The following is an 89,575-nucleotide window of genomic DNA, read 5'->3' as shown; positions in this document are numbered from 1 at the left end:
TCCCGAACTCAGCAGTGAAACGATGCATCGCCGATGGTAGTGTGGGGTTTCCCCATGTGAGAGTAGGTCATCGTCAAGATTAAATTCCGAAACCCCATTTGCGAAAGCAGATGGGGTTTTGTTTTTGCGCCCGGAAAACTCTGACTCGTTGCAGATCAATGGATTAGGTTAGGCAGGTCTCTATGTGCCATTCACCTTTGCGTGAGCAAGCTAGCCCCTACTCATACCCTGTAGCAGTCCGGCTTGCCGGCGGTAGCGAACTGGATGTCACCGCCGGTAAGCCCGGCCGCTAGAAAGAGGGTGCCGGCGAACCGTTGGTGCCATGTCCAATGCACGCGGCACAACGCCCACAAAAAAGCCCCGCATCACAGCGGGGCTTTTAGTTGACGCTCACTTCAACTTATTCAGTTGCTTGCTCTGCAACCTCAACAGTCTTGGCTGCAACGACCTCGTCACGACGGCGAATGTACTTCCAGTCCGCCTCATCGATATAGATTCCCGCAGGGCCGCTACCGCCTTCCAGGTCGATCGCGACGTGTGCCGACACTTGCGGCTTCACGCTCGCCAGAATCGGTACAAAGCCCAACTGCAGGCTCGTCTCAAGCAATGCTGCTTGGTTTCGTTCGTCGATGTCTGCAGCTTCATCGAGGTAATAAGGCAGACGGACGCGACCGGCTTGTTCGCGATCCATCAAGTGCAGCAACAAGTACATGTTGGTCAGCGCCTTGATAGTCATGGTCGTGCCATTGGATGCCGCGCCATCGATGTCGGTGTGGATCACCGGCTGGCTGTTGACCTTGGTGATTTCGAATGCCAGTTCGAAGAGGTCTTTCAGACCCAGCTGGTTGTGGTTCGCAGCCACCAGGCGCGCCAGATATTCCTTGGCTTCTTCGTTCTTGTTGTCCTGCTCTGCGCCCTGGCTGAGGTCGAATACTGACAGCGTCTCGCCCTCTTCGTACTGACCAGCGCTGTGGATGATCTGGTCAATGTGCTTGAGCGCTTCCTTGTTCGGCGCGAGCACAATGCGGAAACTTTCCAGGTTGGAAACCTGACGACGGTTGATCTCGCGGTTGAACAGAGCCAACTGGTGTTCAAGACTGTCGTAGTCGCTGCGGATGTTGCGCAAGGTTCGCGCGATATCGGTCACTGCCGCACGACGGGCCTTGCCCAGGGTCAGCGCTTCATCGGTGCGATGCGCATACGCGTTGATCAGCAGTTGCAGACGGCGTTCCATATCGTCTTCGCTGTCGAACTTGGCCACGCCTTTCAGGCGCACCTGTGCATACAGCGCTTCGATCTGACCATCGCAGCGCAGCAGGCCCTGCCAGCTGTCCTGATAGTCATTGAGCAGGGGCAGCAGGTTGTCCAGCGAGTCATCCACTGGCTCCATGAACGGTGTGCCGAAAGGCAGATCTGCTGGCAGCAGTTGGCGACGACGCAGGGCGTCATCCAGCGTTCGCTGTTTGGACTCCAGATCGCCGATCTGACGACCCACAAGTTGCAGCTTGGCTGACAGTTGCTGAACGCGTTCGGTAAAGGCATCGCTGGAACGCTTGAGCTCGTCCTGAGCCGCTTCCATCTGCGCCAGTTGCTCCAGCTTCTCGCCTTCTTCGGCACTCAGCGTTTGAGTGCGACGGAAATCCTCCAGGGCCTTCTGCGCATCCAACACCTGCTGATACAGCGCTTCGGTCTGGGTCTTGCTCGCCGCACGGTCAGCCGCAACGGCTTGCTGGGTTTTCAACTGCTTGAGTTCTTTTTCAAGACGTTCCTTCTGATCACGCAATGCCGCACGGTCTGCCAAAGCCTGCAAGGCCGGTGGTTCGATGTGCGACAGGTTGATCGAGAGGCCCGGGACTTCGAAGCGCTCGCCTTTGAAGCCGTCAAGTATCGCTTCGAGGGATTTGACCCAAGCGTCGCCGTCATCCAGCGCGATGCCTTGCTCACCGAGCGGCAGGCTGAACAGCGCGCTGTTGAACAGACGCATCAGCCGCTCGACATCTGGTTGCGAGAACTCTTCACGCAGACGCGCATAGCTGTTGTTGTCGGCGTGATCGAGTTGTTGTTTCACCGACTTCAGGCGTTTTTCCAGATCGCGCAGACGCTCGTCCAGATCTTCGGCGCTGAACTGACGAGATTGAGCCAGCGCACCGGCCAATTCATCGTGAGCATCCTTCGCCGCGAGCAGTTGCTGTTCGAGGATCTTTACGTTGTCGACCAAGGCAAAACGGTTCTTCAGGACCGCCAGTTCTCCGATCCAGCGTTGGATATTGCTGATCTCACGCTCCAGACGCATCAGCTCTTGAGTGCCGCCGCGTTGGTCGTTCTGTAGGGCATCCTGTTCGCCGCGATAGTGCTCGGCCTGAATGACCAGTTCTTCTTTGCGTGCGTTGGAATAGTCCTGCCAAGTGCCAAGCAACGAGTCGAGCAACGGCGACAGGCGATGCAGCTTGCCGCGCAGGATGTCGCGTTGCTTGACGCCGTTGGCCAACGCCTCGACCAGCGGGCCGGCGAGAACCAGTGCGTTGTAGTCCTGTTCCATACGACGGACGTCACGGAAGGCTTCTTCGCACGCGGCGATGTAATCGACACTGCCGGAACGCAGGCTGTGCTCAAAGGCATCGAGGAATAACTGCTTGAGTTTGGCGGCAGTAATCTCCCGCATGTGCAGCAGGTTGATGAACAGCGCGCGGAAGGTTTTCAGGCTTTGTTCGCTGGTCGAGCGCAGCGGGATCAGCGTCAGATCGAGCGGGATCGAGGTGTGACCGCCGACCAGCAATCGACGCAGTTCGTCAGGCTTGAGCTCGTAGGCTTTCAGGCCCTGACTCTCAAGATTGGTAAAGAGTTCTTTCTGACGCAGGCAGGTGTCGTTCTTCTGGTAGTGCGCCAGGTCCAGTTTGCCGGCATAGGCAAAGAACTGGTGACCGAAGCCGCCGCCGGGGCCGCGACCGACCACGCCGATGACGTGCGGGCCGTGGGGCAGGGCGACTTCGACCAGAATGTAACTGGTGTCGGATGCAAAATAGAAACGGCGGGACTGATCAAGGCTGTACTTGCCGAAACTCATGTCCGACATGCGCGCGAGAATCGGGAATTGCAGGGCGTTGATCGACGCACTCTTACCCAGGTTGTTCGCGCCATAGACAGACAGCGGATGTTCCAGTGGAAACAAACCGAGGCTGTAGCCGGCTGTGTTCAGCAGGGCGAATCGGCGGATGCCGTAGCGTTCCTGGCTCATGCGTCAAGCTCCTGTTCTTCGGCGATTGCGCGGGCCAGGGCCTGCTCTTCGGTTTCCGGTGTTTCGTCAAACTCGGCCAGATCCAGTGGGTCATCGGTCTGCAGGAGTTTTTCGTCGCTGTCATCGTCGATCAGCACGGGCGTCGGCAACGGCAGGTCGCTGTGCAGGCTGGCCGCCAGGTCTCGGTCCTGCTGAACCGACAGGCAAACATCGAGGAAACGGTGCATTGGCGGCAGGAAGCGGTAGATACCGACTTCTTCAGCGGCGAACCCGAGCTGGGTCATGCGGCGCATGATCTTTTCTTCCAGCTCTTCCTGAGTCTGCACTTCGGCCTGAAGGAACAGGTCGCGGTACTTTTCCAGCAATGACGGCAATTCGTCACGGCCCAGGCTGCCGCCGTCGAGTACGGCTACCGGATCGCGGCCCTGATCGGCCAGATGCTCTACGAGGATGAAGGTGAACAGTGCCAGGCGCTGCGCGGTCTTGTTGACCTGCGCAGCAGCAAGATCCGGCACGAAGTAATAGAAGCCACGGGTATCGCAGACCAGCTCAAACCCCAACGCCTTGAACAGCGTGCGGTACTGGTCCTGAGCGTTGGACAACTGGGCGTACAGCTCCGGGTCGCGGCGGCTGATGTGATAGCCCTTGAACAGTTCGCGGAAGATGGGCGCGAGCTGGGACATTTCGGATAGATCAAGATGCATGGGCGGTGCCCTCGGAATTCTCTGGGTTTGCGTCTTTGCTCGAGAGCAGGGCGAAGGAGCGAAGGCTGACGCGGTGCTCCTGGGTAAGGTATTCGCGGCGGTCCAGGCGCTCGCGCTTGAAGCGTTTTTCCCGGGACAGACGAGAGAACCAGTACAACAATTCGTCGGTTGCGCCGGTTGGCTCCTGTTCCAACAACCAGACCATCAGGTCCGGCATCGGCAGAGCCTCTTCGCAGCGCTCGACCATTTCCTTGACCGTGCGCGGGGCTCTTGGCGGTTCGCCCTTGCGGGTGAGACTGGCCTTGGGGAATCGCGCCGGTTTTGGTTCGAATCGGGCCAGCGCGTAGACATACGCCTCGACCTGGTTGGCACTGCCAAGGAATGTACTTTGTGGACGGGTAAACATAGGCATCGCAGCTTGCGGGACTGCATCGATACCTTTGCGCCGGATCGCCGACAGCGCGAGCGCGGCGCCACGGGTCACGGCGTTGTGGCGACGGGCCTCTTCACGCAGTGGCAACAACAATTCGCGAGCATGACGCAGTGTCAGCTGGGCGCTGGTCTGCATTTCGAGGATGCGCGCGTGGGTGCGCAGCAGCATGTCATCGTCGACCAGATGCCCAAGGCGCTGCTGGTCGGTGAGCATGCGCAGCAGTACGTTCTCGACCTTGCGCACGCCTTGTTCGAAGGCGCCGTCAGCGTTCACCAGTTGAATCATGGGCTCGACGTATTCGTCCCAGGTCGCCAGCACTTCTGCATAGCGCTGACGCAGCGGAATCTGCCGGTCGCTGGTTTTGGCGCGCTCGGCAACCGACACCAGCGCCTGTTCGTCATTGGCGAGCTTTTTCAGCACATCGCGCACCCGCATATCGAGCAGGCGCAGTTGACGCGCGAGGTCATTGGCATCGCGGGCTTCGAACGCCTCCTGGATGTAACCGGCGAGCCGCTCCAGGTGGCGCAGATAAGCTTCGATTTCCAGACACAGGCCCAGGCGGTGTTCGCGGCGCAGGTATGACAGGAAGTCATGGATCTGTGCGTTCAACTCGAAACGGTTCGGGCTTTTCGCCACGGGAACCAGAATGTCGAGACGAATCCACACATCCAGCAGGTTGGTGATGTCCTGCGGGGTGCTTTCCAGTTGCTGGGCGGCCAGTTGCACACGCAGTTCGCTCAGGCTCAGGGTGCCTTGGTCGAAATGCTCGCACAGTGGCTCAAGAAGCGCCCAGTGCTCGGCAAGGGCGCGCAGGACGCGCTTAGGTTCGATCATCGGATGGCCGCTGGTTGGCAAATAAAAGCGGCAATTGTACTGCATCGCAGGCGTTGGTTTTCACCCTCAGTCGATCAACTGCGGCGTGATTCGTCGAAGGTCTGTAGAATCCCCCTCCTGACTTTATCCACAGGTGGCTGTCCCTTGCTCAATGAGCCTCGCCGCCGCGCTTATCTGACCGCCATGCAGGTGGTCAGTTGGCTGCCGCGTACCGATCTGCCCTTTGCCGCGCCCTCGCGTCCGGAGCTGCTTGCTCCGTTGCCGGTGTTCGAGGACGAAGTCGCAGACTCAGCAGAGCCGACCGCTCCGGCCCAAGCGGGTCACGCGGCGACACCTGGGAGTTCGGCGCCAGTTACGCGCACCGTCGAACGGCCGAAGATTGAAGTGCCACGGCCATCGCCTGCCGCCAAACCGGTTGTAAACCCACTTAAGGACGAAGAAGCTGAACCTGCGGTTGCGAAGGCCCCCGTCGTTCCGCCTCCACGCTTTGCCCTGCAGTTGCTGAGGGCTGGAAGTTGCCTGCTGCTAGTGGAGTTGGCGACCGGCGAGCCATTCCAGAGCCGCGATCCTTCTTATCTGCTGCTCAAGGACATGTTGCGCGCCGCCGGTTTGCCGGACAGCCCGCAGATCATCGGCGAGCCTGTGCGCTGGCCGTTGCTGGTTCGCGGGCAGATGGATCAGGGGCCGGAAGCGGCGCGGGATTTCGTACAGGGCTTTCTTTACGCCCGTACCGAGGAAGAGCCTTGCACCTGTCTGTGGCTGATCGGACTTCCCGCGATACGTTTTGCCGGTGAAGTGGATGCACAATCCTACAATCTTGAATTCCAGGTCGAAGGCCTGGGATCGGCCTGGGCGCTGCCGGGTCTCGAACTGTTGATGGACGAGCCTCTGCGCAAGGCCGATGTTTGGCGGGCCATGCGTAAGTTGATGGCACGTTGGAAGAGCGTAAATGAGTGATGCCGTAACGTTTCGCCGCATGACCGAAGCCGACCTGGACGCGGTATTGAAGATTGAATACGCAGCGTTCAGCCATCCGTGGACCCGCGGCATTTTTCTCGATGGTCTCAAGTCTTATGAAATCTGGTTGATGTTCGAAGGCAACCAGCAGGTCGGTCATGGCGTCATCAACGTCATCATCGATGAAGCTCATCTGCTCAACATCACCGTCAAACCGGAAAGTCAGGGGCGTGGTCTTGGCCTGTTGCTTCTGGACCAACTGATGAAGCGCGCCTACGAACTCAACGGGCGCGAATGTTTTCTGGAGCTGCGTGCCAGTAACCAGTCGGCCTACCGTCTGTATGAGCGCTATGGCTTCAACGAAGTAGGCCGACGTCGTGACTATTATCCGGCAGTCGGTGGCCGCGAGGATGCCCTGGTGATGGCGTGTACGTTGGTGGAATAACGCCGGATCAGACGCCCGGCTTGCCATCCAGCGGATCGAGAATCGCCATTTCCTCTTCGTCCAGACCACCGCCAGCGCCGATTTCATCCTCATCGACGATACTCAGATCGAAATCGGCCGGGCCGCCTTCGCCGCGTTCGCGCGGTGAACGGGCACCATCTTCATCAATCAGATTTTCAGGGCTCATGTCATCGTCCGTGGGGTTGTGATCGTCGGTCGACGCTCCGGTCATCCCGGCTTCGCGGACGCGCTCGTCGGGAATGTAGGTTTCCAGCTCGTCCTCGGGGATCATGTCACCGATACGACCACTGGGTTCGTTATTGTCATTGAAATTGAGCTCTTCCATCGAGCCCATGCGGTCTTCATTGTCGTCGATCGGTTCGGGCTGCATAGCGCCGTAAGGCCGGCGTGAATCGTTCATGGCAAATCCTCATTGTGTGCTGTCTTAATTGGGTGGACCGAGCGCTGCGATGAAGATTCACTCCGGTTCTTGATCGGTAGTCGCAAACGGGCGTGACCTGAAGCGCCGAGCCCCAGTCATAGCTGAGCATCATTTCAGAGGCATCAACGCATGAACGAACTACAAGACTTGATCGACAACAACGAACGTTGGGCTGCCGCAATCAAGGAAGAAGACCCCGAGTTCTTTGCCAAGCTGGCACGCCAGCAGACGCCCGAATTCCTCTGGATCGGTTGTTCGGACGCTCGTGTCCCCGCCAATGAAATCGTCGGCATGCTGCCCGGCGATTTGTTCGTCCACCGCAACGTGGCCAACGTCGTGCTGCACACCGACCTGAACTGTCTGTCGGTGATTCAGTACGCGGTCGATGTACTCAAGGTCAAACACATTCTGGTCACTGGCCACTACGGCTGTGGCGGCGTTCGCGCGTCGATGCAGGATCGTCAGTTCGGCCTGATCGATGGCTGGCTGCGCACCATTCGCGACCTGTATTACGAGAACCGCGAGCTGCTCGGCAAGCTGCCGACCGAGGAAGAGCGCGTCGACCGTCTGTGCGAACTGAACGTGATTCAGCAGGTGGCCAACGTCGGTCATACCAGCATCGTGCAGAACGCCTGGCACCGTGGACAGAAGCTGTCGATCCACGGCTGCATCTACGGCATCAAGGACGGTCGCTGGAAGAGCCTGAACACGACGATCAGTGGTTTCGAGCAGTTGCCGCCGCAATATCGGTTGCGTCCGCTGGGCGAATGATCGGGAAAGCGCGCAATCCAGACGCGAAACCGGTCGGGCTGTAGCAGCGCGCCGAGCGGCCAGCGTTTGGGTTGCATCACCTCCAGCACAGGCTAAAGCTAGGCTGTCGGGGCTACAGCACGAATCTTTGCACCATCGTGTTTAGATCCGTCGCCAGCATCGCCAGCGCATTACTGGCCACGGTGGTCTGCTGGGCACCCGAAGCCGATTGAGTCGACAGATCGCGAATGCTGCTCAGGTTGCGATCGACCTCATTGGCGACCGCGGCCTGCTGCTCGGCAGCGCTGGCGATGAGTACGTTGCGGTCGCTGATGGTCGAGGTCGAGCTGATGATGACCGTCAGTGCCTGACTGGTAGCCGCCGCCTGCTCCAGTGTCTGGCTGGCCTGCGATGCCGTCACCCGCAGGGTCTGGGCCGTTTCCTGCGTGCTCTTCTGCACGTCGTTGATCAGGCTTTCGATTTCTGTGGTCGAGGCGCTGGTGCGTTGCGCGAGCGAGCGGACTTCATCTGCCACGACCGCAAAACCGCGACCGGCTTCGCCTGCGCGGGCAGCCTCGATGGCGGCGTTCAGCGCCAGCAGGTTGGTCTGATTGGCGACGGCGCGGATGACTTCGAGAATCTTGCTGATGCTCAACGTGCGCTCAGCCAAGCCATCCGCCTGATGGGATGAGTCGAGGACGTTATCGGTCAGCTCTTTGATCGAATCGATGGTCCCGGTCAGGCGCAAACGGCCTTCGGCAGCGGCTTCGTTGGAGGCCTTCGATTCACTCGACGTGTTGCTGGCATTGTCAGCCACTTCCACAGCAGCCTGGCTCATCTGATTGACGGCTACCGCGGCCTGTTCGATTTCATCGTTCTGCATCTGCAGATTCTTCGCACTGGCTTCGGCGATGGCGCCCATTTCGTGCACCGACTGGCTCAACTGGCTAGCCGCTGCGTAAATCTGATCGATGGTGCCGTGCAAATTGCCGCGCATCTGGCCGAGCATTTTCAGCAATTGTGCGGTCTCGTCCTTGCCTTCCGGGATTGGCTGCGGACTCAAATCACCCTTGGCGATGGTGCTGGCGATCAGCAGCGATTGGCGTAATGGACGAATGATGCTCAGGCTTAACCGCCACGCCAGCAGCAGAGTCAGGACCAGTGCCACGACGATCGCGCTGACGGCAATGATGCGCGTCTGCTGGAATCGCTTGCCGGCGCCAACCACTGCCGCTGCGGCACTTTGCTTGTTCAGTTCACGCAGCAACTGCACCTGCATGTCCATCAGGTCGCCCTGCATGCTCAACGTGGTATTGAGCAGCATCCGTGCGTCATCGAGTTTGCGCTGCTCGATCAGCGCGATTTCGTCATGCAGCCCCGGCATGAACGCGGTGTAAGCGTCCTGCAAGGCTTTGATCGAGTCGCGCTCGGTGCTGTCGGTGGAGTGCGCGAGGTAATCGCTGAAGCCTTTTTCGACTTCGTTCTTCAATTGCTCGACATTGATCTTGCTGGTGACCACTGCGCCTGGGTCATCTGCGTTGGCGATCAGACGAGCGCTTTCGCCGCGCAGTTTGATCAAGTCGATGGCAATGGCGTCGGCCATGGCGATGCTCGGTAAGGCCCCGCTTTCCACCGCTTCGCCCTGATCGCGGATGCTCTGCATCTGCAGCAGACAAAACACCCCCAGCGCCATTAGCAACGAGGCGGTCACTCCGAAGCACAACACCAGACGCTGCGTAATCCTGAAGCGCCGCAAAAAAGCAGGCTTTGAAGAAGGACGGACGAAAGCACGGATTAACCTTTTCACAACAACCAATCCCATCGACGAATTCACCGGAGACTTGGTTATAGAGATGTTCCGTGATGTCTTTGTGACATCGGAGGAGGAATGTTTCAGATTTGTTTTGATTTGACGGCAAACCGATGAACGGTCGTTCTTTAGGCAAGCAGAGGCTCTGGATCAGTTGTTTCAGCTAAATCTGTGGGACTTGTCGCTTGGCCAATCAGCTACCGATCTCGTCCATGAACTCCTGCAAAAAACGCTGCGCGCGTTCGTGCCGCAGCTTTGCCATCTGTCTGCCTGTTGGCGTTTGAAAACCATCTGCCAAGGTGAAGATCTTGGTGGTGAAGTGATCGACGGCGAAGCGTTTATCGTCCAGCTCGCGATGTTGAGCCTGGGGGTCATGGGCGTCGTAGAGCTGGCTGCCCATACGGCCGGACACGTAGAACAGCCGGGCGACGCCGACCATGCCGATGGCATCGAGGCGGTCTGCGTCCTGGAGAATTTTTGCTTCCATGGAGAGCGGCGCGATGTTCGCTGAGTAACTGTGAGATTCGATGGCGTGGGCTACGGCTTGCGTGCGTTCTTCGTCCCAGCCCATTTCTGCCAGCAGCTCGGTGGCCTTCGCAGCCGCCAGGCGCGAGGCGCTGGAGCGAAAAGGTGAGTTTTTTTCCACGGCCACGCAGTCGTGAAGCAGGGTCGCCGCCAACAGCAACTGATGGTCGCCGCCTTCCTTGTCGCGAATCGCGCAGACATTGCTCCAGACCCGGTGCAAGTGGGAAACATCGTGGGAACCATCGACCTTCTCGGCCACGGTGTGGGGGATCAGCTTGTCGGCGAGGTCCTGAAAGGGCGCGAAGGAGAGGGCGTTCATTGATGGTCCTTTCAATGCGGGCTGGCGATTGGGCTCAGGATACAGAGATTGACCTGCCAGACCGCCCCTGGTTCGTCAGGGCTGCGCGCGCATGATCGCGAAGTTGTTCCATGACTGAGTCACCGGCATCAATTCAAGGCTGTTGATGTTGATGTGAGCGGGGGCATTCATGATCCAGAAGATGGTCTCGGCAATGTCTGCGGGCTGAATCGGATTCGCGCCAGCGTATACGGCGTCGTACTTGTTCTGGTCGCCCGCGAAGCGCACCAGCGAAAACTCGCTTTCACACAGGCCGGGTTCAATGTTTGAAACCCGCACGCCGGTGCCTTGCAGGTCGCAACGCAAGTTCAGCGAGAACTGCCGCACGAACGCTTTGGTAGCCCCATAAACGTGACTACCGGGATACGGCCAGTTACCGGCGATGGAGCCCAGGTTGACGATACTGGCGCCGGTGCCATGAGCGATCAGGCGCGGCAGCAGGAGGCGAGTGGTATAGACGAGCCCTTTGACGTTGGTGTCGATCATGGTGTCCCAATCGTCCAGATCGCATTCCTGTGCCGGGCTTGTCCCTAGGGCCAGACCTGCGTTGTTGATCAGGCCACGTAAGCGGCTGAACTTTTGCGGGAGCGACTCTACCGCAGCGCGCACAGCCTGACGATCGCGAACATCGAGCACCAGAGTCAGTACGCTGGTGTGTGCGGACAGCTCGTCGGCGAGGGCTTGCAGCCTGTCTTCGCGCCGGCCGGTCAGCACCAGGGACCAGCCGGCAGCGGCGAAGCGACGTGCGCAGGCTTCACCGAAGCCTGAGGTGGCGCCGGTGATAAACAGTGTTGATGTCATCAGGGTTTCCTTGGTGTCAGGACCATGCACGGCCCAGCAGGCCAAAGCCGGCCAGCGCCAGCAACAGCCATTGAGTGAAACGCGCAGCGTGGTCGGCACTAACGCGCACGAACAGCTGCTGGCCAGCCCAGAGGCCGGCCAATAAAGCCGGAATCAGATAAAGCACATGCTCGGCGGTTTTATCCGGGATCGCATTCGCAAGGCTCAGACCAGCCAGCGCTGCCAGATCCACGACGAAGAAAAACAGAATCAGCGTGGCGCGCAACGCGACAGCTTTCAGCCCGCTGTGGCTAAGCCAGGCGACGACCAGAGGGCCGCCGATGGAGAATGCTGCAATCAGAGCGCCGCTGCATCCTCCGATTATCCAACCACCCAATTGACCTTTGCCCATCGGCAGCGTGATGCGTGCCAAGCCGAGCAACGCCAGTAGACCCACAAGTACATAGACACCGACGTTCAACCAGTCGCTATCAAGGCCGGTCAACAGCCAGATGCCACAGGGCACGCCTAACGCTGCCGCGATCAACAATCGTCTGAGCTGCGGGTAGTCGGTGTGAGGCAATGCGCCGCGAAGCAGCATCAGACTGGATGCCACTTCAAGGCACAGAACGATCGGCACCGCCTCGTTCAGCGGCCCCAGCATTGCGAGGCCGACCACCGCAATGGCTGCGAAACCAAAACCGGTCAAGCCGCGGATCACGGCGGCGATCAGCACACAAATTACGGTCAGGATGAAGTTCAGTTCAGGACTCAAGGCAGGTCTTCCCCCACAGAATTCGGCCACTCTAATAAGAACGCTGCGAAGGGCTTTAGATCCAGACAGGTGATTGATTGGTGCCAGTTTATTCGCCGGTTCGCTGTATGAGCGCCACGCAGCGAGATCCTTCGCTGGCTCCATCGAAAGCCTCATCTGGATCTAAGCCTGAGGGCGTGCCGTGGATAGGCTGACCACCATTGGCCCTCACCGTGTACGCCTTCAGGAGTTAACCTCATGGCAACGAACCTCGATCATCAATGGATGCCTTTTACCGATAACCGCGAGTTCCAGCGTGCACCGCAGATGTTCGTGCGGGCTGAAGGTCTGCGTTACTGGACCGAGGACGGCCGCGAGTTGCTGGACGGAAGTTCAGGCCTGTTTTGCAGTGCCGCCGGGCATGGTCGTCCGGAAATTGCCGAAGCGGTGGCGAAGCAGTTGATGACGCTGGATTTCACCCCGCATTTTCAGCGGGCTTCGCCGCTCTCATTCGAGCTGGCCGAGCGCTTGAGCGAGTTGCTGCCCGAGGGACTGAACAAGCTGTTCTTCACCAATTCAGGGTCCGAGTCAGTGGACAGTGCAATGAAGATGGCTCTGGCCTATCACCGTGCACGTGGGGAAGGGCAGCGCACGCGATTCGTATCCCGTGAGTGGGCCTATCATGGCGTCAATTTCGGTGGTGTGGCGTTGTCAGGGATGATGCGCAATCGTCAGGCTTTCGCGGCAGGCGGTCTTCCACACGTCAGCCACATGCGTCACACCTGGCAGGAAGAACAGCGTTATCAGCTGGGTGAGCCAAACGGCAGTATCGATCTGGCGAGCGACTTGGAACGCATCATCGCGACCCATGGCGCAGATAGCATTGCGGCCTGTTTCGTCGAGCCGATTGCCGGGTCTATCGGCGTCTACGTGCCGCCTGTGGGCTATCTCAAACGCCTGCGTGAGATATGCGACAAGCACGGCATTGTGCTGGTGTTCGACGAAGTCATCACCGGGCTGGGGCGCACGGGTAAACCATTTGCAGCGCAAAGCTTCGATGTCAAACCGGACATCATCACCATGGCCAAGGCGCTGACCAACGGGGCAATTCCCATGGGCGCGGTGGCAGTGGATCAGGCGATTTTCGACACAGTGGTCGGTGCCAGCAAAGGCAATGGTCCAGAGTTTTTCCACGGTTACACCTATTCGGGGCATCCGGTGGCGTGCGCCGCAGCGTTGGCCTCCCTGGACATCTACCGTCGCGAAGACTTGTTCGCCAAAGGCGCGCAGCTGTCGCCGTATTTCCTCGAATGCCTGAGCGGTTTGCGCGGTTTGCCTCAGGTCAGCGATTTGCGCGGTTATGGCATGCTTAGTGGTATTCAGCTCACACCGGGCCAGGCACCGGGCGCCAAGGGTGGGCTGGTGCAGAGGGCGCTGTATGACGCTGGTCTGCATGTGAAGACCACCGGTGACGCGATTATCTTCGCCCCGGCCCTGGTGGCTGCGCGTCAGGACGTCGATTCGATGATGGATATCCTCAAGGATGTGCTTGGGCGAGATCAGCTCTGACTCGCCACGACTCTCAGTCGAGCTAATTCCCTGTAGCAGTCCGGCTCGCCGGCGGTAGCGACCTCGATTACGCCACCGCCGGCAAGCCGTGCTGCTACCAAGGCTGATGTGATCATAGAGCTTCCCCCTGTCTTGCGGCTTGCCGCATCTCCTCCCACGCCTGTGCCAGTGCAACGATCCCCGGTTCAATCAGTTCCTGCGCAATGGCTCCAAAGCCCAGCCGGAAGTGATATTGCGGTCGTTCAGTTCCCAGAAAATGGATGTCCCCAGGCTCGATCAGCACTCCACGCCTGGCTACCAGCCTCTGGAGCACCCACGCGTCAATCTCCGGAGGGCAGGTGACCCACAAGGACGACCCTCCCGCCATCCCGCTCACGCGCACATCAGGCAGGTGTTGGGCGAGCGCGCGGCTGATCAGCTTCCACTTGCATGCCAGGCGATCACGCAGGCGCCGCGCATGGGCGTCGTAGTGGCCCATCGACAAGAACAGCGCCAGGGTGCGCTGGTTGTTCGAGGGCGGGTGGCGATAGATGTAGCGACGCAATGCCCGCAGTTCGTGAATCAACTCCGGGTCGGCCGCGATGAACCCCAGGCGGACGCCGGGCAGCAGCGTCTTGGTCAGGCTTCCGAGATAGATCACTCGGCCACTGTCATCGAAGCTTTTCAGCGCGGGATGGTTGCTGCCCAGATAGTTCTGTTCGCTCTCGTAGTCGTCCTCGATCACCAGAAAGTCCTGCTCGCGAGCGCGGGCCAGCAGTTCGAGACGACGATACAGCGGCATAGTCACGCCTGTAGGTGATTGATGACTGGGTGTGCAGAACAGCATTTCGCAGCCCTCCAGCTGCTGATCCACGACCAGTCCCTGGCTGTCCAGACGCAACGGTTTCAGCTCGCATCCGGTCAGGGTAAAGATGTTCCGGGCATCGACGTAACCGGGCTCCTCAAGACCCATGACAAGTCCGGGATGCCCTAATAATTGCGCAAGCATATACAGCGAATTCTGCGTGCCGATCGTCACCAGAATTTCCTCGGGCCCAGCCTTGATTCCACGCTTTGGCAAAACCCGTTGGATGATCTGCTCCACCAGCAGTGGATCGTCCAGCGTCACCTGATCATCGACCCAGCGGCGCATGTGGGCACCGGTCGATGCGATGCGCGCGCAATCACGCCAGCGTGCAGCGGTCTGTTCATCAGCCTCGATCTGCCCGTAGATAAAAGGATAACGGTACTCGCGCCAATTGCGTGGCTTGACAATGGCGCGCATCTGCGCCGATTCGGTCTGCAGGCGACGCTCCCAGTCGGGGGCATGGTCGGGGCGTTCGAACAGTTTCTGGCTGGAAGGCCGCAGGCTGACATTGAGCTGCTGGCGCAGGAATTTCTCGTTGATGAAATAACCGCGTCTGTCCGATGGGGTCAGGTAACCGTCCTGAACCAACTGTTCATAGACCAGCACCACCGTGTTACGCGACACCTTCAACAACTCGCTCAATTTGCGAGAAGACGGCATGGCCTCGTTCGGTGGAATGGCCCCATCGAGAATCGCGTTGAGCAGACGCTCGCGCAATTGCTCCTGCAATCCCCGACCTGTTTCGAACGGATGAAGATAACGCTCCAACATGGTACCGACTCCCCGGCAGCCGCACCCTTATGGCGCGGTCTCAGTGCTGTAGGCCGCGTGGCACAAGGGCTGTAAAAAGCGCTGGCACCACAGGCTGTAGCAACTGGATCTAAAGCAAGCTTCGGACCGGCACTAAGATCGCATGGACTTCAAAAAACGCCTCCCACTCTGGAGTTCCACCATGCTCAAGCCTTTGCACAAATGGATTCGCCGCTCTGTCCTGTTGCCGCTCACAGCGTTGACGCTGGGGCTTGCGGCGACCGCCCACGCTGAAACCGTGACCATCGGCGTACAGAGCATGTTCGCGCCTTGGAAAAACGCCATCGCTCAAAAGGAATTCGAGAAGGCGACAGGCTGGGATATCAAATGGCGCAGCTTTGACAGTGGCGGTGATGTCATGACGGCCATGGCCTCTGGTGATGTGCAGATCGGCGTTGCCGGCAGCAGCCCGATTGCAGCGGCGGTCAGCCGGGGTGTGGAGGCGCAGCTGTTCTGGATTCTCGACAATATCGCCAGCGCCGAAGCGCTGGTGGTGCGCAACGGTAGCGGCATCGTCGCGCCACAGGATCTGGCGGGTAAAACCCTTGCTGTGCCGTTCGTATCCACAACGCATTTCCATGCCCTGTTCGCCCTTGAGCAGTTTGGCCTGACCGGTAAGGTCAAAGTCATCAACCTGAATCCTTCGGACATTCCTGCGGCGTGGGAGCGCGGCGACATCGACGCTGCGTTTATCTGGGACCCGGCGTTGGGCCGCCTCAAACAAAGCGGTCACGTGCTGCTGACATCCGGTGAGTTGACCAACTGGGGCAAGGCCACCTTCGACGGCATCGTGGTCGACAAGAAATTTGCAGCGGGCAACGCCGACGGCATGAAGGCGTTCACCAAGGTTCTGCAAACCAGCACCGACGATTACGTGAAGGCACCGGACACCTGGACCGCCAGCTCGCCGCAGGTCATCAACGTCGCCAAACAATCCGGTGCCAAGCCGGATGAAGTACCCCCTGTACTGGCGCTGTACCAGTTCCCTCTGGCAGCCGAGCAGGCCAGCAACAAATGGCTTGGCGCAGGTAAGGATGGCGGCGCTGCCAAGGCGCTCGCGGCGACGGCCGTGTTCCTCAAGGACCAGAAGAAAGTCCCGGCCGTGCTGCCCGACTACAGCGTGGCCATCAACCCGAGCTTCGTTCAGGCGGCCGAATAAAGCGGCGCGAACCGTGCATCGTTCCGCGTAATCGAAGGGACGATGCTCACCCCACACAGGACTCTCAAAAGGAAAGCGCCATGGCCCTGAGCCTCAAGATTCATGACGTTTCGGTGCTTTATCCGGGACAGCAGAAAGGTCAGCAGGTCAGCGCGCTGTCCGGGGTCAACCTGGACATCGCCGCCGGTGATTTCGTTGTCGCACTTGGGGCTTCAGGATGCGGCAAAACCACACTCCTCAATCTCATGGCCGGGTTCATCCAGCCGAGCAGTGGAGTGATCACCCTTGGAGATTTTCAGGGGCAGGTCCCTCAGGAGGTCAGCCGTGGCGCCGAATTGCGTGATCAAGTCACAGGGCCCGGAGCCGAGCGTGGCGTGGTGTTCCAGAAGCACGCGCTGCTGCCGTGGCTCAACGTGCTCGACAACGTTGCTTTTGGCCTCAAGCTTCGCGGCATCCCGAAAGCCGAGCGCGAGCAGCGGGCGATGCATTTTCTTGAGCTGACCGGGCTGGCGGACTTTCGTGGACACGCGATCTATCAGCTGTCCGGGGGTATGCAGCAGCGTGTAGGTATAGCCCGCGCGCTGACAAACGATCCGCAGATGCTATTGCTCGACGAGCCTTTGGGCGCGCTCGATGCGTTGACCCGCGAGCGCCTTCAGGAGTTGATCCTCGGCATCTGGCAAAGCACACGCAAGATGATGTTCTTCATTACCCACGATGTCGAAGAAGCGCTGTTCATGGCCACCCGGCTGATCATCATGTCGCCACGCCCTGGCCGTATCACTCACGAATTTTCCGTCGACTTCGGCAAGCGTTTTCTCGCATGTCGCGACGCGCGCGCGGTCAAGTCCAGCCCGGATTTCATTGCGCTGCGCGAACAGATCCTGAGCATCATTCACGGTGATGAGGAGGCCGCATGAGCCTGTTCGACGAGAAGCAGCGCCGCGCCGTCATGCGCACATTCAACGAACTGCGTCGGGCCGCGCCAGCGAAACCCGGCGAGCAATACGGCGCGCCTGGCAATGGTTCCAGCGTGACGCTGAGCCTGGTGACCATCGTTGCCCTGTTCGCGCTCTGGTACGCCGCCACTAACGGCGGCTGGGTCAAGCCGCTGTTCCTGCCCTCACCTCAAGCGGTGTGGATGCAACTGGTAGATGTATCGCAGGAGGGGTTCGCCGACCAGACCCTGCTCGCGCATATCGGCTGGAGCGCATTGCGGGTGTTCGGAGCGTTTGTGCTGGCTGTGCTGACGGCCATCCCGGTGGGCATCATGATGGGCGTCAACCGTGTGGCTCGGGGCATATTCGACCCGCTGGTGGAGTTTTATCGTCCATTGCCGCCGTTGGCGTATTTGCCGTTGGTGGTGATCTGGATGGGCATTGGAGAAGGCTCGAAAATCCTGCTGATCTACCTCGCGATGTTCGCTCCGCTGGCGCTGAGTGCGCGGGCTGGCGTGAAGTCCGTTGCCATCGAACAGATTCATGCTGCGTACTCGATGGGGGCAAGTCGTGGGCAGGTGCTGCGCCACGTGATCATGCCCGCGGCGTTGCCAGAAGTGCTGACGGGTATGCGCATCGCCATCGGTTTCGGCTGGACGACATTGGTCGCCGCTGAGATGGTCGCTGCCACCGCGGGCCTGGGTTTCATGGTCCTGACCGCGTCCAAATTCATGGCTACCGACGTCGTGATCATGGGCATTCTGGTGATCGGTGCCATGGCCTTGCTGTTCGACCTGGGGATGCGCTGGCTGGAACGCAAGCTGGTACCGTGGAAAGGCAAAGTGTGAGGGGCCTGTCTAGCCGTTCGTCTTGCGGATGGGCTGCACTCCTGTAGCAGCCCGGCTTGCCGGCGGCAGCCGTCTCTGAGTCGACTCGACGGTACGGCCATCAAGGCCGCAACGGCAGCGCAGTCTTGTAACGCACCTGCTTGAGCGAAAGGCTGGACCTGATCTTCTCCACTTCCGGCATCGGCGACAGGCGCTCGATGATGAAATGCTCGAGTGCCTGCATGTCGGCCATCACCACGCGTAGCAGGTAATCGGCGTCGCCGGTCATCAGATAGCACTCCATCACTTCCTCGCATTCGCATACGCGGCGCTCGAAATTCTGCAGCGCTTCGCGGCTCTGTTCCTTCAGGCTGATGGAAATGAAAACGTTCAGGCGCAGCCCCAAATGCTCGGGTGCCAGCAGCGCAACGTACTCGCGAATGCAGCCCGAGGCTTCCAGCGCCTTGACTCTCGCCAGGCACGGCGAGGGCGACAGATGAACGCGTTTAGCCAATTCGACGTTGGACAGGCTGCTGTCGCGTTGAAGTTCTCGAAGGATTTTCAGGTCAATGCTGTCGAAGTTCATCGTGCTTCAATTTGCCATTTTTAGGGTTTTTTATGCTGTAGATCGATCCTTGTGTCGTGCAGATCGGTCATTAAAACTGCACAGCGAAGCATAGACTTTTCCTTAATTAACCGGAGGTGTCTATGAGCCATTTCGATTCCATTATTCCCGCAGCCTTTGCCGCGCGAAGCCATCACGATCTGTTGGAAATGACCGAGTGGCAGGAAGCGCTAATGTCCCTTGTGGATAACGCTGGTGCCGAGCGTGCTCGAGAGATTCTCGACATGCTGGCGAACATTGCCCGCAATCCGAAGATCGGTTGGCAGCCGGCTCACGGCACGCCTTACGTCAATACCATTTCTGTGGAGCAGCAACCGTCGTTTCCGGGCGATCTGGCCATCGAGGAGCGGCTGGCCTCCTTGATGCGTTGGAACGCGTTGGCAATGGTGGTGCGAGCCAATCAGGCCTATGGCGAGCTGGGCGGACACATCGCCAGTTACGCCAGCGCGGCAGATCTGTTCGAGGTCGGCTTCAATCATTTCTTTCGTGCGAGCGGCGATGAGCATGGGGGCGACCTGGTGTTCTATCAGCCGCATTCAGCGCCCGGCATCTATGCGCGAGCGTTTATCGAAGGCCGTTTGAGTGAGAACGATCTGGCGCACTATCGTCAGGAAATCGGAGCGCTCAAGGCTGGCGCTCGCGGTCTCTCAAGTTATCCACACCCTTGGCTGATGTCCGACTTCTGGCAGTTCCCCACGGGTTCGATGGGCATTGGTCCGATCAGCTCGATCTACCAGGCGCGATTCATGCGTTATCTGCAGCACCGTGGTTTGCAGGACACCTCGACGCGGCATGTGTGGGGCGTATTCGGTGACGGCGAGATGGACGAGCCGGAGAGCATGTCGGCGCTCACTCTCGCGGCGCGTGAGGGGCTCGACAACCTGACTTGGGTCGTCAACTGCAACCTGCAGCGTCTCGATGGCCCGGTGCGGGGCAACGGCAGGATCATTGACGAGCTGGAGACGCTATTCAGCGGGGCGGGCTGGAACGTGATCAAACTGGTCTGGGGTTCCGACTGGGACGCATTGTTCTCCCGCGATCATGATGGCTCGCTGGTGCGCGCGTTGTCGCAAACCGTTGACGGGCAGTTCCAGACCTTCGCGGCCAAGGACGGGCATTACAACCGTGAGCATTTCTTCGGCCAGAACCAGGCACTGAATAAACTCGCCGAGGGTCTGACCGACGAGCAGATCGATCGCCTCAAGCGAGGTGGCCATGACCTGGTGAAAATCTTCGCTGCCTATAACGCTGCGACCCGGCACAAAGGGCGGCCGACGGTGGTTCTGGCGCAGACCAAGAAGGGCTTCGGCATGGGCGAAGCCGGTCAGGGCAAGATGACGACGCACCAACAGAAGAAGCTCGACCGCGAGGCGCTGATCAACTTCCGTGATCGCTTCAATTTGCCGCTCACCGACGAGCAGGCAGAAAATCTGAGCTTCCTCAAACCCGATGCCCGCAGCGCCGAAATGCGCTACCTGCATCAGCGGCGTCAGGCATTGGGCGGCTCGATGCCGAGTCGCAGCGCTGTGGCGCAGCCAATCCCGGTGCCGGTCCGTGAGAGTTACGCCAGTTTTGCCATTCAGGCTGCTGGCAAGGAAATGTCGACGACCATGGCCTTCGTGCGCATGCTTGGCAACCTGCTCAAGGACAAGCAACTTGGCCCGCGGGTCGTACCCATCGTCGCCGACGAAGCGCGCACCTTTGGTATGGCCAATCTGTTCAAGCAGATCGGGATCTACTCCAGTGTCGGCCAGCGATACGAGCCGGAAGACATCGGGTCAATCCTCAGCTATCGGGAGGCCACCAATGGCCAGATTCTGGAGGAGGGCATCAGCGAGGCCGGTGCGATCAGTTCCTGGGTAGCAGCTGCCACCAGCTACTCCGCACACAGTCTGCGCATGCTGCCTTTTTACATCTATTACTCGATGTTCGGTTTTCAACGCGTTGGCGATCTGATCTGGGCGGCAGCCGACCAGCGTGCTCGTGGTTTCCTGCTCGGAGCAACGGCCGGTCGTACGACCCTGGGTGGCGAGGGATTGCAGCATCAAGACGGGTCGAGCCATTTGATGGCGTCCACCGTGCCGAACTGCCGCGCATACGATCCGGCATTCGCTGGTGAGTTTGCGGTGATCCTCGACCATGGCATGCGGCAGATGATGGAGCACGATGTCGATGAGTTCTATTACGTCACCCTGATGAACGAAAACTACGCTCAGCCATCGCTGCCTGAGGGTGTCGAGTCATCGATCATTCGCGGCATGTATCGTTTTGGTGGGCAGTCCCTGGACGGAGCGATAGGCAAAGCGCGCCTGCTGGGCTCGGGCACGATTTTGCGCGAGGTGATCGCTGCGGCTGAACTGCTGGCGCAAGACTGGCAAATCGAAAGTGAAGTGTGGAGCGTCACCAGCTTCACTGAGCTTGATCGAGAAGCGCGTGAGGTCGAGCGCTGGAATCGTCTGCATCCGCAAGCGACCAGGCGAGTTAGCCATTTGAATGAATGTCTGCCCAAAGGCGCGCCGATAGTCGCGGCGTCGGATTACGTTCGTGCCGTGCCGCAGTTGGTTGCCTCTTACATGCAGGCCGATTACACGGTGTTGGGGACTGATGGTTTTGGTCGCAGCGATACGCGCGCCGAGCTGCGCAGCTTCTTTGAGGTGGACCGATATCACATCGTGCTGGCCGCTGTGACGGCGTTGGTGAGGCAGTGTGATTTGTCGGGCGATATCGCTGCTCGGGTGATCGAGCAGTATGGGATCAAGGCGGACAGCGAGCCGTCCTGGGATCGGTGAGGTCCGTAGCAATCCGGCTTGCCAGCGGTGGCGTCCTTGAAATCGCCGCCGCCGGCAAGCCGGACTGCTACAGGGCATGGGTTGCCTCGATAGGCAATTATTGCCCCTTCATCGCCGCCGTCATCTTGTCCACATTGTAGCGAAACATCTTCACGTAAGTGGCTGCCGGGCCATTGGCAGGTGACAGCGCTTCCACGTACAACTCACCCCCAGGATGCGCGCCGCTGGCCTTGGCGATCTGCTGGACCAGGCGCGGGTCGCTGGAGTTCTCGAAGAAGTAGGCGCTGACACGCTCTTGCTTAATCTGAGTGATCAGCTTCCCGACATCTGCTGCCGACGCTTCGGTTTCCGTAGAGAAACCTAGAGGCGACAGGAAGGTCACGCCATAGGCATCACCGAAGTAGCCAAAGGCATCGTGGGACGTCAGTACCTTGCGCTGTGCAGCCGGAATGGCGTTGATCTTCGCACGTGCGTAGGCGTCCATTTCCTGCAACTGTGCGATGTACTTGTCACCGTTGGCTTTGTAATCGGCCGCGTTGTCCGGGTCTGCTTTCTGCAGGGCCTTGACGATGTTTCTGACGTAGACGATGCCGTTTACAGCGCTGTTCCAGGCGTGTGGATCGGTGATCTTCTCGCCGTCCTCTTCCATGCTGCGGGTCATGATCCCGTTGGATAGCACCACTGGTTCGCCTTTGTAGCCCGATGCAGTAATCAACCGATCGAGCCAGCCTTCAAGGTGCAGGCCACTGACGAAGACCACGTCGGCTTTCTTCAGCGCCTGAGCGTCGTTGGGCGTTGGCTCATAGACGTGCGGGTCGCCGTTGGGGCCGATCAGTGAGGTCACGTGAACGTGATCGCCACCCACGTTATGCACCATGTCGGCGATGACGGTGAACGATGCAACGGTTTCCAGGGTTTTTGCCTGGGCGAAGTTGGCCAGGCCCGACAACGCCAGTGCGGCGGTCAGAAGCGTCAAACGTTTCATGTGAATTCCTTGCGGTAAGAGAACGATCAGCCGGACAGGTGAACCCTCGGGAACAGACGGCGTAGAAAACCGCTGCGTCCAAAGAACAGTGAGAACAGGTAAAACGCGCTGGCGGTCAGGACGATTGCCGGGCCTGACGCGACGCTGGCGTGGTAGGAAACGATCAGACCGATGAAGCCTGAAAGCGTGGCGACCACCGTGGAGATCACGATCATCCCGGTCAGAGAACTCGACCAGAAACGTGCGACGGTGGCGGGTAGCATCATCATGCCGACCGCCATCAAGGTCCCAAGGGCCTGGAAGCCGGCGACCAGATTGAGCACGACCAGCAACAGAAACAGTACGTGATACAACGACCCGCGCCCGCCGACCGCACGCAGAAAACCGGGGTCGAAACATTCCAGAATCAATGGTCGGTAGATCAGCGCGAGCAGAATCAGGGTGAACGAGGCGATGGCGCCCACCATGAAAATCGCCTGATCGTCGATGGCCAGGATGGTGCCGAACAGCACGTGCAACAGGTCGACGTTGGAGCCGTGCAGCGACACGATCAAGACGCCCGCCGCCAGCGACGTCAGGTAAAAACTGGCGAAACTCGCATCTTCGCGCAGGGTGGTGAAACGGCTGACCAGACCCGACAGCAGTGCCACCGCGAGCCCGGCAATCAAGCCACCAAACCCCATCGCGGGCAGCGACAGCCCCGCGAACAGAAACCCCACCGCAGCACCTGGCAGAACGGCGTGGCTCATGGCGTCACCGACCAGACTCATGCGACGCAACATCAGCAACACGCCGACGGGGCCTGAGCCAATCCCCAGCGCGAGACACGCTACCAACGCGCGGCGCATGAAACCGAAATCGACGAAGGGCTGAATCAACAGGCTATAGAGCGTCACAGCGCATTCTCCTCGTCGATTGCACAAGGCTGCGCATCCGCGCTCCAATGCTCGGCCATGTTCTTGGCGCGACGCAGGTTGTCAGGGTGAAGGATGTCGGCGGTATTGCCCCAAGCGATGGTTTCCCGCGCCAGCAACAAGGTGCTGGGGAAGTGCTGACGTACCTGATCGATGTCGTGCAACACGGCGATCACCGTCCGCCCCTGACCGTGCCAGGTGCTGATCAACTTGAGCAGATCACGAGTAGTGCGGGCGTCGATGGCGGTGAAGGGCTCGTCCAACAGAATGACCGATGCGTCCTGCAACAACAGCCTGGCGAACAGGACCCGCTGAAATTGCCCCGACGACAGCGAGCTGATGCTGCGCTGTTCGAAGCCTTCAAGACCGACGGCCAGCAACGCTTCCTTCGCCTGTTCGGCGTGCTTGCGCGTGGCCCCACGAAAGGCGCCAAGGCTGCGCCATGCGCCCATCATTACCGTGTCGGCCACACTCAATGGAAAGCTGCGGTCAATCTCCGCGGCCTGGGGCAGATAGCCGATATGCCGCGTCGCCAGACTGCCGCGGTCAACGCGCCCGACGGCAGGTTTCAAGGTGCCGGCGATGGCCTTGATCAAGGTCGACTTGCCCGCGCCATTGGGGCCGACAATCGCCGTCAGGCTGCCAGCAGCGAAACGCCCGCTGACGTGATGCACCGCCGGGCGGCGTTCATAGGTGACGGTGAGGTCGTGAAGATCGATTGCTGCGCTCATGGGATGGCCACCGCCCATGCGATGCCGATCCACAACAGCGCGAGCAAGGCCAGAGAGACCAGCACCCGCTTGCCTGCGGATTGAGCGAGGGCGGAAGTCGCAATATTCGGGGAAAGGCGAGAGGCGGGTTTCACGAAAAGAATGCCTGAAATGTTTTGTTATAGTATTACATCACTATTTTCGCGGGAGTGGGAAGAGGTATTTCGCAGCGATTCAGGAACCCGACAGTTTGCCCGGGTCATTGGGATGGAGTTTTCCTGCTGCGACAAACCCTGTAATTTCCGATCACGCTCCTTTTCTCGTTTCAGGATCATTTCCGATGACCGTCTCCCACCGCCGTGCCGTTCCCCTCGCCAAATGCTATCGACTGCTCAACCACGGGCCGACCGTGCTAGTCAGCGCCGCTCACAATGGCCAGCGCAACATAATGGCGGCAGCGTGGGCGATGCCCCTGGATTTTCAGCCGCCGAAAGTCACGGTCGTGCTCGATAAGTCGGTCTGGACGCGGCAGTTGCTGGAAGGCTCGGGTACGTTCGTGATCAACGTGCCGACGCTCAGCCAGGTGGACATTGTCGAAACCGTCGGCTCGACGTCCGGTCTGGAAATCTCTCAGGAGCAGGACATCGACAAATTCAAGGCCTACGGTCTGCAGACCTTCGCGGGCGACATCGTCGAAGCGCCGCTTCTGGAAGGCTGTGCCGCGTGGCTCGAGTGCCGCCTGATGCCCGAACCACACAACCAGAATCAGTACGATCTGTTCATCGGTGAAGTCGTCGCAGCCTGGGCGGATGAGCGCGTGTTCTCCGATGGCCACTGGCATTTCGATGGACACGACGAGCTACGTACGCTGCATCATGTGGCAGGCGGGCATTTCCTGGTGATTGGAGATGAGGTTGTGGGGAAGGTTATTGAGCGTTGATTTTTACCGAACTGCCCGAGCCGTTCATACCGTGGGCTTCAGCGTCTCTCGTAGATACCCCAGGACAAGGCCACCGAATGCGCTACTGAACAGCATGTTATCCATGGATTGCAGCTCGTTCTCTGTCAGCCAGCGCGTGGTCTGTCCGAGTATCTCAGGCGGTCCTGCCATATGCCAGAAACGCACGATCACGAGTGCCGCTAGCAGGATTGCGCCAAAGCGGAGCGCTTGAATGGTAAGAGAATGAACCTCTTTCTTTACCTTGATGGTTGGATCTTCAAGGGCGCGTTCTTCTCTGTGGGCCTTTTTCGATGACTCCGCAATAGAGTCATTGGCCGAGACAATCGCTTGCAGGTTGTCGTTGAGATCAGCCATTGAGTTTGCTGGCTTCTATTTTTTCTTTGTAGTGTTGATCTATCCATTCGTTGGGGATGATTGCTCCCTGATACCGGGCTCCACCGGACAGTCGCCAGGTGCGATCCCAAGGGGTATCAGGCTGGTGAGTCAACGCTGAGAGTTTCAAGCCGTCATCCTTGCCATGGATGCTCCAGACTTTTTCGAGCAGCTCCATCGTCCTTGGATGAGGAGCAGGGTTTTTCTCGTCGCCGGCAATTCCATACCCGGCAATGCTGCAGTCGATCGGGTGACCACGATGGTGCTTTATCCGGCGGTAGAGCTCGGGGATGACGGGGCCATATTTCCAGGCCTGCACCGCATCACTGATGAGGTTTTGAGAGAAGTAACCGCGATGCCAGCCGTGCGCGATATAGACCAGTTTGATCAGCTTCATCGGCGTGACTTCCACGCCTTTCTCGAAGGACTTGTGGATGAAGTAATTGGCGACTGCCTCGCTGCTCAGCATCAGTCTTCTCCTGTAATGTTCTGGATGCAATTCGCCGGGACGTGCCCCACTGATTGCGTGACGTAGTGTACGGAGAGCCGTGGGATACATCTGTAGCAAGCAGCCCATACTCTCGTAGGACGTTGCTGCAATATGTCGCAGCAAAGTTGAATGGCATCGGATAAATTCGGGTTCGCGCTACGCCGACCGCCTCCAAGGATTCCCGCATGAACTCAGACGATCTCGCACTCTTCGCCCAAGTCGCCAAAAGCGGCAGCATTTCCCGGGCCGCCATGGAGCTTGGCGCGGATCAGTCCACGGTCAGTCGGCGGGTGGGACTTCTGGAGGCCGAGCTTGGCGTGCGGTTGTTTCATCGCAGTGGGCGTGGGGTGACGCTGACCGAGCGCGGGCAGCAGTTGCTGGGGTTCGCCAATACCATGAACGACACGCTGGTCGAGGCGGAGCGGGCGATGCGTGACAGTGCCGAGCAAGGGCCAGCCAAACTGTGCATCGCGGCGCAGCCGACGATTGCGCGCATTCTGTTCGGCAGTCTGGGGCATGCGTTGAAGGCGCGTTATCCATTGACTCAAGTGCACTTCGTCGAGGGGCTTGCGGCAGACATTCTGAATCGGTTGAGTGATGGTGCTGTGGACATCGCTATTCTGTATTTGCCCGAACATCCCGGCGCGTTGCAGTTCGATCCGTTGCTCAGCGAAGGCGTGCAATTGATTACTCCGGCGAATTATCCGCTCAAGGGCGATGCGATTGCCGTGCGCGATCTGGGTGACATTCCGCTGATCCTGCCCAGCACTCACCACGGGTTACGAATGATGGTCGAGTCGCTGGCAAACCGTTACGGGTTCTCGGCGAACATTGCGCTGGAATGCGATGGCTCGATTTCCATCACCAAGCGCCTGGTCCTGGAAAACTGCGGTTGTACGGTGTTGCCGGCAGCAGCAGTGGTCGAGGAGGTAAAAGCCGGTCGGTTGAAAAGTTATCGGCTGGAAGACCCGGAAATACGTCGCACGGTGGCGATCGTCTGGCCAAAAAACCGCGTCACCGCCGACGGTCTGTGGGCGGTGACGCAGATCATTCGCCAACGTGCTGCCGATATGGTCGAGCAGGGTACGTGGCCGGGAGCGACGCTGATCTCGGCGCCGGTCAGTCCTTGACCAGTTCCCCGTTCAGCAGGCGCCAGGTTTTCAGCGGATTGCTCTGCTGAAGCGATGGCGGCAGAAGAGAATCCGGAACGTTCTGATAGCAGACAGGACGCAGGAACCGATCAATCGCGGTGGCGCCGACCGAGGTGCTGCGGCTGTCCGAGGTTGCCGGGAACGGGCCACCGTGAACCATCGAATAGCTCACCTCGACACCGGTGGGGAAGTCGTTGAACAGAATCCGGCCGGCCTTGCGCTCCAACGTAGGCAACAACGCCTGAGCGATCGCCTTGTCGCCTTCTTCGAAATGCAGCGTTACCGTCAACTGGCCATCGAATTTCGACGCCACTTTTTGCAGATCGGCCGTGTCCTTGCAGACGATCAGCAGCGCGCTCGGCCCGAAGTTTTCGTCTTCCAGCGCCGGGTTGGCGAGGAAGGTCGCCGAATCGGTGCGGAAGAACGCTGGCTTTGCCTGGAACGAACCTTCTGCCTCACGCCCTTCAGCGACCAGCGTCACCCCCGAAGCCTTGTGCAGGTTGTTCAGACCATTGCAGTAGGCGCCATGAATATTCGGCGTCAGCATCGTGGTCGGCGATTTGTCAGCCAACGCCTTGGCCGCTGCCGAAACGAAGGTTTCCAGCGCATCGCTTTCCAGCGCCAGCAATAGGCCCGGGTTAGTGCAGAACTGGCCCGCGCCCAATACCAGCGACTCGACGAACCCCTTGGCGATGCTTTCTGCGCGTGCAGACAAAGCCGCAGGCAGCAGGAACACCGGATTGATGCTGCTCATCTCGGCATAGACCGGAATGGGTACCGGGCGAGCTTGAGCGGCAGCGACCAACGCGAGACCACCACGACGGGAGCCGGTAAAGCCCACAGCCTGCACCCGCGGATGACTGACCAGCGCCTGACCGACGGAAATATCCTTGTCGATCAGCAGCGAAAACACGCCCTCCGGCATGCCGGTGTCACGTGCGGCTTTCTGGATCACTCGACCAACCAGCTCGCTGGTACCCAGATGCGCCGGGTGCGCCTTGACGATTACCGGGCAGCCCGCAGCGAGCGCCGAAGCGGTGTCGCCGCCTGCGACCGAGAAGGCCAATGGGAAGTTGCTGGCGCCGAACACCGCGACTGGCCCCAGACCGATGCGTCGCAAGCGCAGATCTGCCCGAGGCAGCGGCTGGCGGTCCGGCATTGCGGTATCCACTACCGCACCGTGCCAACGCCCGTCACGCAGCAGGCTGGCGAACAGCTTGAGCTGATTGACGGTGCGCATCCGTTCGCCTTCCAGCCGCGGTTTCGGCAAGCCGCTTTCAAGGTGAACGCGTTCGGTCAGCACGTCACCCAGATCCAACAGCCCTTGGGCGATGGCGTCGAGGAAGGTCGCCCGTTGTTCGTCGCTCAACTGCCGGTAGCTGTCGAACGACGCTTCGGCCAGCTCGCACGCGGCGTTGACGTCGTCCGGCGTGCTGGCGCCGAAGGCTGGCGTGAGCTGCTCCCCTGTCGCTGCGGCGAGGGCAAAAACCTCGCCTCCCTGACCGCGTAACGCACGTTGACCGATGATCGTTTCACCAAGAATCTGCATTGCTCAACACCTCTTAATCAAGACGAGCCTGGGGTGTGATCTGCCGTGGGTCGACACGCAACTCGATCAGCGCGGCGACGCCGGCCTTCTGCGCGCGCTGGAAAGCGGCCGGGAAATCTTCGCTGCGTTCGACCCGCTCGGCATGGGCACCGAAGGATTTGGCGAGGGCGATGAAGTCCGGGTTGGCCAGCTCGGTGGCCGACACACGCCCGGGGTATTCACGCTCCTGATGCATGCGAATGGTCGCAAGCATGCCGTTGTTCACCACAATGACCACTATCGGCGCGTTGTATTGCATTGCCGTGGCCAGCTCCTGAGGGTACATCATGAAACAGCCGTCGCCAGCAAAGCAGATCACGGTTTGTTGCGGATCGTGCAATTTGGCCGCAATTGACGCCGGTAAACCGTAGCCCATGGCGCCGTTGGTCGGGGCCAATTCGGTCGCAGGCTTGCGATAGCGATAGAAGCGGTGGACCCAGACCGTGTAGTTACCGGCGCCGTTGGTGATGACGGCATTGTCCGGCAGCACTTCGTTGAGGTGTGCGACGACCGATCCCATGTCCACACCAGCGAGTTGCGGATGCGGCAATGGCGGGGTCGAGTGCTCCAGATAGTCCGCGCGGGCAGCGTCGGTCCAGCTTTTCCAGGCGCTACTGGCGACCGGCTCAAGTGCAGCGACGGCGTGGGCAAAACTGCTGAGCGACGACAGAATCGGCAGCGTCGACTGATAGACGCGATTCAGCTCCTGAGGATCAGGATGCACATGAATCATCGGCTGTGCCGGCGATGGGCTTTCGATCAATGTGTAGCCTTGGGAAACCGTTTCGCTCAGCCGCGAGCCGATAACCAGCAGCAGATCGCTGCTCTTTACCCGTTCCAGCAATTTCGGCGAGGTGCCGAGACCCAACTGACCGACGTAATGCGGATCGCGATTGTCGAACAGATCCTGACGGCGGAATGAGGCGGCAACTGGCAGATGATTGGCATGAACGAAACGCTGCAAGGCTTTGGTCGAATCGGTGTCCCAGCCAGTGCCGCCGACGATGACCAGCGGTTGTTTCGCAGTGGCCAGCAGTTCGCGCATTTCTTCCAGTGCAACCGAATCCGGTGCGGCCCGAGTGATGCGTACTGGCTGTGCGTCCGCCACGTCCGCCGAACCGAACAGCACTTCTTCAGGCAGCGCAATCACTACCGGTCCAGGCCGACCTGACATGGCGATACTGAACGCCTTGCTGACGATTTCCGGGATGCGCTCGATGCTGTCGATTTCGGTCGCCCACTTCGCCAGGCCACCGAACATTTGCGTGTAGTCGACTTCCTGAAACGCTTCGCGCCCCTTGAAGCTGCTTTCGATCTGGCCAACGAACAGGATCATCGGCGTCGAATCCTGCTTGGCGGTGTGTACGCCATTGCTGGCGTGAGTCGCGCCGGGACCTCGGGTCACGAAACAGATGCCAGGGCGGCCGGTCAGCTTGCCGTAGGCATCGGCCATGTTCGAGGCGGCGCCTTCGTGGCGGGTGACGATGGTGCGAATGGACGTGGCATCGTGCAGCGCATCGAGGACTGGCAGATAGCTTTCGCCCGGTACGCAGTAAATAGTGTCGACTGCGTTACGGATCAGAGCTTCGACGAGAATCTGGCCGCCATTACGCGGTTGCTTGGAATCAGACATGGATTTCGAGTTCCTTGTTACGGGTTTCCGGCAAAACGAGAGCGACGAGGAAGACCAGCACGTATGAGCACGCGGCCCACACGCCGATAGACGCTGCCAGACCGAATGAGGCGCTGGTCAGGCCTACACCGGCAGGCACCAAAGCGCCAATGCCACGACCAAAATTGTAGGAAAAGCCACCAGCAGTGCCGCGAATCTGCGCCGGGAACAGCTCGGTAAAACAGGCGCCCATTCCCGACACGATGCCGGACTGAAACAGCCCCAGCGGAAAGCCCAGCAACAGCAGGCTCCACATCGGCAGGTGCAATTGGGTGTAGACCAGAACGGTAACGGTTGCGCCGGCCGCCGACAGAGCGAAGGTCTTGCGGCGGCCCAGGAAGTCCGAGAGATACGCCATGCCGACATAGCCGCAGAACGAGCCGAAGATGTTCACCGACAGGTACAGCGTGGTCATGCTGATAGTCAGGCCCTGGGTTTCCCGAAGGTAGGTCACCAGCCATGTCAGAATCGTGTAGTTGCCGCCCAGCGCACCTGCAGCCATCAACGAGGCCATGGCGGTCAGTGGAAACACCTTGGGCGAGAAGATCAGCGCGAAGTTGGTCCACAGCGATGTCGTTTCCCGGTATTGGGCGGCGGCCTCGAACGCTTCGGATTCGGCAATGTTGCGGCGCATCCACAGCACCAGAAAGCCTGGCAGCAGGCCGATCAGAAACAGTACTCGCCAGGCGGTGTGATCCGGTAGCAGATTGAACGTCACCCAATACGCCAGCGCCGCCAATGCATAACCCACTGGCCAACCCGCCTGAACCGAACCGACAGCTCGGCCGCGGATGCGCTTGTCGACCACTTCACCGATCAGCACTGCCCCAGCCGCCCATTCGCCGCCGAAACCCAAGCCCTGCAGGCTGCGAGTCAGAAGAAGTTGATGAAAGGAATCGGTGAAAGCGGAGAGGCCGGTGAACAACGAGAACCACAGAATCGCCAGCTTCAGAACCTTGACCCGACCGATGCGATCAGCCAGCAGGCCGGCGATCACGCCGCCGATGGCCGAGGCGATCAGCGCCGACGTACTGATTACGCCCGCTTCGGCCTTGGCCATGCCCCAGACAGCGAGCAAGGTCGGGATCACGAATGCGAACAGCTGAACATCCATCGCATCCAGCGCCCACCCCATGAAACACGCCCAGAACGTTTTCTTCTGGCTGGGCGCCATAGTGCCGTACCACGACTGCATAGAAACTCCATCGCGCTGCTGCGCTGTTGTTATAGGAATCTGGATAGATGCCCGCGATTGGCGGCACCGTGATGGCGAGTATGTGAGAGCGGCGGGGCAGGGCGAATAGCGTGGGCTGCATAGCTGGTATGCGAGAGGTGGGGAAAGTGACACTTAATGGGAGGGGTGATTGTGGATTCGCCATAAAAAGACCAAAATAGCGACCTGTTTTGAGGGTTCATATATGCAAAATGTTTTGGCCGATATCGCTGTCAGCGTTTCCGAATTGAAGAAGAATCCCTCGGCGGTTCTTCGGGGTGCGCATGGTTTGCCTGTTGCCGTGCTCAATCACAACAAGGTCATGGGCTACATGGTGCCGACCGAGGTCTTCGAGGCCATGATGGAAAGGCTGGACGATCTTGATCTGGCGGAGTTGATCAAGTCTCGACAACATGAGGTGCCGTTGTCGGTAAGTCTTGATGACCTTTAAGCTTGAATTTCTGCCATCTGCTCTCAAGGAATGGGAGAAGTTGGGTTCCACACTACGTGAACAACTCAAGAAAAAACTGATCGCTCGCCTGGAGTTGCCCAGGGTGTCTGCCGACGCGCTCTATGGGATGCCCGATCACTACAAGATCAAATTGCGCAGCGCCGGGTATCGGCTGGTATATCGGGTTGAAGATGGGCGAGTTGTGGTGACTGTCGTCGCTGTTGGCAAACGGGAGCGCGGCGACGTCTACGAGGCGGCGAAGAAACGCTGAGAGCACCGGCCAGGCAGCCGTAGCTCTCAGCGGATCGGTAGTTCGAGTGCTTACTGCTGAACCGCGCTATACCCTTCAAACGCAACCTGCTGCTGGATCGCGCTGACGATATTCTTGCGCGTGGCAGGTTGTTCGTTGCCGTCTTTGTCGACAAACACTTCGCTCTGCAGCTCGGCGTCATCGCCTTCACCGATGAACGAGAAGCCGAGGAACTCGAAGGCTTCACGGTCAGCGTTGGCTTTGGAGCGCGGGGTGCGCAGGGGCAGGGTAACGCTGGCGCCGTCCTTGCTGATCACGAACACTTCGGCTTCTTTCTTCGCTCGTGCGGCCTTGCTCTTGCCGCCGCCCGGATTGCTAACCGCCTGATGGGTCTGGTTCAGAACCTTGAGCGCGAGGCTGTAGACCAATTCCTGAAAACTTGGGTCGTCCTTGTAGCTGGACAGAATCCGGCTGATCGGAAATTTGCTGCTCAGGTCTTCCAGCGCGGCCATATCGGCGGCTTCGGCGTCCTTGAGCTGTTTGAGCTGGCCCATCAATTCGTAGGCCTGGTCGTCGTCGAAACGGTCATGTGCCTGACGGATAGCGGTGCGAAGCTCACGAATCTGATCGCTTTCCTTGGCACTCTGGAAGGCATCAAGGACCATTTCGCTGATGGTTTTCGCCTGCGGCACGTGCTGTGAAAGATTGATCGCGTCTTCGTAAGCCTGCTTGGCGCAGAGGGCAGGCACTGCTACGTCGGTATGAGAATCAGACATTGAACATCCATTGCTTCATTAACTGGGTTGCTTCATTAACTGGGTTTAATGGCGAAACGCTCGGAGGCGTTCCGCCAAGAGGGTAAATTATTTACCGCCCAATGCACCACCCGCCGCGCCGCCAAGGCCGGCACCGATGGTCGAGCCATTTGAGCCGCCCAGCTTGTTACCGATGACCGAACCGGCCGCGCCGCCCAGACCGCCGCCGACGGCTGCGCGAGTCTTGTGGCCTTTCTTCGCAGTTACCGCACTGCCAGCGGCACCCGCCAGACCAGCGCCCACGGCGGCACCGTTACTGCCGCCCATCTTCTGACCGATGACATTTCCCAGCGCGCCACCCAAACCGCCGCCAAGCGCATTGGCTGTCGTGTCTGCCATCGCGCCTTGGGTAATCAGAAGACCTAAAACCAGTGCAGGGAGAGTGAAGCGCATGAACTTAACCTCTAACAGTAGGGACAGTGTGATGATCGGGTGACTGGGCAATCTGCAATCGGCAGGCATTAGTCATCCCGTAACAAACAGCCAGAAACAACAAAGCCCGCACGAGGCGGGCTTTGTTGAGGTACTTGGTGGCTACACAGGGACTTGAACCCCGGACCCCAGCATTATGAATGCTATGCTCTAACCAACTGAGCTATGTAGCCAAGTGGCGCGCATTATTCGCTTAGAACGGACATGTGTCAAGCGTCTCTTTAAAAAATTTGTGCGTGTGATCAATCGGTTAGAGATTTAATCCTGATTACCCCCGCAAAACCTGCGGCCTCGTCACTTGGGTGACAGTTTCGCCGTGCGCCGCTGGGTGTTTTTGCCCCACTTTCGAGCACGCCTCGTGCACCGTCTTCGTTCGTGTGCCCATTTAGATGGCTTCGTGCTATCGGTCCGTTTCTTGCTTCCTCCTGCCCCTATGAACCACTCCCAAGCGGGGTGGACGCGTGATCAGATAACCGCAAATGACGTTTTCGACACAGGGGACGGGCGGTTGTCGTTTTCGAAACAAAGACATGGCATTTTGCCTGTAAGAATGTGAGGCAACAGCTGTCGTGGTCACGAGCCGCGACGGCGGGTTGTCCGTGAGGAGTGGTCGGAGATGCAAAGTCTGTTGTCGCCAGGAATCCGTCTGCTTGGACGCTTTGGGTTTGCACGCAAGTTTCAGGTGCTTTTCTTTCTGTTTATCCTTCCATTGGCGGGTAGCCTTTGGATGATCGGGCAGGACTATCGCAGCAAACTCGCTGTGATCTCGGGTGAACAATCAGGAGTTGGCCAGTTGCTGGCGCTTGATGCGCTGGACGCCCAGTTGACCGCGCAACGTAACCGCGCCGCTCGCTGGAAAGCCGCCGATATTCTTCACGACCCGACTCCCGCGGCAAAGGCGGCGATGTCTGCTCTGGATGCTGCCAACCCGACGTTGGTACAAACCCTCGCCAGCTTGGGTGATGAGCTCAAGGCGCGCAACGTCACTGCCGATACTGTGACCCGCTACCAGGCATTGCAGGCCGCGGTCAAAGGCATGGATTCCGAATCCCTGCGCACCGTCGGTTGGTGGCCGGACGGCTACGATCGCTTCACCTCGGCGCTGACCGCACTACAGGCCCTGCGCGAGCAGATCGCCATGGACAATGGTTTGATTCTCGATCCGTGGCTGGAAACCTATCTGTTGATGCAAGTCGCCACCCAGCAGGCTCCGGACCTGATCGAGCGTATCGGGCGCATGGCCAGTGTGGGGCAGTCTTCGGTGGCGTCGGGTCAGTTCACCCTGCAGAGCCGATTGCAGATGCGCGATCTGCGCAGTCGCATCGGCGATGCCCGCGATCAACTGGCCAAGGCCGTTGGGTCCCTTCAAGCCAAGGCCTATCCCGGTATGGAAACCTGGACGCGCCAGTACAACGACAGTCTTCAGCGTCTGGACAGCGAACTGAAAGTGTTGGATGACGGGGTATTCGGTGGCTCGATCAAACTGGACACCACCGCCTTCGAGCGCAGCGTCGACGGCATGCTCGAATCCCTCGCCGCGCTGCGTAATCAGTCGCTGACATCGCTGAACAGCCGCCTGGATTACTACCACGACCGCGCCATCAAGGAGTTCATCCCTGTCGCGGCCACCTTCAGCATTCTGGCGCTGGCCGCGCTGTACTTGTTCATGTGTCTGCAAGCCTCGATCCGTCGCAGTGCGAAGGGCATCACGACCCTGGCCGAGTCTCTGCGCGACGGCAACCTGTGCGTTGAAGTCGCCGTGGAAGGGCGTGACGAACTGGCGGCGATCAGCACGGCGCTCAACGTCGCAGTGGTGCAGTTGCGCACGAGTCTGCTCGGTGTCAATCATGAAACCCAACAGCTTGGCTCCGCTGTTCTGACCCTGAACTCGCAGTCAGGCAGCACGCTGAACGAGGTCGAGGATCAGCAACAGCAGATCAGCCAGATCGCTGCCGCTGCGACGCAATTGGCAGCGACTTCGCTGGGTGTCGCCAAGAGCTGCGAAGAAGCTTCGGGCAGCGCGCAGCACACTCGTCGGATCGCCGAAGACAGCAGCCGGGATAGCCAGCGCACCACGGCCAGCATTCAGCAGCTCAATCAGAAACTGACCGATACCGCCAACGCACTGGGCAAGGTCAGCGAGCAGGGGCAACAGATTCAATCGGTGGTGGACACCATTCGTGGGATTGCCGAGCAGACCAACCTGCTGGCGCTCAACGCAGCCATCGAAGCGGCGCGCGCGGGCGAGCAGGGGCGGGGTTTTGCGGTGGTGGCCGATGAGGTCCGCAGCCTTTCGCAACGCACTCAGGCTTCAACCGCGCAGATCGCCGGAACGGTGGACAGTTTGCGTTCGACAGTCAGCCAGGCGGTGAGCCTGATGGAAGCGGCCTGTGGCCAGGCCGTCAGCGATGCGCAATCGGTAACGGGCCTGGGTGAGCGTCTGGGTGAGATCGCCAGTGCGGTGCAGATCGTGACCAATACCTTGGCGCAGATCGCCACGGCAGTGGAAGAACAGGCTGCCACTGCAGATGAAGTCAGCGGGAACATCCAGCAGGTGGATCAGGCCGCCGGGCGACTGCTCGATGGCGCGCGTGCGGTGAATCATGCGGCTGACACACTGAGTAGAGGTAGCCGAGCGTTGAGCGACAACACCTCGCGGTTCCAATTGAGCTAGGGGACGGTGCCCGAGTCTTGTAGCGGTCCGGCTTGCCGGCGGTAGCGTTTGTTGCGAAACGCTGCGACCGCTACAGATGTGATGGGGTGAGATGAGCGGAAAGACAAAAAACCTTGACGAAGCGTGGGCTTCGTCGTTTTTATCGCAGTCTGATCCACTCACTCCCAAGGCTCATCCCATGACCGACAGCAGTGCCGCTGGTGCGGCGGTCTATTCACCCTTGACCCTGGCCGTGTACGACGCCTGGGTTCTGGGGATCTCCAACCGATACGCGTGGCGTTGTCCGACCAGAGAAGTCCTGTTGCCATTCTTTCGCGCCAACGTGCGCCCTCGTCATCTGGATATCGGCGTGGGCACCGGCTATTACCCGGCCAAGGCGCAGTTGTCCTCACAGACTCATATCACCTTGCTCGACCTGAACCCCAGCAGTCTCGAAGCCGCCAAACGTCGCATCGGCAGGCCCGGGACTCGTACTCTGCAACACGACGTGATGCAGCCGATCCCCGGCGAGGAGCGTTTCGATTCGATTTCCCTGTTCTACCTGCTGCACTGTCTGCCAGGCCCGCTGGACGCCAAGGCGGCGATCTTTGGCAACCTCAAACACAACCTGCAACCGGGCGGCGTACTGTTCGGCGCGACGATTCTGGGCGATGAGGCGCAGCACAACGGGTTCGGCCGCAAGCTGATGCAGGTGTACAACAAGAAGGGAATTTTCGGAAACCTTGGCGATACGCAGGTCGGTTTCGAAGCGCATCTACGTGAGCATTTCCGCGATGTGACGCTCAAGCGAGAAGGGTGCGTACTGCTTTTTCGTGCGGCTCAGCCGATCGTTTGAGGCGTCTGGGATTGTCAGCGGTGTTCATCGCGAGCACCGCTGACCCCGTTCAAAACCGCTCTTACTTCTGCGGGTTGACGGAAGTCTGTCCGAACAGAATCTTCTTGCCTTCCTCAGTCACCGTTGCGCGATTCTGCGACACTTCCTCGCCTTTGGCGTAGGCGCGGACAGTCGCAGGGCGAGCCTGAATCGCGTAGAACCAGCGCTTCAGATTGGGGAAGTCGTCCAGGTTCTGCTGCTGACGCTGCCAAGGTACGACCCACGGGTAGGCGGCCATGTCGGCAATCGACAGATGTTCTCCGGCGATGAAGGTGCGGCCATCCAGTCGACGGTTCAACACGCCATACAGGCGATTGGTCTCGTTGACGTAGCGATTGATCGCGTAGGGAATTTTCTCTGGGGCGTAGACGCCGAAGTGATGATTCTGGCCAGCCATCGGGCCCAGTCCGCCCATCTGCCACATCAGCCACTCGGTGACGGTTTTCTTGCCTCGGACATCGGTGGGCAGGAACTGGCCGGTCTTTTCCGCCAGATACAGCAGAATCGCCCCTGACTCGAACACTGTAATCGGCTCGCCACCATCAGCCGGTGCGGTGTCGATGATCGCCGGCATGCGATTGTTGGGCGAAAAGGCGAGGAATTCGGGTTTGAACTGGTCCCCGGCGCTGATATCCACTGGGTGAATGCGGTATTCCAGGCCTGCTTCTTCAAGGAACAGAGTGATCTTGTGGCCATTGGGTGTGGGCCAGTAATACAGTTCGATCATCGCTGTGACTCCACATCGAGAGGGTGAACGGGGGAAGTAGGGTGTGTGCCTGAACCTGCATCGAGCAAGGCGAGTGCCGGGCGGATGACGCTTTCCAGCAGCGCCCGTTGCGGCCGCGCCCGTGCGAGCACGCGAACGCCCAGCAACACCCCCAGCAGCAGGCGGGAGAGATCCTCCGCTGGCTGTGCGGGGGAAATGGTGCCGTCGTTCTGACCGGCTTCCACGCAACGTCGAAAGAAGTTCTCGGCACGGGTCAGGAAGTCATCGACGATTTTATGCGCATCGGCGTCATGGGGCGCGGCTTCCAGCGCCGAGTTAACCATCATGCAGCCTCGATGCTCTGGATCGCTCATCGAGCGGTCGATGATCTCCGCGAAAAACACTTCGATCGCCTGACGCGGTGTCATCGTGCTTTCCAGCCGAGTGACACGTTCGCCGAAGCTGCTTTCCAGATAGTGCGCCAGTGCCTTGCGATACAGCGCGCGTTTGTCTCCGAATGCGTTGTAGAGGCTGGCGCCGGTGATGCCCATGCAGTCGATCAGATCGCGCATCGACGTCGCTTCGAAACCTTTCGCCCAAAAGCACTGGATAGCGGAATCCAGCACGATCGCTTCGTCGAATTCTCGAGGTCTTGCCATCTTCATTTTCCTTTCGACGCACACGCGGACGTTGCGTCCTGCTCAACAGTTCGCCTAATCTAGATCAACTGTTCTAAAACGCAAAGTCGTTTCTCCGAATGGCTTGAGTTTCAGGATTCCGATCGCGACGCACACCCACAAGAGGCGAATGCCATGATCCGTTTTTACTTCCACCCCACACCCAATCCGGCCAAGGTCGCTCTGTTTCTGGAAGAGTCGGGCCTTGAGTACGAACTGGTGCCGGTCGACACCAGCAAGGGCGAGCAGCATTCCCCTGAGTTCCGCGCAATAAACCCCAACGGTAAAGTGCCAGCGATCATTGACACCGAAGGGTCGGGTGGCAAGGAAGTGCGGGTGTTCGATTCCAGCGCGATCCTGCTGTATTTGGGCGAGAAAACCGGCCAGTTCATGGGCGCAGCAGAAGACAAGCCAGAACTGCTGTCATGGCTGTTTTTCATTGCCTCTGGCCTTGGGCCGTTCTCTGGTCAGGCCGTGCATTTCCAGTACGCCGCGCCAGAGGGCAACGACTACGCCATCAATCGTTATCGTCGGGAAATCGAGCGTCACTACGAAGTGCTCGATATTCACCTGGCGGGGCGCGATTACATTGTGGGCAATGAATACACCCTCGCCGATATCTCGACCTGGGGCTGGCTGATCCGCGCGCCTCGCGTGATGAAAGGTTCCGAAGATGCGCTGGCAGAGTATCCAAATCTCAAGCGATGGTTCGAACGCGTCGATGCCCGCCCTGCAGCCGCACGGGCAAAAGATGCAGGCAAGGATCACGCGTTCAAGAAAGACATGGACGAGCAGGCGAAGCGCGCGCTTTTCCCGTCGAACTATCCGAAGGCGGGCTGATCGGCTGGAAAAACCACGCGCAACAAAAAGCCCCCGAGTGGGGGCTTTTTGGGAGGGGTATCTGGAATACCAGACGCGCGCTCTGATCAGACGTTGAAGCGGAAGTGCAGGACGTCACCGTCCTTGACGATGTAGTCCTTGCCTTCCAGGCGCCATTTGCCTGCTTCCTTCGCACCGGCTTCACCCTTGTACTGGATGAAGTCGTTGTAAGCGACGCACTCGGCGCGGATGAAGCCTTTTTCGAAGTCGGTGTGGATCACGCCAGCGGCTTGTGGTGCGGTAGCACCGACGCGGACGGTCCAGGCGCGGACTTCTTCGACACCGGCGGTGAAGTAGGTCTGCAGGTGCAGCATTTCATAGCCGGCGCGGATCACGCGGTTCAGGCCAGGCTCTTCGAGGCCCAGAGCTTCGAGGAACATGTCCTTTTCTTCGCCGTCATCGAGTTCGGCGATTTCGGCTTCGATCTTGTTGCAGACCGGCACCAGCATTGCGCCTTCTTCTTCGGCGATGGCACGGACTACGTCCAGGTGCGGGTTGTTCTCGAAGCCATCTTCGGCGACGTTGGCGATGTACATCACAGGTTTGGTGGTCAGCAGATGGAAGCCCTTGATCACCGCTTTCTCATCGGCGCCCATGTTCTTCATCAGGCTGCGTGCTGGCTTGCCCTCGGTGAAGTGGGCGATGAGTTTTTCCAGCAGGCCTTTCTGGACCACCGCGTCCTTGTCGCCGCCCTTGGCATTGCGCGCGACTTTCTGCAGTTGTTTTTCGCAGCTGTCGAGGTCGGCGAAGATCAGTTCCAGGTCGATGATCTCGATGTCGCGTTTCGGGTCGACGCTGTTGGAGACGTGAATCACGTTCTCGTCTTCGAAGCAGCGGACCACGTGGGCAATGGCATCGGTTTCACGGATGTTGGCCAGAAACTTGTTGCCCAGGCCTTCACCCTTGGATGCGCCGGCTACCAGGCCTGCGATGTCGACGAACTCCATCGTGGTCGGCAGGATGCGTTTCGGGTTGACGATGTCGGCCAGCGCCTGCAGGCGTGGATCGGGCATGGCCACGATGCCGCTGTTCGGCTCGATGGTGCAGAAGGGAAAGTTCTCCGCCGCAATACCGGATTTGGTCAGGGCGTTGAACAGGGTGGACTTGCCGACGTTGGGCAGGCCGACGATGCCGCAGTTGAATCCCATGGTGTTTCCCCTCGAGTGATGTCAGGCCTTCTGGCTGTGCAGGTTTTTCATCGCGCGGTTCCATTCACCGGCGAGGATATCCGGCAGCACGCCGAGGGCAAAGTCGATGCTGGCATCGAGTTTTTCCTGTTCGGCGCGTGGCGCACGACCCAGGACGAAATTTGAAACCATACTGGCGACGCCCGGGTGGCCAATGCCAAGCCGCAGGCGGTGGAACGTGTTCTGGTTACCCAGCTGCGCAATGATGTCGCGCAACCCGTTATGTCCGCCGTGGCCGCCGCCCTGTTTGAGCTTGGCGACGCCAGGTGGCAGATCCAGTTCGTCATGCGCCACCAGGATTTCTTCGGGCGTGATGCGGAAGAAACCGGCAAGAGCCGCTACGGACTGGCCGCTACGGTTCATGTAGGTGGTGGGGATCAGCAGACGAACGTCTTGGCCCTGATGACTGAATTTAGCCGTCAGGCCGAAATATTTGCGGTCAGCGGTCAGGTTGACGCGCTGTGCGCTGGCAATACGCTCAACGAAAAGAGCCCCTGCGTTATGCCGGGTCTGTTCGTATTCGGGGCCGGGGTTTCCCAGGCCGACGATCAGTTTGATGGCGGTCACGTCAGGGGCTCTTCCTTGGGTCGAGGGTGATGACGCAGCGCGTCATCACTTGTTCAACCGGCGTGCGAGTAATGATTACTCGGCAGCGCCTTCTTCAGCTTCAGGAGCAACGCGTGGAGCGTGAACGTTGGCAACTGCTTTGTCATCACCGTGAGCCAGAGCTACGAACTCAACGCCTTTAGGGGCTTTGAGGTCCGACAGGTGGATGATGGTGCCGATTTCGGCGTTAGCCAGATCGACTTCGATGAACTCAGGCAGGTCTTTCGGCAGGCAGGAAACTTCGACTTCCGAAGTCACGTGCGAGATCTCGCCGCCTTTCTTGACCGGTGCTTCTTCGTTGATGAAGTGCACAGGAACGATAGCGGTCAGCTTCTGGCCAGCAACAACACGGATGAAGTCGGCGTGCATGATGAACTGCTTGGCAGGGTGACGCTGCATCGCTTTAACGATCACGTTTTGCTTGGCGCCATCAACGCTCAGTTCGATAACGTGGCTGTAGGCAGCTTCGTTTTCGAACAGTTTGGCCATTTCTTTGGCCTGGATGGTGATCGAGATTGCTTCTTTGCCGCCACCGTAAACCACGGCAGGGACTTGGGCGGCGAGACGACGCAGGCGGCGGCTCGCACCTTTCCCCAGGTCAGTACGCGCTTGGGCGTTCAGAGTAAAGTCAGTCATTTTGTATCTCCAAAATAGCCATCACCGAGTGGCGTTTGCGACCAGCGTCAACACGGTATGGGCAAAAAAGCCCCGCCCCAACGTGAGTGTTGGGGCGGGGCGCTTTTCGTCAACGGATGATTCGAAAGGGCAGGGCCCTTATCGGAACATCGCGCTGATCGATTCTTCGTTGCTGATGCGACGCATCGCTTCAGCGACTACCGGTGCGATATCCAGTTGGCGGATACGGTCACAGGCTTGTGCTGCAGCGGACAACGGGATGGTGTTGGTCACCACCAGTTCGTCCAGCACGGAATTTTCAATGTTCTCGATCGCGCGACCCGACAGCACAGGGTGTGTGCAGTAGGCAAAGACCTTGGCTGCGCCATGTTCTTTCAGGGCTTTGGCCGCGTGGCACAGAGTGCCAGCGGTATCGACCATGTCGTCGACGAGAATACAGGTACGACCTTCGACGTCACCGATGATGTGCATCACTTCGGAGTGATTGGCTTTCTCACGGCGCTTGTCGATGATCCCGAGATCCACACCCAGGGATTTGGCAACGGCACGTGCACGCACGACGCCACCGATATCCGGGGAAACGATCATCAGGTTTTCGAAGCGTTGGTCTTCGATGTCATCCACCAAAACCGGGGAGCCGTAGATGTTATCTACTGGAATATCGAAGAAGCCTTGAATCTGGTCAGCGTGAAGGTCAACGGTCAGCACCCGGTCGATACCGACGACGGTGAGCATGTCCGCAACCACTTTAGCGCTGATAGCCACGCGAGCGGAACGCGGACGGCGATCCTGGCGGGCATAACCAAAGTAAGGAATAACAGCAGTGATACGAGTAGCCGAGGAACGGCGGAAGGCATCAGCCATCACGACGAGTTCCATCAGGTTATCGTTGGTCGGAGCGCAGGTCGGCTGAATAATGAAGACGTCTTTACCGCGAACGTTTTCATTGATCTCAGCGGTAATCTCGCCGTCGGAAAACTTGCCGACAGAAATGTCACCGAGAGGGATATGCAGCTGACGTACGACACGCCGAGCCAGATCGGGGTTGGCGTTCCCCGTAAAGACCATCATCTTGGACACGCGCAGTACCTGGAGGCTTAGGGTATGCCTGGATGACTATAGGAAAATGGCAGGGGCGGCTGGATTCGAACCAACGCATGGCAGGATCAAAACCTGCTGCCTTACCGCTTGGCGACGCCCCTGTATCTGTTGCAACGAATGCCTGGCATTCGGTTCTCTTAGAGCAGTGTCTGTAACTTGCGATGCAACATCGAAACGTTGCTTCCCTTTGCTACAAACCCTGTAAGGGTCTCTGTAAGAAGGGCCGAGACTTTATCAGCTTCAGCTTTGTTTGGGAAGGCCCCAAACACACAACTTCCAGTTCCGGTTAATTTTGCTTCGGTAAATTTACCTAACAAATTCAAAGCGTTACGTACATCTGGATAACGCCTTGCTACAACCGGTAAGCAGTCATTTCGACTGTTTCCCTTGGGAACGGGGCGCACTTTAATGGGAGGAGTGTCACGTGTCAACAGTGGATCTGAAAAAATTTCTGCTGTACTTACAGATACTTGCGGCACAAGCACGACATACCACGGTTCTTCGGGGGTTACAGGGGTGAGGATTTCGCCTACGCCCTCGGCAAAAGCGGCGTGCCCTCGCACGAAAACCGGGACGTCAGCCCCCAGCTTGAGCCCTAGCTCGGCCAGACGATCTTCGTCCCAGCCCAGTTGCCAAAGATGATTGAGCCCCAGCAGAGTGGTCGCGGCATCTGAACTTCCGCCGCCGATTCCCCCACCCATGGGCAGCACTTTCTTCAGCCAGATATCGACGCCCAGTTCACAACCGGACTGCTCCTTGAGTGCGCGCGCTGCTCTCACGATCAGATTGCTGTCGTGAGGAACGTCAGGGATTTGCGTCTGCAAACGAACGTCGCCATCGTCACGAAGAGCGAAACTCAGTTCATCGCCGTAGTCGAGAAACTGAAAGATGGTCTGCAGCTCGTGATAACCGTCCGCCCGACGGCCAAGAATGTGCAGCATCAGGTTCAGTTTGGCCGGAGCGGGCAGGGTCAGGCGTGGCGTGTCTTGATGGGGCAGCGACATCATCATTGCCCCAGTTTGCGCGGTTGCCAGTCCTTGATGACCAGCGTGACATCCAGATCCTGGCCGTGCAGTTTCATGCGCTCGGGCAGCGTGTAGCCGTTCTGTTCGGTGTAGCTCAGGTATTCGATCTGCCAGCCGTCCTGCTCGAGATTGGACAGGCGACTGTCGCCATCCAGGGTCAGGCTGCTTTTGCTGTCAGGGGCGGGCAAGCCGCGGACCCACCAGACCAGATGCGAAACCGGCAGCTTCCAGCCCAGTTGATCCTTGAGCAGGGTTTCCGGATCCGGCGCCTCGTAACGGCCTTGATTGGCGACTTCCAGCGACACCGCGCCGGGGCGGCCGGTCAGGCGTGCGGCGCCACGACCGAGCGGGCCGGAGAGGCGAATGTCGTAGTAATCCTGACGTTGCAGCCAGAATAACGTGCCGCTACCCGAATCCTTGGGCGCGCGAATGCCGACCTTGCCGTTGATCTGCCAGCCGTCGAGGCTGGCGAGTTGTTCTTTATTGGCCCGCCATTTATTGGCGTCGCCCTTGCCCTGAACGGCTTCGTGGGAGGTGATGCCCGCACAGCCGGCGAGCAGGGCGATGAGGCTGAATGCAAGTACGTGGCGCAATAACATAAATCAGAGAGTCTCGGAGCCGGTCAGGCGTTTCAAGGTGCTGCGCAGGACCGGACTGTCAGGTTGCTGTTCGAGGGCTTTGCCCCACACTTTGCGAGCTTCACGTTGTTGGCCCTTGGCCCACAACACTTCACCCAGGTGTGCGGCGACTTCATGGTCGGGGTAACGCTCCAGCGCTTCACGCAGCAGGCGTTCGGCCTCGTCAAGATTGCCCAGGCGGTAGTTGACCCAGCCCAGGCTGTCGAGCACGGCAGGGTCTTCCGGATTGAGCTGGTGCGCCCGTTCAATCAGTTCCTTCGCTTCGGCGTAGCGGGTGGTGCGATCAGAGAGGGTATAACCCAGCGCGTTCAGCGCCATGGCGTTGTCCGGCTCGCGTTTGAGAATCGCCCGCAGATCTGTCTCCATCTGCTTCAGGTCATCGCGTTTCTCGGCCAGCATGGCGCGGGTGTAAAGCAGGTTCAGGTCGTCCGGATACTGCTTCAACGCCTGGCTCAACACCTGCCAGCCACGATCGCTCTGGTTGTTGTTGGTCAGGGTTTCTGCTTCGATCAGATACAACTGAATGGTGTAATCGGGCTGGTCCGCACGGGCCTGGGCCAGACGTTTCGAGGCCTCGGCGGTGCTGCCGTTGCTCATCAGGATATCGGCCTGACGCAGCTGTGCGGGCAGATAATCATTGCCCGGCCCGACCTGGCCGTATTCGTTCAGCGCGTTCTGTGGATCATTGCGCTCTTCATAGATGCGGCCAAGATTCACATGGGCCGAATCGACATGGCTGCCACGGGCGACCAGATCTTCCAGATAGCCCTGGGCTTCATCCCAGGCTTTGTTTTCAAGGCAGACCAGCGCCAGCGAGTAACGCAGTTCATCGTCATCCGGATATTGCTGAACCAGGCTGGAAAACTGCACTTTGGCGTCTTCCATACGGTTCTGCTCAACCAGCATGCGTGCGTACGTCAGGCGCAGACGCTTGTCGTCCGGGTATTTCTTGATGCTTTTTTCCAGCAGCGGCAATGCTTCCTTGCCGCGATTCATGCTTTGCAGCAGACGCGCGCGCAGCAGGATCGGCGCAACTTCGCCTTCGCCCGGCGGGTTGTCCTCGAGCAGTTTCAGCGAGGCGGCGCTGTCACCTTCCTGTTGCAGCAGCAGGGCCTTGCCGAAAATCAGCTGGCCGTTCTTCGGGTATTTGGCCAGCAAGCGGTCGAAGCTGGCGAGCAGGCCTTTGCGGGTATTGGAGTCGGTTTCCGCCGCCGACAATGCCAGGAAGTCGAAATGGGTATCGCCCTGGCCCTGCAGCACCTTCTCCATATAACGCATGGAGTCATCGTAGCGACCGGCGCGGGCCAGCTGAATGGCTGCGGCGCGTTGCGCTTCGAGGTTGCCCGGGTCGTTTTTCGCCCAGATCATCGAGGTGTCCAGAGCGGCCTGGTCGGCGCCCAGATACTCGGCAATACGGAACGCGCGCTCGGAGATGCCAGGATCCTGGGTCTTGATCGCCTCGGTCACGTAGTTGTCCAGCGCAATGTCGAAGCGATTGCGTTGTCCGGCAAGCTCGGCGGTCAGCAGGCTGACGACCGTTTCCTGGGTGAACGAACCATAAACCTGGGGTTTGGCCTCAGGTGCGGGCGTCGCTTCTTTCGCCGGAGCAGCAGGCTCCGTGGAAACAGGGGCCGTAGACTGACAGCCACCAAGAACGACAAGGGCAAGGAACAACGCGGAGGATTTATTCATATAGAAGAGAGGGCGGCTTACCTGCGGTTTGGAAGCATCATGACACAAGGCAGGGAGCAAACCCACAGCCCGCGCGAAAACTACGAACCCGCTATTTACAGCCTGCGCTTGGACAATTTGTCGCAGGCGCGGCGCCGCAAAGCGGATCTCTATAGGGACAATAGACGGTCCTGGTCGTTCTGAATGTATTGCGGTGGTTGTCCTGAATCTATTGAAGTAGGACAATTGCCGGCTTCACGTCACCATCAGCGACCTTGAATGGCCTTTCTTGCACTGGGTATCAACCATAAGACTGCATCAGTGGATGTCCGCGAGCGCGTGGCATTTACGCCTGAGCAGTTGGTCGAGGCATTGCAGCAGCTGTGCCGCCTGACCCAGAGTCGCGAAGCGGCCATTCTTTCGACCTGCAATCGCAGCGAGCTTTATATAGAGCAGGATCAGCTCACCGCCGACGTGGTGCTGAACTGGCTGGCCGATTATCACCACCTCAATATCGACGAATTGCGCGCCAGTGCCTATGTGCACGAGGAAGACGCGGCCGTGCGACACATGATGCGCGTGGCTTCCGGGCTCGATTCGCTGGTGCTGGGCGAGCCGCAGATTCTGGGGCAGATGAAGTCCGCGTATGCCGTGGCCCGCGAAGCCGGCACCATCGGGCCGTTATTGGGGCGTCTGTTTCAGGCGACATTCAGTGCCGCCAAGCAGGTGCGCACCGACACGGCCATCGGCGAAAACCCGGTTTCGGTCGCTTTTGCGGCGGTCAGCCTCGCCAAGCAGATCTTCAGCGACCTGCAACGCAGCCAGGCATTACTGATCGGCGCCGGCGAAACCATCACGCTGGTCGCCCGACACCTGCACGATCTGGGGGTCAAGCGTATCGTTGTCGCCAACCGCACGCTGGAGCGCGCAAGTATTCTGGCTGAAGAGTTCGGCGCCCACGCGGTGCTGCTGGCCGATATCCCGGCTGAGTTGGTCAACAGCGATATCGTCATCAGTTCTACCGCCAGCCAGCTGCCGATCCTGGGCAAGGGCGCGGTGGAAAGCGCGCTGAAACTGCGCAAGCACAAGCCGATCTTCATGGTCGATATCGCTGTCCCCCGTGACATCGAACCCGAAGTCGGCGAACTGGACGACGTTTACCTGTATACCGTGGACGATCTGCACGAAGTCGTCGCGGAAAACCTCAAGAGTCGTCAGGGTGCAGCCCAGGCGGCCGAAGAACTGGTAAGCGTGGGCGTCGACGATTTCATGTCGCGCCTGCGCGAACTGGCGGCGGTTGATGTGCTCAAGGCCTATCGTCAACAAAGCGAGCGCCTGCGGGACGAAGAGCTGCAAAAGGCTCAGCGCATGCTCGCCAACGGCAGCAACGCCGAAGATGTACTGATGGCGCTGGCACGTGGCCTGACCAACAAATTGATGCATGCGCCAAGCGTGCAACTGAAAAAGCTGTCTGCCGAAGGCCGCGTCGATGCGCTGGCCATGGCCCAGGAACTCTTTGCCCTCCATGAGGGCTCCACGGATAAACCCCCGCAATGAAAGCTTCACTGCTCAATAAGCTGGACGTGCTCAGCGACCGTTTCGAGGAATTGACCGCGCTGCTTGGCGATGCCGAAGTCATTTCCGATCAGACCAGATTCCGCGCCTACTCCCGTGAGTACGCCGAAGTCGAGCCAGTAATCCAGGCCTACAAGCAACTGCTGAAAGTGCAGAGTGACCTCGAAGGTGCCCAGGCGCTGCTCAAGGACAGCGACCCGGACATGCGCGAAATGGCGGTCGAGGAAGTGCGCGAGGCCAAGGATCGACTGGAGGTTCTGGAAGGCGATCTGCAGAAGATGCTGCTGCCCAAGGACCCGAACGACGGTCGTAACGTGTTCCTGGAAATCCGGGCTGGCACCGGTGGTGACGAGGCGGCGATATTCTCAGGCGACCTGTTCCGCATGTACTCGCGTTATGCGGAGCGTCGTGGCTGGCGGGTCGAAATCCTCTCCGAGAACGAAGGCGAGCATGGCGGCTTCAAGGAAGTCATTGCTCGGGTCGAGGGCGAGAATGTCTATGGCAAACTGAAGTTCGAGTCCGGCGCGCACCGTGTACAGCGTGTGCCCGAGACCGAGTCCCAGGGGCGCATCCATACCTCTGCGTGCACGGTTGCCGTATTGCCCGAGCCTGACGAGCAGCAGACTATCGAGATCAACCCGGCCGACCTGCGTGTCGACACCTATCGTTCCTCAGGTGCCGGGGGGCAGCACGTCAACAAGACCGATTCGGCGATTCGCATCACGCACTTGCCGACCGGTATCGTCGTTGAGTGTCAGGAAGAGCGTTCCCAGCACAAGAACCGCGCTCGGGCCATGGCCTGGTTGTCGGCCAAGCTCAACGACCAGCAGACCGCCGCCGCCGCCAACGCGATTGCCAGCGAACGCAAGTTGCTGGTGGGTTCTGGCGACCGCTCCGAACGTATTCGCACCTACAATTTCCCTCAGGGGCGAGTGACGGATCACCGCGTGAACCTGACCCTTTATTCGCTGGATGAAGTTTTGGCCGGCGGGGTCGATGCAGTGATAGAACCGTTGCTTGCCGAGTATCAGGCAGATCAACTTGCGGCACTGGGTGAGTAAATGACCATCATCGCCAGCTTGTTAAGAAACGCAGAACTGCCGGATTCTCCGACAGCCCGTCTGGATGTCGAACTGCTGTTGGCGGCTGCCCTGGGCAAGCCTCGCAGCTTTCTGCACACCTGGCCGGAGCGTATTGTCAGCACCGAAGCCGCGCAGGCATTCGAGGGTTACCTCAAGCGCCGACGTACCGGCGAGCCGGTGGCTTACATTCTCGGGCAACAGGGTTTCTGGAACATCGACCTTGAGGTCGCGACCCACACGCTGATCCCGCGTCCGGAAACCGAAATGCTGGTGGAAACCGCACTGGAACTGGTGCCAGGGGCGATCCCTCATCGCTTGCTCGATCTGGGTACTGGCACAGGCGCTATCGCCTTGTCGCTGGCCAAGGACCGTCCGCAGTGGACAGTCACAGCGGTGGATCGCGTCGAAGAAGCGGTCGAACTCGCCGAACGCAACCGCCAGCGTTTGCATCTGAATAACGCTCGGGTGCTGCAAAGCCACTGGTTCAGCGCCGTGGAAGGCCAGCGTTTCGATGTGATCCTGAGCAACCCTCCTTATATAGCGTCCAGCGACCCGCATCTGGTCGAAGGCGACGTGCGTTTTGAGCCGAGCAGTGCGCTGGTGTCAGGTGCCGACGGCCTGGACGACCTGCGCCTTATCGTCTCCCAGGCGCCGGCGCATCTGGAAGCCGGTGGCTGGCTGTTGCTGGAACATGGCTACGATCAAGGCCCGGCGGTGCGTGAACTGCTCAACCGTCACGGTTTCGAGCAGATTCAGACGCGGCGCGACCTGGGTGACCACGAACGCATCACCTTTGGCCGCGTGCCGTGCTGACCGACGAAGAGCTGCTGCGCTACAGCCGGCAGATCCTTTTGCAACAGGTCGACATCGACGGCCAGTTGCGCCTCAAGCAGAGCCGCGCGCTGATCATCGGCGTCGGCGGGCTGGGTTCTCCAGTGGCGTTGTATCTGGCCGCTGCCGGTGTCGGTGAATTGCATCTGGCGGACTTCGATACGGTCGATCTGACCAATCTTCAACGCCAGATCATTCATGACAGCCAGAGCGTGGGCCAGAGCAAGGTCGATTCGGCCATCGCCCGCCTGACAGCCATTAACCCCGAAATCAGGCTGGTTGCTCATCGGGCTGCGCTGGATGAAGATTCCCTCGCCGCCGCGGTCGAAGCAGTGGATCTGGTACTCGATTGCTCCGACAACTTCACTACCCGCGAAGCGGTCAACGCGGCCTGCGTTGCAGCGCGCAAACCTTTGGTCAGCGGCGCGGCGATTCGTCTTGAAGGACAGTTATCAGTCTTCGACCCACGTCGCGCTGAAAGCCCGTGCTATCACTGTTTGTATGGGCATGGCAGCGAGACGGAGTTGACCTGCAGCGAGGCAGGCGTCATCGGGCCTTTGGTGGGATTGGTCGGCAGCCTGCAAGCGCTGGAAGCTCTTAAGCTGCTGGCCGGTTTCGGCGAGCCCATGGTCGGTCGCCTGTTGTTGATCGACGCGCTGGGTACACGATTCCGCGAGCTGAAAGTCAAACGCGATCCGGGTTGCAGCGTCTGTGGCGCGGGGCCTGAACAACCTCATGGATAGAACGGTCAAGCATGGCTAGAGACAACGACGCGCCAGTAGGAGTGTTCGATTCCGGGGTCGGCGGATTGTCGGTGCTGGGTGAAATCAGCCAGTTGCTGCCCCGCGAGTCGCTGCTGTACGTGGCCGATTGCGGAAATATTCCCTACGGCGAGAAGACCCCGGAATTCATTCGCCAGCGTTGCGTGACCATCGCCAGATTCTTCCATGAAAGGGGCGCCAAGGCGCTGGTGCTGGCGTGCAACACCGCAACCGTGGCCGGCGTCGCACAAGTGCGTGAGCTTTACCCGGACTGGCCAATCGTCGGCATGGAGCCAGCGGTGAAACCGGCAGCGGCGGCGACGCGAAGCGGCGTGGTGGGCGTGCTGGCAACCACCGGCACCTTGCAGAGCGCAAAATTTGCCGCCTTGCTGGATCGATTCGCCGCAGATGTTCAGGTCATCACCCAGCCGTGTCCGGGCCTGGTGGAATTGATCGAGACAGGTGATCTGGCCAGCCCTGCCATTCGCCAGTTACTTCAGGGTTATCTCGAGCCGCTACTGACGGCAGGCTGCGACACGATCATCCTGGGTTGCACCCACTATCCCTTCCTCAAACCGCTGTTGCGGGAAATGATTCCCGCGTCCATCAGCCTGATCGACACCGGCGCCGCCGTCGCACGCCAGTTACAGCGTTTACTCAGTCAGCGAGACCTGCTCGCAAGCGGCCATCCCCAGGCTGCGCAATTCTGGACCAGCGGCGATCCGGATAATTTCCGAAACATCCTACCGTTACTATGGAAAAAATCTGACAGTGTGCGAAGCTTCGTTCCGTGAAAAAAACGTGAATAGCGCTGCTTTTTGACTGAACTAATGTTCGCCAACAGATTTCTACAGGACGTCTGTTGATATAAAAATTTTCTAACTGCATTCGAAAATGGGAAGTTTCAGATGAAGCGACTGTTTTGTTTGGCTGCGATTGCGGCCGCGTTAACGGGGCAAAGTGCAATCGCGCAGGCGGATGGTGTTGAGTTTTCGGTGGGGCACACCGGCGAATCGACGATGACCTATCGTTTGGGCGCGCAATTTGATTGGGACAAGAGCTGGTGGCAAACCAGTGTTGGTCGCCTGACCGGCTATTGGAGCGGCGCCTACACCTACTGGGAAGGTGACAAGAACTCCAGCAACAACAGCCTCTCGTTTTCTCCGGTATTCGTTTACGAGTTCTCCGGCGAGAGCGTCAAACCTTACATTGAAGCCGGTATCGGTGCTGCTGTATTCCAGCGCACGGAAGTCGAAGGCAACAAACTGGGCAGTGCGTTCCAGTTCGAAGACCGTCTGGGCTTCGGTCTGCGCTTCGCCGGTGGTCATGAAGTCGGCTTGCGTGCCACTCACTACTCCAACGGTGGCCTGACCAGCACCAACGACGGTATCGAAAGCTACGCGATTCATTACACGATGCCGTTCTAAGCGATCATTCGCTGTCAGCATCTGTAGCAGTCCGGCTTGCCGGCGGTGGCAATCAGGAGAATGCCATCGCCGGCAAGCCGGGCTGCTACAGCGCGGCGTGTCAGTCTCTACAAATACGCCGTCGCAATCCCTTCCCGCTCGGTAATGCATTCCGGCGCACCCATCTCGAATTCTCTGCAGATCAATGGCCGCCTGTCGTAGATCGTGCACATCATCGTGTCGCGATCCAGCGCAGCGCACCAGCCATCGTCCAGGCGCAACATCACCTCGCCGCCCCAATCGTCGGTATCGATAAAACGCTCAGGCACACCGGTGTCGGTGATCAGCATCACTTCAAGCTGGCAGCAGCAGGCCGCGCAGGTCGAACAGGTGACGGCAGGTTCTGCGGGAAGTTGGAGCAGGGGGATGACAGTCATGGGCCGCAGTGTAAAGCAGTGAGGGAGCCGCGGGTGGGCGGTCTGACGGACGCCGCCTTCATGCTGAAACTTCGCCACTGTGTGCTTCGCGGAAATAGACCGCCAGCCAGTGCAGCAGCGGAAATACAACAGCCCAGATCGCCGCGAGAATCAGCGCGCTAGGCCAGACGCCGAGCGGCAACTGGACGTACGTCAGATGAGACCCCGCGATATAGGACGCCGGTCCACCGACAGCCCCAAGCACGCTGGCCAGCCACCACGGCCTGGCGGACCACGCCAGGCAATGGCCCAAGGTGGTGGCGAGCAACGGCCACAGCAGCGCCAGCCACAAGGGAACGACGCGTCCGACCTCACCGAAATCGAACACGCCGAGTTTGATCAGTGCGCTGTCGATGACGCACCCGAGGGCAAATACTGTCATCAATAGCTTGCCTTCGGCCTGCCATGAGCCAATCCAGCGCAGGTGTACGAAAAAAATCACCGGGGCGATCAGCAACCAACCGCTGTTGCCACCCAAGACGCAGGTGAACCAGCCGACCTGAAACAACACGGCGTTGACGAGCTTTTTAAGCATCGAACCGACCCAGCAATGGCTGCGGGATGGCCTTGGGTTTAGCCAGCAGCAACTGCGCGGTGCCGATTGTGCGCTCCAGAAATCCGCCCTCGCAGTAGCACAGGTAGAACTCCCAGAGACGCAGGAAATAATCGTCATAGCCGAGTTCCGTGAGGTAACCGGTGGCATGGCGGAAGTTGTCGTGCCACAGGCGCAGGGTCTTCGCGTAATGCAGCCCGAAGTCCTCCATATGCAGCAGGTTCATGTCGGTGTCGGCACTGACGATTTCCAGCATTCGGGTAACGGACGGTAATGCGCCGCCCGGAAAGATGTAGCGCTGAATGAAATCGACGCTGCGCCGGGCCTGTTCATAGCGCTGCTCGCGGATGGTGATGGCTTGCAGCAGCATCAGGCCGTTGTCCTTGAGCAACTGCGTGCACTGTTTGAAGTAAGTCGGCAGGAAACGATGGCCTACGGCTTCGATCATTTCGATGGAGACCAGCTTGTCGTATTGCCCGGACAGGTCACGATAATCGGTGAGCAGCAGCGTGACGCGGTCTTGCAGGCCGAGTTCGGCAATGCGCTTTTCGGTGTAGGCAAACTGCTCTTTGGAAAGGGTCGTGGTCGTGACTTTGCAGCCATAGTGCTGGGCGGCGTAAATCGCCATGCTGCCCCAGCCGGTGCCGATTTCCAGCAAATGGTCGCTGGGTTTGAGCGAGAGCTTCTGGCAGATCCGCTCCAGTTTGTTCAGCTGCGCCTGCTCCAGCGTGTCGTCAGGGCTGAGGAACTGCGCCGCCGAATACATCATGGTCGGGTCGAGAAACTGCTCGAACAGATCGTTGCCCAGGTCGTAGTGAGCGGCGATGTTTTTCTGCGAACCTTCCCGCGTATTGCGATTGAGCCAGTGCAGGCCTTGCACGAAGGGGCGGCCGAGGCGCGCCAGACCACCCTCCAGGGCATCCAGCACATCCAGGTTGCTGACGAACACGCGGATCACCGCCGTCAAGTCCGGGCTGCTCCAGTAACCGTGAATGAACGCTTCGCCCGCACCGATCGAGCCGTTACTGGCGACCAGCCCCCAGACGGCCGCGTCCTGTACGTGGATCTCGCCCAACAGCGCCGAACCTGCCGCGCCGAACACGTGGCGATCATCGCCTTCGTACACCACCAACTGGCTGTGACGCAGATGCGCCAGTTGCCGCAGAACGCCACGTCGCAAGAGGTTGGCGGTGAAATGATTAGTGCTGAATCCGGCTACTGCACTAGGGCTTTTCATGGCGTCGATCCTTGGGTTGAACGGCGGCAATGCGATAAGAGCCTTCGGCTGCCTGATGGGAAAAAATCGGCGTGCGTTTGGCGAAAAGGCGCAGCGCCTGCCAGTAAATAGCCAGGCAGGTCTTGGCGGTCATCCAGGGAAACGTCAGCAGATGACGATGCAATGCAGGGCGGCTCAGTGGCTGGCGTTGCAGGTTGAGGGTGGCGTCGAACACCTTGTGCTCGCCCTGCCAGTCAGCCATGTGCACGCCGAGCCGCTCGCCGGGCTGGCTGAAGCTCATGCGATATTCCAGATCCCTAGGCAGAAACGGCGAGACGTGAAAGGCCTTGGCCACGGCGAAATGTTGATGGCCGTCGGTGTTCGCGGGCAGCACGTAGTGATAGCGCTCGCGCCACGGGGTATTGGTGACTTCACAGACAATTGCAGCCAGTGAGCCGTCCCGCTCGAAGCAATAGAAAAAGCTCGCCGGATTGAACGACAGCCCCCAACTGCGCGCCTGAGTCAGCAGGCACACACGGCCAAGCGGTGCGCGGCCCAGCGACTGGCGGACGATCTCGCGCACGGCACCAATCAACGGAATGCCTCGCCCGGTGTAATCACGCAAGTAATCGCCCTGCCGAAATGAAAACGGCGCCAGACGGCTTGCCCCGGCGAACGGTGACAGTTTCATCACGGCATCCTGCTCGTCGAGGTCCAGATACAGCATGCCAATGCGATAAGTGAACGCGTGGGCTCGGGGTGAAAAGCGCCGATGGCTCACCCAGCCGCTATACAGGGCACTGTTCATAGCGATTCCCCAAAAGCGGATGCCACGCGCAGGGCGCTGACCACACCGTCTTCGTGAAAGCCGTTGGCCCAGTAGGCGCCGCAGTAATAGGTGTGTTGGGCGCCGAATACTTCCTGCCACCGGGCCTGAGCGGCGATGCCTTTCAAGCTGTACTGCGGATGGGCATAGCGATAACGCGCCAGGATCTTGCTCGGGTCGATGGCGGGCGTCTGATTCAGGCTGACGCAGAAGGTCGTGTCACTTTCGATCCCTTGCAGGATGTTCATTGCGTAGGTGACGGCGGCCGACTGATCGCCTGCGCCGCCCAGACGGTAGTTCCAGCTGGCCCATGCCAGCGGGCGTTTGGGTAGCAGGCTGGTGTCGGTATGCAGTACCACGTCGTTGTCGGCGTAGGGGAGGGCACCGAGGATTTCCCGCTCGTTCGCGCTCGGCGTCGCCAGCATCGCCAAGGCCTGATCGCTGTGGCAGGCAAATATCACTTTGTCGAAACGTTCGCTGCCGCTGGTGCTGTGAATCGTCACGCCGTCCTTGTCTCGTTCCACTCGGTGGACCGGGCATTGCAGACGGATCTTGTCGCGAAAAGGGGCAGTCAGTGGCTCGATATAACGGCTGCTGCCGCCTTCGATCACGCACCATTGCGGGCGATTACTGACCGAGAGCAGGCCGTGGTTCTTGAAGAAACGCACGAAGAATTGCAGCGGAAAGCTCAGCATGTCGGCCAACGACATCGACCAGATCGCCGCGCCCATGGGCACGATGTAGTGCTCAGTGAAGCGCCGACCGTAACCTTCGGCTTTCAGATAGGCGCCGAGGGTAGTGTCAGCGGCAATTCGCTGGCTTTGCAGGTCGAGCAGTGCCTGTTTGTTGAAACGCAGAATGTCCCGCAGCATTCCCCAGAAGGTTGGCGACAGCAGGTTGCTGCGCTGGGCGAACAAGCTGTTGAGATTGTTGCCGTTGTATTCGGTGCGGCTGTGCGGGTCGCACACCGAAAAGCTCATTTCAGTGGGTTTGAAGGCGACGCCGAGCTGGCCCAGCAGCTTGATGAAATTGGGGTAGGTCCAGTCGTTGAAGACAATGAAGCCGGTGTCGATCGCGTGCGGCTTGCCATTCACCGAGACGCTGACGGTGTGGGTATGCCCGCCAATCCAGCTGTCGGCTTCGAAAACCGTGATGTCATGTGCGCGGTTGAGCAGCCAGGCGCTGGTCAGGCCGGAAATGCCGCTGCCGACGATGGCGATCTTCATTGCACGCCCTCATTCTGGCTGGCGGAGCGGACCATGCGTTTGCCCAGCGCAAGCTGCACGCGCTCAGGCAGCAGGGCGATGAATTTCAGCGTCAGGATGAAGGGCAGCGGGAAAGCGATTTCCAGCGGTCGACGTGCTCTCTCCAGGCGTTTGGCGATGTAAGCGCCGGCTTTCGGGGCAGGCCAGCGCATTGGCATCGCAAAGTCGTTCTTCGCCGTCAGCGGCGTGTCCACAAAGCCCGGGCTGACGATCGTGACATCGATACCTTCTTGAGCAAGATCGATGCGCAGCGACTGAAACAGGTAACGCAGGCCGGCTTTAGAGGCCCCATACGCCTCAGAGCGTGTCAGCGGCAGAAAGGCCACCGAGCTGGCGACCCCCACCAGATGCGGGCGCTGACCCAGGCGCAACAGGGTCAAGGCTTCCTGCACGCAATAAGAGGTGGCGATCAGGTTGGTGTTCACCACGCGCTCGACCAGTCGCGCGTCAAACTGCCGAGCGTCGATGTATTCGCAGGTGCCCGCATTGAGAATTGCCGTGTCCACCGCCCCCCACGCTTGCGCAATGCGCTCACCGATGGCCGTCACCTGCTCAAGGTCGGTCACGTCGCCGGGGGCCAATAGCACCTGATGGGGGAAGCGCTGCTCCAAGGCTTCGAGAGGTGGAAGGCTACGGGCCGTCAATGCGACCTGGTGACCAGCCTTCAACAGCTCTTCTGCCAGTGCCAGACCGATTCCGCTGCTGGCGCCGGTCAGCCAGATACGCCGCTTCATGCCAGTCGCCTTTTGAGCCAGCCAATCATTCGGCCCATCACGGGCAAGTGTTCGTACAGTAGAGCGCCGGCGTCGAAGAAGTCGCGATGCTGGAACACCTTGTGCTCGGTCCACAGCAGATGCGAGCAGCCTTGCACCGCAATCGGCTCGCCCTGATTCAAGCGCGGGTGGCGGTAGGTCATGGTCCAGCGCAGATAGCCCTTGCCTTCGCGCACCTGGTCGAAGGCGTGAAACTCAAATTGCAGGTCCGACACGTTGGCGTAGAGATCCGCAAAATATTTGCGCAGATCGTGCAGACCGTGGACTTCATGTAGCGGGTCGGCGAAGGCGATGTCCTCGCTGTACAGCTCACCCAGCAAATGCAGGTTGTCTTTGTCGAGTTCGGCGAAACGCCGGGCATAGTCGCGCAGGAATTCACTCATGGTCTTGAGTCTCTGCTTGTCGATGAGGCAGGGATTTGAAGGCGGTCAGCGCCCGTTCGCGGCTGGACTTCAGATCGACGATGGGCGCCGGGTAACCCTCGACCCCGAACAGGCCGCCAAGGGCTGACGGGTTATGGATATCGCGCTTGTTCAAGCTGGCGAGTTCCGGAATCCAGGCCTTGATGAAGCGTCCTTCGGGATCGAAACGTTCGGACTGGCTCAACGGATTGAAGATCCGGAAGTAGGGCGACGAGTCGGTTCCGGTAGAGGAACTCCACTGCCAGCCGCCGTTGTTTGCGGCCAGATCGCCGTCGATCAGATGCTGCATGAAAAAGCGTTCGCCTTCGCGCCAGTCGAGCAGCAGATTCTTGGTCAGGAACATCGCCACGACCATGCGCAGGCGGTTGTGCATCCAGCCGGTTTCCAGCAGCTGACGCATGGCGGCGTCGACAATCGGCAAACCTGTGCGGCCTTTTTGCCAGGCTTCCAGCTCCTTGGGTGCGTGCCGCCATTTCAGCGCTTCAGTTTCCGGGCGGAACGCGCGATGACGAGAAACCCGGGGGAAGCCCACCAGCACGTGCTTGTAGAACTCGCGCCACAACAATTCGTTGATCCAGGTGACTGAGCCCGCGTTTCCGGTTTCGAACTCGCCGTTATTGCTGCGCAGCGCGGCGTGCAGGCACTGGCGCGGGGATATCACCCCGGCGGCGAGGTAGGCCGAAAGCTGGCTGGTGCCGGGTTTGGCCGGGAAGTCCCGTTCGTCCAGGTAGTAATGCACTTGCTCGTCGGTGAAGGCTTCCAGGCGACGACGCGCCTCGTCTTCACCGGCCGGCCAGAGTTTGCGCAGCGCATCGGACGGGGTGGCGAATCCCCTGACCTGTTCAGGCACATCGTCGCTCTTGATGTGCAGCGCCGATTGCTTCTTTGGCAGGCGAACCAATGCCGGCACCGAGTAATGCAGGCGGCCGTAACAGACCTTGCGGAACTGCGTGAACACCTTGAAATAACTGCCGCTCTTGGTCAGTACGCTGCCCGGCTTGAAAAACAGCTGATCGAGGTGGCTGCGAAACGCGATGCCCTGTTTTTCCAGTGCTGACTGCACATCACGGTCGCGGCGAGTCTCGTTGACGCCGTACTCCTCGTTTACATGAACCTGCTCGATACCGTGTTCCTTGCACAGGTCGAGCAACGCATTGGACGCCTTGTCCCATGTGTTGGCGTGGACGATCAACAGCGGCACATTCAGGGCGCTCAATTCGGCTTTCAGCGCCGACAGGTTGCGCAGCCAGAAGTCGACCTTGCACGGCGCATCGTCATGGCTCTGCCACTGCGCGGGGCTGATCATGTACACCGCCAGCGTCTGGCCCTGCTCCATGGCAGCGCTCAACGCGGTGTTGTCGTGTACGCGCAGATCGCTGCGCAGCCAAATCAGTTGCATGTTCATTCCTTAGATGAGACCCAGGCGTTGCAGCTCGGCGTGGGCAGTCAAAGGGTCTTCGGCGAGCGTGAGTTCGGCGACCTCACTGACAGATACGGATAACTCGGCCGAATGGATGCGCACGGTCGGACCAATAATCAGCTTCGGGCAGTCGATGTTGTTCAGCAGGCGCGGTAACTGGCTCAGATTCAGCGATTTGCTGGAGTACAACAGCACCGCGCGGGGCTCGAGGTATTCGCAGGCCAGCGACAACTCGCCAACCGGCAGCGGCCAGTCGAAGACCTCCACCGGACAGTCGGCGCTGCTTACCAGCCAGGCGGTCAGCCATAGATGGGGTTCGAGCGGCACGTCGGACTGGTTGATCAGCAATAGCGGGGCACCACTGACCTGACGGTTGTTGTGGTAAAGCCGGGCGCCGAACTTGCTGCGCAGCCAGGAATAAAAGAAAACCCGCTCCAGCTGGGCGCCGAACTGGCCCTGCCAACGCTGTTCAAGGGCGGCAAGCAACGGCATCAACAACTGCTCGCACAGGGTACGCGGCGGATACAGCGACATTGCCTGGTTGAGCGTGTCGTCCAGTCGCCGCTCGGCCAAGGTCGTGATGGCCTCCAGCAGATTCTGTCGCAGGCGATCCCAGTCGTTTTCCACGCTGGGCGGCGGTGTTTGCTGATCATCGATCAGTTGTTTGACCTGGCTTACCGATACCCCGCGATTGAGCCAGGTGAGGATCGTCAGCACGCGATCAACATGGGCGGTGCTGTACAAGCGATGCCCCTTGGGTGTGCGATGGGGCACGATCAGGCCGTAACGGCGCTCCCAGGCACGCAGGGTCACGGCGTTGACGCCGGTCAGGCGGGCAACTTCGCGAATCGGCAGCCAGCCTTCTTCAAGCGCTTCGGCGTAGGCCTGCGGATCGTCGTCGACGGCATCGGAAATTATGGTTTTTTTCATGGTTTAGATCGCGTTGCGCAGGCTGAGGTTTTCCGGGTGCGGTTGCAGGTAAACCTGTAGCGCGATGTAAGGATCCGGGTGTTGGCGAAAGTGATGCTTGAGCAGGGTCAGCGGCACCACCAGCGGCACGATGCCTTGGTGGTACTGGCCGATGACGGTCTGGATTTCCTGTTTGTCGGAGGCGCTGATGGTCTCGCGCAAATAGCCGCACAGATGCTGCAGAACGTTGGTGTGGGTGCGACGGGTCGCCGGTTTTTTCAGGGCGCTCATCAGCTCGCTGAAGTAGCGCGGCGCAATCTCTGCCGGGTCGCTGCGGCCCATGTTGCCCAGCAGATTGCCCAGCGCCTTGTACTGGATCGGGTCATTGGCCATCAGCTGATATTTGTAGCGCGAGTGAAATTCGGTGAGCGAACGACGGGTGATACCGCTCTTGAGCAGTTGCTGCCAGGCGGCGTAGGCAAACACGCGAGTAATGAAGTTTTCCCGCAACACCGGATCGTTCAATCGGCCGTCCTCCTCCACGGGCAGGTCGGGGTGTTTTGCACAGAACGCCTGGGCATAGATGCCACGACCGCCCTCGTCGAACGGGGCGCCGTTATCGCGATAGACCTTTACCCGCTCCAGGCCGCAGGATGGCGATTTCTGCATGAAGATGTAGCCACAGATGTCATCCATTACCCGGGCCATGTGCTCGCCGTATTCGGCCAGTGGCTGGGTGACGTTCATGTCGCCATGGACCGTGCCCACGGCCTGAGGATGCGCCGGATCGCCCACCAGACGAATGGCCTCACGTGGAATGCCCATTCCGATGGCGACTTCAGGGCAGGCAGGCACGAAGTCGAAATGCTCGTTGAGCGCACGCGTCAGCAGATGCGATTCCTTGTGCCCGCCGTTGTAGCGAACCTCAACCCCCATCAGGCAGGCGCTGACGCCCAGCTTGGGTTTTGGTGTGTGTTCCGGCGACTGCTCCGGTGGCATAGGCATGGCAAACCTCGATCAACAACTTGTACAGACTCGAATATCTGTACAACATTTGTTCATCATAGGTTTGAAGTTGTACAAGTCAAATTGTTTGTACAAGGTTTGAGGCGGGAGCTGGGTTCCTGAGTGTCTGTAGTAGTCCGGATTGTCGGTGGTGGCGGCAGTGAGATCGCTACCGCCGGCAAGCCGGACTGCTACCGGGGATCAGCGGAAGGGCAGACGAACTATTTCCAGCCCATCCGCCAAGTCTGCTCATCCTGCAGCGTGTGCCAGGCCATACGTTCGCTGCGCTTGGTGAGGATCGCCTGCAATTCGATTTCCAGCACGGTGCCTTCTTCGTCGCAGAACAGCTCGGTGACAAGAAAGTGTTTTTCGCGATTCAGGGGATGGGCTGCTGTCCATTTCGACAGCAGCAATTTGCGCGGATTGAGACGATTCATTTCAGGTGTTCAAGCAAGCGGCGTGCTGCCTCCTGGCCGCTGAGCCATGCGCCCTCGACACGGCCCGACAGGCACCAGTCGCCACAGACGTACAAGCCCAGGTCCGGATCCGACAACGCCCCGACTTCACGTCCTCCGGCCGGTCGAGCGTAGAGCCAGCGGTGGGCGAGGGTGAAGGCTGGCGCTGGCATCGCGCAGTTGATCAGTTCGGCAAAAGCGCCGTGCAGATGATCGATGACCTGTTCTTTGGGCATGTCCAGATGCTGACGGCTCCAAGCGCTGGTCGCGTGCAGAATCCAGGTGTCCATCTTGTCGTCGCGCCCGGGCTTGCTGCGGTTGCGCGCCAGCCAGTCAATAGGACTGTCCTGCACGAAACAGCCTTCCAGCGGCGTGTCCAGCGGTGTGTCAAAGGCCAGTGCGACGGCCCAGGTCGGCTCCATCTTCACGCCTGCCACAACGCTCGCCAGCTTGGGTGCAGCAGCCAACAGGGTGGTCGCCTGAGGGGCGGGAATGGCTATCACCACCTGACTGAACGGGCCATGACTGCGGCCATCGGCGTCCAGCAGATTCCAGTGTTCCTCGCCATGAAAGACTTCGGTGATACGGCAAGAGAAAGTGACCGGCATGTCGCCGAGCATCGCGCGGGTGATCGCGCTCATGCGCGGCTTGCCGACCCAGCGAACCTGCTCGTCGGGTGACAGGCTCAGTTGGCCGCCGTGGAAGTTGTAGAGCAGGGGCGTCCATTCGGCGACGTGGCCTTCGGCCTGCCATTGCTGAACGGCCGTAGCGAAACGACGGTCGCGGGCAGTGAAATACTGCGCGCCCATGTCCAGTGCTCCCGCATCGCTGCGTTTGCTGGACATCCGTCCGCCACTCCCTCGGCTCTTGTCGAAAAGGTGAATGCCATGCCCGGCGGCTTGTAATGCGCGGGCAGCAGAGAGTCCGGCGATACCGGTACCGATGATTGCGATAGGTACAGTCATAGGGGCCTCGTTACCTTGTCTGCACAGACTACGCCGTAGTTAAAACCTGTACAATGCTGTTTTTCGGTATAACTTATCGTCCCTCGACGCGTAGGACGCTGACCTTTCTCAAGGCTCATTCTTGAGTCTGACGCTTCACTGAAATCGTTCAACTGTTCGAACGGATCAATCGAACGGACGGGTGAAGAACCGTTCTCTATAGCGTGGCCTATGGTTCAACTATTCGCTTCGTTCACAAGCACATTGTTTGTGAAGAAATAGACTACCGATTTGCTATGAACGCCACGCGAGGAACTCAGTCATGCACATATTGCTGACCGGCGGTACAGGTTTGATAGGTCGCCGCCTGTGTCGACACTGGCTCGATCAAGGCCATCAACTGTCCGTATGGAGTCGCAAGCCCGACCAGGTGACGCGTCTGTGCGGCGCCGGGGTTCGCGGCATCGCCCATCCCGACGACATCGGCAGCCAGTATGTCGATGCCGTGATCAACCTGGCGGGTGCTCCCATCGCCGATCGCCCCTGGACCCGCAAACGCAAGATGTTGTTGTGGGACAGCCGCATCACCCTGACCGAACAACTCATCACCTGGCTCGAACGCCGAGAGCAGAAACCCGACGTGCTGATATCCGGCTCCGCTGTTGGGTGGTATGGCGACGGCGGCGAACGGGAACTCGACGAGGAGTCGGCGCCGGTGAGTGAAGATTTCGCCAGTCAGTTATGCATCGCCTGGGAAGAGACTGCGCAGAGAGCAGAGGCGTTCGGGATTCGCGTGGTGTTGCTGCGCACAGGTTTGGTCCTGGCCAACGAAGGCGGCATGATGCAGCGGCTGTTGCCGCCGTTCAAACTGGGCATGGGCGGGCCGATCGGCAATGGGCGCCAGTGGATGCCGTGGGTCCATATAGAGGACCAAATCGCCGCGATTGATTTTCTGTTGAACCGGGAAGACGCCCAAGGTCCTTATAATGCCTGCGCGCCATCACCGGTTCGTAACCGCGATTTCGCCAAAACCCTGGCCGCGCTCCTGCATCGCCCGGCATTCATGCCGATGCCCGCTGTCGCTTTACGGCTGCTGCTGGGCGAGTTGTCGATATTGCTGCTGGGCGGCCAGCGCGCTCGCCCGAACCGACTGCAGGCTGCCGGTTTCACTTTCCGATTCACCGATCTGCACGCGGCCCTGGAAAATCTTTTGGGCCGCCACTGACATCAAGGTGTTGCATGACCGATCACGCGTTGCTGCTGGTTAACCTGGGTTCGCCAGCCTCCACCGAAGTTGCGGACGTTCGCCGCTACCTCAATCAGTTCTTGATGGACCCTTACGTGATCGATCTGCCATGGCCGATCCGTCGGCTGTTGGTGTCGCTGATCCTGATCAAGCGGCCCGAGCAATCGGCCCATGCTTACGCTTCTATCTGGTGGGATGAGGGTTCGCCGCTGGTGGTGTTGAGCAAACGCCTGCAACAGGCCATGACCCATGAGTGGACGCAGGGCCCGGTGGAACTGGCAATGCGTTACGGCGAGCCGTCGATTGAAACAGTGCTCACGCGCCTATCGGCCCAAGGCATCAAGCAAGTCACGCTGGCCCCTCTTTATCCACAGTTCGCCGACAGCACGGTGACTACGGTCATCGAAGAAGCGAAACGTGTCATTCGTGACAAGCATTTGAAATTCGAACTGGCGCTACTGCCGCCGTTCTTCAATCAGCCGGAATATCTGGACGCCTTGGTGGAAAGCGTCAGGCCGCATCTTATTCAGGATCATGACCATCTGCTGCTGAGTTTTCACGGGCTGCCCGAACGGCACATCACCAAACTTGATCCGACCGGAAGTCATTGCTTCAAGGACGGCGCTTGCTGTGCAGAAGCCTCGCCGGAAGTCCTCGCCGTCTGCTATCGCGCGCAATGCATGCGATCATCCGCAGAATTTGCCAAGCGTATGGGGATTCCCGATGGCAAGTGGTCGGTGTCGTTCCAGTCGCGGCTGGGGCGTAACAAATGGATCGAGCCGTACACCGAGGCGCATCTGGCAGAGTTGGCAGGGCAGGGCGTGAAGAAGTTGCTGGTGATGTGCCCGGCGTTCGTGGCCGACTGCATCGAGACGCTGGAAGAGATTGGCGATCGTGGGGCGGAGCAGTTCAAGGAGGCGGGCGGGGAGGAGCTTGTGCTGATTCCTTGTCTCAATGACGATCCGAACTGGGCGAAGGCGTTGAATGTTTTGTGTGAGCGGGCGCCAGGGATGGTCGTCTAGGCTCCAGGCACCTGCAGGTGTGCGCTTGCCCGCTATGGCGTTGTGTCAGGCACCGTTGAAGTCGGGTGCCGACGCTGTCGCGGGCAAGCGCGCTCCTACAAAGCGCTGTTGCAACTAAGGCAACTGATCATCCAGATGCTTGTTCTTCCACGCGTCATTACCCGGCAGAATCAGGTTCAGCAGAATCGCAGTCACGGCACACAGCGCGATGCCCTTCATGCCGAAATCGTCCGGGCCATTACCCGTACCGATCAACACCCCGCCAATACCGAACACCAGGGTTACCGAAACAATCACCAGATTGCGCGCTTCAGCCAGATCGACCTTGTGGCGAATCAGCGTATTCATCCCCACCGCGGCAATAGAGCCAAACAGCAGGCACAGAATCCCGCCCATCACAGGCACCGGAATACTCTGCAGCAGTGCGCCGAACTTGCCGATGAACGCCAGAGTGATCGCAAAAATCGCAGCCCAGGTCATGATCTTCGGGTTGTAGTTCTTGGTCAGCATCACCGCACCCGTCACTTCCGCGTAGGTAGTGTTGGGCGGGCCACCGAAGGCGCCAGCCACAGTGGTCGCGATGCCATCGCCGAGCAGAGTGCGATGCAGGCCTGGCTTCTTCAAGTAGTCACGGCCGGTCACGCTGCCCACCGCGATCACGCCACCGATATGCTCGATGGCGGGTGCCAGGGCGACGGGCACAATGAACAGGATCGCCTGCCAGTTGAACTCAGGCGCGGTGAAGTGCGGAATATCCAGCCAGGGTGCCGCAGCGATCTTGGCAACGTCCACCACCCCGAAATAGAACGAGAGCGCAAAACCCACCAGTACACCGGAGATGATCGGCACCAGGCGGAAGATGCCCTTACCGAACACAGCCACGATCAGTGTGGTCAGCAGTGCAGCCATCGAGATGATGATTGCCGTGTGGTACGGAATTAGCTCGGCGGCGCCATCGCCGGTACGGCCCATGGCCATGTTGGCGGCAATGGGTGCCATCGCCAGACCAATCGAAATGATCACCGGACCAATGACAACTGGCGGCAGCAGGCGATCGATGAACCCCGTGCCTTTGATCTTCACAGCCAGACCGAGGAAGGTGTAGACGAAGCCCGCCGCCATCACGCCGCCCATCGTCGCGGCCAGGCCGAACTGGCCTTTGGCGAGAATGATCGGGGTGATGAATGCAAAACTGGATGCCAGGAAAACCGGCACCTGACGGCCTGTCACCACTTGGAAGCACAAGGTGCCCAAGCCCGCCGTAAACAGCGCGACGTTGGGGTCGAGGCCGGTAATCAGCGGCATCAGCACCAGGGCGCCAAATGCCACGAACAGCATCTGAGCGCCCGACAGCACGGTGCGCCACAGCGGATCGTTGAACTCATCCGGCTTCATCAGGCGTCCTTTTGTTTGGTGCCGAAAATCTTGTCACCGGCATCGCCCAGGCCCGGAATGATGTAGCCATGTTCGTTCAGGCGCTGATCGATTGACGCGGTGTAGATGTTCACGTCCGGATGCGCTTTCTCGACGATGGCGATGCCTTCCGGCGCGGCCACCAGGACCATGGCGCGGATATCGCGGCAGCCGGCTTTTTTCAGCAGATCGATGGTGGCGACCATAGAGCCGCCCGTGGCCAGCATCGGGTCGATGATCAACGCCAGGCGCTGGTCGATCTCAGGCGCGAGCTTTTCCAGATAGGTGTGCGCTTCAAGGGTTTCTTCGTTGCGCGCAACGCCCACGGCACTCACCTTGGCGCCCGGAATCAGGCTGAGCACGCCTTCGAGCATGCCAATGCCGGCGCGCAGGATCGGGACCACGGTAATCTTCTTGCCTGCAATCTTCTCGACCTGAACGGTCCCGGCCCAACCCTGAATGTCATAGGTTTCCAGTGGCAGGTCCTTGGTCGCTTCGTAGGTCAGCAGCGCACCGACTTCTTGAGCCAGTTCACGAAAGTTCTTGGTGCTGATATCGGCTCGGCGCATGAGACCGAGTTTGTGACGGATCAGCGGATGGCGGATCTCACGAATGGGCATAAGGGGACGGCTCCAGCGGGCGGGCAAAAAAAACGGCTTAGATTAATCTATTCAGCTGTAACTTGTCTTACCGGTTAGGATCGTGTTTCTTACATTAATGGGACGCCCGTGCAACGTTAGTCCAGAAACACTTGCTCTGACGAAGACGGATGCGTACCTTTGCCCGCTTTTCCTTACACAGCCCCCCTGGAGAGCGCCATGTCCGCTGATCTCGAGCACATCCGTCAAGTCATGCGCGAGGCCGACTGCCTTTACACCAAAGACGAAGTCGAGGCGTCCATCGCCCGCGTTGGCGAGCAGATCAACAGCGTGCTGGCCGACCGTAACCCGGTGGTTTTCTGCGTGATGAACGGCGGTCTGATTTTCGCGGGCAAGCTGCTGACGCATCTGAACTTCCCTCTGGAAGCGTCCTACCTGCACGCCACTCGTTATCGCAACGAAACCAGCGGCGGCGAGCTGTTCTGGAAGGCCAAGCCTGAAGTTTCGTTCATCGACCGCGACGTGCTGATCATCGACGACATTCTCGACGAAGGTCACACCCTGGGCGCGATCATCGACTTCTGCAAACACGCCGGTGCCAGCGCCGTGCACACGGCCGTATTGATCGACAAGGATCACGACCGCAAGGCTCGTCCCGACCTGAAAGCCGATTTCGTTGGCCTGCCGTGCATCGACCGTTACATCTTCGGTTACGGCATGGATTACAAAGGTTACTGGCGTAATGCGGCCGGCATTTTCGCCGTGAAGGGCATGTAACGCCTGCTGTATTTGTCTGAATGAAACAAACCCTGTACCTGCACGGGTTGCCGGTGGTGGCGGGTTTCACAAACCCTACCGCCGGCAAGCCGTGCTGCTACAGGTGATGCGTTAACACGGTTTCGCCCATGCTAGAGTGCTCCCCACTTTTTCCGGGAGGCACACATGACGTTATCGTTTCGTAGTAAAGCAGCGTTGATGTTGCTGTTGACCCTGCCACTCCCCGCACTCGCCGAACCCATGCACGCCCAATACCTGCCGCCAGACGAACTGTCTGTGCGCGAAGGTGAACCCGAGCAGCAGCAATTGCTGCAGATCACCGAATATTCGGTGGTGGTCGGCAGCCAGCGCCAGTCCAATCAGCAACCTATTCCGGTTACCTCGCCGTTGACCCTGCGCCTGAAAGGCAAGCCCATGAACAAGGGGGCGACGATTTCCGAGGTGCTGATCCATTTCGATGGCGAGAGCAAAAGCCTGAAGAAACCCGCCTACGACGAGTCGACCCGAATCCTGACCCTGTTTTACCCAGCCACCCAATACCGAGTGCTGGTCGATCTGCTGCGCAACGAAAAAGTCTATTGCCAGTTCCTGAGCTACGCCAACGGTCACGTTTGGGCCGATGTGCACACCGGCAGCGTACGCGCGCGTTGAGCCTATGGCCGGGCGAGGGGTAAACTGCCCGCCCGTGAAATGTCCCGCAAGTCAGTTGGAGTCAGCAATGCGTAAAGATAAGAAGCAGGTGATTGGCGATGAAATCGGCGACGCCCAGATCAAACTGTTCCTGGATTTCGAACCGGTAGACGCCACTTCGCCGTCGCTGCACAAGCTGATCAAGGCCTATCGCGGTCTGCGTATCGACGACTTCGAGCGCTTTTTGGGGTTCTTCAAGGAAGCGGGCTACGACCTGGATGGCAAGGACGAGCACGGCAATGATTTCGTTGCACTGATCAAGGATCAGCGGAACGCGCAGGACTACATCGAGCTGATCGAAAAGGCCCGTGGCTGAATGCAGGGAAACTGCACAGTCAGCTGATGGCACTGAAATAAAACTGAAAACCCCGCTGCGTGGGCGGGGCTTTCAGTAATCTCACCGATCCAGAGCAAGCTCTGAATCAGGCGAAGCTTGCCGCCTGGCTGCTTGGGACCAGGTCCAGGCTCGCGTCGCTCTGGGCGCTGACACGCTGATACAGCTGCGCGTCGGTTTCCAGGGCTTTTTCACGAGCAGGGAAGATCTCATTGAGCTTGGCGGCCCATTCGGTACGGGCTTTCTCGGGGAAGCAGCGTTCGATCAGGTCGAGCATGATCGAAACGGTGACCGACGCGCCTGGCGAGGCACCCAGCAACGCCGCAAGGGAACCGTCCTTGGCCGAGACCAGTTCGGTACCGAATTGCAGAACGCCGCCTTTCTTCGGATCTTTCTTGATGATCTGCACGCGCTGACCGGCCACTTCCAGGCGCCAGTCTTCGGCTTTGGCTTGTGGATAGAAGCGACGCAGAGCATCCAGGCGCTGTTCCATCGACTGCCGCACTTCGCTGATCAAGTATTTGGTCAGGTCCATGTTGTCGCGCGCAACGGCCAGCATCGGAGCGATGTTGGCAGCGCGGATCGACAGCGGCAGGTCCATCAGCGAGCCATGTTTGAGGAACTTGGTGGTGAAGCCGGCGTATGGGCCGAACAGCAGGGAAGTCTTGCCGTCGACGACGCGAGTGTCCAGGTGCGGGACCGACATGGGGGGCGAACCCACTGCGGCCTGGCTGTACACCTTGGCCTGGTGGTGCTTGACCACTTCAGGGTTGTCGCAACGCAGCCACTGGCCGCTGACCGGGAAGCCGCCGAAACCCTTGCCTTCTTCGATGCCCGACATCTGCAACAGCGGCAATGCCGCGCCGCCAGCGCCGAGGAATACGAATTTGGCGTCGATTTCACGGGTGCCGCCGCTGTTGACGTCCTTGATGGTCACGCTCCAGCCAGCGCCCTTGCGGGTCAGGCCAGTGACGCGCTTGCAATACTTGACCTGCGCATCGGGTGCGCTGGCCAGGTGCTTGAGCAACTGATTGGTCAGGTTGCCGAAGTTGACGTCGGTGCCGTGCATGACGCGCGTCGCAGCGATGGGCTCGTCGGCCGGGCGCCCCGGCATCATCAGCGGCATCCACTCAGCCAGTTTGGCCTTGTCTTCGGTGTATTCCATCGAAGAGAACGCATGGTGCTTGTGCAGCGCCTCGTAGCGTTTCTTCAGGAACTCCATGCCTTTTTCGCCCTGCACGAAGCTCAGGTGCGGAACCGGCGTGATGAACGAGCGCGAAGAACCGAAGGTGCCAGTGCGAGCCAGATAGGCCCAAAACTGCTTCGAGACTTCGAACTGAGTGTTGATATGAATCGCTTTCTTGATGTCGATGGAACCGTCCGCCGCCTGTGGCGTGTAGTTCAGCTCGCACAGGCCTGCGTGGCCGGTACCGGCGTTGTTCCAGGGGTTGGAACTCTCGGCGGCACCGGAATCCATCAGCTCGACGACTTCAACCTTGAGGCTCGGGTCGAGTTCCTTGAGCAGTACCGCAAGGGTGGCACTCATGATGCCGGCCCCGACGAGTACTACATCGACTGCTTCGTTATGCGCCATTAACGCGTCTCCAAAATCTGCAGCACCAAATTGACGGCATGGTTCCCGTGGTCAGTTGCCAGATGCGGGCGGCGCGGATTTCGCGCAGTGCCTCAGGTCATCTGGCCGGGAATGTCATGGCCGATTCTTCGCAATTTTTTGCATCTTCAGCGGACGCTACTGAGAGGGCCTGGTTGATGCTTTTGTAGCCAGCATGAACGCATTTTTCGGCCCGAACAGCCATTCGACTATCGTCAAGACGTCCGGTAATGCAACCAAATCCGTAGTGGACAGGCTTCAGGCTCCTGTTGTGGAGACTGCGCTGCGATCGGTCCTGTGCAAGGGGGCTGGGTCAGACGCTAATGGTGCATTTACAAACGCGTAACTATTCATTTGCTCGCCACACTCTTGTGAAGTTGTGAAAACCCGTTTTTTTCACGCTCTTTTGGAGACGCGAACCTCAAAAAGGGCTGCGCGATGGCAGCTCTGGCAGATCAGGTTCAAACACAATGTGGGCAGTGGCGGGTGCAAAAGGTTCGAGCGAATCGACGTTTTCGCGCCTGCACAGCGGTCACACCGGGCTGCACATGTCTGTGTGGAAGGCTCTCTGTGGGCGATACGGAGGAGTTGATACAGGGTATCAACGATGCTGCGAGGCCCGATCAGGAGACGTCCTTATAATCGGGGGGAGATTATAGCGATGAAACGCGGAGAATTGATCCAGAAAAAATGACTTTTATTCGCCGTTCGGTCAGAAGCTGAGCAATTGTCGGGCGGTAATCGCACGCAGGCGAGGGCTGACGCGGGCACTGGCAGGCAACGGCTGACGGAGCCAACACAGTTTCGGCTCGCAGATTTCCACCCAGCCTGTACCTTCAGGCGGCACGGCACAGTGTTTGAAGCACAGGCAGATACCCTGCTGGTCCAGGCGAGCGAAGTGGCGATGACGACTTTTAGGCGAGAACAGAGACCAGAGAAAATCCATGGCATGACTCCTTGTTTGGGGGAGTAGCTGGGTAGGTGTGAAAAGTATGTCGGGTGGCGATGACATCCCTGTGACGCTGGCGTTGCGTAATGGTGTCGTGGGGGGACTTTTTACGGTCACGGGCGGGGACCGTGCAGGGGAACCGCAGGCGATGGCGCTTAGTCGTATCTTTACGCTAGTGAGCGGCCGCGCGAGGTCGTTATACTGCGGCACAATTTGTGCCTTGGCCCATGGAGAAATGAGCATGTTGCGTCGTGTTTTGTTCGGTTTGCTTGCGGTAGGCAGTCTGACGCTGGTGGGGTGTGCCCACAGCCCGCAATCACTTAACCCGCAACCCAAGTTGAACAGCCAGCTGGCGGCTGTCGGACACGGCCAGCAGGTCGTGGTTCGTGTCGTCGATGGTCGTCAAACTCAGACCCTCGGGACGCGCGGCGGTCTCTATCCGGAAACCAGTTCGATCACCGTCAATGGCCAGCAACTGGTGCCTCAACTGCAGGCTCAGGCCGAGGCGGCGGTACGTCTCCTGGGCTTCACCCCGGTTCAGGGCGGCAACGGCCCACAGCTGACGGTTACTTTGGCTGACCTCAAGTACCAGTCGCCGAAAGAAGGCCTGTACGTGACTGAAGCCAGTATCAGCTCGACCTTCCGCGCCGATGTGCAGAACAACGGTCGCAGCTACAGCGGTCGTTACGCCGCTTCCCTGGATCAGCGTTTCGGCATGGCGCCGAACGAAGAGACCAACACCAAGCTGGTCAGCGACGTGCTCAGCGATGCGTTGACCCGTCTGTTCCAGGATCAGACCATCGGCCGCGTTCTGGGTCAGTAACCCGCCCGGCTGTACGACAAAAGCCCCCGGTTTCGTGAGAAGCCGGGGGCTTTTTTTGTTGAGCGGTTGCGTTGGGCGGTCTGTAGCCGTCCGGCTTGCTGGCGGTGGGTCTCGGAAATTCCGACTGCCGGCAAGCCGTGCTGGTACAAGATTCGGCGTCTGATCAGGCTGCCTGATAGAAATCAAGAAAGCTGTAACCCGTCTCCATATCTATCTCTGGCAAATCGTGATGCTGATGGCCACCCAGTGCGCAGTAGACCAGCCAGTGGCGATCTTGAACATTAAAGGCCAAGCCATCGATCAACGCTTGTTGCTCGTCGCTCGGGGCGATGAGGTAGAGGCGGTCTTGATTGTGGGCATGCAGCATAGGGGGCTCCGGTCAGACGGGTGCGTTCGAGGGGCTTCACAGTGACCGGTTCAGGTGACGTTAAGGTGACACGCAGTACCTTTATCGTCAGATCCAATCGAACCTGCGGCGCCCCTCATCTGGCGCCATCGAGGCCCCATGTCCCTTCTTCAGCAATCCCCCGGGATGATCCTCAATCTGTTTGCGCTGCTGGCTGCAGGCCCCGGCGTGTGGCTGCTGCACACCACGCGCAGTCGCGAGCAACGCGAAACCACGCACCTGCACAACCTGACCGAACAGGCACCCTTCGACGAGCCGATGCACTTGATGGACGTGCCGACGCTGCGTCTTATTCGTCTGAGTTACCGAATCGGCGCGGGATGCCTGGGGTTTGCGTTGCTGTTGTCATGGGTGAGTACCAAGCTCTGACTGCCAATGCGTGCCGAGGCAATCGATGCGGCAGTCCGGCTTGCCGGCGGCAGCGATCAGGAAGACGCCACCGCCGGCAAGCCGTGCTGCTCCCGGTGCAATCGCGCTTGCACCGGGTCCAGATTCAGCCTTAGAGCGGCAACCCCGCCTTCACCCGGTACTGATTGCGCACCGGCGTCGCGTATTGCAGCACCAGATAAGGACGATGTTCCTCAGGGCAGCCATCGAGGCGACGCTGCCATTCTTCTTGCGCACGTTCCAGTTCGTCAGCCGGGAAGACGTCGGCGGCGCTCGGTACATTCAGGCTCGAGTCGGCATTGGCCCATTGCGCGTAAGCCAGGTAATGCACCGGGAACAGGCGATAGCCGCCGAGGATCTGCCTGTCCATCTCGATCGCCAATTGCTTGGTGTCTTCGAACAGTTCGCTGATCGGCGGCGCGAAGTTGACGTGCACACGGCCTTTGTAGCCGGTAATCCCCAGCGCGATGCTCACGTCGTCCTCGCCCGCCGCCTTGGTGTAGCTGCCAGTGGTGGCGCGGATATACAGCTCGCGAGCCTTGGCGTGATCGCACGGGTCGTATTCGTAGCTGATCGACACCGGGGTCAGGTTCAGCGACTGAATGACCTCGCCGAATGGCTCGTCCTTGCGGCTCATGTGGAACATTTTGAGGATCGCCGATTCGGTGCGATCGTCGCCGTCTTTGGCACGGCCTTCGGCCTGGGCGATCCAGATCGACTGGCAGTCGTTGCGGATCGAATGATTGATGTAGGCCGACAGCAACTGATAAGCCGCCATCTTTTCCCGGCGGCCAGCGATGGAGCGGTGCACGATGAAGCTCTTGTTCAGGCGCATCAGGTCGCTGACGAAAGGCTTCTGCAGCAAATTGTCGCCGATGGCGATTCGCGGCGTCGGCAGGCCGGCGTGATAGACCGCGTAGTTGACGAAGGCCGGGTCCATCACGATGTCACGGTGATTGGCCAGAAACAGGTACGCCACGCCGGACTTGAACTGCTCGACGCCGGTGTAGGTCACACCATCGGTGGCGCGCTCGATTGTGTGATCGACGTAATGCTCGACCTTGTCTTGCAAAGCGGCCACGGTATCGATGCCGGCGAACTGACGGCGCAGCTTGCGTGCGATGGCAGGCTGCAGAATCCAGCCCAGGGATCCGGCCAGACGTGGAAAACGGAAATGCGTGAGGATCGCGAGGAACGCCTTGTCACCCAGCAGCCGGTTGAGTACGGCTTTTACTTCGGTGTCGTCGTACGGTCGGATGGCATCGAATTCGCCCATCATGCTCTCTTGTTGGAAACGGCTAGGGTAAAGGTAGGCCAAGTCCGGAATCACACCCGGATGCTGAGAAATAAAGCTCGGCCCGCAAACAAGTCGGCGATTATACGCAAAACTGCTCTCGGAGACTGTGATGCACGAAATACAACCTGCAGCGCCTTACGAGTGTCCTTATTGCGGCGAACCGGGGGAAACGGTCCTCGATCTGTCGGAAGGCGATAACAATTTCATCGAAGATTGCCATGTGTGCTGTCGTCCCATCGAATTTCATCTCGAAACCGATGGTGAGCAATGGGATCTGGAAGTCCGGGCCGAGAACGAATGAATGCGCAAAATCTATGAGCCGGAAAACATGATGGAAGGCGAGTTATTACAGTCGATGCTCGCCAGCGAAGGCATCGAGTCGCACATCACCGGTCGCCATCTGCTGGGCGGGATCGGCGAGCTGCCGGTTTTCGGCTTGCTGGGGCTGGCAGTGGAAGACGATCAGGCTGAGCGGGCGCGACAGTTGATCACTGAGTACAATGGCGCCTTTCCGTTGTCGGGCGAAGAACCTGACAGCTATCCCGACGTGTTGTTGTGCTGAATCCGGTACCGCGCCGCTTCATTCGCTTTTCAGAAGAGTTGCCCCAAGCCCATGTGTGGACGTTATGCGCTGTTTCGTTGGACGCCCGCTTTCGCGGCCTTGCCCGGATTCCCGGCAGACCAGCAGGCGCAATGGAACATTTCCCCGGCCGACTCAGTGCTCATGGTGCGCGCTGGCCAAAGCGAGGCGGGCGGCAGGGAGGTGGCGCGAGCGCGTTGGGGGCTGACCCCGCCGTGGCTCACCGACATGTCCCGTACACCCGCACATGCACGGGCGGAAACCGTGGCAGAACAACCGATGTTTCGTCAGGCGTTTCGCGAGCGACGCTGCCTGCTGCCTGCCAACGGTTTCTACGAGTGGCGCGGTACGGTGCGCAAACGACCGTTCTGGCTGACGCCGGGTGAGGGCTCGGCACTGTATTTCGCGGCGATCTGGGAGGCGTATCCGGTGCAGGAGCACGTTTACTTGAGCGTGGCGGTGGTGACACAGTCAGCAATGAGTCAACGCAGGCCGTTGATCCTTGATGCAGAGGGCCAGGCCGCCTGGCTCGATCCCGAAAGTTCTCTGGTAACCCTGCAATCGCTGCTTGCCGCACCACAGATGCAGTTGCGCGAGCGCCCGTTGGCCAATCTGGTGAACGATCCGAAGCTCAATGCGCCGGAATGCCTTACGCCGTTGTGATCAAGGTTTGTCGCGGCGGTCGGTAGCAGTCCGGCTGGCCGGCGGCAGCGGTCTTGAAAGCGCCATCGCCGGCAGGCTGCACTGCTAAAGGGTGTGAAGCGCGTTAACTCTCCACTCTCATCAAACCCTGAACTGATTGATCAACCGACGCTGTTGCTCCGCGAGCTTGGTCAGTTCGGCGCTGGCCTGGCTCGATTCATCCGCGCCGCCCGCCACCTCGTTGGCCACTTGCCCAATATTGATCACGTTGCGGTTGATGTCGTCAGCCACTGCGCTTTGTTCTTCGGCAGCACTGGCGATCTGGGTGTTCATGTCGTTGATCACCGACACGGCCTTGGTAATGCTTTCCAGTGCCTGCGCAGCCTCGGCCGCGTGCCCTACGCTCTCGTCGGTCTTGGTCTGGCTGTCTTCCATGACCTTGACCACCTGCCGCGTGCCGGTCTGCAATTGCTGGATCATGCTCTGGATTTCTTCGGTGGCCTGCTGGGTCTTCTGTGCCAGATTGCGCACTTCGTCAGCCACCACCGCAAATCCGCGGCCTTGTTCGCCAGCCCGAGCCGCTTCGATGGCCGCGTTCAGAGCGAGGAGGTTGGTCTGTTCGGCGATCCCGCGAATGGCCGTCAGAATCGCGTTGATGTTCTCGCTGTCCTTGGCCAGGGTTTGCACGACACCGACGGCTCGACCGATTTCCACCGCCAGTTCGCTGATCGAGTTCGATGTGTTGTGAACGATGCGCATGCCCTGATTCGCCGCGTCATCTGCGTGATTGGCAGCCTGCGCGGCCTGAGTCGCGTTGCGGGCGACATCCTGCGCGGTGGCGGTCATTTCATGCACAGCGGTAGCGACAAGGTCGATCTCGGCCATCTGCTTGTGGACGCCCTTGTTGGTGCGAATGGCGATGTCGGCGGTGTGCTCGGACGAGTCGCTGACCTTCTGCACCGACGTCACCACTTGGCTGATCATGACCTGTAGTTTGCCGAGGAAGGTATTGAAACCCGTGGCGATCGCGCCCAGTTCGTCGGCGCGGTCACTGGTCAGGCGGCGGGTCAGATCACCTTCGCCCTTGGCGATGTCGTCGAGCATGGCGACCATTTGCTTCAGTGGGCGAGCGATGCCACGGCCGACGAACCAGACGATCAGCAGGCCCAGCGCGGCGATCAACAAACCGACGACGGTCATGCCGAAGATGTCCGTGTCGCGTTGCTGCGCCAGGTCGCTCTGCAGTTTCTGCAGATCAGCCATCACGGCGCTGACAGGCATGCGAATCATCAGGGTCCAGCGCGCGTCGGTGTTGCCGATGCCGAATGGCAGGTAAAGCTCGATGTGGCCATGTTCTTTGTCGATGTCGTAACGCACCTCGCCTTTGGTGAGGTTGGTCAGGTTGGCAACCTCGTTGGCGTCGAGGATCTCGCTGGCTTTTTCGCCGAGCTTGCTGGTGTCTTTGGTATAGGCGACCAGACGGCCATTGGTGGCAATCAAAGCCAGGTCGCCGGCGCCGTCGTAGAGTTTCTTGTCGGCGCTTTCGAGCATGTCCTGGATGAAGTTCACCGACAGGTCGGCGCCGACGATGCCCTGGAACTGGCCGTCGAGCATGATCGGTTCGATGAATGAGGAGAGCATGACCATCTTGTCGCCGACTTTATAAGGCGCCGGGTCGATCACGCAGGCTTTGCGGGTTTCCCGCGAGCACAGGTAGTACTCGCTGGAGCGGATGCCGGTAGAGAGAACCTTCTGGTCCTCTAGGCTGGCGAGTTTTTCCAGATTGAAAGTGCCGTCCGGTTTGCGGTACCACCAGGCCATGAAGCGGCCGTCTTTCGGGTCCACGCCGGTGATGGGCGCTTCAGCATAGGCCGCGTCGTTATGGTCCAGCGCGTTATGTTCCCAGCCGATGTAGGAACCGAGAATTTTCGGGTTGCGCACGACTGTCTCATGCAACACGTTGAGCAACTGCTCGCGGCTGATCTTCAGCAGTGGCTCGCCCTTGGCGTCCTTCATGCCCAGTACCGCGTTGGTGGTAGCAAGGCCTGCGGCCGTTTGCAGCGGAGCTTCCAGTTCGCGCTGAATCTCGCTGGCCTGGGTACGCGCGATGGCTGTCAGTCGTTGCTCGATGGCCTGCTCGAACTGCACGGTAGTGCGTTTTTCCACGAGCTCCTGAGTGCGCGCGCCGGAAAACAGCGCAAAAAGCACGAGAGCAGCCACAACGCTGAGCACGATGGCACCCGACAGAGCGGCAACCGAAAACTGGATCGACTTGAACTTCATAGGAACTCCGGACGTGGAATTACGCCTGAAGTGGATATCGCCTCGCACTGAGCTTCCATGAGACACGACCCGACGAAATGGCCGTTTTTGATCGGCGTTGGTCGTTATTGGATATGTTGCCGACAAGCCCCGGTTTTAAAGGCCTTGGCGCGTCTCAGAACTGAGAGGTTTATGTTTCATTTCTGTTACAAATGCGCGTTTTTTTTTACCACAGTTTATATGGCAAACCGCTTCTATCTAGCACTCCGCGGGCGTACCGCCTAGGATGGGCGCCTTGTTTCCAGGGAGATACATAATGCGCAAGACCTTTGCTCTTTGTGCCATGAGTGCAGCTTTGCTGGTTGCAGGCTGCCAGGCCGTCAACACCACCAGCGGGGATTCGGTGGGTGTCGAACGCAAGCAATACATGTTCAGCATGCTGTCGACCGACCAGGTCAATCAGATGTACGCCCAGTCTTACCAACAGACCGTCACCGAGGCGACGACCAAGGGTGTTCTGGATAAGGACAGTGCTGAGGCCAAGCGCGTACAGAACGTCGCCAATCGCCTGATAGCCCAGGCGCCGAAATTACGCCCGGATGCTGCGCAGTGGCAGTGGGAAGTGAATCTGATCAAAAGTGATGAGCTGAACGCCAACTGCGGTCCTGGTGGCAAGATCATCGTCTACAGCGGGCTGATCGATACCCTGAAATTGAGCGACGATGAGCTGGCGGCGGTCATGGGCCACGAAATCGCCCACGCGCTTCGCGAGCACGGTCGAGAAGCCATGTCCAAGGCCTATGGCGTGCAAATGGCTAAGCAGGGCGCCGGCTCGTTGTTGGGGTTGGGGCAAGACAGTCTTGCGCTGGCCGATACCGTGGTCAATTACAGCCTGACGCTGCCCAATAGCCGTTCCAATGAAAACGAAGCGGATCTGCTGGGGCTGGAATTGTCGGCTCGAGCTGGGTACAACCCCAATGCCGCGATTACCTTGTGGCAGAAAATGCAGGCCCAGGCCGGCGCTTCACAGCCTGAGTTCATGAGCACTCACCCGGCTTCGGCGAACCGGATTGCCTCATTGCAGGCGGCAATTCCGAAGGTAATGCCGCTGTATGAGCAGGCGCCGAAATCCTGAAGAGGGAGGTGGCTCTTGGGTCCAGGGCGGCACGCTGTTAGCGGGTGCGCCCCTGGACTTGTGTGAGCGCCGGAGGTCACGACGGCAGCGACGACATCGGTTTATCAGACAAGCCTGCTGTGACTGATCCAACGCTATCGCTGCCGTCGTTCCTCCGGCGTCTCCCACAGGATTTGCGCGAGGGTTTCAGGACGGGTTAAACCCAGCCGCTGACCTGCATCGCCTTGTACACCGCAACGATCGCCAGGATGAAAAACGCACCGGCCGCCAGGCGACGAATCAATGTCAACGGCAGTTTCTCCGCCGCGAAATTACCTGCCAACACGACCGGCACGTTGGCCAGCAGCATGCCCAGCGTCGTACCCAGAATCACCAGCCACAGGTAGGAATACTGAGCCGCCAGCATCACCGTGGCGATCTGCGTCTTGTCGCCGATTTCCGCGATGAAGAACGCAATCAGCGTGGTCATGAAGGGGCCGAACTTGCGCGCGGTGTTGGCTTCGTCATCGTCCATCTTGTCTGGAATCAGCGTCCACAGAGCCGTGGCGGTGAAGCTTGCGGCAAGGATCCAGTGCAGCACGGCGTCGGACAGGAAGCTGCTGAACCAGGCGCCCACGGCACCGGCCGCAGCGTGGTTGGCCAGCGTAGCCGCGACAATACCGGCGATGATCGGCCAGGGCTTGCGGAAGCGTGCAGCGAGAATGAGCGCGAGGAGTTGGGTCTTGTCACCGATTTCGGCCAGTGCGACGACCGCGGTTGGGACCAACAGGGATTCCAGCATCAGGGGTTTCCTAAGGGGCGGGTCAACACGGCTATGACACGTACAACCTCCCCGCCCCGGGTCAGGATGTTCGTGTCATAGGTCTTGTCAAACCACCGATCCGTCTGGGCGGATCTGGGGTCGCACGCACCATGGCCTGAGGGCCAAGTATGTTGATGCGCGCCGGACGAGCGTGGCGCTCGTGGGAGACTACTCCCCTAGGACGGAGCGGATTCTGCCTAGACGAATCGTGTTCGGCAAGCGCTAATTTTCACCCGCGTTTGGCGCGGTAAATCCGGAAGCCATTCCCTTCGGCCATAACGGCACATACGCCAAGGTGCTCTTCGATGATCGGCTGATAGCGCAGGAAGCTATTGGCGACCAAGCGAAGTTCACCGCCTTTTTTCAGATGTTCACGTGCTTTTCGGAGCAGATTTTCAGTGGCCGCGTAGTCGGTGTGAACACCCGTATGAAAGGGCGGATTGGTCAGAATGACATCCAGATGCTTGGGTGCGGCGTCGATGCCGTCGCCGGTCAGAACGTCACCTTCAAGACCGTTGGCCAACAGCGTCAGACGGCTGCTGGCGGTGGCAAAGGCGTCGACGTCGAGCATTGTCACGTTCATGTCCGGGTTGCGACGTTTGACCGCAGCGCCGAGTACGCCCGCGCCGCAGCCGAAATCGAGTAAATGGCCTGCTGGCAGTCGATCAAGATTCTCCAACAGCAGGGCGGAACCACGATCCAGACGACCATGACTGAAGACGCCGGGAAGGCTGGTGACCTTCAGTGGACCGCCTTCGATGTCGATCTCGAAGTGCTTGGCCAGACTGTTCAACTGCACGGCTTGCGGGGCGTTTTCCACGGAGACTTGCCACAGCTGGCAGTGACGGGCGCTGTCCAGTTTGCGAGCGCGACCGAATGGGCTCAGTTGACGCGCAGCAGCTTCGATACCCGCGCGTTTTTCTCCCACCAGAAACAGCTCTCGACCCTGTAGACGCGAGGCCAGGGCATTGAGCAGGTAATCAGTGAGGTCCTTGGCTTTGGGCAGGAACAGCACGGCAGCTTCGAAACTCTCGGCCGGCGCTTCAGTGCCGAAGTGGGTGCGACCGCTGAAGCGGGTGTCCAGCGCCGCAAAATCCCCCGCATGCCAGCTCCAGCCTCGCGCATTGGGCAGCCTGCCCAGCAGGTCGTCGGCAGGCAGGCCGGTCAGCAGCAGTGAGCCCTGAAACAGCTCGGCCTGACGGAGTAACACTTCACTGCGCGGGTCCATCTTCGGCTCCTGGCAAAAAGGGCGAAGTTTAACAGGGGAAAGGCTTCGGATCTCGACATGGAATGGACGTCGGTAACAATCCGGCGTGCCTGCGGTGGCGATTTCGATTGCGCGCCGCCGGCAAGCCGGACTGCTAAGGGTATGTTCAGAGGGTGATCACTCAGCTCACTACTCGAACCGGCGCACCCGCGTAGAACCCCTGCGCATTCTCGTTCACCTGCCCGACGATCCGCTGCCGCGCTTCCTGGCTTCCCCAGGCGCTGTGCGGGGTGATGATCAGGCGTGGGATGTCGCCGGACAGCAGCGGGTTGCCGTTGACTGGCGGCTCGACGGTCAGCACGTCGGTCGCGGCGCCCGCAAGGTGCCCGTTGCGCAACGCATCGGCCAGCGCCTGTTCGTTGATCAGTCCGCCACGGGCCGTGTTGACGATGAACGCTTTCGGCTTCATCAGGCTCAATTCATGGGCGCCGAGCATGTCGCGGGTGTGTTCGTTGAGCGGGCAGTGCAGGGTCAATGCGTCGACCTGCGGCAGCAGTTCATGCAGGGGCACACGATCCGGGCGAGCAGGGCGGCCAGGAATCTGCCCCAGCACGACTTTCATGCCAAAGGCTTCAGCCAGCTTCGCCACCGCACCGCCGAGTTCCCCGTGCCCCAGCAAGCCCAGCGTCTTGCCTTCCAGTTCCACAATCGGGAAGTCCAGCAGGCAGAACTGTTTCGACTTCTGCCATTGGCCCTGATGAATTGCCTGTTGATAATCAGGCAGACGCGTGGCCATCGCCAGCAACAGCATCAATGTATGTTGCGCCACGGACGGCGTGCCGTAGCCCTGACAGTTGCTCACGACTACGCCGTGTTTACGGGCGGCGTCCAGGTCGACGTTATTGACGCCAGTCGCAGTGACCAGCACCAGTTTCAGGTCCGGGCACGCTGCGAACGCGGCGGCATCGATCATGATCTTGTTGGAAATGGCCACTTGCGCGCCTTGCAGCCGTTCGATGACCTGGTCGGCAGTTGTGCTCCCGTGCAGCACCAGTTCACCGAAGGTTTCACGCCATGGGGTGAGGTCCAGATCGCCAAGATCCAGAGAGGTGTGGTCCAGGAAAACGGCTTTGCGGTTGTCGCTCATGTACAGGGGCTCCTGTGGCTGGATGCGCTACGACGCGTAGGAAGACGAACATATTGCTGCAATCCAATGCCTGCGCGCCACTTCGGGAAATATGACGAACAGCATGGATACGTGTGTATAGAGGATCTTTTGCTGTGTCAGGCACAGGCGTAAGGTAGGCGCCTTGTTTGAGCCTTTTGCTCTGAATGCTGCCCCGGAGACCCCCATGTACTGGACGGAATTTCTCACCGTTGCCCTGATTCACCTGCTCGCTGTCGCCAGCCCCGGCCCGGACTTCGCCGTGGTGGTGCGTGAAAGCGTGACCCACGGTCGCAAGGCCGGGACCTACACCGCCATGGGCGTCGGTACCGCGATTTTCCTGCACGTCGGCTATTCGTTGCTCGGTATCGGTCTGATCGTTTCGCAGTCCATCGTGCTGTTCAACGCATTGAAGTGGGCAGCGGCGGCATATCTGCTGTACATCGGCATCAAGGCCCTGCGGGCCAAACCTGCCAGCGCGACCGATGCGCCTGTGGACATCGCCAAGGGTGAGCGCACAGCTCGCGGCGCCTTTACCGCAGGCTTCGTCACCAATGGGCTGAACCCCAAGGCCACGCTGTTTTTCCTGTCTCTGTTCACTGTCGTGATCAATCCGCACACGCCAATGCTGATTCAGGCCGGTTATGGGGTGTATCTGGCGCTGGCAACGGGCATCTGGTTCTGCCTGGTCGCGCGCCTGTTCAGCCAGCCACGGGTGCGCGCCGGTTTTGCCCGCATGGGGCACTGGTTCGATCGCGCCATGGGCGGGGTTCTGGTGGCGCTGGGTGTGAAGCTGGCATTTACGCAGGCGAGCTGATTGCTTCCAGAGCGGGATTCACACGATCCTGTGGGAGGGAGCTTGCTCGCGAAAACGGAAAGTCAGTCACTGCGGTGCCGATTGCTCTGACGTATTCGTGAGCAAGATCCCTCCCACGGTTGGATTTGCGCAGACTACGCGGACGCCTCACCGCTTCAACTCACTCAACTGCTTCAAAGCCCCCAGATATTCCCGGGGGCTTTCGCCCAAAAGACGGATGAACATCGCGCTGAACGCCCGTGCGCTGCCATAGCCCAGATCGTTCGCCACCCGTTGCACACTCTCGCCAGCCAGTAGCCTGGGCAGCGCTTCCATCAGCCGCACCTGCTGACGCCAGGCATTGAAACTCAGCCCCAACTCCTGATTGAACAGACGCGTCAGCGTGCGTGAGCTGGCGCCGACTGCCTGGGCCCAGTCTTCCAGCGTATTGCCGTGATGCGGGGTCTTGAGCAGTGCCGTGCAGATATTTTGCAGGCGCCGGTCGCGGGGCATGGGGATGTGCAGCGGCAGATTTTCCAGCGCAGCGACTTCTTCGAGCATCAACTGCTGGATCAGCGAATTGGCCGCATGCTCAGCGCTTTGCGTAGCCCGCACAATCAACTCGCGCAGCAATGGCGTGACGGCCAGCACGCAGCAGTTGTTCAGGCCGGGTGGACAATGCTCGGCGGCGATGAACAGCGAGCGCATCAGCACTTCGCCCGACATGTAAATTTCGTGTTCGACCATTGGCGGGATCCACACCGCTCGCGTCGGGGGAATCACCCAGGCGCCGCTGTCGGTAATCAAGCGCATGACGCCGCTGACCGCATACAGCAGTTGCGCCTCGGCGTGGACATGACGCGGCTGATGCGCGCCATCGGGATAGTCCCTTGGATGGGCGGTAACCGGGCTGTGGCTGAGCAGGCTGATCAACATGGCGGATTCGATGACTATGTTGTCTGAAATACGATTTGTCGCCAACTTAGCATGAGCATCCACAATCACTGCAAGCCCAGGATGCGTTGCCATGAGTCAAGTCATACGCCCCAACTCACCTCGAACGGTGATTCATTTCATCAACGCCGCTCACGTCATCGATCACATGTTCATGCTGATTTTTCCCGCCGCCGTGCTGGGCATGACCCAGGCGTTCGCGCTGGATTACGCGCAACTCATCGGCCTGTCGCTGGGCGGGTTCATTGCTTTCGGAGCCTGTTCGCTACCGGCCGGCTGGCTGGGTGATCGCTGGAGTCGGCGGCACATGATGCTGCTGTTCTTCTTCGGTATTGGCGCCGCGTCGATCATCACCGGCCTGAGCACCAGCACCACCATGCTGGCGGTGGGCATGACCCTGGTCGGCGTGTTCGCCGCCATCTATCACCCGGTCGGCACCGCCATGCTGGTGGCTTACGCGCAGAATCGCGGTCGCGAGATCGGCGTCAACGGCATGTGGGGCAACCTCGGTGTGGCGTTTTCCGCGCTGCTGACGGGTTTTCTGGTGGCACAGTTCGGCTGGCGCTCGGCGTTCATCCTGCCGGGTTGCATATCGATCCTGATCGGCCTGATGTTCGCTTTGCAGGTCAAGGACGAACCGATTCCGATGCGGGCCCATACAGCGCCGAAAGGCCGGACCGGTCAGCGGATTTCCATGGTCATGGTATTCAGCGTTCTGGCCATTGCCACGGCCACTGGCGGCGTGGTGTTCAACGCAACGACCATGACCTATCCGAAGCTGTTTCAGGATCGTCTGCATGACCTGTTCGCTTCGCCGCAGACATTGGGCCTTATCGTCAGCCTGGCCTACGCCTTTGGCGCGGTGGCGCAGTTGACCATCGGCCGTTTCCTCGACCGCTTCAGCCTTAAATGGCCGTTCGTGATTCTCACCGTCTGCCAGGCGCCGTTTCTGTTCGGGCTGGCTTATACCGACAGTTGGCCGGTGGTGTTACTGGGCGCGGGTTTCATGTTCGTGGTGTTCGGTCAGGTAACAGTCAATGACGCGATGGTCGCCAACTTCGTCGCCCCCCAATGGCAGTCCCGGGTATTTGCGCTGCGCTACTTCCTTTCCTTTGGCGCAAGTGCCACGGCGATTCCGCTGATTGCCTTCGTCGAGCCTCGTCAAGGGTTGACCGGACTGTATGTGATCCTCGCCGGCTTCGCAGCGCTGACTTTCGCCGCAGCGCTGATCTTTCCTCGAACCCCCGCCGAAAACCACGTCGCACAGCCTGCGTAGGACCGTTTTGCCCTGTCAAATGGCGCAATGCCTGCATGGTCACTCGTCATTCGAATCATCCCTTTGGCTGATTTGGGTGGCGAGTGAAGGCTCTAGAGTGCATATTTTCAGCACCGCACATGCATCTTGAAAAGGGATTCCTATGCTGCAGACACGCGTGATTCCGCCAGCTGATGGCGCGTACCAGTACCCTCTGTTGATCAAACGCTTGCTGATGTCGGGCAGCCGCTATGAAAAAACACGGGAAATCGTTTACCGGGACCAATCACGCTATTCGTATCTGACACTCAACGAGCGGATCTGCCGCCTTGCGAATGTGCTGACCGAAGCGGGGGTGAGGGCGGGCGATACCGTGGCTGTCATGGATTGGGACAGCCATCGTTATCTTGAGTGCATGTTTGCGATTCCCATGATCGGCGCGGTGATTCACACCATCAACGTGCGTCTGTCGCCGGATCAGATCCTGTTCACCATGAACCACGCCGAAGACAAGTTCGTGCTGGTCAACAGTGAGTTCATGGCCCTCTACAAGTGCTTCGAAAGCAAGCTGACCACAGTCGAGAAGACCATCCTGATCACCGATACGGCAGACAAATCCGCTGACCTGCCGAATCTGGTCGGCGAGTACGAAACTCTTCTGGCAGCGGCGAGCCCTCAGTACACGTTCGAGGATTTCGACGAAAACTCGGTGGCCACCACCTTCTACACCACGGGCACCACCGGCAATCCCAAAGGCGTGTATTTCACCCATCGCCAGTTGGTGCTGCACACCATGGCGGTGGCGACGATCATGGGCAGTGTCGAGGGTCTGCTCGGCACCGACAAGGTTTACATGCCGATTACCCCGATGTTCCACGTGCATGCATGGGGCGTTCCGTATGCCGCGACCATGCTCGGCGTGAAGCAGGTCTATCCCGGCCGTTACGACCCTGAATTGCTGGTCGAGCTGTGGCGCAAGGAGAAGGTCAACTTCTCTCACTGCGTGCCGACCATCATGCAAATGGTGCTCAACGCCAAGGCCGCCAAGGACGTCGATTTTACCGGCTGGAACATCATCATTGGCGGCAGCTCGCTCAACCGTTCGCTGTACGACGCCGCCAAGGCCAAGGGCATTCAACTGACCGCTGCCTACGGCATGTCCGAGACTGGCCCGTTGGTTTCTGTTGCGCACCTCAATGATGAGTTGATGGCGGGCAGCGAAGACGAGCGCACCACGTACCGGATCAAGGCCGGTGCGCCAGGTGTGCTGGTTGAAGCAGCGATCGTCGATGCCGAAGGCAATTTCCTGCCGTCCGATGGCGAAACCCAGGGCGAGCTGGTATTGCGCGCGCCATGGTTGACCGAAGGCTATTACCGCGAGCCGGAGAAGGGCGCTGAGCTTTGGGCTGGCGGCTGGCTGCACACCGGCGATGTAGCGACTCTCGACAGCATGGGCGGCATCGACATTCGCGACCGCATCAAGGACGTGATCAAGACCGGCGGCGAGTGGGTGTCGTCGCTGGAGCTTGAAGATCTGTGCAGTCGTCATCCCGGTGTGCGTGAAGTGGCGGTAGTCGGTATCGCCGATCCACAATGGGGCGAGCGGCCGTTCGCGTTGCTGGTGGCGCACGAAGGGCATGTCATCGACGCCAAGGCGTTGAAGGAACATCTCAAGCCATTCGTGGAACAGGGGCACATTAACAAGTGGGCGATTCCGAGCCAGATCGCCCTTGTTACCGAAATTCCCAAGACCAGCGTCGGCAAGCTCGACAAGAAGCGAATCCGCCTGGACATCATCGAATGGCAGAGCACTAACAGCGCGTTTCTCTCGACCCTCTGATTGATCTTTTTTCGCGCACATTGCCCTGATTTCGGTCATGGCAATGTGCCGCGAGGCGTCTCCCCCGGCGTCTGCCTTGCCAAATCCTGAAATTCAGCCATCCTCCCTCTGCCGCGCCGGCCGGTGCGCCGAAATCGGCGTGCCAGAGGCTTTGACGCTGTAAATCACACTTTAGAGGGATCAAGCAGTAGCACCTGCTGGCTATAGTCGGCAGTAGGTTGGAACCGGAGAAAAACGCCGTTTCGCTTAGCAGCTTTACATGGGCTGCCCGACACGCGTTGACACCCAGGCACTGCGGATCAGTCCACCTGAGTCGTTTCTGGAAGCACCCACTGCCATAAAAATAAAAGCACATGGAGTAGCGTCGATGACATCAGCAAACCTGTTCTGGCGCCGGGCAAAACTGCCTCTGGCCGTCGGTCTCGCTTCCTCGCTCGCCGGTCCTGCATTCGGCGTTAGTTTCAACATCGGTGAAATCGAAGGTAATTTCGACTCGTCGCTCTCCATAGGCGCCAGTTGGTCGACCGAGAACGCCAACAAGAACCTGATCGGTTCGAACAACGGTGGACACGGGCTTTCGCAAACTTCCGATGACGGCCACCTGAACTTCAAAAGTGGGGAAACCTTTTCGAAGATCTTCAAGGGCATTCACGATCTGGAACTGAAGTACGGCGACACCGGTGTGTTTCTGCGGGGCAAGTACTGGTATGACTTTGAACTCAAGGATGAAGGCCGCGAGTTCAAGGACATCAGCGACTCGGGCCGCAAGGAAGGCGCCAAGTCCTCGGGCTTCCAGCTGCTCGACGCGTTCGTCTATCACAATTACTCCATTGCCGATGAGCCGGGTTCGGTGCGTCTGGGCAAGCAAGTGGTCAACTGGGGTGAGAGTACTTTCATCGGCGGCGGCATCAACAGCATCAACCCGATCGACGTATCGGCATTCCGTCGTCCTGGCTCGGAAATCAAGGAAGGCCTGATTCCGGTCAACATGTTCTACCTGTCCCAGAGCATCACCGAAAACCTCTCGGCAGAAGGCTTCTATCAGCTCGAATGGGATCAGACCGTTGTCGACAACTGCGGTACGTTCTTCTCGCAGCCGGACGTGATCGCCGATGGTTGCAAGAACAACCTGGCGGTACTGCGTACTCAAAACAGCCTGAACGCGGCGCTGCCGGCGGCGTTGCGTGGTCCGGTGCAGGCAACGCTGGCGGCTCGCGGTGTGAACTTCGGCAACCCTGACGAAGGCGCAATCGTTGCCCGTGGCCCGGATCGTGATGCCCGCGACAGCGGCCAGTACGGCGTGGCGATGCACTACAACTTCGAACCTCTGGACACTGAGTTCGGCGCCTATTACATGAACTATCACAGCCGTCTGCCGATTTTCAGTGGCAAAGGCGGCCCGGCCAGCGCATACAGTGCTGCCGGCCTGGTCGGTGGTCTGGTGGGCAGGGGCGTACCTCTGGGTGTCGCGACCAGTCTTGCGCCAACCCTCCTTCCAGTCGTCGTCGCTGCCAACTCCAGCTACTACGTTGAATACCCGGAGGACATTCACCTGTTCGGCCTGAGCTTCTCCACCACGCTGCCTACCGGTACCGCGTGGAGCGGCGAGCTGAGCTACCGCCCGAACGCACCTGTTCAGTTGAACACCACCGACATTCTGTATTCCGGTCTGACGCCTCTGAACCCGAGCGTTGCCTTGCTGCAGGGCGCTCCGGGCGCGGATCAGAAAGGCTATCGCCGCAAAGAAATCAGTCAGGCGCAGACCACCTTCACCCACTTCTTCGATCAGGTGATGGGTGCCGAACGTCTGACCGTGGTGGGCGAGGTGGGCTGGACTCACGTCGGTGGCCTGGAAAGTACTTCCAAACTGCGTTACGGCCGTGACCCGAGCTACGGCCCAGGTCCTCTGCCGAACGGACAGTGCACCACGCTCAATGCCAGCACCCTGGCCGGCGCGCCGCTCAACAACCTCAGCCGGTACTGCGAAAACGACGGTTTCACCACCACCGATTCCTGGGGCTACCGCGCTCGCGCCATCTGGGACTACAACAACGTGTTCGCCGGTGTGAACCTTAAGCCAAGTGTGGCCTGGTCTCATGACGTCGATGGTTACTCACCAGGTCCTGGTGGCAACTTCGAAGAAGGTCGCAAGGCCGTGAGTCTGGGTGTGGAAGCGGAATATCAGAACACCTACACCGCCAACCTCTCCTACACCAACTTCTTCGACGGCAAGTACACCACAGTGGATGACCGCGACTTCGTGGCGCTCAGCTTCGGTATGAACTTCTAAGGAATGACCATGAACATGAAAATCACCAAGGGTCTTTTGCACGTCGGAGTACTGGGCCTGTCATTGCTCGCTACCGGGGTGATGGCCGCCGTCTCTGCCGATGACGCCGCCAAGCTGGGCACCACCCTGACGCCAATGGGCGCGGAGAAGGCCGGCAACGCCGCCAACACCATTCCTGCCTGGACGCCGATGGCGACCAACGCTGGCGCCGTGGACGACAAGGGCTTTCTGGCCAACCCGTACGCCAGCGAAAAACCGCTGTTCACCATCACCGCGCAGAACGTCGAGCAGTACAAAAACAACTTGGCACCGGGCCAATACGCGATGTTCAAGCGTTACCCGGACACCTTCAAGATGCCGGTCTACCCATCGCACCGTGGCGCTACCGTGCCTGCCGATGTGTTTGCCGCCATCAAGAAAAACGCCACCAACACCAAACTGGTGGGCGGTGGTAACGGTCTGGAAAACTTCGAAACCGCCGTGCCGTTCCCGATTCCAAAAGACGGTCTTGAGGTGATCTGGAACCACATCACCCGCTATCGCGGCGGCAGCGTGAAACGTCTGGTGGTGCAGGTGACGCCGCAAACCAACGGCTCATTCAGCCCTGTGTATTTCGAAGACCAGTTCGTCTTCCGCGACAAGATGAAGGATTTCAACCCGCAGAATCCGGGTAACATCCTGTTCTACTTCAAGCAGGAGGTGACCGCGCCAGCACGTCTGGCAGGTTCGGTACTGCTGGTTCACGAGACCCTAGATCAGGTGAAAGAACCTCGCGCGGCATGGGTCTACAACGCCGGTCAACGTCGTGTGCGTCGTGCGCCGCAAGTGTCCTATGACGGCCCGGGTACAGCCGCCGACGGCCTGCGTACCTCCGACAACCTGGACATGTACAACGGCGCGCCTG

90 protein-coding genes, 2 tRNA genes and 1 riboswitch (1 of these 93 cut by a window edge) are annotated in these 89,575 nt (G+C 59.5%); of the genes, 37 read left to right on the top strand and 55 right to left on the bottom strand.

What is annotated here, in order from left to right:
* Positions 1–400: 400 nt before the first annotated feature.
* Genes mksF through mksB form a run of 3 tightly spaced genes read right to left on the bottom strand, consistent with a single transcriptional unit; the run spans position 401 to position 5,206 of the window.
* Positions 401–3,235, bottom strand: coding sequence for an Mks condensin complex protein MksF (gene mksF / locus BWR59_RS10590; protein ID WP_081565581.1), 2,835 nt, complete (start codon positions 3,233–3,235; stop codon positions 401–403).
* Positions 3,232–3,939, bottom strand: a complete 708-nt coding sequence (gene mksE, locus BWR59_RS10585; RefSeq protein WP_081565580.1) for an Mks condensin complex protein MksE — start codon at positions 3,937–3,939, stop codon at positions 3,232–3,234. The genes mksF and mksE overlap by 4 nt, the downstream gene beginning before the upstream one ends.
* On the bottom strand, positions 3,929–5,206 hold the full coding sequence (gene mksB / locus BWR59_RS10580) for an Mks condensin complex protein MksB (protein WP_081565596.1): 1,278 nt from the start codon (positions 5,204–5,206) through the stop codon (positions 3,929–3,931). Before mksB ends, mksE begins: the two co-directional genes overlap by 11 nt.
* A gap of 144 nt (positions 5,207–5,350) precedes the next feature.
* On the opposite strand from mksB, the gene BWR59_RS10575 reads away from it, so the two are divergent.
* On the top strand, positions 5,351–6,163 hold the full coding sequence (locus BWR59_RS10575) for an energy transducer TonB (protein WP_081565579.1): 813 nt from the start codon (positions 5,351–5,353) through the stop codon (positions 6,161–6,163).
* Entirely contained in the window at positions 6,156–6,608 is a 453-nt protein-coding gene (rimI, locus tag BWR59_RS10570; RefSeq protein ID WP_081565578.1) for a ribosomal protein S18-alanine N-acetyltransferase, read from the top strand. The genes BWR59_RS10575 and rimI overlap by 8 nt, the downstream gene beginning before the upstream one ends.
* Positions 6,609–6,615: 7 nt before the next feature.
* Here rimI and BWR59_RS10565 read toward each other — a convergent pair whose 3' ends face one another.
* A complete protein-coding gene (locus BWR59_RS10565; protein ID WP_081565577.1) occupies positions 6,616–7,029 on the bottom strand; it encodes a serine kinase/phosphatase in 414 nt (137 codons plus the stop codon).
* 150 nt (positions 7,030–7,179) lie between these two features.
* On the opposite strand from BWR59_RS10565, the gene can reads away from it, so the two are divergent.
* The gene (can, locus tag BWR59_RS10560; protein ID WP_081565576.1) at positions 7,180–7,821 is read left to right on the top strand and encodes a carbonate dehydratase; all 642 of its coding nucleotides are present in this window, start codon (positions 7,180–7,182) and stop codon (positions 7,819–7,821) included.
* Between the two features lie 112 nt (positions 7,822–7,933).
* Here can and BWR59_RS10555 read toward each other — a convergent pair whose 3' ends face one another.
* The 4 genes from BWR59_RS10555 to BWR59_RS10540 all read right to left on the bottom strand — a co-directional run bounded on the left by BWR59_RS10555 (position 7,934) and on the right by BWR59_RS10540 (position 12,048).
* On the bottom strand, positions 7,934–9,556 hold the full coding sequence (locus BWR59_RS10555) for a methyl-accepting chemotaxis protein (protein ID WP_230981985.1): 1,623 nt from the start codon (positions 9,554–9,556) through the stop codon (positions 7,934–7,936).
* Positions 9,557–9,803: 247 nt separating this feature from the next.
* Positions 9,804–10,454: an HD domain-containing protein gene (locus tag BWR59_RS10550; RefSeq protein ID WP_081565574.1), complete on the bottom strand. Its 651-nt coding sequence runs from the start codon at positions 10,452–10,454 to the stop codon at positions 9,804–9,806.
* 75 nt (positions 10,455–10,529) lie between these two features.
* Entirely contained in the window at positions 10,530–11,294 is a 765-nt protein-coding gene (locus BWR59_RS10545; RefSeq protein ID WP_081565573.1) for an SDR family oxidoreductase, read from the bottom strand.
* Positions 11,295–11,310: 16 nt separating this feature from the next.
* A complete protein-coding gene (locus BWR59_RS10540) occupies positions 11,311–12,048 on the bottom strand; it encodes a sulfite exporter TauE/SafE family protein (RefSeq protein ID WP_081565572.1) in 738 nt (245 codons plus the stop codon).
* A gap of 237 nt (positions 12,049–12,285) precedes the next feature.
* Here BWR59_RS10540 and BWR59_RS10535 point away from each other — a divergent pair, with 237 nt between their 5' ends.
* The gene (locus tag BWR59_RS10535; RefSeq protein WP_081565571.1) at positions 12,286–13,596 is read left to right on the top strand and encodes an aminotransferase class III-fold pyridoxal phosphate-dependent enzyme; all 1,311 of its coding nucleotides are present in this window, start codon (positions 12,286–12,288) and stop codon (positions 13,594–13,596) included.
* A gap of 112 nt (positions 13,597–13,708) precedes the next feature.
* On the opposite strand, the gene BWR59_RS10530 is transcribed toward BWR59_RS10535, so the two are convergent.
* Complete coding sequence (locus BWR59_RS10530) at positions 13,709–15,214, bottom strand: PLP-dependent aminotransferase family protein (RefSeq protein WP_081565570.1); 1,506 nt, start codon at positions 15,212–15,214, stop codon at positions 13,709–13,711.
* 181 nt (positions 15,215–15,395) lie between these two features.
* Here BWR59_RS10530 and tauA point away from each other — a divergent pair, with 181 nt between their 5' ends.
* The 3 genes from tauA to BWR59_RS10515 all read left to right on the top strand — a co-directional run bounded on the left by tauA (position 15,396) and on the right by BWR59_RS10515 (position 18,198).
* On the top strand, positions 15,396–16,412 hold the full coding sequence (gene tauA / locus BWR59_RS10525; protein WP_081565569.1) for a taurine ABC transporter substrate-binding protein: 1,017 nt from the start codon (positions 15,396–15,398) through the stop codon (positions 16,410–16,412).
* Positions 16,413–16,492: 80 nt separating this feature from the next.
* Positions 16,493–17,332 carry a taurine ABC transporter ATP-binding protein gene (locus tag BWR59_RS10520; RefSeq protein WP_081565568.1) on the top strand — a complete coding sequence of 280 codons (840 nt, stop codon included), beginning with the start codon at positions 16,493–16,495 and terminating at the stop codon, positions 17,330–17,332.
* Positions 17,329–18,198, top strand: coding sequence for an ABC transporter permease subunit (locus BWR59_RS10515; protein WP_081565567.1), 870 nt, complete (start codon positions 17,329–17,331; stop codon positions 18,196–18,198). The genes BWR59_RS10520 and BWR59_RS10515 overlap by 4 nt, the downstream gene beginning before the upstream one ends.
* Positions 18,199–18,298: 100 nt before the next feature.
* Here the strand turns inward: BWR59_RS10515 and BWR59_RS10510 are convergent, their stop codons facing one another.
* Entirely contained in the window at positions 18,299–18,763 is a 465-nt protein-coding gene (locus BWR59_RS10510) for an Lrp/AsnC family transcriptional regulator (RefSeq protein ID WP_074759287.1), read from the bottom strand.
* Positions 18,764–18,885: 122 nt separating this feature from the next.
* Here BWR59_RS10510 and mdeB point away from each other — a divergent pair, with 122 nt between their 5' ends.
* A complete protein-coding gene (gene mdeB, locus BWR59_RS10505) occupies positions 18,886–21,591 on the top strand; it encodes an alpha-ketoglutarate dehydrogenase (RefSeq protein ID WP_081565566.1) in 2,706 nt (901 codons plus the stop codon).
* A 97-nt stretch (positions 21,592–21,688) separates the two neighbouring features.
* Here mdeB and BWR59_RS10500 read toward each other — a convergent pair whose 3' ends face one another.
* From BWR59_RS10500 to BWR59_RS32370, 4 genes are read right to left on the bottom strand one after another with little or no spacing between them, the layout of a single operon-like run.
* On the bottom strand, positions 21,689–22,576 hold the full coding sequence (locus BWR59_RS10500) for a metal ABC transporter substrate-binding protein (protein WP_081565565.1): 888 nt from the start codon (positions 22,574–22,576) through the stop codon (positions 21,689–21,691).
* A gap of 26 nt (positions 22,577–22,602) precedes the next feature.
* Positions 22,603–23,472: a metal ABC transporter permease gene (locus BWR59_RS10495; RefSeq protein WP_074759293.1), complete on the bottom strand. Its 870-nt coding sequence runs from the start codon at positions 23,470–23,472 to the stop codon at positions 22,603–22,605.
* Positions 23,469–24,221, bottom strand: coding sequence for a zinc ABC transporter ATP-binding protein AztA (gene aztA / locus BWR59_RS10490; RefSeq protein WP_081565595.1), 753 nt, complete (start codon positions 24,219–24,221; stop codon positions 23,469–23,471). Before aztA ends, BWR59_RS10495 begins: the two co-directional genes overlap by 4 nt.
* A complete protein-coding gene (locus tag BWR59_RS32370; protein WP_168184467.1) occupies positions 24,218–24,355 on the bottom strand; it encodes a hypothetical protein in 138 nt (45 codons plus the stop codon). Before BWR59_RS32370 ends, aztA begins: the two co-directional genes overlap by 4 nt.
* A gap of 185 nt (positions 24,356–24,540) precedes the next feature.
* Between BWR59_RS32370 and BWR59_RS10485 the strand changes: the two genes are divergently transcribed.
* Positions 24,541–25,140 (top strand): flavin reductase family protein, encoded by a 600-nt coding sequence (locus BWR59_RS10485; RefSeq protein ID WP_081565564.1) that lies wholly within the window; start codon positions 24,541–24,543, stop codon positions 25,138–25,140.
* A 24-nt stretch (positions 25,141–25,164) separates the two neighbouring features.
* Here the strand turns inward: BWR59_RS10485 and BWR59_RS10480 are convergent, their stop codons facing one another.
* Both BWR59_RS10480 and BWR59_RS10475 read right to left on the bottom strand, forming a co-directional pair.
* A complete protein-coding gene (locus tag BWR59_RS10480; protein WP_081565563.1) occupies positions 25,165–25,515 on the bottom strand; it encodes a hypothetical protein in 351 nt (116 codons plus the stop codon).
* Positions 25,508–26,002: a type II toxin-antitoxin system antitoxin SocA domain-containing protein gene (locus BWR59_RS10475; protein WP_168184472.1), complete on the bottom strand. Its 495-nt coding sequence runs from the start codon at positions 26,000–26,002 to the stop codon at positions 25,508–25,510. Before BWR59_RS10475 ends, BWR59_RS10480 begins: the two co-directional genes overlap by 8 nt.
* A gap of 206 nt (positions 26,003–26,208) precedes the next feature.
* On the opposite strand from BWR59_RS10475, the gene BWR59_RS10470 reads away from it, so the two are divergent.
* The gene (locus BWR59_RS10470) at positions 26,209–27,153 is read left to right on the top strand and encodes a LysR family transcriptional regulator (RefSeq protein WP_081565561.1); all 945 of its coding nucleotides are present in this window, start codon (positions 26,209–26,211) and stop codon (positions 27,151–27,153) included.
* On the opposite strand, the gene BWR59_RS10465 is transcribed toward BWR59_RS10470, so the two are convergent.
* From BWR59_RS10465 to BWR59_RS10455, 3 genes are read right to left on the bottom strand one after another with little or no spacing between them, the layout of a single operon-like run.
* The gene (locus BWR59_RS10465) at positions 27,143–28,723 is read right to left on the bottom strand and encodes an aldehyde dehydrogenase (NADP(+)) (RefSeq protein ID WP_081565560.1); all 1,581 of its coding nucleotides are present in this window, start codon (positions 28,721–28,723) and stop codon (positions 27,143–27,145) included. The two genes, BWR59_RS10470 and BWR59_RS10465, sit on opposite strands and share 11 nt — an antisense overlap.
* Before the next feature lie 13 nt (positions 28,724–28,736).
* Complete coding sequence (locus BWR59_RS10460; protein ID WP_081565559.1) at positions 28,737–30,395, bottom strand: thiamine pyrophosphate-binding protein; 1,659 nt, start codon at positions 30,393–30,395, stop codon at positions 28,737–28,739.
* Positions 30,388–31,629, bottom strand: coding sequence for an MFS transporter (locus BWR59_RS10455; RefSeq protein WP_081565558.1), 1,242 nt, complete (start codon positions 31,627–31,629; stop codon positions 30,388–30,390). The genes BWR59_RS10460 and BWR59_RS10455 overlap by 8 nt, the downstream gene beginning before the upstream one ends.
* A 223-nt stretch (positions 31,630–31,852) precedes the next feature.
* On the opposite strand from BWR59_RS10455, the gene BWR59_RS10450 reads away from it, so the two are divergent.
* Positions 31,853–32,098: a type II toxin-antitoxin system Phd/YefM family antitoxin gene (locus BWR59_RS10450; protein WP_081565557.1), complete on the top strand. Its 246-nt coding sequence runs from the start codon at positions 31,853–31,855 to the stop codon at positions 32,096–32,098.
* Positions 32,088–32,369, top strand: coding sequence for a type II toxin-antitoxin system RelE/ParE family toxin (locus BWR59_RS10445; RefSeq protein WP_081565556.1), 282 nt, complete (start codon positions 32,088–32,090; stop codon positions 32,367–32,369). Before BWR59_RS10450 ends, BWR59_RS10445 begins: the two co-directional genes overlap by 11 nt.
* A gap of 50 nt (positions 32,370–32,419) precedes the next feature.
* On the opposite strand, the gene BWR59_RS10440 is transcribed toward BWR59_RS10445, so the two are convergent.
* The 3 genes from BWR59_RS10440 to BWR59_RS10430 all read right to left on the bottom strand — a co-directional run bounded on the left by BWR59_RS10440 (position 32,420) and on the right by BWR59_RS10430 (position 33,768).
* A complete protein-coding gene (locus BWR59_RS10440; RefSeq protein WP_081565555.1) occupies positions 32,420–33,124 on the bottom strand; it encodes a hypothetical protein in 705 nt (234 codons plus the stop codon).
* Between the two features lie 87 nt (positions 33,125–33,211).
* On the bottom strand, positions 33,212–33,556 hold the full coding sequence (locus tag BWR59_RS10435; RefSeq protein ID WP_081565554.1) for a bacteriocin: 345 nt from the start codon (positions 33,554–33,556) through the stop codon (positions 33,212–33,214).
* 135 nt (positions 33,557–33,691) lie between these two features.
* Positions 33,692–33,768: transfer RNA gene (locus tag BWR59_RS10430), tRNA-Met, on the bottom strand.
* Between the two features lie 443 nt (positions 33,769–34,211).
* Here BWR59_RS10430 and BWR59_RS10425 point away from each other — a divergent pair.
* Together BWR59_RS10425 and BWR59_RS10420 are read left to right on the top strand one after the other, a co-directional pair.
* A complete protein-coding gene (locus BWR59_RS10425; protein ID WP_081565553.1) occupies positions 34,212–36,269 on the top strand; it encodes a methyl-accepting chemotaxis protein in 2,058 nt (685 codons plus the stop codon).
* Positions 36,270–36,447: 178 nt separating this feature from the next.
* A complete protein-coding gene (locus BWR59_RS10420; protein WP_081565552.1) occupies positions 36,448–37,104 on the top strand; it encodes a class I SAM-dependent methyltransferase in 657 nt (218 codons plus the stop codon).
* A gap of 61 nt (positions 37,105–37,165) precedes the next feature.
* On the opposite strand, the gene BWR59_RS10415 is transcribed toward BWR59_RS10420, so the two are convergent.
* Both BWR59_RS10415 and BWR59_RS10410 read right to left on the bottom strand, forming a co-directional pair.
* On the bottom strand, positions 37,166–37,870 hold the full coding sequence (locus BWR59_RS10415; RefSeq protein ID WP_081565551.1) for a glutathione binding-like protein: 705 nt from the start codon (positions 37,868–37,870) through the stop codon (positions 37,166–37,168).
* Positions 37,867–38,508 (bottom strand): TetR/AcrR family transcriptional regulator, encoded by a 642-nt coding sequence (locus tag BWR59_RS10410; protein WP_081565550.1) that lies wholly within the window; start codon positions 38,506–38,508, stop codon positions 37,867–37,869. Before BWR59_RS10410 ends, BWR59_RS10415 begins: the two co-directional genes overlap by 4 nt.
* A 153-nt stretch (positions 38,509–38,661) precedes the next feature.
* Between BWR59_RS10410 and BWR59_RS10405 the strand changes: the two genes are divergently transcribed.
* Positions 38,662–39,366, top strand: a complete 705-nt coding sequence (locus BWR59_RS10405) for a glutathione S-transferase C-terminal domain-containing protein (RefSeq protein WP_081565549.1) — start codon at positions 38,662–38,664, stop codon at positions 39,364–39,366.
* An 86-nt stretch (positions 39,367–39,452) separates the two neighbouring features.
* On the opposite strand, the gene ychF is transcribed toward BWR59_RS10405, so the two are convergent.
* From ychF to BWR59_RS10365, 8 genes are all read right to left on the bottom strand, one after another.
* On the bottom strand, positions 39,453–40,553 hold the full coding sequence (gene ychF / locus BWR59_RS10400; protein WP_074753529.1) for a redox-regulated ATPase YchF: 1,101 nt from the start codon (positions 40,551–40,553) through the stop codon (positions 39,453–39,455).
* A gap of 21 nt (positions 40,554–40,574) precedes the next feature.
* The gene (pth, locus tag BWR59_RS10395; RefSeq protein WP_081565548.1) at positions 40,575–41,159 is read right to left on the bottom strand and encodes an aminoacyl-tRNA hydrolase; all 585 of its coding nucleotides are present in this window, start codon (positions 41,157–41,159) and stop codon (positions 40,575–40,577) included.
* 75 nt (positions 41,160–41,234) lie between these two features.
* On the bottom strand, positions 41,235–41,834 hold the full coding sequence (locus tag BWR59_RS10390; RefSeq protein ID WP_081565547.1) for a 50S ribosomal protein L25/general stress protein Ctc: 600 nt from the start codon (positions 41,832–41,834) through the stop codon (positions 41,235–41,237).
* 138 nt (positions 41,835–41,972) lie between these two features.
* A complete protein-coding gene (locus BWR59_RS10385; RefSeq protein ID WP_037018241.1) occupies positions 41,973–42,914 on the bottom strand; it encodes a ribose-phosphate pyrophosphokinase in 942 nt (313 codons plus the stop codon).
* Positions 42,915–42,961: 47 nt separating this feature from the next.
* Positions 42,962–43,036, bottom strand: a tRNA-Gln gene (locus tag BWR59_RS10380).
* Positions 43,037–43,072: 36 nt separating this feature from the next.
* A complete protein-coding gene (ispE, locus tag BWR59_RS10375) occupies positions 43,073–43,939 on the bottom strand; it encodes a 4-(cytidine 5'-diphospho)-2-C-methyl-D-erythritol kinase (RefSeq protein ID WP_081565594.1) in 867 nt (288 codons plus the stop codon).
* A 2-nt stretch (positions 43,940–43,941) separates the two neighbouring features.
* Positions 43,942–44,559, bottom strand: a complete 618-nt coding sequence (gene lolB / locus BWR59_RS10370; protein ID WP_081565546.1) for a lipoprotein insertase outer membrane protein LolB — start codon at positions 44,557–44,559, stop codon at positions 43,942–43,944.
* Positions 44,560–44,562: 3 nt separating this feature from the next.
* A complete protein-coding gene (locus tag BWR59_RS10365) occupies positions 44,563–46,290 on the bottom strand; it encodes a tetratricopeptide repeat protein (protein ID WP_081565545.1) in 1,728 nt (575 codons plus the stop codon).
* 258 nt (positions 46,291–46,548) lie between these two features.
* Between BWR59_RS10365 and hemA the strand changes: the two genes are divergently transcribed.
* The 6 genes from hemA (at position 46,549) to BWR59_RS10335 (ending at position 51,945) form a co-directional block, all read left to right on the top strand.
* The gene (gene hemA, locus BWR59_RS10360; protein ID WP_081565544.1) at positions 46,549–47,826 is read left to right on the top strand and encodes a glutamyl-tRNA reductase; all 1,278 of its coding nucleotides are present in this window, start codon (positions 46,549–46,551) and stop codon (positions 47,824–47,826) included.
* A complete protein-coding gene (prfA, locus tag BWR59_RS10355) occupies positions 47,823–48,905 on the top strand; it encodes a peptide chain release factor 1 (protein WP_081565543.1) in 1,083 nt (360 codons plus the stop codon). Before hemA ends, prfA begins: the two co-directional genes overlap by 4 nt.
* Positions 48,906–49,739 carry a peptide chain release factor N(5)-glutamine methyltransferase gene (gene prmC, locus BWR59_RS10350; protein WP_081565542.1) on the top strand — a complete coding sequence of 278 codons (834 nt, stop codon included), beginning with the start codon at positions 48,906–48,908 and terminating at the stop codon, positions 49,737–49,739.
* Positions 49,733–50,500, top strand: coding sequence for a molybdopterin-synthase adenylyltransferase MoeB (locus BWR59_RS10345; RefSeq protein ID WP_081565541.1), 768 nt, complete (start codon positions 49,733–49,735; stop codon positions 50,498–50,500). The genes prmC and BWR59_RS10345 overlap by 7 nt, the downstream gene beginning before the upstream one ends.
* 11 nt (positions 50,501–50,511) lie before the next feature.
* Positions 50,512–51,312 carry a glutamate racemase gene (gene murI, locus BWR59_RS10340; RefSeq protein ID WP_081565540.1) on the top strand — a complete coding sequence of 267 codons (801 nt, stop codon included), beginning with the start codon at positions 50,512–50,514 and terminating at the stop codon, positions 51,310–51,312.
* Between the two features lie 114 nt (positions 51,313–51,426).
* Positions 51,427–51,945 carry an acyloxyacyl hydrolase gene (locus tag BWR59_RS10335; protein ID WP_081565539.1) on the top strand — a complete coding sequence of 173 codons (519 nt, stop codon included), beginning with the start codon at positions 51,427–51,429 and terminating at the stop codon, positions 51,943–51,945.
* Between the two features lie 107 nt (positions 51,946–52,052).
* Here BWR59_RS10335 and BWR59_RS10330 read toward each other — a convergent pair whose 3' ends face one another.
* The 12 genes from BWR59_RS10330 to BWR59_RS10275 all read right to left on the bottom strand — a co-directional run bounded on the left by BWR59_RS10330 (position 52,053) and on the right by BWR59_RS10275 (position 62,209).
* Positions 52,053–52,361: a YkgJ family cysteine cluster protein gene (locus BWR59_RS10330; RefSeq protein ID WP_081565538.1), complete on the bottom strand. Its 309-nt coding sequence runs from the start codon at positions 52,359–52,361 to the stop codon at positions 52,053–52,055.
* A gap of 58 nt (positions 52,362–52,419) precedes the next feature.
* Positions 52,420–52,935 (bottom strand): DUF2878 domain-containing protein, encoded by a 516-nt coding sequence (locus BWR59_RS10325; RefSeq protein ID WP_081565537.1) that lies wholly within the window; start codon positions 52,933–52,935, stop codon positions 52,420–52,422.
* A complete protein-coding gene (locus BWR59_RS10320; RefSeq protein ID WP_081565536.1) occupies positions 52,928–54,190 on the bottom strand; it encodes a cyclopropane-fatty-acyl-phospholipid synthase family protein in 1,263 nt (420 codons plus the stop codon). The genes BWR59_RS10325 and BWR59_RS10320 overlap by 8 nt, the downstream gene beginning before the upstream one ends.
* Complete coding sequence (locus tag BWR59_RS10315) at positions 54,177–54,977, bottom strand: DUF1365 domain-containing protein (RefSeq protein WP_081565535.1); 801 nt, start codon at positions 54,975–54,977, stop codon at positions 54,177–54,179. Before BWR59_RS10315 ends, BWR59_RS10320 begins: the two co-directional genes overlap by 14 nt.
* The gene (locus BWR59_RS10310; RefSeq protein WP_081565534.1) at positions 54,974–56,221 is read right to left on the bottom strand and encodes an FAD-dependent oxidoreductase; all 1,248 of its coding nucleotides are present in this window, start codon (positions 56,219–56,221) and stop codon (positions 54,974–54,976) included. The genes BWR59_RS10315 and BWR59_RS10310 overlap by 4 nt, the downstream gene beginning before the upstream one ends.
* Complete coding sequence (locus BWR59_RS10305) at positions 56,218–56,994, bottom strand: SDR family NAD(P)-dependent oxidoreductase (protein ID WP_081565533.1); 777 nt, start codon at positions 56,992–56,994, stop codon at positions 56,218–56,220. Before BWR59_RS10305 ends, BWR59_RS10310 begins: the two co-directional genes overlap by 4 nt.
* Positions 56,991–57,416 (bottom strand): nuclear transport factor 2 family protein, encoded by a 426-nt coding sequence (locus BWR59_RS10300; protein ID WP_081565532.1) that lies wholly within the window; start codon positions 57,414–57,416, stop codon positions 56,991–56,993. Before BWR59_RS10300 ends, BWR59_RS10305 begins: the two co-directional genes overlap by 4 nt.
* Positions 57,409–58,854 carry a deoxyribodipyrimidine photo-lyase gene (gene phrB / locus BWR59_RS10295; RefSeq protein ID WP_081565531.1) on the bottom strand — a complete coding sequence of 482 codons (1,446 nt, stop codon included), beginning with the start codon at positions 58,852–58,854 and terminating at the stop codon, positions 57,409–57,411. The genes BWR59_RS10300 and phrB overlap by 8 nt, the downstream gene beginning before the upstream one ends.
* A gap of 9 nt (positions 58,855–58,863) precedes the next feature.
* Positions 58,864–59,805 (bottom strand): MerR family transcriptional regulator, encoded by a 942-nt coding sequence (locus BWR59_RS10290; RefSeq protein WP_081565530.1) that lies wholly within the window; start codon positions 59,803–59,805, stop codon positions 58,864–58,866.
* A 3-nt stretch (positions 59,806–59,808) separates the two neighbouring features.
* Entirely contained in the window at positions 59,809–60,783 is a 975-nt protein-coding gene (locus tag BWR59_RS10285; protein ID WP_081565593.1) for a DUF523 and DUF1722 domain-containing protein, read from the bottom strand.
* Positions 60,784–61,010: 227 nt separating this feature from the next.
* Entirely contained in the window at positions 61,011–61,226 is a 216-nt protein-coding gene (locus BWR59_RS10280) for a TIGR02450 family Trp-rich protein (protein ID WP_081565529.1), read from the bottom strand.
* A complete protein-coding gene (locus BWR59_RS10275; RefSeq protein WP_081565528.1) occupies positions 61,223–62,209 on the bottom strand; it encodes an NAD(P)/FAD-dependent oxidoreductase in 987 nt (328 codons plus the stop codon). Before BWR59_RS10275 ends, BWR59_RS10280 begins: the two co-directional genes overlap by 4 nt.
* Before the next feature lie 301 nt (positions 62,210–62,510).
* On the opposite strand from BWR59_RS10275, the gene BWR59_RS10270 reads away from it, so the two are divergent.
* The gene (locus BWR59_RS10270) at positions 62,511–63,413 is read left to right on the top strand and encodes a TIGR01777 family oxidoreductase (RefSeq protein ID WP_081565527.1); all 903 of its coding nucleotides are present in this window, start codon (positions 62,511–62,513) and stop codon (positions 63,411–63,413) included.
* A 14-nt stretch (positions 63,414–63,427) separates the two neighbouring features.
* On the top strand, positions 63,428–64,456 hold the full coding sequence (gene hemH, locus BWR59_RS10265) for a ferrochelatase (RefSeq protein WP_081565526.1): 1,029 nt from the start codon (positions 63,428–63,430) through the stop codon (positions 64,454–64,456).
* A gap of 114 nt (positions 64,457–64,570) precedes the next feature.
* On the opposite strand, the gene BWR59_RS10260 is transcribed toward hemH, so the two are convergent.
* Both BWR59_RS10260 and upp read right to left on the bottom strand, forming a co-directional pair.
* Positions 64,571–65,851, bottom strand: coding sequence for a uracil-xanthine permease family protein (locus BWR59_RS10260; protein ID WP_081565525.1), 1,281 nt, complete (start codon positions 65,849–65,851; stop codon positions 64,571–64,573).
* Entirely contained in the window at positions 65,851–66,489 is a 639-nt protein-coding gene (gene upp / locus BWR59_RS10255) for a uracil phosphoribosyltransferase (protein ID WP_081565524.1), read from the bottom strand. The genes BWR59_RS10260 and upp overlap by 1 nt, the downstream gene beginning before the upstream one ends.
* 198 nt (positions 66,490–66,687) lie before the next feature.
* Here upp and BWR59_RS10250 point away from each other — a divergent pair, with 198 nt between their 5' ends.
* From BWR59_RS10250 to BWR59_RS10240, 3 genes are all read left to right on the top strand, one after another.
* The gene (locus tag BWR59_RS10250; RefSeq protein WP_081565523.1) at positions 66,688–67,245 is read left to right on the top strand and encodes a hypoxanthine-guanine phosphoribosyltransferase; all 558 of its coding nucleotides are present in this window, start codon (positions 66,688–66,690) and stop codon (positions 67,243–67,245) included.
* Positions 67,246–67,410: 165 nt separating this feature from the next.
* Positions 67,411–67,896: a hypothetical protein gene (locus BWR59_RS10245; RefSeq protein ID WP_081565522.1), complete on the top strand. Its 486-nt coding sequence runs from the start codon at positions 67,411–67,413 to the stop codon at positions 67,894–67,896.
* A gap of 67 nt (positions 67,897–67,963) precedes the next feature.
* Entirely contained in the window at positions 67,964–68,251 is a 288-nt protein-coding gene (locus BWR59_RS10240) for a PA4642 family protein (RefSeq protein ID WP_081565521.1), read from the top strand.
* 106 nt (positions 68,252–68,357) lie between these two features.
* Here the strand turns inward: BWR59_RS10240 and mqo are convergent, their stop codons facing one another.
* Together mqo and BWR59_RS10230 are read right to left on the bottom strand one after the other, a co-directional pair.
* On the bottom strand, positions 68,358–69,863 hold the full coding sequence (gene mqo / locus BWR59_RS10235) for a malate dehydrogenase (quinone) (protein WP_081565520.1): 1,506 nt from the start codon (positions 69,861–69,863) through the stop codon (positions 68,358–68,360).
* A gap of 730 nt (positions 69,864–70,593) precedes the next feature.
* The gene (locus BWR59_RS10230; protein WP_081565519.1) at positions 70,594–70,827 is read right to left on the bottom strand and encodes a hypothetical protein; all 234 of its coding nucleotides are present in this window, start codon (positions 70,825–70,827) and stop codon (positions 70,594–70,596) included.
* A gap of 244 nt (positions 70,828–71,071) precedes the next feature.
* Here BWR59_RS10230 and BWR59_RS10225 point away from each other — a divergent pair, with 244 nt between their 5' ends.
* Complete coding sequence (locus BWR59_RS10225; protein ID WP_081565518.1) at positions 71,072–71,653, top strand: YajG family lipoprotein; 582 nt, start codon at positions 71,072–71,074, stop codon at positions 71,651–71,653.
* 163 nt (positions 71,654–71,816) lie between these two features.
* Here BWR59_RS10225 and BWR59_RS10220 read toward each other — a convergent pair whose 3' ends face one another.
* On the bottom strand, positions 71,817–72,020 hold the full coding sequence (locus BWR59_RS10220) for a hypothetical protein (protein WP_081565517.1): 204 nt from the start codon (positions 72,018–72,020) through the stop codon (positions 71,817–71,819).
* A gap of 138 nt (positions 72,021–72,158) precedes the next feature.
* Between BWR59_RS10220 and BWR59_RS10215 the strand changes: the two genes are divergently transcribed.
* Positions 72,159–72,428: a hypothetical protein gene (locus BWR59_RS10215; protein WP_081565516.1), complete on the top strand. Its 270-nt coding sequence runs from the start codon at positions 72,159–72,161 to the stop codon at positions 72,426–72,428.
* 130 nt (positions 72,429–72,558) lie between these two features.
* Here the strand turns inward: BWR59_RS10215 and BWR59_RS10210 are convergent, their stop codons facing one another.
* Complete coding sequence (locus BWR59_RS10210) at positions 72,559–73,722, bottom strand: 1-acyl-sn-glycerol-3-phosphate acyltransferase (protein WP_178111220.1); 1,164 nt, start codon at positions 73,720–73,722, stop codon at positions 72,559–72,561.
* A gap of 130 nt (positions 73,723–73,852) precedes the next feature.
* Between BWR59_RS10210 and BWR59_RS10205 the strand changes: the two genes are divergently transcribed.
* The 3 genes from BWR59_RS10205 to BWR59_RS10195 are packed head-to-tail and all read left to right on the top strand — an operon-like array spanning position 73,853 to position 74,986.
* A complete protein-coding gene (locus BWR59_RS10205) occupies positions 73,853–74,044 on the top strand; it encodes a CPXCG motif-containing cysteine-rich protein (protein WP_081565514.1) in 192 nt (63 codons plus the stop codon).
* The gene (locus BWR59_RS10200) at positions 74,045–74,305 is read left to right on the top strand and encodes a DUF2007 domain-containing protein (protein ID WP_081565513.1); all 261 of its coding nucleotides are present in this window, start codon (positions 74,045–74,047) and stop codon (positions 74,303–74,305) included. It abuts the gene before it with no gap.
* 51 nt (positions 74,306–74,356) lie between these two features.
* On the top strand, positions 74,357–74,986 hold the full coding sequence (locus BWR59_RS10195) for an SOS response-associated peptidase (RefSeq protein WP_081565512.1): 630 nt from the start codon (positions 74,357–74,359) through the stop codon (positions 74,984–74,986).
* A gap of 120 nt (positions 74,987–75,106) precedes the next feature.
* Here BWR59_RS10195 and BWR59_RS10190 read toward each other — a convergent pair whose 3' ends face one another.
* Positions 75,107–77,248 carry a methyl-accepting chemotaxis protein gene (locus tag BWR59_RS10190; protein ID WP_081565511.1) on the bottom strand — a complete coding sequence of 714 codons (2,142 nt, stop codon included), beginning with the start codon at positions 77,246–77,248 and terminating at the stop codon, positions 75,107–75,109.
* Positions 77,249–77,543: 295 nt separating this feature from the next.
* Here BWR59_RS10190 and BWR59_RS10185 point away from each other — a divergent pair, with 295 nt between their 5' ends.
* Positions 77,544–78,362 (top strand): M48 family metallopeptidase, encoded by an 819-nt coding sequence (locus tag BWR59_RS10185; protein ID WP_081565510.1) that lies wholly within the window; start codon positions 77,544–77,546, stop codon positions 78,360–78,362.
* A 196-nt stretch (positions 78,363–78,558) separates the two neighbouring features.
* Here the strand turns inward: BWR59_RS10185 and BWR59_RS10180 are convergent, their stop codons facing one another.
* From BWR59_RS10180 to BWR59_RS10170, 3 genes are all read right to left on the bottom strand, one after another.
* Positions 78,559–79,143: a TMEM165/GDT1 family protein gene (locus tag BWR59_RS10180; RefSeq protein ID WP_081565509.1), complete on the bottom strand. Its 585-nt coding sequence runs from the start codon at positions 79,141–79,143 to the stop codon at positions 78,559–78,561.
* A gap of 90 nt (positions 79,144–79,233) precedes the next feature.
* Positions 79,234–79,353: riboswitch (yybP-ykoY riboswitch) on the bottom strand.
* A 40-nt stretch (positions 79,354–79,393) separates the two neighbouring features.
* Positions 79,394–80,392, bottom strand: a complete 999-nt coding sequence (locus BWR59_RS10175; RefSeq protein ID WP_081565508.1) for a class I SAM-dependent methyltransferase — start codon at positions 80,390–80,392, stop codon at positions 79,394–79,396.
* 160 nt (positions 80,393–80,552) lie between these two features.
* The gene (locus tag BWR59_RS10170; RefSeq protein WP_081565507.1) at positions 80,553–81,518 is read right to left on the bottom strand and encodes a 2-hydroxyacid dehydrogenase; all 966 of its coding nucleotides are present in this window, start codon (positions 81,516–81,518) and stop codon (positions 80,553–80,555) included.
* A gap of 205 nt (positions 81,519–81,723) precedes the next feature.
* Here BWR59_RS10170 and BWR59_RS10165 point away from each other — a divergent pair, with 205 nt between their 5' ends.
* Entirely contained in the window at positions 81,724–82,353 is a 630-nt protein-coding gene (locus BWR59_RS10165) for a LysE family transporter (protein WP_081565506.1), read from the top strand.
* Between the two features lie 147 nt (positions 82,354–82,500).
* On the opposite strand, the gene BWR59_RS10160 is transcribed toward BWR59_RS10165, so the two are convergent.
* Positions 82,501–83,268 carry a helix-turn-helix transcriptional regulator gene (locus tag BWR59_RS10160; RefSeq protein WP_081565505.1) on the bottom strand — a complete coding sequence of 256 codons (768 nt, stop codon included), beginning with the start codon at positions 83,266–83,268 and terminating at the stop codon, positions 82,501–82,503.
* A gap of 91 nt (positions 83,269–83,359) precedes the next feature.
* Here BWR59_RS10160 and BWR59_RS10155 point away from each other — a divergent pair, with 91 nt between their 5' ends.
* The 4 genes from BWR59_RS10155 to BWR59_RS31935 form a co-directional block, all read left to right on the top strand.
* Positions 83,360–84,562 (top strand): MFS transporter, encoded by a 1,203-nt coding sequence (locus BWR59_RS10155; protein ID WP_081565504.1) that lies wholly within the window; start codon positions 83,360–83,362, stop codon positions 84,560–84,562.
* A 142-nt stretch (positions 84,563–84,704) separates the two neighbouring features.
* A complete protein-coding gene (locus BWR59_RS10150; protein ID WP_081565503.1) occupies positions 84,705–86,381 on the top strand; it encodes a fatty acid--CoA ligase in 1,677 nt (558 codons plus the stop codon).
* A gap of 367 nt (positions 86,382–86,748) precedes the next feature.
* The gene (locus BWR59_RS31940) at positions 86,749–88,671 is read left to right on the top strand and encodes a DUF1302 domain-containing protein (RefSeq protein WP_143490807.1); all 1,923 of its coding nucleotides are present in this window, start codon (positions 86,749–86,751) and stop codon (positions 88,669–88,671) included.
* Positions 88,672–88,686: 15 nt separating this feature from the next.
* Positions 88,687–89,575, top strand: partial view of a DUF1329 domain-containing protein gene (locus tag BWR59_RS31935; protein ID WP_168184476.1) — the 5' portion only. It continues 476 nt past the right edge of the window; only the first 889 of its 1,365 coding nucleotides appear in the window; it begins with the start codon at positions 88,687–88,689; the stop codon falls past the right edge of the window.

Source organism: Pseudomonas sp. Bc-h (genome assembly GCF_002080045.1).
GTDB lineage: Bacteria > Pseudomonadota > Gammaproteobacteria > Pseudomonadales > Pseudomonadaceae > Aquipseudomonas.
Note: the sequence above shows the minus strand (reverse complement) of the source record. Positions and strands in the feature narration are given on the sequence as shown.

What these genes read in the sequence shown, in the direction of transcription:
- mksF (WP_081565581.1), bottom strand. Translation starts at nt 3,235, where the DNA reads ATGAGCCAGGAACGCTACGGCATCCGCCGATTCGCCCTGCTGAACACA.
- mksE (WP_081565580.1), bottom strand. Translation starts at nt 3,939, where the DNA reads ATGCATCTTGATCTATCCGAAATGTCCCAGCTCGCGCCCATCTTCCGC.
- mksB (WP_081565596.1), bottom strand. Translation starts at nt 5,206, where the DNA reads ATGATCGAACCTAAGCGCGTCCTGCGCGCCCTTGCCGAGCACTGGGCG.
- rimI (WP_081565578.1), top strand. Translation starts at nt 6,156, where the DNA reads ATGAGTGATGCCGTAACGTTTCGCCGCATGACCGAAGCCGACCTGGAC.
- BWR59_RS10565 (WP_081565577.1), bottom strand. Translation starts at nt 7,029, where the DNA reads ATGAACGATTCACGCCGGCCTTACGGCGCTATGCAGCCCGAACCGATC.
- can (WP_081565576.1), top strand. Translation starts at nt 7,180, where the DNA reads ATGAACGAACTACAAGACTTGATCGACAACAACGAACGTTGGGCTGCC.
- BWR59_RS10550 (WP_081565574.1), bottom strand. Translation starts at nt 10,454, where the DNA reads ATGAACGCCCTCTCCTTCGCGCCCTTTCAGGACCTCGCCGACAAGCTG.
- BWR59_RS10545 (WP_081565573.1), bottom strand. Translation starts at nt 11,294, where the DNA reads ATGACATCAACACTGTTTATCACCGGCGCCACCTCAGGCTTCGGTGAA.
- BWR59_RS10535 (WP_081565571.1), top strand. Translation starts at nt 12,286, where the DNA reads ATGGCAACGAACCTCGATCATCAATGGATGCCTTTTACCGATAACCGC.
- BWR59_RS10530 (WP_081565570.1), bottom strand. Translation starts at nt 15,214, where the DNA reads ATGTTGGAGCGTTATCTTCATCCGTTCGAAACAGGTCGGGGATTGCAG.
- tauA (WP_081565569.1), top strand. Translation starts at nt 15,396, where the DNA reads ATGCTCAAGCCTTTGCACAAATGGATTCGCCGCTCTGTCCTGTTGCCG.
- BWR59_RS10520 (WP_081565568.1), top strand. Translation starts at nt 16,493, where the DNA reads ATGGCCCTGAGCCTCAAGATTCATGACGTTTCGGTGCTTTATCCGGGA.
- BWR59_RS10515 (WP_081565567.1), top strand. Translation starts at nt 17,329, where the DNA reads ATGAGCCTGTTCGACGAGAAGCAGCGCCGCGCCGTCATGCGCACATTC.
- BWR59_RS10510 (WP_074759287.1), bottom strand. Translation starts at nt 18,763, where the DNA reads ATGAACTTCGACAGCATTGACCTGAAAATCCTTCGAGAACTTCAACGC.
- mdeB (WP_081565566.1), top strand. Translation starts at nt 18,886, where the DNA reads ATGAGCCATTTCGATTCCATTATTCCCGCAGCCTTTGCCGCGCGAAGC.
- BWR59_RS10500 (WP_081565565.1), bottom strand. Translation starts at nt 22,576, where the DNA reads ATGAAACGTTTGACGCTTCTGACCGCCGCACTGGCGTTGTCGGGCCTG.
- aztA (WP_081565595.1), bottom strand. Translation starts at nt 24,221, where the DNA reads ATGAGCGCAGCAATCGATCTTCACGACCTCACCGTCACCTATGAACGC.
- BWR59_RS10485 (WP_081565564.1), top strand. Translation starts at nt 24,541, where the DNA reads ATGACCGTCTCCCACCGCCGTGCCGTTCCCCTCGCCAAATGCTATCGA.
- BWR59_RS10480 (WP_081565563.1), bottom strand. Translation starts at nt 25,515, where the DNA reads ATGGCTGATCTCAACGACAACCTGCAAGCGATTGTCTCGGCCAATGAC.
- BWR59_RS10475 (WP_168184472.1), bottom strand. Translation starts at nt 26,002, where the DNA reads ATGCTGAGCAGCGAGGCAGTCGCCAATTACTTCATCCACAAGTCCTTC.
- BWR59_RS10470 (WP_081565561.1), top strand. Translation starts at nt 26,209, where the DNA reads ATGAACTCAGACGATCTCGCACTCTTCGCCCAAGTCGCCAAAAGCGGC.
- BWR59_RS10465 (WP_081565560.1), bottom strand. Translation starts at nt 28,723, where the DNA reads ATGCAGATTCTTGGTGAAACGATCATCGGTCAACGTGCGTTACGCGGT.
- BWR59_RS10460 (WP_081565559.1), bottom strand. Translation starts at nt 30,395, where the DNA reads ATGTCTGATTCCAAGCAACCGCGTAATGGCGGCCAGATTCTCGTCGAA.
- BWR59_RS10455 (WP_081565558.1), bottom strand. Translation starts at nt 31,629, where the DNA reads ATGCAGTCGTGGTACGGCACTATGGCGCCCAGCCAGAAGAAAACGTTC.
- BWR59_RS10450 (WP_081565557.1), top strand. Translation starts at nt 31,853, where the DNA reads ATGCAAAATGTTTTGGCCGATATCGCTGTCAGCGTTTCCGAATTGAAG.
- BWR59_RS10445 (WP_081565556.1), top strand. Translation starts at nt 32,088, where the DNA reads ATGACCTTTAAGCTTGAATTTCTGCCATCTGCTCTCAAGGAATGGGAG.
- BWR59_RS10440 (WP_081565555.1), bottom strand. Translation starts at nt 33,124, where the DNA reads ATGTCTGATTCTCATACCGACGTAGCAGTGCCTGCCCTCTGCGCCAAG.
- BWR59_RS10435 (WP_081565554.1), bottom strand. Translation starts at nt 33,556, where the DNA reads ATGCGCTTCACTCTCCCTGCACTGGTTTTAGGTCTTCTGATTACCCAA.
- BWR59_RS10425 (WP_081565553.1), top strand. Translation starts at nt 34,212, where the DNA reads ATGCAAAGTCTGTTGTCGCCAGGAATCCGTCTGCTTGGACGCTTTGGG.
- BWR59_RS10420 (WP_081565552.1), top strand. Translation starts at nt 36,448, where the DNA reads ATGACCGACAGCAGTGCCGCTGGTGCGGCGGTCTATTCACCCTTGACC.
- BWR59_RS10415 (WP_081565551.1), bottom strand. Translation starts at nt 37,870, where the DNA reads ATGATCGAACTGTATTACTGGCCCACACCCAATGGCCACAAGATCACT.
- BWR59_RS10410 (WP_081565550.1), bottom strand. Translation starts at nt 38,508, where the DNA reads ATGGCAAGACCTCGAGAATTCGACGAAGCGATCGTGCTGGATTCCGCT.
- BWR59_RS10405 (WP_081565549.1), top strand. Translation starts at nt 38,662, where the DNA reads ATGATCCGTTTTTACTTCCACCCCACACCCAATCCGGCCAAGGTCGCT.
- ychF (WP_074753529.1), bottom strand. Translation starts at nt 40,553, where the DNA reads ATGGGATTCAACTGCGGCATCGTCGGCCTGCCCAACGTCGGCAAGTCC.
- BWR59_RS10390 (WP_081565547.1), bottom strand. Translation starts at nt 41,834, where the DNA reads ATGACTGACTTTACTCTGAACGCCCAAGCGCGTACTGACCTGGGGAAA.
- ispE (WP_081565594.1), bottom strand. Translation starts at nt 43,939, where the DNA reads ATGTCGCTGCCCCATCAAGACACGCCACGCCTGACCCTGCCCGCTCCG.
- lolB (WP_081565546.1), bottom strand. Translation starts at nt 44,559, where the DNA reads ATGTTATTGCGCCACGTACTTGCATTCAGCCTCATCGCCCTGCTCGCC.
- BWR59_RS10365 (WP_081565545.1), bottom strand. Translation starts at nt 46,290, where the DNA reads ATGAATAAATCCTCCGCGTTGTTCCTTGCCCTTGTCGTTCTTGGTGGC.
- hemA (WP_081565544.1), top strand. Translation starts at nt 46,549, where the DNA reads ATGGCCTTTCTTGCACTGGGTATCAACCATAAGACTGCATCAGTGGAT.
- prfA (WP_081565543.1), top strand. Translation starts at nt 47,823, where the DNA reads ATGAAAGCTTCACTGCTCAATAAGCTGGACGTGCTCAGCGACCGTTTC.
- prmC (WP_081565542.1), top strand. Translation starts at nt 48,906, where the DNA reads ATGACCATCATCGCCAGCTTGTTAAGAAACGCAGAACTGCCGGATTCT.
- murI (WP_081565540.1), top strand. Translation starts at nt 50,512, where the DNA reads ATGGCTAGAGACAACGACGCGCCAGTAGGAGTGTTCGATTCCGGGGTC.
- BWR59_RS10335 (WP_081565539.1), top strand. Translation starts at nt 51,427, where the DNA reads ATGAAGCGACTGTTTTGTTTGGCTGCGATTGCGGCCGCGTTAACGGGG.
- BWR59_RS10330 (WP_081565538.1), bottom strand. Translation starts at nt 52,361, where the DNA reads ATGACTGTCATCCCCCTGCTCCAACTTCCCGCAGAACCTGCCGTCACC.
- BWR59_RS10325 (WP_081565537.1), bottom strand. Translation starts at nt 52,935, where the DNA reads ATGCTTAAAAAGCTCGTCAACGCCGTGTTGTTTCAGGTCGGCTGGTTC.
- BWR59_RS10320 (WP_081565536.1), bottom strand. Translation starts at nt 54,190, where the DNA reads ATGAAAAGCCCTAGTGCAGTAGCCGGATTCAGCACTAATCATTTCACC.
- BWR59_RS10315 (WP_081565535.1), bottom strand. Translation starts at nt 54,977, where the DNA reads ATGAACAGTGCCCTGTATAGCGGCTGGGTGAGCCATCGGCGCTTTTCA.
- BWR59_RS10310 (WP_081565534.1), bottom strand. Translation starts at nt 56,221, where the DNA reads ATGAAGATCGCCATCGTCGGCAGCGGCATTTCCGGCCTGACCAGCGCC.
- BWR59_RS10305 (WP_081565533.1), bottom strand. Translation starts at nt 56,994, where the DNA reads ATGAAGCGGCGTATCTGGCTGACCGGCGCCAGCAGCGGAATCGGTCTG.
- BWR59_RS10300 (WP_081565532.1), bottom strand. Translation starts at nt 57,416, where the DNA reads ATGAGTGAATTCCTGCGCGACTATGCCCGGCGTTTCGCCGAACTCGAC.
- phrB (WP_081565531.1), bottom strand. Translation starts at nt 58,854, where the DNA reads ATGCAACTGATTTGGCTGCGCAGCGATCTGCGCGTACACGACAACACC.
- BWR59_RS10290 (WP_081565530.1), bottom strand. Translation starts at nt 59,805, where the DNA reads ATGAAAAAAACCATAATTTCCGATGCCGTCGACGACGATCCGCAGGCC.
- BWR59_RS10285 (WP_081565593.1), bottom strand. Translation starts at nt 60,783, where the DNA reads ATGCCACCGGAGCAGTCGCCGGAACACACACCAAAACCCAAGCTGGGC.
- BWR59_RS10280 (WP_081565529.1), bottom strand. Translation starts at nt 61,226, where the DNA reads ATGAATCGTCTCAATCCGCGCAAATTGCTGCTGTCGAAATGGACAGCA.
- BWR59_RS10275 (WP_081565528.1), bottom strand. Translation starts at nt 62,209, where the DNA reads ATGACTGTACCTATCGCAATCATCGGTACCGGTATCGCCGGACTCTCT.
- BWR59_RS10270 (WP_081565527.1), top strand. Translation starts at nt 62,511, where the DNA reads ATGCACATATTGCTGACCGGCGGTACAGGTTTGATAGGTCGCCGCCTG.
- hemH (WP_081565526.1), top strand. Translation starts at nt 63,428, where the DNA reads ATGACCGATCACGCGTTGCTGCTGGTTAACCTGGGTTCGCCAGCCTCC.
- BWR59_RS10260 (WP_081565525.1), bottom strand. Translation starts at nt 65,851, where the DNA reads ATGAAGCCGGATGAGTTCAACGATCCGCTGTGGCGCACCGTGCTGTCG.
- upp (WP_081565524.1), bottom strand. Translation starts at nt 66,489, where the DNA reads ATGCCCATTCGTGAGATCCGCCATCCGCTGATCCGTCACAAACTCGGT.
- BWR59_RS10250 (WP_081565523.1), top strand. Translation starts at nt 66,688, where the DNA reads ATGTCCGCTGATCTCGAGCACATCCGTCAAGTCATGCGCGAGGCCGAC.
- BWR59_RS10245 (WP_081565522.1), top strand. Translation starts at nt 67,411, where the DNA reads ATGACGTTATCGTTTCGTAGTAAAGCAGCGTTGATGTTGCTGTTGACC.
- BWR59_RS10240 (WP_081565521.1), top strand. Translation starts at nt 67,964, where the DNA reads ATGCGTAAAGATAAGAAGCAGGTGATTGGCGATGAAATCGGCGACGCC.
- mqo (WP_081565520.1), bottom strand. Translation starts at nt 69,863, where the DNA reads ATGGCGCATAACGAAGCAGTCGATGTAGTACTCGTCGGGGCCGGCATC.
- BWR59_RS10230 (WP_081565519.1), bottom strand. Translation starts at nt 70,827, where the DNA reads ATGGATTTTCTCTGGTCTCTGTTCTCGCCTAAAAGTCGTCATCGCCAC.
- BWR59_RS10225 (WP_081565518.1), top strand. Translation starts at nt 71,072, where the DNA reads ATGTTGCGTCGTGTTTTGTTCGGTTTGCTTGCGGTAGGCAGTCTGACG.
- BWR59_RS10220 (WP_081565517.1), bottom strand. Translation starts at nt 72,020, where the DNA reads ATGCTGCATGCCCACAATCAAGACCGCCTCTACCTCATCGCCCCGAGC.
- BWR59_RS10215 (WP_081565516.1), top strand. Translation starts at nt 72,159, where the DNA reads ATGTCCCTTCTTCAGCAATCCCCCGGGATGATCCTCAATCTGTTTGCG.
- BWR59_RS10210 (WP_178111220.1), bottom strand. Translation starts at nt 73,722, where the DNA reads ATGGGCGAATTCGATGCCATCCGACCGTACGACGACACCGAAGTAAAA.
- BWR59_RS10205 (WP_081565514.1), top strand. Translation starts at nt 73,853, where the DNA reads ATGCACGAAATACAACCTGCAGCGCCTTACGAGTGTCCTTATTGCGGC.
- BWR59_RS10200 (WP_081565513.1), top strand. Translation starts at nt 74,045, where the DNA reads ATGCGCAAAATCTATGAGCCGGAAAACATGATGGAAGGCGAGTTATTA.
- BWR59_RS10195 (WP_081565512.1), top strand. Translation starts at nt 74,357, where the DNA reads ATGTGTGGACGTTATGCGCTGTTTCGTTGGACGCCCGCTTTCGCGGCC.
- BWR59_RS10190 (WP_081565511.1), bottom strand. Translation starts at nt 77,248, where the DNA reads ATGAAGTTCAAGTCGATCCAGTTTTCGGTTGCCGCTCTGTCGGGTGCC.
- BWR59_RS10185 (WP_081565510.1), top strand. Translation starts at nt 77,544, where the DNA reads ATGCGCAAGACCTTTGCTCTTTGTGCCATGAGTGCAGCTTTGCTGGTT.
- BWR59_RS10180 (WP_081565509.1), bottom strand. Translation starts at nt 79,143, where the DNA reads ATGCTGGAATCCCTGTTGGTCCCAACCGCGGTCGTCGCACTGGCCGAA.
- BWR59_RS10175 (WP_081565508.1), bottom strand. Translation starts at nt 80,392, where the DNA reads ATGGACCCGCGCAGTGAAGTGTTACTCCGTCAGGCCGAGCTGTTTCAG.
- BWR59_RS10170 (WP_081565507.1), bottom strand. Translation starts at nt 81,518, where the DNA reads ATGAGCGACAACCGCAAAGCCGTTTTCCTGGACCACACCTCTCTGGAT.
- BWR59_RS10165 (WP_081565506.1), top strand. Translation starts at nt 81,724, where the DNA reads ATGTACTGGACGGAATTTCTCACCGTTGCCCTGATTCACCTGCTCGCT.
- BWR59_RS10160 (WP_081565505.1), bottom strand. Translation starts at nt 83,268, where the DNA reads ATGTTGATCAGCCTGCTCAGCCACAGCCCGGTTACCGCCCATCCAAGG.
- BWR59_RS10155 (WP_081565504.1), top strand. Translation starts at nt 83,360, where the DNA reads ATGAGTCAAGTCATACGCCCCAACTCACCTCGAACGGTGATTCATTTC.
- BWR59_RS10150 (WP_081565503.1), top strand. Translation starts at nt 84,705, where the DNA reads ATGCTGCAGACACGCGTGATTCCGCCAGCTGATGGCGCGTACCAGTAC.
- BWR59_RS31940 (WP_143490807.1), top strand. Translation starts at nt 86,749, where the DNA reads ATGACATCAGCAAACCTGTTCTGGCGCCGGGCAAAACTGCCTCTGGCC.